Source organism: Pseudochrobactrum lubricantis, from assembly GCF_041929865.1.
In the GTDB taxonomy this organism is placed as follows: domain Bacteria; phylum Pseudomonadota; class Alphaproteobacteria; order Rhizobiales; family Rhizobiaceae; genus Pseudochrobactrum; species Pseudochrobactrum saccharolyticum.
Genome location: NZ_JBHEEE010000004.1, coordinates 115,344 through 230,686 on the forward strand (window position 1 = coordinate 115,344; position 115,343 = coordinate 230,686).

At 51.6% G+C, this 115,343-nt stretch carries 101 protein-coding genes and 1 tRNA gene (2 of these 102 cut by a window edge); 68 read left to right on the forward strand and 34 right to left on the reverse strand.

The features are described from left to right. The 4 genes from JNC80_RS09765 to JNC80_RS09780 form a co-directional block, all read left to right on the forward strand. A protein-coding gene (locus JNC80_RS09765) for a pirin family protein (protein WP_151158290.1) crosses the window boundary here: on the forward strand, positions 1 to 757 show its 3' portion. The gene continues 179 nt to the left of window position 1, outside the view; only the last 757 of its 936 coding nucleotides appear in the window; its start codon lies beyond the left edge, outside the window; it ends in the stop codon at positions 755 to 757. Positions 758 to 855: 98 nt separating this feature from the next. Beyond that, positions 856 to 2,796: a 1-deoxy-D-xylulose-5-phosphate synthase gene (gene dxs, locus JNC80_RS09770; protein WP_376710198.1), complete on the forward strand. Its 1,941-nt coding sequence runs from the start codon at positions 856 to 858 to the stop codon at positions 2,794 to 2,796. Between the two features lie 84 nt (positions 2,797 to 2,880). Then, positions 2,881 to 3,660: a TlyA family RNA methyltransferase gene (locus JNC80_RS09775; RefSeq protein ID WP_376710199.1), complete on the forward strand. Its 780-nt coding sequence runs from the start codon at positions 2,881 to 2,883 to the stop codon at positions 3,658 to 3,660. Further along, the gene (locus JNC80_RS09780; protein ID WP_376710200.1) at positions 3,660 to 4,889 is read left to right on the forward strand and encodes a class I SAM-dependent RNA methyltransferase; all 1,230 of its coding nucleotides are present in this window, start codon (positions 3,660 to 3,662) and stop codon (positions 4,887 to 4,889) included. The genes JNC80_RS09775 and JNC80_RS09780 overlap by 1 nt, the downstream gene beginning before the upstream one ends. 18 nt (positions 4,890 to 4,907) lie before the next feature. Here the strand turns inward: JNC80_RS09780 and JNC80_RS09785 are convergent, their stop codons facing one another. The 3 genes from JNC80_RS09785 to JNC80_RS09795 all read right to left on the reverse strand — a co-directional run bounded on the left by JNC80_RS09785 (position 4,908) and on the right by JNC80_RS09795 (position 7,805). Beyond that, complete coding sequence (locus JNC80_RS09785) at positions 4,908 to 5,657, reverse strand: SDR family oxidoreductase (protein WP_376710201.1); 750 nt, start codon at positions 5,655 to 5,657, stop codon at positions 4,908 to 4,910. A gap of 2 nt (positions 5,658 to 5,659) precedes the next feature. Continuing rightward, a complete protein-coding gene (tldD, locus tag JNC80_RS09790) occupies positions 5,660 to 7,087 on the reverse strand; it encodes a metalloprotease TldD (protein WP_376710202.1) in 1,428 nt (475 codons plus the stop codon). Between the two features lie 157 nt (positions 7,088 to 7,244). Beyond that, on the reverse strand, positions 7,245 to 7,805 hold the full coding sequence (locus tag JNC80_RS09795; RefSeq protein ID WP_022711683.1) for an invasion associated locus B family protein: 561 nt from the start codon (positions 7,803 to 7,805) through the stop codon (positions 7,245 to 7,247). Between the two features lie 883 nt (positions 7,806 to 8,688). Between JNC80_RS09795 and coxB the strand changes: the two genes are divergently transcribed. The 11 genes from coxB to rnhA all read left to right on the forward strand — a co-directional run bounded on the left by coxB (position 8,689) and on the right by rnhA (position 18,798). Then, positions 8,689 to 9,573, forward strand: a complete 885-nt coding sequence (gene coxB, locus JNC80_RS09800) for a cytochrome c oxidase subunit II (protein WP_033316145.1) — start codon at positions 8,689 to 8,691, stop codon at positions 9,571 to 9,573. 184 nt (positions 9,574 to 9,757) lie between these two features. Then, a complete protein-coding gene (ctaD, locus tag JNC80_RS09805; protein ID WP_022711681.1) occupies positions 9,758 to 11,446 on the forward strand; it encodes a cytochrome c oxidase subunit I in 1,689 nt (562 codons plus the stop codon). A 339-nt stretch (positions 11,447 to 11,785) separates the two neighbouring features. Next, positions 11,786 to 12,739 carry a heme o synthase gene (locus JNC80_RS09810; RefSeq protein ID WP_376710203.1) on the forward strand — a complete coding sequence of 318 codons (954 nt, stop codon included), beginning with the start codon at positions 11,786 to 11,788 and terminating at the stop codon, positions 12,737 to 12,739. 2 nt (positions 12,740 to 12,741) lie between these two features. Continuing rightward, positions 12,742 to 12,918: a cytochrome c oxidase system small membrane protein gene (locus tag JNC80_RS09815; RefSeq protein WP_238481772.1), complete on the forward strand. Its 177-nt coding sequence runs from the start codon at positions 12,742 to 12,744 to the stop codon at positions 12,916 to 12,918. A gap of 74 nt (positions 12,919 to 12,992) precedes the next feature. Continuing rightward, positions 12,993 to 13,640, forward strand: a complete 648-nt coding sequence (locus JNC80_RS09820; RefSeq protein ID WP_376710382.1) for a cytochrome c oxidase assembly protein — start codon at positions 12,993 to 12,995, stop codon at positions 13,638 to 13,640. 203 nt (positions 13,641 to 13,843) lie between these two features. After that, entirely contained in the window at positions 13,844 to 14,722 is an 879-nt protein-coding gene (locus JNC80_RS09825; RefSeq protein ID WP_022711677.1) for a cytochrome c oxidase subunit 3, read from the forward strand. A gap of 303 nt (positions 14,723 to 15,025) precedes the next feature. Beyond that, entirely contained in the window at positions 15,026 to 15,418 is a 393-nt protein-coding gene (locus JNC80_RS09830) for a DUF983 domain-containing protein (protein WP_075654484.1), read from the forward strand. Further along, complete coding sequence (locus JNC80_RS09835) at positions 15,415 to 16,167, forward strand: SURF1 family protein (RefSeq protein WP_376710204.1); 753 nt, start codon at positions 15,415 to 15,417, stop codon at positions 16,165 to 16,167. The genes JNC80_RS09830 and JNC80_RS09835 overlap by 4 nt, the downstream gene beginning before the upstream one ends. 111 nt (positions 16,168 to 16,278) lie before the next feature. Further along, entirely contained in the window at positions 16,279 to 17,280 is a 1,002-nt protein-coding gene (gene ispH, locus JNC80_RS09840; protein WP_022711674.1) for a 4-hydroxy-3-methylbut-2-enyl diphosphate reductase, read from the forward strand. 53 nt (positions 17,281 to 17,333) lie between these two features. Then, positions 17,334 to 18,293, forward strand: a complete 960-nt coding sequence (locus JNC80_RS09845; RefSeq protein ID WP_376710205.1) for a homoserine kinase — start codon at positions 17,334 to 17,336, stop codon at positions 18,291 to 18,293. 64 nt (positions 18,294 to 18,357) lie between these two features. Continuing rightward, positions 18,358 to 18,798, forward strand: a complete 441-nt coding sequence (rnhA, locus tag JNC80_RS09850; RefSeq protein ID WP_075654486.1) for a ribonuclease HI — start codon at positions 18,358 to 18,360, stop codon at positions 18,796 to 18,798. 103 nt (positions 18,799 to 18,901) lie between these two features. Here rnhA and JNC80_RS09855 read toward each other — a convergent pair whose 3' ends face one another. After that, the gene (locus tag JNC80_RS09855; RefSeq protein ID WP_075654487.1) at positions 18,902 to 19,387 is read right to left on the reverse strand and encodes a peroxiredoxin; all 486 of its coding nucleotides are present in this window, start codon (positions 19,385 to 19,387) and stop codon (positions 18,902 to 18,904) included. Positions 19,388 to 19,776: 389 nt separating this feature from the next. Here JNC80_RS09855 and JNC80_RS09860 point away from each other — a divergent pair, with 389 nt between their 5' ends. Next, positions 19,777 to 20,358 carry a YqgE/AlgH family protein gene (locus JNC80_RS09860; RefSeq protein ID WP_075654488.1) on the forward strand — a complete coding sequence of 194 codons (582 nt, stop codon included), beginning with the start codon at positions 19,777 to 19,779 and terminating at the stop codon, positions 20,356 to 20,358. Positions 20,359 to 20,430: 72 nt separating this feature from the next. Here the strand turns inward: JNC80_RS09860 and JNC80_RS09865 are convergent, their stop codons facing one another. From JNC80_RS09865 to thrC, 4 genes are all read right to left on the reverse strand, one after another. Continuing rightward, entirely contained in the window at positions 20,431 to 23,295 is a 2,865-nt protein-coding gene (locus JNC80_RS09865) for an EAL domain-containing protein (RefSeq protein ID WP_170265213.1), read from the reverse strand. Between the two features lie 70 nt (positions 23,296 to 23,365). Then, entirely contained in the window at positions 23,366 to 23,977 is a 612-nt protein-coding gene (locus JNC80_RS09870; protein WP_075654489.1) for a GNAT family N-acetyltransferase, read from the reverse strand. Between the two features lie 18 nt (positions 23,978 to 23,995). Continuing rightward, positions 23,996 to 25,294: a M16 family metallopeptidase gene (locus JNC80_RS09875; RefSeq protein ID WP_022711667.1), complete on the reverse strand. Its 1,299-nt coding sequence runs from the start codon at positions 25,292 to 25,294 to the stop codon at positions 23,996 to 23,998. 199 nt (positions 25,295 to 25,493) lie between these two features. Continuing rightward, on the reverse strand, positions 25,494 to 26,891 hold the full coding sequence (gene thrC, locus JNC80_RS09880) for a threonine synthase (RefSeq protein ID WP_376710206.1): 1,398 nt from the start codon (positions 26,889 to 26,891) through the stop codon (positions 25,494 to 25,496). A gap of 399 nt (positions 26,892 to 27,290) precedes the next feature. Here thrC and JNC80_RS09885 point away from each other — a divergent pair, with 399 nt between their 5' ends. Both JNC80_RS09885 and JNC80_RS09890 read left to right on the forward strand, forming a co-directional pair. After that, complete coding sequence (locus JNC80_RS09885) at positions 27,291 to 27,866, forward strand: hypothetical protein (protein WP_376710207.1); 576 nt, start codon at positions 27,291 to 27,293, stop codon at positions 27,864 to 27,866. 599 nt (positions 27,867 to 28,465) lie between these two features. After that, positions 28,466 to 28,648: a hypothetical protein gene (locus tag JNC80_RS09890; protein ID WP_075654492.1), complete on the forward strand. Its 183-nt coding sequence runs from the start codon at positions 28,466 to 28,468 to the stop codon at positions 28,646 to 28,648. A 65-nt stretch (positions 28,649 to 28,713) separates the two neighbouring features. On the opposite strand, the gene JNC80_RS09895 is transcribed toward JNC80_RS09890, so the two are convergent. Next, the gene (locus JNC80_RS09895) at positions 28,714 to 29,403 is read right to left on the reverse strand and encodes an HAD family hydrolase (protein WP_376710208.1); all 690 of its coding nucleotides are present in this window, start codon (positions 29,401 to 29,403) and stop codon (positions 28,714 to 28,716) included. Positions 29,404 to 29,797: 394 nt separating this feature from the next. Here JNC80_RS09895 and JNC80_RS09900 point away from each other — a divergent pair, with 394 nt between their 5' ends. Continuing rightward, positions 29,798 to 30,931, forward strand: a complete 1,134-nt coding sequence (locus JNC80_RS09900; protein ID WP_022711662.1) for a site-specific DNA-methyltransferase — start codon at positions 29,798 to 29,800, stop codon at positions 30,929 to 30,931. A gap of 163 nt (positions 30,932 to 31,094) precedes the next feature. Here the strand turns inward: JNC80_RS09900 and JNC80_RS09905 are convergent, their stop codons facing one another. Next, positions 31,095 to 31,712 carry a class I SAM-dependent DNA methyltransferase gene (locus JNC80_RS09905; protein ID WP_376710209.1) on the reverse strand — a complete coding sequence of 206 codons (618 nt, stop codon included), beginning with the start codon at positions 31,710 to 31,712 and terminating at the stop codon, positions 31,095 to 31,097. A 17-nt stretch (positions 31,713 to 31,729) separates the two neighbouring features. Further along, positions 31,730 to 32,836 carry an A/G-specific adenine glycosylase gene (mutY, locus tag JNC80_RS09910; protein ID WP_376710383.1) on the reverse strand — a complete coding sequence of 369 codons (1,107 nt, stop codon included), beginning with the start codon at positions 32,834 to 32,836 and terminating at the stop codon, positions 31,730 to 31,732. A gap of 221 nt (positions 32,837 to 33,057) precedes the next feature. Here mutY and JNC80_RS09915 point away from each other — a divergent pair, with 221 nt between their 5' ends. From JNC80_RS09915 to JNC80_RS09940, 6 genes are all read left to right on the forward strand, one after another. Further along, positions 33,058 to 33,825, forward strand: a complete 768-nt coding sequence (locus tag JNC80_RS09915) for a glycosyltransferase family 25 protein (RefSeq protein WP_376710210.1) — start codon at positions 33,058 to 33,060, stop codon at positions 33,823 to 33,825. Position 33,826: 1 nt separating this feature from the next. Further along, on the forward strand, positions 33,827 to 35,116 hold the full coding sequence (locus JNC80_RS09920; protein ID WP_376710211.1) for an O-antigen ligase family protein: 1,290 nt from the start codon (positions 33,827 to 33,829) through the stop codon (positions 35,114 to 35,116). 9 nt (positions 35,117 to 35,125) lie between these two features. Next, positions 35,126 to 35,635, forward strand: coding sequence for a DUF721 domain-containing protein (locus JNC80_RS09925; protein WP_376710212.1), 510 nt, complete (start codon positions 35,126 to 35,128; stop codon positions 35,633 to 35,635). 176 nt (positions 35,636 to 35,811) lie between these two features. Next, entirely contained in the window at positions 35,812 to 36,474 is a 663-nt protein-coding gene (locus JNC80_RS09930) for a DsbA family protein (RefSeq protein ID WP_376710213.1), read from the forward strand. Between the two features lie 135 nt (positions 36,475 to 36,609). Then, positions 36,610 to 40,074, forward strand: coding sequence for a chromosome segregation protein SMC (gene smc / locus JNC80_RS09935; RefSeq protein WP_376710214.1), 3,465 nt, complete (start codon positions 36,610 to 36,612; stop codon positions 40,072 to 40,074). 124 nt (positions 40,075 to 40,198) lie between these two features. After that, positions 40,199 to 41,092 carry a cation diffusion facilitator family transporter gene (locus JNC80_RS09940; protein WP_376710384.1) on the forward strand — a complete coding sequence of 298 codons (894 nt, stop codon included), beginning with the start codon at positions 40,199 to 40,201 and terminating at the stop codon, positions 41,090 to 41,092. Between the two features lie 56 nt (positions 41,093 to 41,148). Here JNC80_RS09940 and JNC80_RS09945 read toward each other — a convergent pair whose 3' ends face one another. Beyond that, entirely contained in the window at positions 41,149 to 41,496 is a 348-nt protein-coding gene (locus tag JNC80_RS09945) for a VOC family protein (protein WP_028233815.1), read from the reverse strand. Positions 41,497 to 41,844: 348 nt separating this feature from the next. Between JNC80_RS09945 and ppdK the strand changes: the two genes are divergently transcribed. Together ppdK and JNC80_RS09955 are read left to right on the forward strand one after the other, a co-directional pair. Then, positions 41,845 to 44,511 (forward strand): pyruvate, phosphate dikinase, encoded by a 2,667-nt coding sequence (ppdK, locus tag JNC80_RS09950; RefSeq protein ID WP_376710215.1) that lies wholly within the window; start codon positions 41,845 to 41,847, stop codon positions 44,509 to 44,511. Between the two features lie 98 nt (positions 44,512 to 44,609). Continuing rightward, complete coding sequence (locus JNC80_RS09955; protein ID WP_376710216.1) at positions 44,610 to 45,488, forward strand: polysaccharide deacetylase family protein; 879 nt, start codon at positions 44,610 to 44,612, stop codon at positions 45,486 to 45,488. A gap of 22 nt (positions 45,489 to 45,510) precedes the next feature. On the opposite strand, the gene JNC80_RS09960 is transcribed toward JNC80_RS09955, so the two are convergent. Next, entirely contained in the window at positions 45,511 to 45,891 is a 381-nt protein-coding gene (locus tag JNC80_RS09960; protein ID WP_075654504.1) for a hypothetical protein, read from the reverse strand. A 361-nt stretch (positions 45,892 to 46,252) separates the two neighbouring features. On the opposite strand from JNC80_RS09960, the gene JNC80_RS09965 reads away from it, so the two are divergent. Then, a complete protein-coding gene (locus JNC80_RS09965; RefSeq protein ID WP_376710385.1) occupies positions 46,253 to 47,131 on the forward strand; it encodes a DUF1499 domain-containing protein in 879 nt (292 codons plus the stop codon). 2 nt (positions 47,132 to 47,133) lie between these two features. On the opposite strand, the gene JNC80_RS09970 is transcribed toward JNC80_RS09965, so the two are convergent. After that, positions 47,134 to 48,039 carry an MBL fold metallo-hydrolase gene (locus JNC80_RS09970; RefSeq protein WP_376710217.1) on the reverse strand — a complete coding sequence of 302 codons (906 nt, stop codon included), beginning with the start codon at positions 48,037 to 48,039 and terminating at the stop codon, positions 47,134 to 47,136. Positions 48,040 to 48,225: 186 nt separating this feature from the next. On the opposite strand from JNC80_RS09970, the gene puuE reads away from it, so the two are divergent. From puuE to JNC80_RS10010, 8 genes are all read left to right on the forward strand, one after another. Next, positions 48,226 to 49,143, forward strand: a complete 918-nt coding sequence (puuE, locus tag JNC80_RS09975) for an allantoinase PuuE (RefSeq protein WP_376710218.1) — start codon at positions 48,226 to 48,228, stop codon at positions 49,141 to 49,143. A 1-nt stretch (position 49,144) separates the two neighbouring features. Then, positions 49,145 to 49,651 carry an ureidoglycolate lyase gene (locus JNC80_RS09980; protein ID WP_376710219.1) on the forward strand — a complete coding sequence of 169 codons (507 nt, stop codon included), beginning with the start codon at positions 49,145 to 49,147 and terminating at the stop codon, positions 49,649 to 49,651. Between the two features lie 149 nt (positions 49,652 to 49,800). After that, a complete protein-coding gene (xdhA, locus tag JNC80_RS09985) occupies positions 49,801 to 51,282 on the forward strand; it encodes a xanthine dehydrogenase small subunit (protein WP_376710220.1) in 1,482 nt (493 codons plus the stop codon). Next, positions 51,279 to 53,660, forward strand: coding sequence for a xanthine dehydrogenase molybdopterin binding subunit (gene xdhB / locus JNC80_RS09990; RefSeq protein WP_376710221.1), 2,382 nt, complete (start codon positions 51,279 to 51,281; stop codon positions 53,658 to 53,660). The genes xdhA and xdhB overlap by 4 nt, the downstream gene beginning before the upstream one ends. A gap of 1 nt (position 53,661) precedes the next feature. Next, positions 53,662 to 54,183: a 2-oxo-4-hydroxy-4-carboxy-5-ureidoimidazoline decarboxylase gene (gene uraD / locus JNC80_RS09995; protein WP_376710222.1), complete on the forward strand. Its 522-nt coding sequence runs from the start codon at positions 53,662 to 53,664 to the stop codon at positions 54,181 to 54,183. Between the two features lie 27 nt (positions 54,184 to 54,210). Next, on the forward strand, positions 54,211 to 54,567 hold the full coding sequence (uraH, locus tag JNC80_RS10000) for a hydroxyisourate hydrolase (RefSeq protein ID WP_376710223.1): 357 nt from the start codon (positions 54,211 to 54,213) through the stop codon (positions 54,565 to 54,567). Between the two features lie 81 nt (positions 54,568 to 54,648). Beyond that, positions 54,649 to 55,470, forward strand: coding sequence for a DUF2793 domain-containing protein (locus tag JNC80_RS10005; RefSeq protein WP_376710224.1), 822 nt, complete (start codon positions 54,649 to 54,651; stop codon positions 55,468 to 55,470). Positions 55,471 to 55,885: 415 nt separating this feature from the next. Then, positions 55,886 to 57,751 carry a polysaccharide biosynthesis protein gene (locus JNC80_RS10010; protein ID WP_376710225.1) on the forward strand — a complete coding sequence of 622 codons (1,866 nt, stop codon included), beginning with the start codon at positions 55,886 to 55,888 and terminating at the stop codon, positions 57,749 to 57,751. On the opposite strand, the gene JNC80_RS10015 is transcribed toward JNC80_RS10010, so the two are convergent. Continuing rightward, positions 57,752 to 58,732, reverse strand: coding sequence for an MraY family glycosyltransferase (locus JNC80_RS10015; protein WP_376710386.1), 981 nt, complete (start codon positions 58,730 to 58,732; stop codon positions 57,752 to 57,754). A gap of 345 nt (positions 58,733 to 59,077) precedes the next feature. Here JNC80_RS10015 and JNC80_RS10020 point away from each other — a divergent pair. The 6 genes from JNC80_RS10020 (at position 59,078) to JNC80_RS10045 (ending at position 66,307) form a co-directional block, all read left to right on the forward strand. Further along, positions 59,078 to 59,152, forward strand: a tRNA-Gln gene (locus JNC80_RS10020). Positions 59,153 to 59,549: 397 nt separating this feature from the next. Continuing rightward, positions 59,550 to 60,704, forward strand: coding sequence for a GGDEF domain-containing protein (locus JNC80_RS10025; RefSeq protein WP_376710226.1), 1,155 nt, complete (start codon positions 59,550 to 59,552; stop codon positions 60,702 to 60,704). A gap of 119 nt (positions 60,705 to 60,823) precedes the next feature. Continuing rightward, positions 60,824 to 61,726 (forward strand): DUF2865 domain-containing protein, encoded by a 903-nt coding sequence (locus JNC80_RS10030; protein WP_376710227.1) that lies wholly within the window; start codon positions 60,824 to 60,826, stop codon positions 61,724 to 61,726. A gap of 584 nt (positions 61,727 to 62,310) precedes the next feature. Then, positions 62,311 to 63,318 carry an ABC transporter substrate-binding protein gene (locus JNC80_RS10035; protein ID WP_022710073.1) on the forward strand — a complete coding sequence of 336 codons (1,008 nt, stop codon included), beginning with the start codon at positions 62,311 to 62,313 and terminating at the stop codon, positions 63,316 to 63,318. 227 nt (positions 63,319 to 63,545) lie between these two features. Beyond that, complete coding sequence (locus tag JNC80_RS10040; RefSeq protein ID WP_376710228.1) at positions 63,546 to 64,616, forward strand: ABC transporter ATP-binding protein; 1,071 nt, start codon at positions 63,546 to 63,548, stop codon at positions 64,614 to 64,616. Beyond that, positions 64,613 to 66,307 carry an ABC transporter permease subunit gene (locus JNC80_RS10045; RefSeq protein ID WP_075654517.1) on the forward strand — a complete coding sequence of 565 codons (1,695 nt, stop codon included), beginning with the start codon at positions 64,613 to 64,615 and terminating at the stop codon, positions 66,305 to 66,307. Before JNC80_RS10040 ends, JNC80_RS10045 begins: the two co-directional genes overlap by 4 nt. 67 nt (positions 66,308 to 66,374) lie before the next feature. Here the strand turns inward: JNC80_RS10045 and JNC80_RS10050 are convergent, their stop codons facing one another. After that, on the reverse strand, positions 66,375 to 67,562 hold the full coding sequence (locus tag JNC80_RS10050) for a pyridoxal phosphate-dependent aminotransferase (protein WP_376710229.1): 1,188 nt from the start codon (positions 67,560 to 67,562) through the stop codon (positions 66,375 to 66,377). A gap of 239 nt (positions 67,563 to 67,801) precedes the next feature. On the opposite strand from JNC80_RS10050, the gene JNC80_RS10055 reads away from it, so the two are divergent. The 8 genes from JNC80_RS10055 to ycaC all read left to right on the forward strand — a co-directional run bounded on the left by JNC80_RS10055 (position 67,802) and on the right by ycaC (position 75,146). Continuing rightward, positions 67,802 to 68,044, forward strand: coding sequence for a hypothetical protein (locus JNC80_RS10055; RefSeq protein WP_075654519.1), 243 nt, complete (start codon positions 67,802 to 67,804; stop codon positions 68,042 to 68,044). A 72-nt stretch (positions 68,045 to 68,116) separates the two neighbouring features. Further along, positions 68,117 to 68,704, forward strand: a complete 588-nt coding sequence (locus JNC80_RS10060) for a hypothetical protein (protein ID WP_075654520.1) — start codon at positions 68,117 to 68,119, stop codon at positions 68,702 to 68,704. Between the two features lie 256 nt (positions 68,705 to 68,960). Further along, entirely contained in the window at positions 68,961 to 70,259 is a 1,299-nt protein-coding gene (locus JNC80_RS10065) for an extracellular solute-binding protein (protein WP_376710230.1), read from the forward strand. A gap of 97 nt (positions 70,260 to 70,356) precedes the next feature. Continuing rightward, positions 70,357 to 71,328, forward strand: a complete 972-nt coding sequence (locus JNC80_RS10070) for a carbohydrate ABC transporter permease (protein ID WP_376710231.1) — start codon at positions 70,357 to 70,359, stop codon at positions 71,326 to 71,328. Positions 71,329 to 71,340: 12 nt separating this feature from the next. Beyond that, positions 71,341 to 72,183 carry a sn-glycerol-3-phosphate ABC transporter permease UgpE gene (gene ugpE, locus JNC80_RS10075; protein WP_376710232.1) on the forward strand — a complete coding sequence of 281 codons (843 nt, stop codon included), beginning with the start codon at positions 71,341 to 71,343 and terminating at the stop codon, positions 72,181 to 72,183. A 19-nt stretch (positions 72,184 to 72,202) separates the two neighbouring features. Continuing rightward, positions 72,203 to 73,306 carry a sn-glycerol-3-phosphate import ATP-binding protein UgpC gene (locus JNC80_RS10080; RefSeq protein WP_376710233.1) on the forward strand — a complete coding sequence of 368 codons (1,104 nt, stop codon included), beginning with the start codon at positions 72,203 to 72,205 and terminating at the stop codon, positions 73,304 to 73,306. 26 nt (positions 73,307 to 73,332) lie between these two features. Continuing rightward, a complete protein-coding gene (locus JNC80_RS10085; RefSeq protein ID WP_376710234.1) occupies positions 73,333 to 74,358 on the forward strand; it encodes an endonuclease/exonuclease/phosphatase family protein in 1,026 nt (341 codons plus the stop codon). A 161-nt stretch (positions 74,359 to 74,519) separates the two neighbouring features. Then, complete coding sequence (gene ycaC / locus JNC80_RS10090) at positions 74,520 to 75,146, forward strand: isochorismate family cysteine hydrolase YcaC (protein WP_022710061.1); 627 nt, start codon at positions 74,520 to 74,522, stop codon at positions 75,144 to 75,146. Between the two features lie 37 nt (positions 75,147 to 75,183). Here ycaC and rpoN read toward each other — a convergent pair whose 3' ends face one another. Continuing rightward, positions 75,184 to 76,506 carry an RNA polymerase factor sigma-54 gene (gene rpoN, locus JNC80_RS10095; protein ID WP_376710235.1) on the reverse strand — a complete coding sequence of 441 codons (1,323 nt, stop codon included), beginning with the start codon at positions 76,504 to 76,506 and terminating at the stop codon, positions 75,184 to 75,186. A 93-nt stretch (positions 76,507 to 76,599) separates the two neighbouring features. Here rpoN and JNC80_RS10100 point away from each other — a divergent pair, with 93 nt between their 5' ends. Together JNC80_RS10100 and JNC80_RS10105 are read left to right on the forward strand one after the other, a co-directional pair. Beyond that, positions 76,600 to 78,264, forward strand: coding sequence for an FGGY-family carbohydrate kinase (locus JNC80_RS10100; protein ID WP_376710236.1), 1,665 nt, complete (start codon positions 76,600 to 76,602; stop codon positions 78,262 to 78,264). Positions 78,265 to 78,322: 58 nt separating this feature from the next. Further along, on the forward strand, positions 78,323 to 80,689 hold the full coding sequence (locus JNC80_RS10105; protein ID WP_376710237.1) for a heavy metal translocating P-type ATPase: 2,367 nt from the start codon (positions 78,323 to 78,325) through the stop codon (positions 80,687 to 80,689). Positions 80,690 to 80,739: 50 nt separating this feature from the next. On the opposite strand, the gene betB is transcribed toward JNC80_RS10105, so the two are convergent. The 3 genes from betB to betI all read right to left on the reverse strand — a co-directional run bounded on the left by betB (position 80,740) and on the right by betI (position 84,649). Next, on the reverse strand, positions 80,740 to 82,203 hold the full coding sequence (gene betB / locus JNC80_RS10110) for a betaine-aldehyde dehydrogenase (RefSeq protein WP_376710238.1): 1,464 nt from the start codon (positions 82,201 to 82,203) through the stop codon (positions 80,740 to 80,742). A gap of 177 nt (positions 82,204 to 82,380) precedes the next feature. Then, positions 82,381 to 84,030 carry a choline dehydrogenase gene (gene betA, locus JNC80_RS10115; RefSeq protein ID WP_376710239.1) on the reverse strand — a complete coding sequence of 550 codons (1,650 nt, stop codon included), beginning with the start codon at positions 84,028 to 84,030 and terminating at the stop codon, positions 82,381 to 82,383. 10 nt (positions 84,031 to 84,040) lie between these two features. Continuing rightward, complete coding sequence (gene betI, locus JNC80_RS10120; protein WP_376710240.1) at positions 84,041 to 84,649, reverse strand: transcriptional regulator BetI; 609 nt, start codon at positions 84,647 to 84,649, stop codon at positions 84,041 to 84,043. Positions 84,650 to 84,852: 203 nt separating this feature from the next. Here betI and JNC80_RS10125 point away from each other — a divergent pair, with 203 nt between their 5' ends. Further along, complete coding sequence (locus JNC80_RS10125) at positions 84,853 to 85,881, forward strand: asparaginase (protein ID WP_376710241.1); 1,029 nt, start codon at positions 84,853 to 84,855, stop codon at positions 85,879 to 85,881. Positions 85,882 to 85,997: 116 nt separating this feature from the next. After that, positions 85,998 to 86,468 (forward strand): GreA/GreB family elongation factor, encoded by a 471-nt coding sequence (locus JNC80_RS10130; protein WP_376710242.1) that lies wholly within the window; start codon positions 85,998 to 86,000, stop codon positions 86,466 to 86,468. 18 nt (positions 86,469 to 86,486) lie between these two features. On the opposite strand, the gene corA is transcribed toward JNC80_RS10130, so the two are convergent. Further along, complete coding sequence (gene corA, locus JNC80_RS10135) at positions 86,487 to 87,485, reverse strand: magnesium/cobalt transporter CorA (protein WP_022710051.1); 999 nt, start codon at positions 87,483 to 87,485, stop codon at positions 86,487 to 86,489. 278 nt (positions 87,486 to 87,763) lie between these two features. Here corA and JNC80_RS10140 point away from each other — a divergent pair, with 278 nt between their 5' ends. After that, on the forward strand, positions 87,764 to 89,050 hold the full coding sequence (locus JNC80_RS10140) for a CynX/NimT family MFS transporter (RefSeq protein ID WP_376710243.1): 1,287 nt from the start codon (positions 87,764 to 87,766) through the stop codon (positions 89,048 to 89,050). A gap of 46 nt (positions 89,051 to 89,096) precedes the next feature. Here JNC80_RS10140 and JNC80_RS10145 read toward each other — a convergent pair whose 3' ends face one another. Beyond that, positions 89,097 to 89,459 carry a DUF2267 domain-containing protein gene (locus JNC80_RS10145; protein WP_376710244.1) on the reverse strand — a complete coding sequence of 121 codons (363 nt, stop codon included), beginning with the start codon at positions 89,457 to 89,459 and terminating at the stop codon, positions 89,097 to 89,099. A gap of 224 nt (positions 89,460 to 89,683) precedes the next feature. On the opposite strand from JNC80_RS10145, the gene JNC80_RS10150 reads away from it, so the two are divergent. After that, positions 89,684 to 91,189, forward strand: coding sequence for a helicase HerA-like C-terminal domain-containing protein (locus tag JNC80_RS10150; protein WP_075654534.1), 1,506 nt, complete (start codon positions 89,684 to 89,686; stop codon positions 91,187 to 91,189). A gap of 57 nt (positions 91,190 to 91,246) precedes the next feature. Here JNC80_RS10150 and JNC80_RS10155 read toward each other — a convergent pair whose 3' ends face one another. Then, positions 91,247 to 91,957, reverse strand: coding sequence for a L,D-transpeptidase (locus JNC80_RS10155; RefSeq protein WP_376710245.1), 711 nt, complete (start codon positions 91,955 to 91,957; stop codon positions 91,247 to 91,249). A 626-nt stretch (positions 91,958 to 92,583) separates the two neighbouring features. Here JNC80_RS10155 and JNC80_RS10160 point away from each other — a divergent pair. From JNC80_RS10160 to JNC80_RS10175, 4 genes are all read left to right on the forward strand, one after another. Next, positions 92,584 to 93,180 (forward strand): superoxide dismutase, encoded by a 597-nt coding sequence (locus tag JNC80_RS10160; protein WP_022710046.1) that lies wholly within the window; start codon positions 92,584 to 92,586, stop codon positions 93,178 to 93,180. A 177-nt stretch (positions 93,181 to 93,357) separates the two neighbouring features. Next, positions 93,358 to 93,792: a c-type cytochrome gene (locus JNC80_RS10165; RefSeq protein ID WP_022710045.1), complete on the forward strand. Its 435-nt coding sequence runs from the start codon at positions 93,358 to 93,360 to the stop codon at positions 93,790 to 93,792. Positions 93,793 to 93,939: 147 nt separating this feature from the next. Further along, the gene (locus JNC80_RS10170; protein ID WP_376710246.1) at positions 93,940 to 94,878 is read left to right on the forward strand and encodes a c-type cytochrome; all 939 of its coding nucleotides are present in this window, start codon (positions 93,940 to 93,942) and stop codon (positions 94,876 to 94,878) included. A 173-nt stretch (positions 94,879 to 95,051) separates the two neighbouring features. Next, on the forward strand, positions 95,052 to 96,380 hold the full coding sequence (locus JNC80_RS10175; RefSeq protein WP_376710247.1) for an acetamidase/formamidase family protein: 1,329 nt from the start codon (positions 95,052 to 95,054) through the stop codon (positions 96,378 to 96,380). A 76-nt stretch (positions 96,381 to 96,456) separates the two neighbouring features. Here JNC80_RS10175 and JNC80_RS10180 read toward each other — a convergent pair whose 3' ends face one another. From JNC80_RS10180 to msrB, 4 genes are all read right to left on the reverse strand, one after another. After that, positions 96,457 to 97,371 carry an MBL fold metallo-hydrolase gene (locus JNC80_RS10180; RefSeq protein WP_376710248.1) on the reverse strand — a complete coding sequence of 305 codons (915 nt, stop codon included), beginning with the start codon at positions 97,369 to 97,371 and terminating at the stop codon, positions 96,457 to 96,459. Between the two features lie 195 nt (positions 97,372 to 97,566). Continuing rightward, a complete protein-coding gene (locus JNC80_RS10185) occupies positions 97,567 to 97,920 on the reverse strand; it encodes a metallophosphoesterase (RefSeq protein ID WP_376710249.1) in 354 nt (117 codons plus the stop codon). 79 nt (positions 97,921 to 97,999) lie between these two features. Further along, positions 98,000 to 100,096: a S9 family peptidase gene (locus JNC80_RS10190; protein ID WP_376710250.1), complete on the reverse strand. Its 2,097-nt coding sequence runs from the start codon at positions 100,094 to 100,096 to the stop codon at positions 98,000 to 98,002. Positions 100,097 to 100,143: 47 nt separating this feature from the next. Further along, positions 100,144 to 100,563 carry a peptide-methionine (R)-S-oxide reductase MsrB gene (msrB, locus tag JNC80_RS10195; RefSeq protein ID WP_022710039.1) on the reverse strand — a complete coding sequence of 140 codons (420 nt, stop codon included), beginning with the start codon at positions 100,561 to 100,563 and terminating at the stop codon, positions 100,144 to 100,146. Positions 100,564 to 101,366: 803 nt separating this feature from the next. On the opposite strand from msrB, the gene JNC80_RS10200 reads away from it, so the two are divergent. Next, positions 101,367 to 101,795 carry a Ros/MucR family transcriptional regulator gene (locus tag JNC80_RS10200; RefSeq protein WP_022710037.1) on the forward strand — a complete coding sequence of 143 codons (429 nt, stop codon included), beginning with the start codon at positions 101,367 to 101,369 and terminating at the stop codon, positions 101,793 to 101,795. Between the two features lie 180 nt (positions 101,796 to 101,975). Here JNC80_RS10200 and JNC80_RS10205 read toward each other — a convergent pair whose 3' ends face one another. Continuing rightward, on the reverse strand, positions 101,976 to 102,254 hold the full coding sequence (locus tag JNC80_RS10205; RefSeq protein ID WP_075654541.1) for a cytoplasmic protein: 279 nt from the start codon (positions 102,252 to 102,254) through the stop codon (positions 101,976 to 101,978). 397 nt (positions 102,255 to 102,651) lie between these two features. Between JNC80_RS10205 and JNC80_RS10210 the strand changes: the two genes are divergently transcribed. Together JNC80_RS10210 and JNC80_RS10215 are read left to right on the forward strand one after the other, a co-directional pair. Then, entirely contained in the window at positions 102,652 to 103,083 is a 432-nt protein-coding gene (locus JNC80_RS10210) for a helix-turn-helix domain-containing protein (RefSeq protein WP_028233416.1), read from the forward strand. Then, entirely contained in the window at positions 103,080 to 103,886 is an 807-nt protein-coding gene (locus JNC80_RS10215) for a DUF6456 domain-containing protein (RefSeq protein WP_376710251.1), read from the forward strand. The genes JNC80_RS10210 and JNC80_RS10215 overlap by 4 nt, the downstream gene beginning before the upstream one ends. 81 nt (positions 103,887 to 103,967) lie before the next feature. On the opposite strand, the gene JNC80_RS10220 is transcribed toward JNC80_RS10215, so the two are convergent. Together JNC80_RS10220 and JNC80_RS10225 are read right to left on the reverse strand one after the other, a co-directional pair. Continuing rightward, on the reverse strand, positions 103,968 to 104,399 hold the full coding sequence (locus JNC80_RS10220) for a SufE family protein (protein ID WP_376710252.1): 432 nt from the start codon (positions 104,397 to 104,399) through the stop codon (positions 103,968 to 103,970). 143 nt (positions 104,400 to 104,542) lie between these two features. Further along, positions 104,543 to 104,959 carry a DUF5330 domain-containing protein gene (locus JNC80_RS10225; RefSeq protein ID WP_376710253.1) on the reverse strand — a complete coding sequence of 139 codons (417 nt, stop codon included), beginning with the start codon at positions 104,957 to 104,959 and terminating at the stop codon, positions 104,543 to 104,545. Positions 104,960 to 105,387: 428 nt separating this feature from the next. Between JNC80_RS10225 and JNC80_RS10230 the strand changes: the two genes are divergently transcribed. From JNC80_RS10230 to JNC80_RS10240, 3 genes are read left to right on the forward strand one after another with little or no spacing between them, the layout of a single operon-like run. Beyond that, on the forward strand, positions 105,388 to 107,445 hold the full coding sequence (locus JNC80_RS10230; RefSeq protein WP_376710254.1) for a sensor histidine kinase: 2,058 nt from the start codon (positions 105,388 to 105,390) through the stop codon (positions 107,443 to 107,445). Then, positions 107,420 to 108,454: a peptidoglycan-binding domain-containing protein gene (locus JNC80_RS10235; protein WP_376710255.1), complete on the forward strand. Its 1,035-nt coding sequence runs from the start codon at positions 107,420 to 107,422 to the stop codon at positions 108,452 to 108,454. Before JNC80_RS10230 ends, JNC80_RS10235 begins: the two co-directional genes overlap by 26 nt. 31 nt (positions 108,455 to 108,485) lie before the next feature. Beyond that, the gene (locus JNC80_RS10240; RefSeq protein ID WP_022710029.1) at positions 108,486 to 108,827 is read left to right on the forward strand and encodes a DUF1491 family protein; all 342 of its coding nucleotides are present in this window, start codon (positions 108,486 to 108,488) and stop codon (positions 108,825 to 108,827) included. 10 nt (positions 108,828 to 108,837) lie between these two features. Here the strand turns inward: JNC80_RS10240 and JNC80_RS10245 are convergent, their stop codons facing one another. The 4 genes from JNC80_RS10245 to JNC80_RS10260 all read right to left on the reverse strand — a co-directional run bounded on the left by JNC80_RS10245 (position 108,838) and on the right by JNC80_RS10260 (position 113,433). Then, on the reverse strand, positions 108,838 to 109,911 hold the full coding sequence (locus JNC80_RS10245; protein WP_376710256.1) for a DUF2336 domain-containing protein: 1,074 nt from the start codon (positions 109,909 to 109,911) through the stop codon (positions 108,838 to 108,840). Positions 109,912 to 110,097: 186 nt separating this feature from the next. After that, positions 110,098 to 110,646 carry a DUF1254 domain-containing protein gene (locus JNC80_RS10250; protein ID WP_083646817.1) on the reverse strand — a complete coding sequence of 183 codons (549 nt, stop codon included), beginning with the start codon at positions 110,644 to 110,646 and terminating at the stop codon, positions 110,098 to 110,100. Then, positions 110,643 to 111,227: a DUF1214 domain-containing protein gene (locus tag JNC80_RS10255; protein WP_198013273.1), complete on the reverse strand. Its 585-nt coding sequence runs from the start codon at positions 111,225 to 111,227 to the stop codon at positions 110,643 to 110,645. The genes JNC80_RS10250 and JNC80_RS10255 overlap by 4 nt, the downstream gene beginning before the upstream one ends. A gap of 103 nt (positions 111,228 to 111,330) precedes the next feature. Further along, entirely contained in the window at positions 111,331 to 113,433 is a 2,103-nt protein-coding gene (locus JNC80_RS10260) for a transglycosylase domain-containing protein (RefSeq protein WP_370627123.1), read from the reverse strand. 435 nt (positions 113,434 to 113,868) lie between these two features. Between JNC80_RS10260 and JNC80_RS10265 the strand changes: the two genes are divergently transcribed. Further along, positions 113,869 to 114,333, forward strand: a complete 465-nt coding sequence (locus tag JNC80_RS10265) for a hypothetical protein (RefSeq protein ID WP_376710257.1) — start codon at positions 113,869 to 113,871, stop codon at positions 114,331 to 114,333. After that, positions 114,275 to 115,343 carry the 5' portion of a DNA-packaging protein gene (locus tag JNC80_RS10270; protein WP_445482807.1) on the forward strand. The gene runs 269 nt beyond the window's last position, so 1,069 of the gene's 1,338 nt are visible here — the first part of the coding sequence; the start codon lies at positions 114,275 to 114,277; its stop codon lies off the right edge, out of view. The genes JNC80_RS10265 and JNC80_RS10270 overlap by 59 nt, the downstream gene beginning before the upstream one ends.

The following is a 115,343-nucleotide window of genomic DNA, read 5'->3' on the forward strand; positions in this document are numbered from 1 at the left end:
CTTATTACGGGCCGGGCAGGCGCTGGATGTGGCACCGCATCCGCATATCGGGCTTTCAACGGTTACTTATCTTCTGGATGGTAATATCCGACACCGCGACAGTCTCGGTACCGAGCAGGTGATTAATCCCGGTGAGGTCAATCTGATGACGGCGGGACGCGGCATTGTGCATTCCGAGCGCACACCGGAGGAAATGCGCGGGTCGCCGCTGGCAATCTCCGGCGTGCAGACATGGGTTGCCTTGCCGGAACGCTCTGAAAATATGGCGCCGGAATTCAGCAATCATACGGTGCAGCAATTGCCGTGGCTGGAGGAGAAAGAGTTCCGTATGCGCCTGATGATCGGCGATATGCATGGGCTGAAATCCGATGTGCCGACCTATAGCGAGACACTCTATGCGGATGTGTTTATTGAGGCGGGTGGCAAATTCCATTTGCCTGCGGTGCAGGAAGAGCGGGCGATTTATATCCTGAGCGGTGCAGTGCGCATTGCCGGAGAGGTTTTCACTGATAATCAGCTGCTGGCATTCCGGCAGGGCGATGATATTGTGATTGAAGCCGTGCCACAAAATTTCGCCGGTGAGGGTGCACAGATCATGGTCTTCGGTGGTGAGGCGATGGACAGCCGCCGTTATATCTGGTGGAATTTCGTTTCATCATCAAAAGAACGTATTGAACAGGCAAAGGAAGAGTGGCGCAGCCGCCGCTTTGATATTGTACCGGGCGATGCGGAAGAATTTATCCCGCTGCCTGAATAAATATTTGATATAGCTGATTGCAAAATACAGGCGGATGGGAAACAAAGCCGTTAATCTCCGCCTGTTCTGACTGTCCATAGAATAATAAGGTTTTCCCAATGACCGGTTTTGATAACAAACTGCACACGCCATTGCTGGATCAGGTGCATTTGCCGGAAGATTTGCGAAAACTGGATCCAGCACAATTGCCGCAACTGGCGGATGAATTGCGTGCAGATCTGATCGATGTAGTGTCCCGTACCGGTGGTCATCTCGGCTCAAGCCTTGGTGTGGTAGAACTGACTGTGGCGCTGCATTATCTGTTTGATACGCCGAATGATCGTCTGATCTGGGATGTGGGGCACCAAACCTATCCGCATAAAATTCTGACCGGACGACGCGAGCGTATGCCGACCATTCGTCAGGAGGGTGGCCTGTCCGGTTTTACCAAACGTGCTGAAAGCGAATATGACGATTTCGGCACCGGCCATGCATCCACCTCGATTTCCGCCGGTCTGGGGATGTCTGTGGCAAGTGAGCTCAAGGGTGAGAAGCGCAATGTGATTGCGGTTATCGGTGACGGTTCCATGTCTGCCGGTATGGCCTATGAGGCGATGAATAATGCCGGTGCGCTGGATGCCCGTCTGATCGTTATTCTCAATGATAATGATATGTCGATTGCGCCACCGACCGGTGCGATGAGCGCCTATCTCGCGCGTCTGGTCTCTGGGCCGACTTATCGCAACCTGCGCGAGATGGCGAAGCAGATCAGCAAGAAATTGCCAAAATTCTTTCAGGATAAAGCCCGTAAAACGGAAGAATTTGCCCGTGGTTTCTGGGCTGGCGGCACAATGTTTGAAGAGCTGGGCATGTATTATGTCGGCCCTGTGGATGGTCATAATCTCGATCATCTTCTGCCGGTTCTGACAAATATCCGCGATAATGTTGAGGGGCCTGTGCTGGTGCATGTGGTGACTCAGAAGGGTAAAGGTTATGCCCCTGCGGAAGCCGCTGCTGACAAATATCACGGCGTTAATAAATTCGATGTCATTACCGGCAAGCAGTCAAAACCGCCTGCAAATGCACCAAGCTATACAAAAGTTTTCGCCAATGCGCTGATTGAAGAAGCGCGACACGACGAAAAGGTTGTGGCCGTGACTGCCGCAATGCCGGACGGAACAGGGCTTAATCTTTTCGGACAGGCCTTTCCGAAGCGTACTTTCGATGTCGGTATGGCTGAGCAACATGCAGTGACTTTTGCAGCCGGTCTGGCTGCCGAAGGGCTGAAGCCTTTTGCGGCGATTTATTCCACCTTCCTGCAACGCGCCTATGATCAGGTCGTGCATGATGTGGCAATCCAGCATTTGCCGGTGCGCTTTGCGATTGATCGTGCCGGTGTGGTTGGCGCGGATGGTGCCACCCATGCGGGGAGTTTCGACACTGCTTTCCTGAGCAATCTACCGGGTTTTGTGGTTATGGCTGCATCAGATGAAGCAGAATTGGTGCATATGGTGCGCACGGCTGCGGAATATGAAGAAGGACCGATCTCCTTCCGCTATCCGCGTGGCGATGGTGTTGGTGTTGATCTGCCGGAGCGTGGTACTGTTCTGGAAATCGGTAAAGGCCGTATTGTCCGCGAAGGCAGCAAAATCGCGATTTTGAGCTTTGGTGCGCGGTTGCAGGAATGCTTAGCTGCTGCTGATGAGTTGGATGCAGCGGGGCTTTCGACCACTGTTGCTGATGCGCGTTTTGCCAAGCCGCTGGATCATGATCTGATCCGCCGTCTTGCCAAAGAACATCAGGTGCTGCTCACGATTGAAGAAGGTGCGGCAGGTGGCTTTGGTGCGCATGTGCTGCATTATCTCAGCAATGAAGGTGCGCTGGATCATGGCTTGCGGGTTCGCACATTGACTTTGCCGGACGCATTTATGGATCATGCCAAGCCTGAAGCTATGTATGCCCGTGCAGGTTTGGATAGTGCAGGCATCGTACGAGCGGCCTTTGCAGCGCTCGGTCGTGATGTGCTGACCGGTGAGGCAGGCGGCGGACTGCGGGCATAATCTGCTTGCAGGGTGTGCCATGCTGATAGACATGCGCGGATAAAACATCTTGCGCTAAGCTGCTGTCTCCTTCATTGAGGCAGCATGAGTGAAAATACAGATAAGATACGCCTTGATCAGGCGCTGGTAGAGCGCGGGCTGTTTGCTTCGCGCTCGCGTGCCCGCGATGCGGTGGCACGTGGTACCGTGCGCGTGAATGGTCAGGTGGTCACTAAAGCCGGTCAGAACGTGACGGCTCAGGCCGAACTGGCAGTGGATGATCCGGCGAGCCGTTTTGTCTCCCGTGCGGCGCTGAAACTGACGGCTGCGCTCGATCATTTTGGTTTTGAGGTTGAGGGTAAGACAGCACTGGATATCGGTGCATCCACCGGTGGTTTCACACAAGTGCTGCTGGAGCGCGGTGCAGAACATGTGATCTGCGTCGATGTCGGACACGATCAGTTGCATGAGACTTTGCGTGGCGATAAACGCGTTACCAATCTCGAAGGGCTGAATGCCCGTGTGCTGGATGCGAGCCATTTGCAGGAACGCAAGATTGAGATTGTTGTCTCGGATGTCAGCTTCATCTCGCTGAAACTGGCGCTGCCCAATGCGCTTGATCTTTGCGCGGATGACGGCTGGTGTCTGCTGTTGGTGAAACCGCAATTCGAGGCAGGGCGCGAAGCAATCGGCAAAGGCGGTATTCTGAAAGACCCGTCGCAGGGTGAAAAGATTGCGCTGGATTTGCAGAATTGGCTCAATGCGCAGTCCGGCTGGCAGGCTTTAGGATTTTGTGCCTCACCGATTACCGGTGGTGACGGCAATCAGGAATATATTTTGGCAGGCAGGAAGAACAAAGCTGCCGCCGCGAAGGACGATGTTTGATGAGTTTGCGTGTTACAATTAATGCGATGGGTGCCGGTGGTGATGGTGTTGCCCAGCTGCCGGATGGTCAGGTTTTTGTGCCTTTTACCTTGCCGGGTGAGGTTGCCAATGTTGCGCGGGATAAGAACCGCGCCAGCCTGATGGCGCTACTGGAAACATCTGAACAGCGTGTAGAACCATCCTGCCGCCATTTCGAGGATTGCGGTGGTTGTGTCTTGCAACACTGGGAAATGTCTGCCTATCAGGCATGGAAGCGCTCACTGGTTGCAGCCAGTCTTGATGGTCGCGGGCTGAAATATGAACTGGCGCCATTGGTGCCATGCGCACAGCAGAGCCGCCGCCGTGCGACTTTCGCTATCCGCAAAACCGAAGCCGGTTTGCTGCTTGGTTTTAACCGTCACCAGAGCCATGAGCTGATCAACATCTCTGAATGTGCAGTGACAGTTCCGGCGATTATTTCCCGTCTGGACGATCTGCGCAAAGTCGCTATTCATCTGGCCGATGGTGCAAAGCCGTTTAAACTGACGGTTACTGATACGGAATCCGGCCTTGATCTGGCTGCAAGCGGCTGCCCGACACCGGATGATGCGGCGCGCCGTATTCTTACGCCTTTGATGATGGAGCTGGGTTTTGCCCGTCTCAGTGTTGACGGTGAGATCATTCTGGAGCCAAAGAAGCCGTTGATTACCTTCGGCAAAGTACCGGTGAATATTCCGTCCGGCAGTTTCCTTCAGGCAACAATTGAAGCTGAAGAAGCCATGGTTGCGCTGGTGATCGGCCATTTCAAAAAGGTCAAAAAAGCGGCTGACCTGTTCTGCGGTGTCGGTACTTTTGCTCTGCGTATGGCTGAGACGATGGCGGTTCATGCGGTGGAAAATGATGCACCGGCACTGGCCGCACTGGATCGTGGTATCCGTCATGTGCAGGGACTGAAACCGGTTACCCATGAGCGACGCGATCTGTTCCGCCGTCCGATCCTGCATAAGGATCTCAATGCCTATCAGGGTATTGTTTTCGATCCGCCGCGTGCCGGTGCTGAAGAACAGGCAATGCAGATTGCCAAATCATCCGTGCCAAAAGTCGCGGCTGTTTCCTGTAATCCGGTGACACTGGCACGCGACCTCGCCATTCTGGTCAAGGGCGGTTACAAGATCGACAAGATTATCCCTGTCGATCAGTTCTTGTGGTCATCCCATGTTGAAACCGTGGCGCTGCTCTCGAAAAAATAATCAGGAGAGGGCGGGTGTTCAGCCGAACAACCCGCCTTCATCCGTATCAATTGTGATTGACGACAGAGTGATATGGCGTGGTCGGGTGATCGCAAACATCACTGCTTCACAAACATCGCGATTGGTTGCGCGCTCACCCTTGACGCGCTCCGGAATGGCATCCCATTCCGTATCCGCCGGTGAGATATCATCCAGATAGGGCGGGTGCACACAGAGTGAGCGCACCGGCGTGCCGCGCAGCATTTGTTGCAAGCCTGTTGCTATCGCTGCCTGTGCATGTTTCGCAGCATAAAACGGTACAGCCACACTATGCAGCGGTGCATTTGGCAATGCGCTGATCGAGCCGATGGTCACAATATCTGGTCTGGATGAGTTTTTCAGCAGCGGCAACAGCCCTTGCGTAAACAGAAAACTGCCGGTTACCGCAGCATTGATCGTGCCGAACACTTCTTGTTCGCTATGCGGTTCATCACTGGCTTCCAGCCACATCGCACCATTATTAATCAGCAGATCAATCGTGTTATATTTTTCTGTGATCTGCGCGATGGCACGGCCGATACTGGCATTATCAGCAAGATCAACCACAACCTGATCGGGACGTTGACCTGTACGCTGTTCAATCTGGTCAGCAATCGTCGAAAGTGCAGATTGATTGCGGGCGCAGAGCACAATTTTGCAACCGGCATCCGCCAATATCATCGCCATTGCAGCGCCAAGACCACGGCCGGAGCCGGTGATGACGGCGGTTAAACCATTTAAATTTTTCATGTTTATACAGCCGTTCCGCCGACTGTCATCTGATCCATACGCAGATGCGGCTGACCAACGCCAACCGGCACCCACTGGCCGCCTTTACCGCAATTGCCGGAGCCGTTATCGAGCTTGCTGTCATTGCCGATCATCGATACGCGATGCATGGCATCAGGACCATTGCCGATCAGCATGGCACCTTTGACCGGCGCGCCCACTTTGCCGTCTTCGATCATATAGGCTTCGGTGCAACCAAACACGAATTTACCGGAGGTAATATCCACCTGACCACCGCCGAAAGACACCGCATAGATGCCTTTCTTAACGGAGGCGATAATTTCTTCCGGTGTTTTGTCACCGGAGAGCATCATCGTATTGGTCATGCGTGGCATTGGTGCATGGGCATAGGATTCACGACGGCCATTGCCGGTTGGTTTCATCCCCATCAGGCGGGCATTCTGGCGATCCTGCATGTAATTGACGAGCTTGCCGTCATCGATCAGCACAGTGCTGTTGGTCGGTGTGCCTTCATCATCAATGGTCAGCGAGCCGCGACGGTCAGTAATTGTGCCGTCATCGACTACGGTCACGCCTTTGGCGGCAACCTGTTGTCCCATGAGGCCTGCGAAGGCCGAGAGTTGCTTGCGGTTGAAGTCACCTTCAAGACCATGGCCGACGGCTTCATGCAACATCACGCCCGGCCAACCATTGGACAAGACGATGTCGAAAGTACCGGCAGGCGCAGGGATCGCTTCGAGATTAACCAAAGCCTGACGCAGTGCTTCATCTGCCGCGTGCTGCCATGAGCCTGTAGCGATAAAATCTTCAAACAGGCGACGGCCACCCATGGAATAGGAACCGGATTCCTGACGGTCGCCCTGACCGGCCATAACGGAAATCGACAGGCGTACCATCGGACGGATGTCACGGACGAAATTTCCGTCCGCACGCAAGATTTCTACCTGCTGCCATGAACCGCCGATGCTGACGCTGACCTGACGCACTTTGCTGTCTTTGGCGCGCAAATAGCCGTCAATCTGCTGAAGCAGAACGACTTTTTCATTGAAAGTCGGAGAGCCGAGCGGGTTCACATCCGTATAGAGATGGCGGTTTGTACCAGCCGGAGCTGCACTGTAAGTGCCGGACGATCCGCGGGAAATCGCGGATGCTGCATCGGATGCACGAAGCAGGGCGCTATGGGTCAGTTCGCCGGAATGGGCATAGCCGACCGTCTCACCGGAGACACAACGCAGACCAAAACCCTGTCCCTGATTGAAAGAGCCGTTTTTCAGGCGGCCATCATCAAAAACCAGAGATTCAGATTCCGCATATTCCAGATAAAGTTCACCGTCTTCACTGCCGTGGAGCGATTGCGCAACCAGTTTTTCAACCTTGTCACGGCTGACATCGAATTCATCAATCAGGCTTCGGGACGTGGTGGAACTCATAGATTTACTCCGGAACAGCGGCTGTGTCCTGTATCAGACGGGTGATTGTTCTTTGTATATGGCGAGTTTGCTGCCGTGGGACAAGCCGGACAGCGGGATAAAATAAAAACGCCGCCGTCAAAATATGAGCGGCGGCGTTTTAATCAGATTGAAGAGCTTATGGCAGCTTGTTGAAGCCGTCGCTGAAGCCCTGCAGTTCAACGGGAATACCCACGCCTTCTTCCGGTGTCTGGAACACGATGAAAGTCGCGGCCTTACCCTTGCGCAGCGTGTCGATCAGCGCGTCGTCAAGGATAACTTCCGCATAGCAGCCGTCTTCAAAACAGCGCACGAAATAAGCACGGCCGATATCTTTGCCGTCCACATTGAGGCCGAGGCCGTTTGGCAGCAAAACGCCGAGTGGTGCAAGCACACGCAGGATACGCGCTTTATTGTCAGCGGTTTTCAGGACGACAACCGAAAGGCCGAGCTCAGGACGGTCAGCAGCGATCACATTCTGGATCAGCGCGCATTGTTCAGTCTTGGCACCGGCAGGCTTGTCGCAAAGAATGGACCATGCGCCATGCTGAGAGCGCAAAGTGCCGTTTTTCTGCGATGCACCGGAAGCGGTTGGCTGCGGTGCAGTCTGAGCAAAAGCAGCAGAGGCGGATACAGCCATAAGGCCTGCACCGAGCAGAGCAGCGGCAACTTTACGGCTGACAGAAGAGAAATGGTGCATATTTATGATACCTTTGGCGGCTCGGTAAACATTACATCGGTAAATGCGGCGCGAGCCGTAACTACCCTTTGAAAGCGTATTTAAGAGAGGGCTTTGCGTCATTTCCGGAAACCGGCAAATCAGAAAGCCATGCTTTTTATTCTGTGTACATGGATAATGGCGGAATTTGAACCGGATAAGGTAAAGTTTTAGTATAAATCAGATTGTGAACACCATTCTAAATCCGCATTGCCGAAATTATCGCTATGCCATGCACAGTTTTCAGCATCTTCCCTCCGTTTTAGCACCGTGAATTGCAGGCTGATCTGAAAGAGTGTGCAGCGTTTGAAATCTGCCGTGCTTTTCAGGATATTGCAGCAGCTTTCTACAGGATGCACGGCGCATTGTTTTATCTGTATTTTACTTGATCCAGATCAATGCAAATAAGTCCGGACTATGAATTGATTCTCCGTTCTGAGGCCGGAATAAGGCGTGATCTGCAGATTTGGGCTGTTTTGGCGCGGTTGAGGCAATCAGGAAAACCTTGAGATTTTTCCGGGCAGACAAAATCTGTAAAAGGTCGCGTTGTACCGCTCTCTATTTTCAACCCTTTGATTTTATGTGTTTTTATAGATTGATTTGGAAGGTTTTATATCCGGTAGTTTGCGGGATGAACCGGAAAAGACCCGTGTTTTTGAGTTGTATTACGCGCAAAAATGCCGCACGGGAAAATCTTCGCCTTCCTTGCTTGGTGCTATAATGTGTTGTCAGTACGGTGGGGGAACGGGACATTGGCTGGGGAAGAGCTATGTCCGCGATTAACCGGCAAGGCTATAATCGGGAGAAGATGCTGGTGGATAGGGTTATTGCCACAAATAAAGCCGTTGCAGGTAAGGATTCTGCGATGAAAAAACATATTTTGACCGGCAGCGCGGTTGCATTCGGCGCAGTGTCCGGTCTTTTGGCGTCTGCAGCGGGCGCACTGGCTGACAAGCCGGTTGACTGGCAGCTGAGCTGGCAGGATTCCGCAACAAAAATTGCGGATCAGATACATTGGTTTGAGCGTTATTCGCTGATGTTCATTATTCCGGTAACCGGTCTGGTGATGCTGCTGCTCTTGTGGTGCATCCTGCGCTTCCGTAAAGGCGCAAATCCGGTTGCTTCCAAAACCAGCCATAACACAACGATTGAAGTGATCTGGACACTGGGTCCGGTCATTATTCTGCTGTTTCTGGCCATTCCGTCCTTCCAGCTTCTGACTGCGCAATATTCTCCGGATGAGCCAAAACTGACTGTTAAAGCAACAGGTTATCAGTGGTACTGGGGCTATGAATATCAGACAGAAGAGCCGCTTTCTTTTGATGCGCTTCTGCTGAAAGACGAAGATCGTGCGAGCGCCGGTAAACAGGATCTGGCTGCTTATCCGCGTCTTCTGGCCGTTGATAATGAAGTTGTGGTTCCTGTGGATACGACTGTCCGCTTGCTGGTGACAGCTGCCGATGTGATCCACTCATGGGCAATGCCTGCTTTCGGCGTCAAGATGGATGGTGTTCCGGGACGTAATAACGAAACATGGTTCAAGGCCGCCCGTGAAGGGCTCTATTACGGCCAGTGTTCTGAACTATGCGGTAAAGATCATGCTTATATGCCGATTGCTGTGCGCGTTGTCTCACAGGAGCGTTATGATGCATGGCTTGCTGCTGCCCGCACGGATATTTCCGGTGCGAATAAGACGCTGATGGCCGAAATTGAAAATGACAACAAGACCGTGACTGTTGCCGGAAACTGATTATAAGCCTGACGTGAACGGAGTTTTCGTCAGGCTCTTGGGTTTTTACAGGTCACGAACCGCATGGCTGCTTAAAAATCAAATATGATTTAAGACGGAATTCATGTGGTAGTTCAATATTTTAGAATACCTGTTTTGGTTCCCTAAAGGGCATTTGGTATTCGTTCAGAACGGGAGCAATCTTATGGCTGGTACAACAGCTCACGATACCCGAAAGGGAGCCCCTCACGCAGGGGCGGATGCACACCATGACGACCACAAGCCGCGCGGCTGGGTACGCTGGGTGTATTCGACCAATCACAAGGATATCGGTACACTCTATCTGATCTTTGCGATTATTTCCGGTATCATCGGCGGGGCATTGTCCATCGCTATGCGTGCGGAATTGCAGGAGCCTGGTATCCAGATTTTCCATGGTCTGGCTTCTATGGTCTATGGCGTTGAAGGCGATGCGGCACTGGATGCCGGTAAGCATATGTTCAACGTGTTTACCTCCATGCATGCGCTGATTATGATCTTCTTCATGGTTATGCCTGCGCTGATCGGTGGTTTCGCCAACTGGATGGTTCCGCTGATGATCGGTGCGCCTGATATGGCGTTTCCGCGCATGAACAATATTTCATTCTGGCTGCTGCCTCCGGCATTGCTGTTGCTGCTGATTTCCTTCTTCGTGCCGGGTCCTGCCGGTGGCTGGGGCGCAGGTGGCGGCTGGACGCTGTATCCGCCGCTGTCGACTTCGGGACAGCCGGGACCTGCAGTGGATTTCGCAATTCTGTCGATCCACATTTCCGGTGCGTCGTCCATTCTCGGTGCGATCAACTTCATCACAACCATTCTGAATATGCGTGCGCCGGGCATGACCCTGCATAAAATGCCGCTTTTTGCATGGTCTGTTCTGGTTACAGCCTTCCTGCTTCTGTTGTCGCTGCCGGTTCTGGCCGGTGCGATCACCATGCTGCTGACAGACCGTAACTTTGCGACAGCATTCTTCGCACCTGAAGGCGGCGGTGACCCGATCCTGTATCAGCATCTGTTCTGGTTCTTCGGTCATCCGGAAGTGTATATTCTGATCCTGCCGGGCTTCGGTATTGTCAGTCACGTGATTTCGACCTTCTCGAAGAAGCCGATTTTCGGTTATCTCGGCATGGCCTATGCGATGGTTGCAATCGGTGTTGTCGGCTTTGTGGTCTGGGCGCACCATATGTATACGGTGGGTCTGTCACTTGATACGCAGCGTTATTTTGTGTTCGCGACCATGGTGATTGCGGTGCCGACCGGTATCAAGATCTTCTCGTGGATTGCCACAATGTGGGGCGGTTCGATTGACTTCCGCACACCGATGATCTGGTCAATCGGCTTCATCTTCATGTTCACCGTTGGTGGTATGACCGGTGTACAGCTAGCCAATGCCGGTCTCGACCGTGCGCTGCATGACACATATTATGTTGTCGCGCATTTCCATTACGTATTGTCGCTGGGTGCCGTATTCGCGATTTTTGCGGGCTGGTATTACTGGTTCCCGAAAATGTTCGGCTACATGTACAATGAAACCATCGGCAAAATTCACTTCTGGCTCACATTTATCGGTGTGAATCTGGTGTTCTTCCCCCAGCATTTCCTCGGTCTTGCCGGTATGCCGCGCCGTTATATCGACTATCCTGATGCCTATACAGGCTGGAACATGGTGTCGTCCTACGGCTCGTATATTTCCGGCTTTGCGGTGCTGGTTTTCCTCTATGGTGTATTTGAGGCTTTTGCGAAAAAGCGTGCCACAAGTGCAAATCCATGGGGTGAGGGTGCAACAACACTGGAATGGCAGCTGTCTTCGCCGCCGCCTTATCACCAGTGGGAACAGCTCCCGCATGTGAAGTAATATTGTTCGGGCGGCGTCAGTGATGCCGCCGCCCGATACAAACGAAAATGCCGGATAGCATGATTTATGCAATTCATAGAGCCGTTCACTTTTAGGCTATTTATGAATTTCCTAAATTATGACGGGTGTACCGTGCGGTGTTTGGGTGTATAGAGGCGCTATTAGCGCTTAATGCACCGCAGGTGCTGCAACAGTCGCGCAAGAAAATGCGGCGTTGCGGGAGAAGCAGTCTCCCCGCAAATAGCTGCTCAGAGTGCGACATTCGTTTTAAGAAATTGCCGGATTTGAGATCCGGTATCCGGTTTTGCCGGAATTTTTGAATAAGGACAGATACAGATAATGTCTCTGGTTGAGAAAAATAACATGACAGGTGAAACCGGACAGCCGATGCCGCTGTCGGAAGCGAGCGCGGCTGATTATATCGCGCTGCTGAAACCGCGTGTCATGTCGCTGGTTGTATTTACCGGTTTTGTTGGTCTGATCGTGGCTCCCGGTCATATGAATCCGGTTATGGCTGCGATTGCTATTCTATGTATTGCGATCGGCGGCGGTGCCTCAGGCGCGCTGAATATGTGGTATGATGCGGATATTGACCGCATTATGAAACGCACAAAAAACCGGCCGATCCCTGCCGGTCTGATCCGTGAAGAAACAGTGCTTGCTTATGGTATTACACTGTCTGTCTTTTCCGTGATGACGCTTGGTCTGCTCGTCAACTGGCTTGCTGCAGCTTTGCTGGCCTTTACAATTTTCTTCTACAGCGTCGTTTATACAATGTGGCTGAAACGCTCGACACCGCAGAATATTGTGATTGGCGGTGCCGCCGGTGCATTCCCGCCGATGATCGGCTGGGCTTCGGTAACGGGCACAGTCTCGGTTGAAAGTGTTGTTCTGTTTCTGATTATCTTTTTGTGGACGCCGCCGCATTTCTGGGCACTGTCCCTGTTCACATCCGGTGATTATGAAGCAGCAAAAATTCCGATGATGCCGAATGTGCGGGGTGAAAAATCCACACGTTTGCAGATCGTAATCTATTCGCTGATCGTGGCGCCGGTTGGTGTTCTGCCATGGTTCCTCGGCTTCGGCGGCCATGTCTATGGTGTGCTTTCTGCTTTGCTTGGCGCAATCTTCGTATGGCGCGCAGTGCAGCTCTGGATGGCGCCGGAACATGAAACACAAATGCGCGCTGCCCGTGCGCTGTTTAAATTTTCGCTGGTTTATCTGTCCGCTTTGTTCAGCATCTTGCTTGTTGAAGCACTGGTGGCGAAAATACTGCCGGTAATAGGGGGATAATGATGGCGGATAAAGAAGCAAAAACTGAACTCGAACTGATAACGCAGACAGAGAAACAGAAGAAAGCCCAGCGCAGCCGTTCTGTGGCTCTGGCACTGGCCTTAACGGCTTTTGTTCTGATCGTTTATATCGGCACATGGGTTAAACTCGGACCCGGTGTGCTGGTTCGCCCGATGTAATCGGAACTGTCAGCGTTTTAAGTCGCAGGGAGGCGGCATAGGCAATGATACAGAAACCGGAAAATACAGAAACAATGCAGGCGCCTGCAGCAGAAGACGCTGCTGCACAGGCTGCACGTCATCAGCGTTCCAATCGTATTGTTGCTCTGTCCTGTGCCAGTTTCTTCGTTGCCATGATCGGCATGGCCTATGCGGCTGTCCCGCTTTATCAGATGTTTTGTCAGGTTACCGGCTATGGCGGCACAACGCAGCGCGTTGAACAGATGTCCGATACAATCCTCGATCAGACGGTCAATGTGCGCTTTGATGCCAATGTGTCCGGCGGGCTGCCATGGGAGTTCAAGCCGGTTCAGCGCGAAGTGACTGTGCGTATCGGTGAAACGACTATCGTTAATTACGAAGCGAAGAATATCTCCGATCGTCCGGCTTCGGGACGCGCGACATTCAATGTGTCGCCGGATCTCACAGGTTCTTATTTCAACAAGGTTCAGTGCTTCTGCTTTACAGACACAACCCTTGCCGCCGGTGAAACAATGGAAATGCCGGTCATGTTCTTTGTCGATCCGGATATTGTGAAAGAAAAAGACCTTAAAGGGCTGAAGACGATCACCCTGTCTTATACATTTTTCCCGCTGGACAAGGAGCCGGTGAACTCAGCCGCAGCGCCCGCTATTTTGCAGAAAAATGCTGAAATTAAGCCGGTGGTGAAGCCGCAAGGATAGCTATGCCGCGACATCATGTTGCGGTGCGCAAAAAAGCGAACTGCATCAAGAATATGGTCAAGAGGGGCTATGTTCGGGGCGCAAAAACAGACTGCGCCTGCGACATAAAATAAAGAACAGGGTGCTTGTCGGGGGATATCCGGATGCAGCACCGGAAAGATAAACAGAGGAGCCTTGGGGCATAAACCTTAAGGGGGAATGACATGGCAGACACTCATCAGAAGAACCACGACTATCATATTATAGATCCTAGTCCGTGGCCGTTTCTGAGCTCGGTTGGTGCATTTGTTCTGGCCATTGGCGGTATCGCTTATATGCGCTACCTCAATGCAGGCGAGCTGCATCTGTTTGGTATCAATTTTGTAACGCCATGGCTGTTTTTTATCGGCATCGCCATCATCCTGTACTGCATGTATGGCTGGTGGTCGGATACGATCCGTGAGGGCAAGGAAGGCCACCATACCCGCGTGGTTTCCATCCATCTGCGCTATGGCATGATTATGTTCATTGCCTCTGAAGTTATGTTCTTTGTGGCATGGTTCTGGGCGTTCTTTGATGCCAGCCTGTTCCCGAATGAAGTGCATCAGGTGATGCGTGCAGAATTCACCGGCGGTCAGTGGCCTCCGAAAGGCATGGAAGTTCTCGATCCTCTGCACCTGCCGCTTTATAATACCGTAATTCTGCTGCTCTCCGGCACAACACTGACATGGGCGCATCATGCGCTGCTGCATAATGACCGTAAAGGCCTTGTCTGGGGGCTGGCGCTGACTGTTGTTCTCGGTGTGCTGTTCTCTTTCGTGCAGGCTTATGAATATATTCATGCGCCATTTGCCTTCAAAGATTCCGTTTATGGTGCAACATTCTTCATGGCGACCGGTTTCCATGGTTTCCACGTTATTGTTGGTACGATCTTTCTGGCCGTTTGTCTGATCCGCTCTATTCGCGGTGATTTTACGCCGAAGAACCATTTCGGTCTGGAAGCCGCTGCATGGTACTGGCATTTCGTGGACGTGGTCTGGCTGTTCCTGTTCTTCAGCATTTATGTCTGGGGTTCATGGGGCGCACCGATTGCCGTGCATTAACCGGCATCAGGAATAACGGCATTTTGCCGGAGTTCTGAGCCTGATGGGATAAGGAAAGCGTCGCGGTTTTTGAGGGCTGCGGCGCTTTTTGTTTCTTAGAGCGGCCTGTGCCGGACCCGGCACATAAAGATGGCTCTAACATTTTAAAATTTTGTTCTGGTTTTAACGGCGCAACTAGAGCATTTCACAGTCAAGTTGGATCAACTTGACGGCAGTGATAATGCGACAAAATAAAGAATCTGGAGCGAGCGCTATGATCCAATCTGGACGTAAACCGCTCTAGACCGCAGCGGAGGTGGAATAATGCATAATGAAGATAGTCTTTATCCGCCGGTAGAGCCAATCAAAGCCGGTATCAAAGGATGTTGCCCGCGCTGCGGACAGGGCGCTTTGTTTAATGGTTATCTGAAACTGGCAAAGCGCTGCGAGGTCTGCGAACTGGATTATGGTTTTGCAGATTCCGGTGACGGGCCTGTTGTTTTCGTGCTTCTGCTTGACGGTTTTCTTGTTACGGCTTTGGCGCTCTGGGCTGAGGTGTCTTATCAGCTGCCGCTCTGGCTGCATTTTATCATCTGGATACCGCTGGCAATTCTCATCGGGCTGGTGCTGACGCGCTGGATGAAAGGTATTCTCATTACACTGCAATATAAGCATAAAGCGGCATCGGGGCAGCTCGACAGGCGGGGGCGCGAATGACTGCCACCGGTAAGACACAGAAGTCCTTTCCATGGATTTTACTGCTCTGCAGCAGCATTGCTTTTGCCATTCTGCTGGGGCTTGGTATCTGGCAGACACAGCGTTTGTTCTGGAAAGAACAGCTGATTGCACAGATTGAAGAAAGGGTGCATTCCGCACCTAAGCCGCTGAGCGACATTGAGGCTGAATTTGCCAAAACCGGTGTTGTTGATTACATGCCGGTGACTTTGCGCGGCACATTTCAGCATGAGCGCGAACAGTATTTTTTCACCACGTTTAAAGGTGCATCCGGTTATGCGGTTTATACGCCGCTGATCCTGAATGACGGGCGGGCTGTTCTGGTTAATCGTGGTTTTGTGCCTTATGAAAAGCAAAATCCGGCGACACGTCCGCAAGGACAGATCGCGGGTGAAGTGACTGTTACGGGGCTTGCCCGTGATCCGCTGATTGCCAAGCCGTCTTCCTATCTGCCGGACAATGAACCGGCCAAAAAACTTTATTACTGGAAAGACTGGGGCGCGATGATGGAAAATAGCGGCCTTGCTCAGGATCATGATTTTGTCGGGTTCTTTGTGGATGCGGATGCCACAGCCAATGCCGGTGGTCTGCCGCTGGGCGGGATAACCATTCTCGAGCAACCGAATAATCATCTGCAATATGCGGGTACATGGTTCGGGCTGGCTGCCGTTTTGCTGGTTGTGACCTTTATCTATATTTTCCGTCAGCGCCGTAGTCCGGATGCGCAATAGCTGTTGACATTGCGTGATACGAAGCCCAATTGCTAAAGCTGGATATGTTTTACAGCGCATTGATGATCTATGGTCGCAATGTTGCTTTGAAGACAGGATAATCAGAGTTCAATGACCGATAAGCCTAAGCTGACCATCCGCCTGTGCGGTCCACGTGGATTTTGCGCCGGTGTTGATCGCGCTATTCAGATCGTTGTGCTGGCGCTGAAGAAATACGGCGCTCCGGTCTATGTGCGTCATGAGATTGTTCACAACCGTTATGTGGTTGAAGGCCTGCAGGCGCGTGGTGCGATCTTCGTGGAAGAGCTTGATGAAATTCCGATGGAACACCGCGATCAGCCGGTGGTATTTTCCGCTCACGGTGTGCCAAAATCAGTGCCGGAAGATGCGGATGCGAAAAACCTGTTCTATCTGGATGCAACCTGTCCGCTGGTTTCCAAAGTTCATAAACAGGCGATGCGCCATCAGCGTCTTGGCCGTCATGTTATTCTGATCGGCCATTCCGGCCATCCGGAAGTGATCGGCACAATGGGGCAACTGCCGGAAGGTACGGTTTCTTTGATCGAAACTGTAGCGGATGCCGAGGCCTACCAGCCGGAAGATCCTGAAAACCTCGGCTTTGTAACGCAAACCACACTGTCGGTAGACGATACTGCGGGTATTATCGCCAAGCTTCAGGAGCGGTTTCCGCAGCTGACAGCGCCTGCCGCTGAATCCATCTGTTATGCCACAACCAATCGTCAGGAAGCAGTGAAAGAAGCGGCTCCCGGCTGTGATCTGTTTCTGATTGTCGGCGCGCCGAACTCTTCAAACTCCAAACGTCTGGTGGAAGTGGCCGAGCGTTCCGGTGCCCGTCATTCTCTGCTTGTGCAGCGTGCGGAAGAGATCGACTGGGATAATCTGGGCGAGCTTTCTGTGCTGGGGATTTCGGCAGGGGCATCCGCACCGGAAATTATCGTTGATGAGATCATTGATGCGTTTTCGCAGCGTTTTGATGTCACAATTGATCTGGCAATCACCACCGTTGAAACCGAGAACTTCCTCGTCAACCGTCAGATCCGCGATGTGGAACTGACGGCTCAGGACATGGCGTTTGTGAACGGCAATCACTGAAATAAAGAATAATCTGCCGCGATTTTCGCAGGTGACGGCAGGGGGAGACCAGAATGGCTGTCTATACGGATATTAATGAAATTGAACTGGCAGCCTATCTGGAAAATTACAACATAGGTACTTTGCTGTCTTTCAAAGGCATTGCTGAAGGTGTTGAGAACTCCAATTTCCTGCTGCGCACGACTGAAGGCACATTCATTCTGACCCTTTATGAGAAGCGCGTGGATCGTGATGATCTGCCGTTCTTCATTAAGCTGATGCAGCATCTGGCGGTCAACGGGATTGAGTGCCCGCAGCCGGTGGTGCAAAAAAACGGTGAGGCGATTGGTGAATTGGCTGGCCGTCCGTCGGCAATTGTCACCTTTCTCGAAGGCATGTGGTTGCGTAAACCTGCAGCGGAACATTGCTATGCTCTGGGTGTAGCAATGGCACAGATGCATCTTGCCGGTCAGAGTTTTGCGATGGAACGCGAGAACAGCCTGACATTGAAAGACTGGCGCCCGCTCTGGGAAAAATGCATGGCAGATGCTGATGCCGTTGAAGCCGGTTTGCGTGCCCAGACAGAAGCAGATCTGGCCTATCTGGAGCAGAACTGGCCGTCGGATCTGCCGCGCGGTGTGATCCATGCCGATCTGTTTCCGGATAATGTGTTTTTCATTGGTCCGAACCTGTCAGGCATTATCGACTTTTATTTTGCCTGCACGGATATGCTGGCCTATGATCTGGCAATCTGCCTCAATGCATGGTGTTTTGAGCGTGATTTTTCCTATAATCTGACTAAAGGCACAGCTTTGCTGCGCGGTTATAATTCTGTGCGCCCTCTGAACTCCGCAGAGCGTGAGGCTTTGCCGGCGCTGTGCCGCGGCGCTGCCTTGCGTTTTATGCTGACGCGGCTTTATGACTGGATCAATGTGCCTGCGGACAGTTTTGTGACGAAAAAAGACCCGATGGAATATTTGCGTCGTATGCGTTTTCATCGCGAAGTGCGCTCAGCCAGCGAATATGGCCAGTAAGCAAAAGTAAATTACGGTGCTGAATAGCCGTGAACTGCCTTATATATAAATGTGAGAAAACCGCTTGAAGACGATTACAGCCTATACGGATGGTGCCTGTTCAGGAAATCCGGGTCCCGGGGGATGGGGGGCTATACTGGAATATAACGGACACCGCAGAGAGCTGAATGGTGGTGAGCCGGATACGACCAATAACCGGATGGAGCTGATGGCTGCAATTTCCGCATTGCAGGCGCTGAAAGAGCCGTGTCAGGTCGATCTCTATACGGACTCGGTTTATGTGCGCGATGGCATTTCCAAATGGATTGAGGGTTGGAAGCGCAATGGCTGGAAAACAGCGGCCAAGGCTCCGGTTAAAAATGCCGAGCTTTGGCAGGAGCTGGATGCTGCGCGCAAAAATCATAAGGTGACATGGCACTGGGTTAAGGGCCATGCGGGGCATCCTGAGAATGAGCGTGCGGATGAACTCGCCCGTGAAGGTATGGCACCATATAAAAAGCGCTGATATTTTTATGCTTTATAATTTGTGTGCAGAGGTGCTGATCTGTAGCGCAACCATAAAAAAAGCCCGCTTCAAAGCGGGCTTTTTCTTGTTCAGTCTAAAGAAATCAGAGCTTTTCGAGCATCGCTTCTGCGGAAGAAACTGTGGCAACGCCCGGATTTTCTTCAATGTCGAGGCTCTTTACAACGCCATCTTCGATCAGCGCTGAATAGCGCTTGGAGCGCACGCCAAGACCGCCACCGGACAGGTCGATATCAAGACCGGCAGCTTTGGTGAATGCGCCGATACCGTCGGAAAGATAGACGATCTTGCCTTCGCCTTCAGTGGCCTTTGCCCATGCGCCCATGACATGCACGTCATTGACGGAAACAACGGCAACAGTGTCCACGCCTTTAGCGATCAGCGCGTCGTAATTCGCCAGATAGCCCGGCAGATGGTTCAGTGTGCAGGTCGGGGTGAAAGCGCCCGGTACTGCAAAGAGAACGACTTTCTTACCCTGAAAAACGTCATCTGTGGTAACGTCTTTAACGCCGTCAGCAGTTTTGGTTTTAAAGCTTGCTGCTGGCAGTTTATCGCCGATCTGAATGGCCATTGTCTGTTCTCCTTCATACAGATTATGAGTAACGGATATTGGCATTATACATAGCCTCTGACCGGATTTTACGGAAGCGCTATTTCTTGAAAATTCTGACAGGCAGGCATGTAATTTTTCTCATTCAGGCAGAATATTTCGCTTTTAATATGAATTTTCTAAAATACTGATTTTAAGTAATGCGCTGAAATGGCTGAAAAAATACAAGCCGGATTTTTGCACTTCAAAAAACTTCGATAAATGTGACTTGGCTCATGTAAGCGTTGTGTTATGCTGATTATTCACTATGCCGTGAATGAATAAAACAGACGCATAATCATCCCCAGCGAACGGCAAAAATTACACATTTATCTTCATCAATCCAGTTGCATTGAAATTGAAAGAGGCGTGTGGTGAACAACGGTTTTCTCAACGGACAATTTCTGCTTGCAATGCCCGGTATGACGGATGAGCGTTTTGCCCGTTCGGTCATTTATATTTGTGCGCATTCAGAGCAGGGGACGATGGGTTTCATCATTAACCAGCTCCAGCCGCTTGAGTTTCCCGACCTTTTGATCCGCCTTGGTATTATTACGCAGGCGCAGAGCATTTTGCTGCCTGAAAAAGCCCGCTCGCTCATGGTGCGCCGTGGCGGCCCTGTTGAAACCGGACGGGGCTTTGTATTGCATAGCGATGATTTCATGGTCGGTACCAGCATTCCCGTCACCGATGATATCTGTATGACCGCGACCATGGATATTCTCCATGCCATATCGGATGGTATCGGGCCGGATAAAACACTGATGGCGCTTGGCTATGCCGGCTGGGATGCAGGGCAGATTGAACGTGAAATTGCGAGTAATGACTGGCTGATCTGCCCGCCGACCACAGATTTGCTGTTTGATACGGATATTCTCGGCAAATATGATCGCGTCATGGCGCAGATGGGCGTCGATCCTGCACGCCTCGTTGTGCAGGCCGGACATGCTTGAAGCAAAGTCTGATACATAAAAAACACCGCCTCGGCAGGAGAGGCGGTGTTTTTTATTTTTGACGAATTATGCTTATTCTACTGTCTGACCATTGAGCAGGCGGGCTGCATTTTCAGCAGTCATCGGTTGGCCGAACAGGAAGCTCTGGACATATTCACAGCCCATTTCACGCAATTGCATTGCGTCTTGTTCGCTTTCAACACCTTCAGCGACAACCTTGAGTTCCAGATCCTGCGCCATGCGAATGATGGAGCGCAGCAGCGTCGCTTTCTGCGGCTTATCACCTTTGACGAAGGAGCGGTCGATCTTAATCATGTCGATCGGGAAGCGTGTCAGATAGGCAAGCGATGAATAGCCGGTGCCGAAATCATCCAGTGACAGGCCGACACCCATGGATTTCAGCTCGTTCAGCATATGTGCTGATTGTTCCGGATTTTCCATCAGCACAGATTCTGTCAGTTCCAGTTTGAGCGTGCCTTTGGTCACATGCGTACGGGACAGGATCGCACGGACATCGCTGAGCAAATCCTGACGGATCAGCTGGGTGCTGGACAGATTGACGGAGACAAACAGGTTCGGACGTGACAGGTTTTCCTGCCAGTTGAACAGGTCATTGGCTGATTGCTGCATGGCGAACAGACCAAGCGGCACGATGAGGCCTGAATTCTCGGCAATCGGAATAAATTCAGACGGCGAGATCGGACCACGGCGCGGATGTTCCCAGCGCATCAGTGCTTCAAAACCGGCAATAGTGCCGTCCTGCAAATTCACAATCGGCTGATAGGCAATTGTGATTTCCTTGCGCTCAATAGCGCGGCGCAGATCGGATTCCAGCTGCAGCTTGTCGCTGCCAATTGCGCGGAAGGATGGGCGGAACGGCTCAATACGGTCGCCGCCAAAACGCTTGGCCTGATACATGGCCAGTTCCGCATCTTTGATCATATCTTCCGCATTGGCGGCATTGGCCGTCCATGTCAGAAGACCAACGGAAGCGGTCAGTACGATCTCGCGCTTGGCATAAGAGATCGGCGCACGGATGGCCTGACGCAGCGCTTCCGCAAAGGCTGCAACCTTTGCCGGATCAGATTCAGACGCGAGGATCAGGCCGAACTGGTCGGATGACAGTCTTGAAAGCGTATCCTGCGGCTTCATCAGCCGGAACAGGCGGCGCGAGATCGTCAGCAGGATTGTATCACCGGCAGACATGCCGAGGCTGTCATTGACCTGTTTGAACCGGTCGATATCAATGACGAAAACAGTCGGTTTGAGCCTGCTCTCATTATAGGACATGCTCATGACATTGGCGAGGCGGTCGAGGAACAGCTCGCGGTTCGGCAGGCCGGTAAGATTGTCATGCACGGCATCATGCAGCAGGCGTTCTTCTGCCTTTTTCTGCTCGGTCACATTATGCAGCGTGCCGACGCAGCGCACAATTTCACCATCCGAACCGATAACCGGACGGGCACGCAGATGATACCAGTGATAGTGACCGTCATTGGCACGCAGGCGGAAAGTCTGATGAATACGACCGCGACGATTTTCCAGAATTGCATCCAGCGTGGTGCGGAAGCGGTCACGGTCATCACCATGCATCACCGGCAGCCAGTTGCGCACTGGGCCGAGAAGGCTGGCCGCAGCCGTGCCGAGATAGGTGGAAATATCAGGCGTTGTCACCACGCGGTCGCGCGGCACATCCCAGTCCCAGACAATATCGCCGGAACCGATAACTGCCAGCGCCTGCCGTTCCATATCGGAGAACAGGCCGACACGCAGCACGCCGCCCGCAAAAGCATGTTGCATCACGGTGAAACCGATCAGCAATACGATCAGCACAAGACCACCGCCAAGCGCAGGCTGCACGATATCATTGTCCAGACGGCCGGAAACGGCCAGCCATGCACCGGTCATCCATATGGCAATCAGCAACCATGTGGGGATCAGCATAATCGCGCGGTCATAGCTGCGCAAAGCCAGAATGCCGATAATGACGATGCCGCAGATAACAGTCAGCGCAAAAGAGATACGGGCAATACCGGCAGCAATCGGCGGATCAAAAATCGCCACGCCGCTCAGCATCATCAGGCCGAGAACCCATGCCACAGCGCCATAGGAAAAATGGTCGTGCCAGCGGTTGAGATTGAGATAGGTGAACAGGAAAATCAGGAAACTGGCAGCCAGTGCCACTTCCGTGCCCGCCCGCCACATCTGCTCATTGCCGGGAGTAATGGCGATCAGCTTGTTCCAGAAGCCGAAATCCACGCAGATATAGGCCAGAACCGCCCATGCCAGTGCCGCAGCAGCAGGAAACAGTGATGTTCCGCGCACGACGAAAAGAATGGTCAGAAACAGCGCCAGCAGGCCGGAAATGCCGAGCAGAATGCCGCGATAGAGCGTGTAGGAGTTGATTGTATCTTTATAGGCATCCGGCTCCCACAGATAAAGCTGCGGCAGGTTAGGGGAGGCCATTTCCGCAACCAGTGTAATCACCGAGCCCGGATTGATGGTAATCAGAAACACATCCGCATCAGGACTGACCTGACGGTCAAGCGCAAAGCCCTCACTCGGCGTGATCGAGGATATGCGCTGCGAACCCAGATCCGGCCAGACAAAGCCCGATTTCACAAGACGGTAATGCGGGGCAACAATCAGACGGTCAATCTGCTCATCGGTCGGATTGGCAATAGCAAAAGCTGCCCAGTTACCGCTGGAGCGTTTGTCCTTGTCGGCCTGCACTTCAATGCGTCGCACAATGCCGTCGGCACCGGGAGCAGTGGAAACCTGCACAGTATCGCCCTGATTATGCATGATCTGCACAGCGCGGGTGAGGTCGAGAGCCGTGTCTTCTTTGGAAATTTTGATCGGCTCAACTGCGGATGCAGGAACCGTGATCTGCAATAATGCTGCGATAAAGGCAAACACACAGAAAAACGTTTTCAATCGGTTCTGAAAGTTTTCTGTCACTATCTTTACCTTTTTGTCTTGGTATCAGGTGCTTTGCGCTTAACGGTCAGACGGCTGTTGTTTTAACAGAAAGACCTCTGCGCTGCTCTTCTCCCTCAATCAGGCTATAGAGGAGATGATCCTGCCACAGGCCGTTAATCTTGAGATAGGAGCGCAATGTGCCTTCCAGTAAAAATCCGGCTTTTTCAAGAAGCCTGACCGAACGCAGATTAGACGGAATACAGGCAGCTTCAAGTCTGTGCAACCGCAGTTCACTGAATGCGAAGGGGATAACCAGTTTCAAAGCGTCGAACATATAGCCTTGGCCTGCATGAGGTGCGCCGCACCAGTATCCGATCTGTCCGGATTGGGCGACACCGCGCCGGATATTACCGAGGGTGATTCCCCCCAGCAAAACATTGTCGGACCTGCGGAATAAAAACAGCGACCATGCATTTCCGCTGCGTGCCTCTTCGCTATAATGGCGCAGCCGCAGCCGGAAACTCGATTTTTCCAGCTCATCATCCCGCCATACCGGCTCCCATGGGGTCAGAAAAGCACGGCTTTTTTCGCGCAGATTTGCCCATTGGCGGTAATCAGACCATTGCGGCTCACGCAAAAACAGACGCTCCCCCTTCAGATACACAGATGGTGTTTTGCTGAAGGGAAAGCTGATCATGATACCCAGCCTGTTAAGTTAAACTGCCAGTGCCGGACGCTTATTCGCGGCGAAGCCGCGCAACGTGCCGTGAATATCGTCATAACCCATCATCTGGCTGACAGGGCCGACGGCGGCAATGGTCGGTTTGCTGTCGAGGAACATGCGACCGGAAAGATCTGTCAGACGTTCCGGCGTAATCAGGCTCAGACGTTCCAGCAGTTCTTCATTCGGTACCGGACGACCATAGAGCAGCATCTGGCGGGCAATCTGACCTGCTCGGCTTGCTGCACTTTCCTGCGACATCAGCAGACCGGCGCGATATTGCGCACGGGCGCGGTCAACTTCCTGAATATTGATATTACTCGATGCTTCATAAAGCTCGTTGAGAACAACCGGCACCAGTTCCTCAAGGTTTTCACGTCCGGTTGCCGCATGTATGCCGAACAGACCGGTATCGGAAAAGCCCCAATGGAAGGCATAGACAGAATAGCACAGACCACGCTTTTCACGCACCTGCTGGAACAGGCGGGAGGACATGCCGCCGCCAAGAACCGTTGCCAGAAGCTGTGAGGCATAGAAATCGCGCACATGGTAAGCGCGGCCTTCAAAGCCGATCAGCACCTGCGCATCCATCAGGTCACGTTCTTCGCGGTAATCACCGCCGACATAGGACGCTTTCACCGGCGCTGCAGCCTGTGTCGTTGCGCGGAAACCGCCGAGACGGCTTTCCACTTCGCGTACAAACGAAGCGTGGTCAACGGCACCGGCAGCGACAACAACCATACGGTCGGCGCTATATTGTTCATTGATATAATTACGCAGATCACCCGGAGTGAAGGACTGCACCGTTTCCGGTGTGCCGAGAATGGAGCGTCCGATCTGCTGGTTCAGATAGGATGTTTCAGAAAAACGATCGAAAACAATGTCATCGGGCGTATCATAGGCCGCGCCGATTTCCTGCATGATGACGTTTTTCTCGCGTTCCAGCTCATCTTCATCGAATTTTGAGCTGGTGAGAATGTCGGCCAGAATATCAATCGCCAGGGGCAAATCGTTGCGCAGAACGCGGGCATAATAAGAGGTGGTTTCAACGCTGGTTGCGGCATTGATCTCACCGCCGACATTTTCAATATCGGCTGCAATCTGCCATGCACTGCGGTTTTCTGTGCCTTTGAAAGCCATATGCTCGAGAAAATGCGCAATGCCGTGGCGGTTATGCGCTTCATTGCGGGAGCCTGCCTTGACCCAGATACCTAATGCCACGCTTTCAATCAGCGGCATGGTTTCGGTGGCAATTGTCAGTCCGTTGGACAGAACGCTAACTTCTACACCCATTCTAGGCATACTCCCCTGAGTATTTTAACCGTCAGCTTCTTTGAGTCTGACGGGCATGGCAATGCGACAAAGAAAGAACGTGACCGTTCCGGAAGAGCTCGTCTGCCCCTGTTGTTTTATCAGGTGACATATAGGGGCAGAGCGAAATCTATGCAAATTTGCTGCCATAATACAACATATGGCTGCAGCAGAACCTTGATTATTTTGCTGCTCGCGAGTGGCTGCGGATATGATCTTCCACCACTTTCAGGTCATTTTGAAGACGCGTGAAATGTTCTTTACGCTCCATCAGATCACTGAGCCATACAGGCAGAGCCGGAGAAACACCGCAGGCATCTTTCACCGCATCCGGGAATTTGGCCGGATGGGCGGTTGCCAGCACCACCATCGGTGAGGCTGTATCTGCGTGTTCGCGCGCAACTTTAACGCCGATAGCCGAATGCGGGTCAAGCAGATAGCCGTCCTGTTTCAGCACTGAGTCAATGGTTGCAGCGGTTTCCGCAACGGTTGAACGACCGGCAGCAAACTGATTGCGGATGGTTTTGAGCGGTGCATCGGCAATAGTGAATTCACCGGACTGGCCAAGGCTGCGCATCAACCCGCGAATAGCTGCTGCATCACGATCATAGGATTCAAACAGCAGACGCTCGAAATTCGAGGAAATCTGGATATCCATGGACGGAGAAGAGGTCTGCTCCACACCGCGCATTGCATAGGAGCCGGTGGCAACAGTGCGTGACAGGATATCATTGTCATTGGTGGCAATGATCAGACGGTCAATCGGCAGTCCCATTTTTTTGGCGACAAAGCCCGCAAAAATATCGCCGAAATTACCGGTCGGCACAGTGAAGGACACTTTGCGATCCGGTGCGCCGAGGCTGATTGCTGATGTGAAATAATAAACGATCTGCGGCATGATACGTGCCCAGTTGATCGAATTCACACCGGAGAGAGAAAGCGTGTCACGGAAGTTCAGATCATTGAACATGCCTTTGACGAGGTTCTGACAATCGTCAAAATTACCGTCGATCGACAGAGCATGAACATTGCTGGCTGCAGATGAGGTCATCTGGCGCTGCTGCACAGGTGACACACGGCCATGCGGGAACAGGATGAAAATATCGGTATTGTCGCGACCGGCAAAAGCTTCAATCGCCGCGCCGCCGGTATCGCCGGAAGTTGCGCCGACAATGGTTGCGCGCTGTCCGCGCTGTGCCAGCGTATAATCCATCATGCGTGACAACAGCTGCATTGCCACATCTTTAAAGGCGAGAGTCGGGCCGTGGAAAAGCTCCAGCACAAATTCATTCGCACCGGTTTGCACCAGCGGGCAGACGGCATCATGGCGGAATGAGCCATAAGATTCGCGCACCATTTTTTCAAATTCGGCGTCCGGAATCTCACCATTCACAAAAGGAGTGAGGACTGCGAGGGCGATTTCCACATAGGATTTACCGCGTAGCTTGCGGATGTCATCTGAGGAAAATTGCGGATAGGTTTCCGGCAGATAGAGACCGCCGTCCCGCGCCAAACCCGCCAAAAGTGCATCAGAAAAGCCCAAAACCGGCGCTTCGCCACGGGTGCTGATATATTTCATAAGATTTCAGGCCTCATTCAGTCAATGCAATTCTGTGCCGGTTTTGAGCCGGTTTCGGTCAAGTTTGCGGTGTTTTCCTGTCATATCTCTTGTGGCTGACGCAAGCATCGGTGGATAGAGCTTGCCCTGTTCACAAAAAACGTGAAAATATTATCTCATAATGCATGTTAAGCGCCTTGCGTCCATATGGATATGTCAAAGACGCAGCAGGATTTGGGTATAAAGCGCATTCCAAAAAGTGTGAAACGGTTTTTGGATAAAATGCGCGATGGTGAAGAATTTACGCATCAGACAAAGAGTGTAACTCTTCGGGAGATGCGGGAAACAAGACAACAGAACGGTTACGGCGCGTTGCCGGAGCGGTTCGCAAACAGGTTCAATATTCAGGAAGACCGGTTTATGCAGAAATCTACCTTCGGACGTTTAAATCCTCTTTCATTGCGGTTTACCCGTTTGGGTGGAGCTGCATTGCTTGGTTTGTTGGTTGCCGGTTGCTCAACCAGCGGCAATCAGCAGGGCACTGTTTCCACATCCGGTGAGCAGCGTGTGACACAGGCGGATTTGCAGGCCTATTGCCCGCGCATCAGCCTGCGTGAGGGAACGTCATTCTTCAGCACTTATGAAAAGGGCGGAAACGGTGACAGCAGCCGCGTGGTTTATCAGGCTTCGATCAGCGATGTGACCCGCGATTGCCGTCGGGATAATGGTACGCTGACAATTACTGTTGCAGCCGCAGGCCGCGTTGTGCCGGGGCCGAAATTCCGCAACGGCACAATCAATATGCCGATCCGCGTTGTGGTGATGGAAGGCGATAAAGTGATCTCCACAAAACTGCATAAACAGGCGGTTGCGATGAATAATTCCCAGTCGGCAACACAGTTCCTGTTTGCGGGAACGCCGGTGAGCGTGCCTGAAGCATCGTCACGTCAGGTGCAGATCTTTATTGGTTTTGATGAAGGCCCGAACAAGGGTTAATCTGAAGTCACGACAGTTAAAATGCCGTATTCCCGATAAGGAATGCGGCATTTTTTTATGCGCCGAAGCACAATGCTGTCCGGTGATACTGTTAAAAGCAGCTAGAGCATGTCGCAGCGAAATGGACACATTGAGCGTTCGCGAACATGCGACCAGAAAAATCTAGAGCGAGTGCCATGAATACACTTGGCGGGATATGCTCTAACTCTTTGTGTTAACGCGTATCTTATCCGATCGAAGCGGGATAAGAAAACAGTCCGGTGGACTGTTTTCCCCGCGAAGGCGCTTCGCACTTTTCGGGATACGCTCTGGCAGATGCTGTATTCTGTCTGGTATTTGCCAAGTGTCTAAAATTAGTGCATAAATTATTTACTATAGGTTCATATTGCCGTGGGTTTTGCAGGTCGGAAAATCTGAAAGCTTCTTACGGTAAATAAAACTTTTATCTGAAAAATATTATTTAATATCAATTATTTGCGAATTTTTTGTCAGTGATTTGTCCGGTTTTCGGATGTGCTTACGGGAAAATACCGCCTGTTCATCGTTAAAGCGATGAAAGAATGAAACTATTTGTAATCTCTAACGTTTAGACTGCTGGCATGATGACAGTATATGAACTCATTCAGGAACCAACCGATACCTGGGCCATTTTTGAAATGGATTCCGGTGAACCGGTTATGATTGAAGGCCGTCCGATGATTGGTCTCAGCGAGACAGAAGCACAGCAGATTTATGCTGCACTGACTGCTCCCGTGAAAGACGCGAAGAAATCAGCGGCCTGATCATCACGATATAAAAAAGGGCGTGCTTGCGGCACGCCCTTTTTATTACATTTCTCAGAAGGTTATCAGAAGCCTTCATCCCATTCTGCCATGGCCTCAATCACGGCAGGCAGATCGCGGTGACGGTTGATAACTGTTTCCGCACCGGCTTCAGTCAGCTTGTCTGCATGACCCGGATAGGTGTGAGCACCGCCGGTAAAGCCGATGACCCGCATGCCCGCAGCGCGTGCCGCATGGATGCCATGGCTTGAATCTTCAATCACAAAACACTGTTTCGGATCAGCATTAAATTGCTGAGCCGCGTAGGTATAAACATTCGGCGCAGGCTTCGGCTCTTTATTGCCAACCTCACGCGACGCATAAATATGCGGGGCAAATGCATCATACAGCGTTGAACGCTTAAGCATCAGTTCCAGAGAGTCCGAATTGGAGTTGGAGCAGATAGCTTTCGGATATTGAAGCTGGCTGACCACATCCTCAATACCGTCTACAGTGAGCAGTTCTTTGCTAATCCGCTCTTTCATGATTTTGCGAGATTTTTCAATCAGCGAGGCGGAGATCGGAATGGAAGATTCCCGTTCAATTTCCATCAGAATGCTTGGCCATGTCAGACCGGCAAAACGCTCGGCAATTTCTTCCGGTGAAATCGGATAGCCGGCATCGGTGAGAAGCTCGGATTCGACCTGTGCGGCAATATACTCGGAATCGACCAGAACACCGTCACAGTCGAAGAGGATCAGCTGGGGTTTTGACATGAAAAATCCGTAAATGTTCATCAGCCACAAAAGCCGGACTGAGGCTCGGGGCATGGGGGAAGGAGGACGGGCACTGTTTACACTTAAAACGATTGAGGGTCAAAATGATAAAAGAAATTGCCGGCTCTTCTGTGTTTTATCGGCAAGGCAAATCAGCGGGCAAAATCGGGTGATTTGCGGTGTCTGATTTTAAGCTTTGGAACCGCAATTTCGCCAAATGTTAAAAATTATTAAGCATTTACAGTGGTTTGTGAGCGCTATTTTGTGTTGATTTTAAAGAAATTTGACGATTTTCGCACCTGATAACGCTTTTTAATAATTCGATTAACCCCATGTTTACCCTGTTCGGTAACCATAAGGACAGTAAAGCGTTCCTATGTTTAGCGAGTATCACATGTCCGTTGTTCGTCTTGTGAAAGATCTGCCAGAAGCTGCACCGCGCTCGGTCTGGCTCGATACAATTCTTAAGGGTGACTGCGTAGCTGCGCTCGATCGTTTGCCGGATCATTCGGTGGATGTGATCTTTGCTGATCCCCCTTACAATCTTCAGCTTGAAGGTGCTCTGCACCGTCCGGATCAGACCAAGGTCAATGCAGTTGATGACCATTGGGATCAGTTCGACAGTTTTCAGGCTTATGATGCCTTTACCCGTGCATGGCTGCTGGCCTGCCGCCGTGTGCTGAAGCCAAACGGCACCATCTGGGTTATCGGCTCATACCACAATATTTTCCGCGTCGGCGCATCGCTGCAGGATCTGGGCTTCTGGATGCTCAACGATATTATCTGGCGTAAAACCAATCCGATGCCGAATTTCCGCGGCCGTCGTTTCCAGAATGCACATGAAACGCTGATCTGGGCATCCCGTGATCAGAAGAGCAAAGGCTATACGTTTAACTACGAAGCCATGAAAGCCGCCAATGATGATGTGCAGATGCGCTCTGACTGGCTGTTTCCGATTTGCACCGGCGGCGAGCGTCTGAAAGACGATAATGGCGATAAGGTTCATCCGACCCAGAAGCCGGAAGCATTGCTTGCCCGTATTCTGATGTCTTCATCGAAGCCTGGTGATGTGATCCTCGATCCGTTCTTTGGTTCCGGCACCACCGGTGCAGTTGCCAAGCGTCTCGGCCGTCATTTTGTCGGTATTGAGCGTGAACAGTCTTACATTGATGCGGCAACCAAGCGTATCGAAGCTGTTGAGCCTTTGGGCAAAACCGAGCTGAAAGTTATGACCGGCAAGCGTGCCGAACCGCGTGTAGCCTTTGTCAGCGTGATTGAAGCCGGTCTGCTGCGTCCGGGGACAGTTCTGTGTGATGCCAAACGTCGTCATGCAGCGATTGTTCGTGCAGACGGTACTCTGTCTGCCAATGGCGATGCCGGTTCTATTCACCGTATGGGTGCCAAGGTACAGGGCTTTGATGCCTGCAATGGCTGGACTTTCTGGCATTATGAAGAAAATGGCGTGTTGAAGCCGATTGATGCGCTGCGCGCTGAAATCCGTGTGAATATGGCTCAAGCCGGTTCATAAAATGAACGGCAGAATACCGGCACTTGATACTGGTATTTTCTCCAGCATTTTGCGCTGGTTCGATGTGTTAAGCACAGGCCACGCATAATTATCGGACTGACCTCCAGAGATGTCTGAGCCTTAAAGCGCCGGTGTTGAGCCGGCGCTTTTTTTATGGACTGCTTCAGAAGGTTTTACGGCAGAGCCAGACTGTGAGATGACCGCAATGCGGGTCATTTTCCACATATTGCAGAACATCAAAACCGCTCTCGGATAAAAGACTGCGGTATTCTTCCGGTGCGAGGCTGGAGTGATAAAGCGGTTGCCCTTCAAAAGTGCCGATTGCTTCGCCATTTGCAGTGCCGCTGGTAAACATCAGAACTGCATTCTCTGTAGCGAGTGTTGCAAAGCGGGGAAACATCCGGCGCTGATCATCACGCTGCAGGTGAAAGAAACTGTTCCACGCGAGTATGCCGTCAAATTTCTGCGGGAGAGATAGCTCACGCATATCTGCGACCAGCCATTGCTGCTGAGGGAAACGGGTGCGGCAGATGTCTATCAGGCTGGCAGAACTGTCGATGCCGGTTAGCTGAAAGCCTGAGCGGATCAGGTGACCGGCCATAGGCTCGCCCGCTCCGCAACCAATATCCAGAACAGAGCCTTGATGAGGTAACAGACCGGTAAAACGTACCAGCCATTCCGCTTCCATCAGACCTTTGGCAGCATTGCCACGCCGGATATCATCCCATTTCTGCGCATGCGTTTCATATAGCGGAATAATGTTTTCTGCGTCTTTGGACATAGCATTTTTCAGTTTGTTTATTTGAAAGTGTCAGGCAGGGCGGCGCTGATGGCTTTCTTCATCACTGTCGGCAGCGCTTCTTTTTCGAGATTGTTCTGGGCAACCCACCAGCCATTATTGCTTGGCGGCATGGTTGAAACATCTGTTTTATAAACGCTGAGGCGTAATTCAAAATGCGTAAAAATATGAGTGATGGTGCCGCTTGGCTGCCAGTTTGCAGCAATTGGTGCCGGATCAGTATTGGTCAATCGTGCAATATGCTCAGGAGAGGTCGCTTCATCTGCCGCGATCCATTCGCTGTTCGGTACTTCGCTCATGCCGGCAAGCAGGCCTTTGTCAGGGCGTTTTCGCAAGTAAACATCGCCTTGCGGTGAGAGAATGATAAAAGCCGCACCATAGCGGACAGGACGTGCCTTTTTCGGTGCTTTAACAGGGTAAAGCTCCGGCTCACCTTCCAATAAGGCTGCACAATTATCATTGAGCGGGCAGAGAATGCAGGCCGGATTCTTAGGCGTGCAGATTGTAGCACCGAGATCCATCATCGCCTGCGCAAAATCACCGGGGCGGGTTTGCGGAGTGAGTTGCTCTGTAAATTTGCGAATTTCAGTCTTGGCCTGAGGCATCATGGTTTTGATCGCAAACAGGCGGCTCACTACGCGCTCGACATTACCATCGACAACCGCAGCCGGAATATCGAAGGCAATGGCAGCAATGGCGGCCGATGTGTAGTCGCCGATACCCGGCAATTGTTTGAGACCTTCAACACTCGCCGGAAACTGCCCTTTATGCTGAGAGGCTAGCATATCCGCGCATTTCTTCAGGTTGCGGGCTCGGGAATAATAACCAAGTCCCGCCCAGCCACGCAGCACATCATCTTCGGTGGCATCGGCAAGTGCCTGCACATTCGGCCACAAACTGGTAAATTTGAGGAAATAAGCTTTAACCGCTTCAACCGTCGTTTGTTGCAGCATGACTTCCGACAACCAGATGCGGTAAGGATCAGGACGCACACCTTGTTCGTGCTCAACGGGCGTTACGCGCCATGGCAAAATACGGTGATGACGATCATACCATGCCAGCAGCTTTTGCGCAGGAGCATCATCTCCCGACACGGCAGGAAACATCGTCGGACAGTTGTTGGGGGAGGCTTGGAGGCGCTTTTTCGTCATATTTTGTCAATAAATGATCTGCTTTCGGAATGCACCGGAAATTATTTTTAGCTTGTGCTTACAATGTGAAATCGTTTTCATTATGCAGCGGATAGTTTGACAGTCGTCATATTGCTGAGTACCACAATTTTATAAACCTTATTTTGTTGATGGAATAATATCCGAAAGGCTTGATATTGCAGAACAAACAAAGCTTTCCGGTCTATGTTCTCAATCTTGACCGTTCAAAAGACCGTTGGGATTCGCTGCTTGCACATGCGCAGGAAAGCGGCATTGCGCTTCAGCGCGTGCCGGCAATTGACGGTAAATTGCTCACAGAAACGGATAAACGCCATTTTGATGATGCGGCTTTCCGACGCGATCACGGGAAGATCGCCTCCTCGGCGGAAATCGGCTGCTATTTCAGTCACATGAAGGCTCTGGAAATGATCGCGGCAGGCGATGCGCCAGCCGGTGTGATTATTGAAGATGATATCCGGTTTTCTGAAGAATTTGTTCCGGTTGTTGAAGCTGCAGCAGATTTGCAGGGCTGGGATGTCATCAAGCTGATCCATAACCGTCTTGTAGGGTTTCGTGCGGTTGAAAATCTCACAAATGATGTGGCGATCGGGCGTGTTACCCACGGGCCGCTTGGTAATGCCGGAGCCTATATTGTTTCAAAAGAGGGGGCGGCGAAAGTGCTCAAAGCACTGCAAGTGATGCATCTTCCTTATGATGTGGCACTGGAGCGCGGCTGGGCGGGTTCATATAATTTCTTCACTGCCAGCAGGGCTGTGGTGAGCAATGCCAATGAAAGCGCTTCAACAATATCCGAGGATATCAAAACCTATTCGCGGGCAAAATTACCGGCCCATAAACGGATCGGTACATTATTCTTTCGTATGAAAGACTATTTGCAAAGACTGTTTTACAGTTTCCAAAAAACAAATATCCGGCAACGGTGATATGCGAATTCTGCAAAAAAACTTTCTGATACGTCGTCGTATTGATCTCTGGCTTTTATGTCTGGCGGCAATCGCAATGCCGGTCCGCTATGCGCTCGGCCCGATTATCCTGTTCGTGTATAGTTGTATCGGTTTTTATCTGGCGCTGTACAAACACCGCTGGCACCGGATGTATGGTGCGCATTTTTATGTCTTGATATCTGCCTATATGATCTGGAGCCTCAGCCTGATGGTATGGCGCGGTGAGCTCAGCTTTGCTAACCGTCAGGTGGGGTATGTGCTGCTGTTATGGCTCTATTCTTTTGCCGGATTGGGGATGGTTCTCATCCGTGACCCGCTGAGAATCCTCGCATTCGGCTCCCGTACCGGCATCATTCTGTGTGCAATAATGGTTGCAGGAGAGGCGCTGTTTTGGGGCGGCCGTATCGGTATCGGCGGTAATCCTGCAGTATTTGCCTATGCGGCAGCAATTGCAGCAGTTGCAGCAACATTGCCGATTAAAAACGCTCCGCGTATTTTACCGAACGGACCGTGGTATCTGGTCATTGGTACGGGGATCGTATTTGCCTCCGAAACCCGTGCGGTTATGATTACGCTGGCTCTGCTGGCAATATTTGAAATCATTGTGCTGATCGGCCGTATTGCCAGCCATAAGGTGAAAATCGGCAGTTCACTCATTCTGGCTGCCTGTCTGACTGCTGTCTTTACTGTTGGCCCTGTTGCCGGAGTTCTGTCGCAGCGCTTCGCCGGTATGGTGCATTACTATGAAACCGGCGACAGCAGCCAGTGGGCGGATAAATCCTCCGCAGATACACGTGAGCAGATGTGGCGCGGTGCGGTGAAAGTGGTTGCGGAACATCCTTTAATTGGTGTCGGCTCGGAACAAAAAATGACTGCAGTGCGGGAGGCTCTGGGCGATCAGGCAACTTTGCTCGACGGTTATATCCATGTTCATAATTCAGTGTTTGATGAACTGCTGGTCAATGGTGCAATCGGTTTCCTGTTGCTGCTGGCAGCGGCTGTATGCGGCTTCATTTTCTTCTGGCGCAATAATTCAGACTGTACGGTCCGGCGGGTGCTGATCTATTTTACGATCAGCTGGGGCAGCTATGCTATGCTGCATAACCCGCTGCTGCATGAAACCAGTATTGCTGTGACAATGTTCTTTTTCAGTGTGGTTTATGCGGGAACAAGCCGTAATATTTTGCGGCGTAACAGTGATGCCCGTAATGCTCTGGCATTTTATAACAGAGAAAAACCGTCGCCCGTCGCGGCAATAAAACCGGCATAAAGGACAGAGATGAGCAGAGAGGAAAAATCGGGTTTTAAACCGCTGGCAGATACGGCCGGTAGTGTGCTCGATCCTGTCTTACGCAAACGCGCCGGTATTAATTTGTCGCTGATACAGGCATGGGAAGATGTGGTCGGGCCACAGATTGGTGCGCAGTCGCGCCCGTTGCGTATTCTCTGGCCGCGACGCGCCCATGAGGATGATCCGTTTCAGCCGGCAACACTGATCATCGGCTGCGAAGGCATGGCAGCAATGCGCATCCAGCATTCCACCGGCGAGATCATTAATCGCGTGAATTCCTTTTTAGGTTTCGCTGCCATTGCCCGTATTCGCATTGAACAAAAATCTGTTGCGCCTGTTGCGCAACGTAAAATCAAACCGCTGATGCCGGTTGGCGCACCTGCCGAGAAAAAACTGGCGCAGGCAACAGTTGGTATTGAGGATGAGGCTTTACGTGCCTCACTGATGCAGCTTGGCCGTAATATTCTGGCGGAAAAAGCCAATAAAAAGCCACGCTGATCTTAATTTCAAAGGGCAGATTACAGAGAATAAACAATGCGAAAACGGCTGAAAATTGCCCGTTAAGTCTCTGGAGACACACTGTTTATTAAAAACTCTTAAGCTGCCTGACAAAATTCCGGCAATTTGCTCTAATATCCGGAAACTATAGCAACGTGAATGAACGGGTGATTCGTATGATGTCTCAACTGAACCGCAGACAGCTTCTTGGAACTGCAGCTCTTGCAACTGCGGCATTGTCCGTATCTGCTGCCAGCAGTGCTCTGGCACAGACAGATGTTCCGAAGTCTGACGGCTCTGTCGATATGAAAAAACTGCTCGAAAAAGGCGCACTTGAAGATAAAGTGCTGGGGCAGGCTGATGCACCGGTAACAATCGTTGAATATGCTTCAATGACCTGCTCGCATTGTGCGACTTTTGCTGTGAATACACTTCCGGCAATTGAAGAAAAATACATCAAGACCGGCAAAGCCCGTCTGATCTTCCGCGAATTCCCGTTTGATCCGCGCGCAACTGCCGCCTTCATGCTGGCACGCTGTGCACCGGATGACCGTTATTTCCCGATGGTGGATGTGTTGTTCAAGCAGCAGATGCAGTGGGCTGCGGCCGATGATGCACAGGCTGCATTGCTGCAAATCTCCAAACTGGCCGGTTTTACACAGGAGACATTCAATGCCTGCTTGACGAACCAGCAGCTTCTCGATGATGTGAATGCTGTTCGTGAACGTGGCGCTGAGTTCGGTGTGAATGCAACGCCTACATTCTTTATCAATGGTCAGAAATATTCCGGAGCTCTTTCGGTTGAACAGATGTCGGCAGTTATCGACTCTATGCTCTGAACCTGATGCATATTCATGCAGCGGGGGCTTTTTTGCGCCCGCTGCATTTTCATATTTAAAAAAAATAGTGTCTGATTTTATTCCGCTCTTCATTGATTTGTTTTTGCCGCGCCCGGTTGCACGGAGCACTGGCTGATGCGTTTTACCAAACTGCGCCTTCTCGGATTTAAATCTTTCGTCGAGCCGATGGAATTCGTTATTGAAGGCGGATTGACCGGTGTCGTCGGGCCGAATGGCTGCGGCAAGTCCAATCTCGTCGAAGCGCTGCGCTGGGTTATGGGGGAAAACTCCTATAAGAATATGCGCGCTTCCGGCATGGATGATGTTATTTTCTCCGGTTCAGGCACACGTCCTGCACGCAACAGTGCGGAAGTAACCCTGTTTCTCGACAATAGCGACCGCTCTGCACCGCCTTCCTATAATGACGTGGATGAGTTGCAGGTCTCACGCCGTATTGAGCGTGAATCCGGTTCTGTCTATCGCATCAATGGCAAGGAAGTCCGTGCCAAAGATGTACAGCTGTTGTTTGCTGATCAGTCTACCGGCGCGCGTTCACCGTCTATGGTCGGTCAGGGGCGTATCGGTGAGCTTATTCAGGCCAAACCGCAAGCACGCCGTGCATTGCTGGAAGAGGCTGCCGGTATTTCCGGTCTGCATTCCCGCCGCCATGAAGCTGAATTGCGTTTGCGTGCGGCTGAAACCAATCTTGAACGTCTTGAAGATGTGGTCGGTGAGCTTGGCACCCAGATTGAAAGCCTGAAACGTCAATCCCGTCAGGCTAATCGTTTCCGCGCATTGTCTGCAGATATCCGTGCGGCGGAAGCGATCCTGTTGCATTTGCGCTGGTCGCAGGCCAAGCAACAGGAAGGCGAGGCGCAGAGTGCTTTGGCAACCGCTACATCGCAAGTTGGTGCCATGGCACAGGCGCAGATGATTGCGGCCAAAGAGCAGGCTATTGCAGCACAGCATCTTCCGGAACTGCGTAATCAGCAGGCATCCGCATCTGCGGCCTTACAGCGTCTGACGATTGCGGTTTCGCAACTGGATGAAGAAGCGACGCGCCTGATACAGCGCCGGTCTGAGCTGTTAAAACGTCTTGAGCAACTGAGTTCTGACATCGCCCGCGAAGAGCAGATGTTGCAGGAACATGCGGCTGTGCTTGAGCGTCTGGACGATGAAGAGCAGGATTTGCGTGAGCAAAATGAAGTTTCCGGCGATCGTGCGATTGAAGCGGAAGAACTGCTGGCCACTGCACAGGAACAATTACAGGCTCATGAGTCTGAACTGGCGCAGATCACTTCTGCAAGAGCAGAGGCTGCAGCAGAGCGCACGCAAAGCGAACGTTTGGTACGTGATATTGCCGAGCGCAGTGAGAAACTCTCAGTGCAGTTGCGAACGGTAGAGCAGGACATTGCCGCGCTGGAAAACCAGCTGAAATTACTGGCCGGTACAGAAGAAAAAGCCGCCAGGGTAGCGCTGGCCGAAGAGGCGGTTCAGGCTGCGGAAGAGCAGGCTCTGGCTTGTGAAGAAATGGTAGAGCAGGCGCGGGAAGCCGAAACCGGCCGCCGCCAGCCACTGGCGCATGCACGCGAAGAGCTGAACCGGATTGAAACCGAAGCACGCACCTTAGCCAGTATTCTCAATAGCGGCCAGTCCTCCACCTATATCGCTGTTGTTGAGCAGATGCAGGTGAAAAAGGGCTATGAGACCGCACTTGGTGCAGCTTTGGGCGACGATCTCGAAGCGCCGGTTAATCCGCAGGCGCCGGTTTTCTGGACTGATATTGATAGCCAGAAGGCACGTGATTTCGGCTCCCTGCCGCAGGGGGCAGTGCCGCTGAGCACGGTCGTTGATGCCCCTGCGGCATTGCAGGCACGTCTCTCCCAGATCGGTCTGGTGGATGACAGTGAAGGTGCAAGCCTGCAAGCACAGCTGCAGAGCGGTCAGCGGCTGGTGAGTCGTGAGGGCAGTCTCTGGCGCTGGGATGGTTTTACAGCACGTTCCGATGCACCGACTGCCGCCGCACAACGGCTGGCACAGAAGAACCGTTTGGCAGAACTGGAGGCTTCGGCTGTCACCGCTCATAATCGTGTGATGCAGGCGGAAACGGCCTTGCGTCAGGCCGAAACGACTTTGCGCGAGGCAGTGGAACGTGAACGCAGTCTGCGGGATCATTGGCGCGCCGCGCAGCGTGAACTGGCGCAGGCGCGTGATGCATTGGCAGAAGCCGAGCGTGTTGCGGGACAATTATCCAGCAAACGTGCAGCGCTGGATGAGGCGAAAACACGTCTCAGTGACAGTCTTGAAGAAAACACCATTCAGCTTGAGGAAGCACAGATCAGGCTTGATGATTTGCCGGATCTGGCTGCATTGAACCTGCAACTGACCTCGCTGACTACGCAGGTTATGGCTGATCGTGCCGCTATGACAGAAGCCCGCGCCGCGCATGACAATCTGCGCCGTGATGCGGAAAACCGTCTGCGCCGTCTGGAAATGATCGGCCATGAGCGCAAAAGCTGGCAGTCGCGGGCAGAAAATGCCCGCCGGCAAATTACTGCGCTGACAGAACGCAGGGCTGAAACCAGTGATGAAGCGGAAGATTTGGCGGAAGCACCGGCGGATATTGAAGAGCGCCGCCGTGAGCTGCAAAGCGCTGTGGCGGATGCCGATGCGCAACGCAAAGAAACCTCTGACCGCCTGAGCATTGCCGAAACCGAGCAGGCCAAACTGGATAAGCGGGCAACGCTGGCTATTCAGGAACTGGCTTCCTCGCGGGAAGTGCGTGCCCGTGCCGAAGAGCGTTTGGCAGCAGCGGAAGATCGCCGTAAAGATACAGAAGCGCGTATCGCTGAGGTGCTGAATTGTGCGCCGCATGAAGCATTCCGCCATACGGGACTGAACGCCGGTGATCCGCTGCCGGATATGGATCACACAGATCGTCAGCTGGACCGTTTGAAGATTGAGCGCGAACGTCTCGGTGCAGTGAATTTGCGTGCCGAAGAAGAACAGCGCGAATTGTCCGAACGGCAGGACGCGATCATTAATGAGCGCGAAGACGTTATTGAGGCGATCAAGAAACTGCGTCAGGCCATTCAAAGCCTGAACAAAGAAGGCCGAGAACGTCTTCTGGCGGCATTTGATGTGGTCAATGAGCAGTTCCAGCGTTTGTTTACGCATCTGTTTGGCGGCGGTACGGCGGAGCTGCAACTGATTGAATCGGAAGACCCGCTGGATGCCGGTCTGGAAATTCTCGCCCGTCCTCCGGGTAAGAAGCCGCAGACCATGACCCTGCTTTCCGGCGGTGAGCAGGCTCTGACAGCAATGGCGCTGATCTTTGCAGTGTTCCTCACCAATCCGGCACCAATCTGCGTGCTGGACGAGGTGGATGCACCGCTCGACGACCACAATGTGGAACGCTATTGCAATTTGATGGATGAGATGGCTGCTTCTACAAAGACGCGTTTTGTCATCATTACCCATAATCCGATTACCATGGCACGCATGGATCGTCTGTTTGGCGTGACCATGGCCGAGCAGGGTGTGAGCCAGCTGGTTTCCGTTGATCTGCAAACCGCTGCTGCCATGCGTGAAGCAGTATAAAATTATAGTCTTGCTGAACCTGTTAAATCATTCCGTTTTCTTTTGTCCGATGCAAAATTAAGAATGATTTTCAGGCGTGTTTTATCTGAGTTGCAGACTGGCATGCAAAGCTGAAAGGCAGATGATGAGCGGCGATCATAATCATGCGGATGTAAGCACAACACCGGTTTCGAGGCTTTGGCTGGCTTTAGGCCTGACAGGGAGTTTCATGATTGCCGAAATCATCGGCAGTTATGTGACCGGCAGTCTGGCGCTGCTGTCTGATGCCATGCATATGGCGACGGATACTTTCGCGCTGGCACTTGCTCTGATTGCCATTTATCTGGGGCGCCGTGCAGCGGATATTTTCCGCACCTATGGTTATTCCCGCTTTGAAATTCTGGCGGCAGCAATCAATGCCGTTCTGTTGCTGCTCGTCGCATTCTATATTCTCTATGAAGCCTATGAACGTCTGTTCCAGCCTGCAGAAGTGCAGTCTGTCGGCATGATGATTGTCGCCGTTCTAGGTCTGATCGTGAACTTCATTTCCATGCAGCTTTTAAGCGGCAAAAAAGATGAAAGCCTGAATGTTAAAGGCGCTTATCTTGAAGTCTGGGCGGATATGCTTGGCTCCGTCGGCGTCATTGTCGGCGCGGTGATTATCTATCTGACAGGCTGGCAGTGGGTGGACTCGCTTATTGCCGTGGGTATCGGCTTTATGGTTTTTCCGCGCACATGGGTGCTGCTCAAGGAATGTATCAATATTCTGCTGGAAGGCGTGCCGGTCGGGCTGGATTTGCGCAAACTGGAACAGTCGGTGCTGGATGTGTCCGGCGTTGCCGAAATCCATGATCTTCATGTCTGGTCGCTGACCAAAAGCCAGCATTCCCTGACTGCGCATATTGTGCTGCAATCTGAGGCAAATGGTGAAGCCGTGCGCCGTGCAATCGAACAGGTGTTGCAGCAGCAATATGATCTGCATCATACGACATTACAGATGGAGGCCGAAAATTGCGCCCGTGAGGAAGACATTCACTAATCATCTACGGCACTCATTTAAGCGCCGCAGCTGTTATTATATCTGTGAGTGCCGGTTTAATTCTCGCTCCACACGGCCAGTTCATTACCGGACGGATCGGTGAAGTGGAACCGGCGACCACCGGGAAAGCTGAAAACCGGTTTGACGATTTTGCCACCTGCTTTTTCAACATCAATCAGTGTCTGTTCCAGATCCTCAGAATAGAGCACCGGCAGCGGCTTGGCATTTTTCGCTTCATCGCCCTGATAAAAGCCGCCGTCCAGTCCTTCAGAATGGGCGGCATAATCGGGGCCGTAATCGGTGAAGCTCCAGCCGAAGGCATCGGCGTAAAAGGCTTTGACGTCTTTCAGGCCGCTCTGGCCTGCAGGCATTTCGATATAGTCGAGTTTTCCGGTTTTACGCATGATGATCCCCGAAACAAGGTTGAGAATGACGTTTGCTAATAGCAGATTCCGCGTCGTTTTCATGTGCCGGAATCAAACTCTCAGCTGATTCCGTTAAGTTGCGGAAATGCAGATGAAAACACTTTTCGTGCTGCCGCAAATTATTCATCTGTTCAGACAATAAACCGGAAACGAATTCCGCAAAATCGATTTAAACAAATATACAGGCGCTGCGTTGCGCTTTGTTACCGTTTTTCTGTATTTTTCAGTAGCCCGCAGCAGTGCTATCGCTTAAGCAGGAAGCGTGTATCCGGTATCGGTTATCATGACTTACATTCAGCCTGAGCCGGACATAACAGGAGGACGGGAATGGTTAAGTGGGTATATCACTTCGGTGACGGCAAAGCTGATGGCGCTGCAAGTGATCGTAATCTTCTGGGCGGTAAAGGTGCAAACCTTGCTGAAATGAGCAGCCTCGGACTGCCGGTGCCTCCGGGCTTTACCATTACCACCGATGTCTGCACCTATTATTACGACCATGACCGGACTTATCCTGAAATCCTGAAAGATCAGGTCAAAGCTGCGCTGGAACATATCACTGCGCTGACCGGTCGCCGTTTGGGTGATGCGACCCGCCCGCTGCTGGTTTCCGTACGTTCCGGTTCCCGTGCATCCATGCCGGGCATGATGGATACGGTGCTTAATCTTGGCCTCAATGATGATACGGTTGCGGCAATCGCAGCCGAGGCCAATGATGAGCGTTTTGCCTATGACAGCTACCGCCGCTTCATCCAGATGTATTCGGATGTGGTGCTTGGCGTTGACCATTCTTTCTTTGAAGAAATTCTCGATGATGCCAAAGCCAGTCTTGATCTGGATGTTGATACCGATCTGACTGCTGATGACTGGCGCGGTGTGATCGATCAGTACAAGGCCAAGGTTGAAGAAGAGCTGGGCGAGCCGTTCCCGCAGGATCCGGAAGCGCAGCTTTGGGGCGCGATTTCCGCAGTGTTCTCCTCATGGATGAATGCCCGCGCGATCACCTATCGCCGCCTGCATAATATTCCGGAAAACTGGGGTACTGCCGTGAATGTGCAGGCCATGGTGTTCGGCAATATGGGCGATACATCAGCAACCGGCGTGGCCTTTACCCGTAACCCATCCACCGGCGAGCGCAAGCTTTACGGTGAGTTCCTCGTCAATGCGCAGGGTGAAGATGTGGTGGCCGGTATCCGCACCCCGCAGAATATCACCGAAGAAGCCCGTATCGAGGCTGGTTCCGAGCGTCCGTCGCTTGAGAAAATCATGCCGGATGCTTTTGCTGAATTCCTGAAAATTGCTGATCGTCTGGAACAGCATTACCGCGATATGCAGGATCTGGAATTCACCATTGAACGCGGCAAACTCTGGATGCTGCAGACCCGTTCCGGCAAGCGCACAGCTAAAGCCGCGCTGAAAATGGCTGTGGAAATGGTTGAAGAAGGGCTGATCGGCAAAGAAGAAGCCGTCAACCGTATTGATCCAGCATCGCTGGATCAGTTGCTGCATCCGACCATTGATCCGAGAGCCGAACGCCATGTGATCGGTATCGGCCTGCCTGCCTCTCCGGGCGCAGCAACCGGTGAGATCGTGTTCTCTTCGGAAGATGCGGAACAGCTGAAAGCGGAAGGCCGTAAAGCCATTCTCGTGCGTATTGAAACCAGCCCTGAAGATATTCACGGCATGCATGCAGCGGAAGGTATTCTGACATCGCGCGGCGGCATGACCAGCCATGCGGCTGTGGTCGCCCGTGGTATGGGCAAGCCTTGCGTTTCCGGTGCCGGTACGCTGCGCATTGATTACCGCAACGGCACAATGCTGACAGCCGGTGGCACCTTCAAAAAAGGTGATATCATCACCATTGACGGCGGCAGCGGACAGGTGCTGAAAGGCACTGTGGCAATGCAACAGCCGGAACTCTCCGGCGATTTCGGCAAGCTGATGCAATGGGCAGATGAAGCCCGCCGCATGAAAGTGCGCACCAATGCGGAAACACCGGCGGATGCCCGTGCAGCGCGATCCTTCGGTGCGGAAGGGATCGGCCTGTGTCGTACCGAGCATATGTTCTTCGAGGGGCCGCGTATTCTCGCTATGCGTGAGATGATTTTGGCATCGGACGAAAAAGGCCGCCGTGTTGCGCTGGATAAACTCCTGCCGATGCAGCGCGACGATTTCACCGAGCTGTTTGAAATCATGCAGGGGCTGCCGGTCACCATTCGTCTGCTCGATCCGCCATTGCATGAATTCCTGCCTAAGACGGCGGAAGAAATCGCCGAAGTCGCCAATGTCATGGGCGTGGATGTCGACAAGCTGACCGAGCGTGCGGAAAGCCTGCATGAGTTTAACCCGATGCTTGGCCATCGTGGTTGCCGCCTTGCGATCTCCTATCCGGAAATCGCGGAAATGCAGACCCGTGCGATTATTGAAGCGGCGATTGCCGCTGCCAAAGATACCGGTGAAGCGGTTATACCGGAGATTATGGTGCCGCTGGTTGGTATTAAAGCCGAGCTGGATTTTGTGAAAGCGCGCATTGATAAAGTCGCTGCGCAGATCATTGCCGAGAGCGGCGTGCAGGTTGATTATATGGTCGGCACCATGATCGAATTGCCGCGTGCTGCCTTGCGGGCAGGGGAGCTGGCTGAGACAGCTGAATTCTTCTCCTTCGGTACCAATGATCTGACACAGACGACATTCGGCGTATCGCGTGATGATGCTTCATCCTTCCTCACGCAATATCAGGCGCTGGGCATTATCGAACAGGATCCGTTTGTAACGGTGGATTTCGATGGTGTCGGCGAACTGGTGCAGATTGCATCGGAACGTGGCCGTAAACAGCGCAGCAATATCAAGCTTGGCGTTTGCGGTGAGCATGGCGGAGATCCGGCCTCGATCGGTTTTTATGAAAAGACCGGTCTGGATTATGTCTCCTGTTCGCCGTTCCGTGTGCCGATTGCCCGTCTGGCAGCGGCACAAGCGGCAATTGCTGCAGCGAAGTAACGTTGTAAATAATCAAGACGATGCGCCGGATGCTTCATCCGGCGCATTTGTAGTTTATGGTGCTATAAGTTCATTATTGAAACATGAGCCGGTGCGAGATGTCTGTCATTAAATCCTTATTGCTGAGCTTGAGCCTGAGCATAGGTGCAACTGCTGCGTTTGCTGCAGATGAAGCCTTGCTCTCGCCCAAAATTTCGCAGCGCCATCTGATTATTGAGCCGCAGCTAAATCTTGCCGGTAAATCAAATCCGATACAGGTCGCACTCACGCTGGATGCCTGCTCAGGTGACATCGATCATCGTATTCTCGACGTTCTGGTGCGGGAGAAAATTCCGGCGACCTTGTTTGTGACTGCGCGCTGGCTGCGCCGTAATCAGGCGGCAATTGAAGTTCTGAAAGCGCATCCGGATTTGTTCGCGATTGAAAATCACGGGGCAGAGCATGTGCCTGCAATCACCGTGCTGAAAACCATGTATGGAATTCCGACAGCCGGTACACCTGCTGCTATCGAAGCAGAGGTCAAAGGCGGTGCGGATAAGATTACGGAAATCTTCGGCAAACAGCCGCAATGGTACCGTGATGCGACAGCACGCTATTCAACGGATGCCGTGCGCCAGATCGAAGGCATGGGCTATAAGGTTGCCGGTTACTCGCTCAATGGTGATCGCGGTGCTTCTCTGCCTGCGGCAACGGTTGCCAAACGGATATCCTATGCCAAAGACGGTGATGTGATTATCTCACATATCAATCAGCCGAAGCGTGTCTCCGGTGCCGGTGTGGCCGAGGGTATTCTGGCGCTGAAGAAGAAAGGCGTGCAGTTCAGACTGCTGAGGGATATGCCTGCACGCGCAGCACCGAATGTGGTGAGTGAAACTGCGCCGCCGAATGAATCTGTTTCGCAGAAAGAGAATAAAACCCATTCTAAAATAAAGACAAAACCGGCATCCGCAGAGCCTGTTCCGGTCTCTGCGGAATGACATATCAGGTGTTTGAATGATTTCAGAGGCCGTTCTTTAGCTTGCCCATAACGGCAGCATAATTGCGGCCGAGGCTTTCAAACAGAACATTATTGCCCGAGAGCGGAGCGTGGGACAGCGTAATCCCGTCATTCAGCAAAGTGACGAAAACCACCTGATCCTGCACGGCAGACGGCACAAGAATGGCACCGATACGCTGCGCATTGGTGGTGTCCAGCGCAGGCATATTAAACAGGACTTCACCGCCGACAATTTCAGCGGCTTTGGCCAAGGACAGATCAAAGCCGTCGGTCAGAACATCCTGAGCACCGAGGGCAAATTCAACTTCAACTGCTTCTAAAGACGCGTTCTCCTCAGACGCGGCTATCAGGTTTTCGTTGGTGGAGGAGGGCGTTTGCCTCATAGGGGGAGCGTCTCCGGCTGTATAATTCTTCTTATCCGCAAACTGATTGTGGCAGTTTGTGAATTTGATGCAATCTCATTTTAGTGATTTGTTATAATATCATGATAAATAAAAATATTTCTCTTTTATCTATCGTTAATCACAGATCTTTACCTCTTTTGCTACCTGACGAAATGAACAGTTCTTGCAGGCAGCGATGCGGATCGCGTATTGTTTATGCTCGGCAGACCCTGAATATTGTGCGAAGCGCCTTCGCGGGACTGATTTCTTTACCCGCCTCGATGCGTAAAACAAAGAGACAGAGCGGTTTTACAATTCCGTGTTTACCGGAACCGCTCTCTAACCGGCAGTGCGGCAAGTGATGCTTGAAAATTATTACATCCGGCGCAAGGTAAGACGTCGTTCCTCGCGATCGGCGGAATATGCACCGGCTTGTGCTTTAGCCGGTTTAGGATTGCTCATTGCTGCGGTTACAGCACATCGTTTCGGTTTGATACAGCAGCCGGATCTGGTGTTTATTGTGGCACTTGCCGTGTTTTTCGCTCTGCTGGCTTTGCTGCTTTCTGCTAAATCTTTTTATAATTTATGGCGCAGCGGCGATGCGGGAGGGCGGCGTGCCATGCGTGCCTGCTTTATCGCTCTGGTCACATTGATCCCGCCTGCACTTGTGCTGGGGCAGATCAGCGGCACACCGCGTATTCATGATGTTTCCACCGATCTCGAAAACTCCGTGCAGTTCAATACTGTGATGAGCAATGAGCAGGATTTATTGCAGGATCATAAGCCGGATTTCCGCGTGCAACTGCTTCAAAAACTGGGGCTGGGTGATCTGACTGTGCAGAACAGTCTGGGTACTGATGCGGTGCCGGATATGTTGCAGCAAATCTCTGCCTATCCGGAAGTGAGTGGCAGGCAATATGACAGTGCACAGGATCACGTCTTAAAAGCTGTGCTTAAGGTGCTGAAAGAGCAGGGCTTTGCTGTAACTGCTACGTCCGGTACTGCCGGTGAAGACATGGATGTGAGTGTCGAGGCAACTACCAAAACCTTCATTCTGGGTTTGCACAGCGATGTGGTCGTGCGGCTCAGGGACGAGGCCGAGCAAACCACGGTCGATATGCGCTCCGTCTCACGTTACGGGCGCTATGATATGGGGTTCAATGCCGGTCTGATCGGTACGTTTTTTAATGCGCTTGATCTGGAAATGCGCAATGCCGTACCGGATGCGCCGGAAGAGTAAACTCAGGCAGGCCGGTAGAGACTGTCGGGCATCGGGTCGCCGTCCGTTTTGACTAATCCGCGTGAGACCAGATCTTCCAGATGGGCGAAAACCGAAAGCCCTGCAGCGCCATGCAGACGCGGATCAGTATCACGATAAATCGCGGCGACCATCTGCGCGATTGTTTCATCGCCCTGCATCACCCGCTCAAACACGGCCCGCTCGCGCATTTTCCGGTGAGCACGAAGTCCGCGTAAAAAGCGATGCGGTTTGGCAATCGGTGCGCCATGCCCCGGCAGATAGAGGCTGTCTTTGCGTTTGAGCAGTTTTTCCAGAGATTGCATATAGGCGCGCATGGAACCGTCTGGCGGCGCGACAATGGTGGTCGCCCATGCCATGACATGATCGGCGGAAAATAAGATGCCGCGATCATTGAGTGCGAAACAGGCATGGTTGGCCATATGGCCGGGGGTATGGATCACCTCTAATGCCCAGTCAGGATTGGTGAAAATCTCTCCGTCTTTGGCGCAAATATCCGGCGCAAAATCTGTGTCTACACTGGCATCCAGTGCATTGCTCTCGCCGTCAAATAACGGGCGGGCTGACTGATGCGGGCCCTGTGCAACAATGGTCGCGCCTGTCTCGCGCTTCAGCCTTGAGCTAAGTGGTGAATGATCGCGATGGGTGTGGCTGACAAAAATATGGCTGACCGGCCTGTCTGCTATAATACGCATCAGCGTTGCAAAATGCGCCTCATCTTCCGGCCCCGGATCGATAATACCGAGCTGGGCTTTGCCGATAATATAGCTGTTGGTGCCGTAACCGGTAAAAGCACTGGCATTATTGACGGTTACGCGCAGAATATCCGGCGCAACCTGTACCGCTTCACCATAGGCCGGATCAAATTGCGTATCAAATTTCAGAGACATCAAAGAGACTTTCCGGCAGGCATCACAATAATAACAGGGTGTCTATAAAGGCTTTTTAGTGACTTGTCCCGTTTATCCACTCCATATATTATAATCGACAATTATTGTTAAAATTGTCGACAATTTGACATTGACAAAGTGCCCGATGTTTTATCATTTTGAGCGGACAGAATTGGGGAACAGAACATGCAAAAATGTGGTGAACGTGAATTTATCGGATATGGCCGTCATACGCCGGATCCGCGCTGGCCGAACGGCGCGCAGATCGCCGTGCAATTCGTGGTCAATTATGAAGAGGGCGGTGAAAGCTGCATTCTCGATGGTGATACCGGTTCTGAATGCCTGCTGTCCGAGATTGTCGGCGCGCAAAGCTGGCCGAAGCAGCGTAACCAGAATATGGAATCGATCTACGAATATGGCGCGCGCGCCGGTTTCTGGCGGTTGTGGCGCATGTTCACCAAACGCAATATGGATGTGACTGTCTATGGTGTGACCAAAGCCATGGAACGTAATCCGGAAGCCGTTGCGGCGATGAAAGAAGCAGGATGGGAAATCGCCAGTCATGGCTTGCGCTGGCTGGAATATAAAGACTTCACAGAAGAAGAAGAACGCCGTCATATTCAAGAAGCCGTGCGTCTGCACACAGAACTGACCGGCGAACGCCCTTACGGGATTTATCAGGGTAAGCCTTCAGACAATACATTGCGGCTGGTGATGGAAGAGGGTGGTTTTGTCTATTCCGCCGATTCCTATGCCGATGAACTGCCTTACTGGATTGAAGGGCCAAAAGGGCCGCATCTGATCGTACCTTATACACTCGATACCAATGATATGCGCTTTGCCACGCCGCAAGGCTTTAATGCCGGTGATCAGTTTTTCAATTATCTGAAAGACACTTTTGATGTGCTCTATCGCGAAGGCGGGGAAGGCGCGCCGAAGATGATGTCTGTCGGTCTGCATTGCCGCCTTGTCGGCCGTCCGGGGCGTGCGGCGGCGCTGGAGCGTTTTCTGGATTATGTGCAGTCGCATGACAAAGTCTGGGTCGCCAAGCGTATTGATATTGCCCGTCATTGGCATGAAAACCACAAACCGGCAGGGAAATAGAATGGAGCTGATTAATTTACCGGTACGGGCTTTGACGCCGGAGAATTTCGCACCTTTCGGGGATATTATCGAAACCGGCTTGAGTGAAGTTAAGCTCATCAACTGGGATATTACTGAACGCCACCACGCGTTGGCGAAAGCCGATGTTATCGGTGAGGAAGCTCATGTTTTGATGAACATTTTCCGCAGCAAGCCTTGGCAGCTGCCGCTGACCATTAAGATGGTTGAACGCCATCCGCTGGGTTCGCAAGCCTTTATGCCGCTGAACGGACGCGACTATCTGGTGGTGGTTGCAGAAGATAATAATGGTGTCCCGCATCAGCCTGTGGCTTTTCTGGCGCGGGGCAATCAGGGTGTGAATTATCATCGCAATGTCTGGCATCATCCGCTGCTGGCACTGGATGAGACTTCGGATTTTCTGGTGGTTGATCGTGGCGGTGCAGGCAATAATCTGGAGGAATATTACTTCTCGCAGCAAAATTTCACGATTTCTGGCAGGAGTATTTGACCATCCGGTCAGATGCTTCGAATCCACATAGTTTAAAAGCGGCATGAAACAGATCAGAAATGTCGCTTTAAAACGCAACTCAAAGCTAATTTGCCGCATTTGTCACGCCACATCTTGACGAGTATTCAGAGGCGTAACAATCTGGTCTTATGACACAGATGATCCGTTTCTTTCTGAATGGTCACCGGCAGGATGTTCAGATCCGGCCAGATACAACGGTTCTGGAATGGCTGCGCGGGGAGGCGCGGCTCAAGGGAACGAAGGAGGGCTGTGCTGAGGGGGATTGCGGGGCGTGCTCCGTTTTAATCGGCACAGATAAAGACGCAATTGCGCAGGCTGACACTGCGGCGGGTGAACCACAATCGAACAATACCGACGGAGCATTTCGCTACCGCGCTGTTAACAGCTGTATCCTGACAATGGGACAGCTGGACGGTCAGGCATTGGTCACGGTTGAGGGGTTGAAAACTTCACAACTCCATCCTGTGCAGGCGGCGATGGCCGAAAACGGCTCATCGCAATGCGGTTTTTGTACACCCGGTATTGTGATGTCGCTCAGCGGACTGGCTGCGGATTGCGCAAGTACCGGTGCCAAAGCCGACGATCAGCTGATCCATGACACGCTGGCAGGCAATCTCTGCCGCTGCACCGGCTATCGCCCGATTGTTGAAGCTGCTCGCAAGGTGATTGCAGAAGGTGGCGCACCGGTAGCACAGCCGTTTTCCGGTTCCTTGCAGGATATCCGTCCGCAAACAGGTTTCAGCCATGGCGGCTCAACCTATCATCAGCCGCAGACACTGAAAGAACTGTTGGAATTACGCACGCAATATCCACAGAGCCTGCTGCTGGCGGGTGGCACTGATCTCGGTGTGGCGCTGGCCGATTATCACAGCGACTGGAATGAGGTGATCTCGACAGCGCATGTGCGTGAATTGCGGGAGATCCGTGAAGATCAGAGTTCTTTCCGGTTTGGCGCTGCGGTGACATGGGCAGAGGTGCTGAAAACTATCGGCAATCATTATCCGTCACTCACTATTTTGCTGCGCCGTTTCGGTTCTGTACAAATCCGTAATCAGGGCACGATTGGCGGCAATATCGGCACGGCCAGTCCGATCGGGGACGGGCCACCAGCGCTGATCGGTCTTGGTGCGCTGATTGAACTGGCTGGTGCTCATGGTAGGCGCACATTGCCGCTGGAAGATTTCTTCCTCGATTACCGCAAGACGGAACTGCGCGGTGATGAGGTGATTGCCTCGGTGACAATCCCTAAACTGACTGCGGGGCAGGATTATCGCGTTTATAAAATCTCCAAACGTTACGATCAGGATATTTCCACCGTTTGCGGTGCATTCCGCGTAACGCAGAAGAACGGCATTATAACAGATGCCCGTATCGCCTTTGGCGGTATGGCAGCGATCCCGAAACGGGTGAAAAGTGCGGAACAGGCGCTGATCGGTAAGACGTTAGATGAGGCCGCAGTCGCAGCCTGTATGCAGGCTATTGCCACAGAGCTTGCGCCTTTAAGTGATTGGCGCGGCAGTGCCGAATATCGTCTGATGGTGGCGCAAAATCTGGTGGAGCGTCTGCGCCATGATCTGGCCGGTGAAGTGGTGGAGGTAATGGCACTATGATCGCACTTAATCAGCCTTTTCCAACGCCGGAAGGTGCTAACAAAGTCGAGCGCAGTATTGTCGGACATGGTGTTGTGCATGATTCCGCCAGCCGTCATGTGGCGGGTGCCGCGACTTATATTGATGACATGCCGGAATTACCGGATACGCTTCATGCGGCTTTTATATTATCGCCGGTTGCCCATGGCCGGTTGAAAAGCATGGATGCCAGTGAAGCTCTGGCGCAGGCCGGTGTGGTCGGTATCTGGGATGTGCATGATATTCCGGGCATCAATGATGTTTCACCTGGTCTCCCCGGTGAACCGCTCTTTGCTGAGGAGCTGCTTGATCATCAGGGGCGGGCAATTGCGGTGATTGCCGCGACCAGTTTTGAAGCCGCCTATAAGGCCGCTAAGCTGGTGAAGCTGGATATTGAAGAACTGCCACCGGTGCTGGATGTGGAAGAAGCTCACCGGCAAAAGAGCTATGTGATCCCGCAACAGGTGGTGCAACAGGGCGATGCCAAAACCGCCGTTGCCAATGCGGAACATCAGTTTTCCGGCCGTCTTTCCATGGGCGGGCAGGATCATTTCTACCTCGAAACTCATATTGCCTACGCTATTCCCGGTGAAAACTGGCCGCATGAGAACGGCGATATGCTGGTGCATTCATCAACGCAGCATCCGAGCGAAGTGCAGCACCATGTGGCTCATGTGCTGGGTCTTCATGCCCATGCGGTGGAATGTCAGGTGCGGCGTATGGGCGGCGGCTTTGGTGGCAAGGAAAGTCAGGCAACGATTATTGCCTGTGCCGCCGCGCTGGTTGCAGCTAAAACCGGACGCCCGTGCAAAATGCGCCTCAAGCGCCGCGATGATATGATTGCGACCGGCAAGCGTCATGATTTTGTAGTGCATTGGCAGGCGGGTACAGACAGCCGTGGGCGTATCAAAGGGCTGGATATCGAGTTTCTTGCCCGCGCCGGAAACCTGCCCGATCTCACAGGGCCGGTAATTGCCCGTGCGCTGACCCATGCCGATAATTCCTATTTTATCGAAAATGCGCATTTCATTGGTCATGCCTGCAAAACCAATACTGTGTCTAATACGGCATTTCGCGGCTTTGGCGGGCCGCAGGGGATTATCGCGATTGAAACAATCGTCGATACGATTGCCCGTGAGCTGAAACTTGATCCCAATCAACTGCGTGCCATCAATTATTACGGCGATGAAACAGGGGATGAAACGCCTTATGGCCAGAAGGTTGAAGATAACCGGCTGGTACAGGTGACAGAAACGCTGCTGAACAGCAGTGAATGGCAAAAACGGCGTGCGGAAATTGATGCCTATAATGCGGGTAATCCGCTGATCCGTCGCGGATTGGCGATGATGCCGGTGAAGTTTGGTATCTCGTTCAATCTCACAGCGCTCAATCAGGCTGGTGCTCTGGTGCATGTCTATCAGGATGGTTCGGTGTTTCTGAACCATGGTGGCACGGAAATGGGGCAGGGACTGTTTGTCAAAGTTGCGCAGGTTGTAGCTGAAGTGTTCCAGATTGATCTGGACATGGTGCGTATCTCGGCGACAGCGACCGGCAAAGTGCCGAATACCTCTGCAACGGCTGCTTCGACCGGTTCTGATCTCAATGGTATGGCAGCCTTTAAAGCGGCAACGGCAATCAAAAGCCGCATGACTAAGGTCGCTGCAGAACATTACGGCGCAGAAGAGAGCGAGATTATTTTCCGTGGTAGCCGTGTTTATGCGGGCAATGAATCCATGTCCTTTGGCGAACTTGCCAAGCTGACATGGTCAAAACGCGTGCAGCTTTCGGAAGCTGCCCATTATGCGACACCGAAAATCCATTGGGACGGTAAGACAATGCGCGGCCGCCCGTTCTTCTATTTCACCTATGGTGCGGCTGTTGCCGAAGTGGCAGTGGATACGCTGACCGGTGAAACGCGCTGCTTGCGGGCAGATATTTTGCAGGATGTCGGCTTTCCGCTTAATCCGGCGATTGATCTCGGCCAGATTGAAGGCGCTTTTGTGCAAGGGATGGGCTGGGTCACTTGCGAGGAATTATGGTGGGACAAGGCTGGACGGTTACGCACCGCTGGCCCTTCAACCTATAAAATTCCGGGCTCGCGCGATGTACCGGAAATCTTCAATGTACGGATTTTGGAAAACGCACCGAACCGTGAGGAAACGGTATTTCGTTCCAAAGCTATTGGCGAGCCGCCGCTAATGCTGGGGATCTCCGTCTGGCTGGCAATCCGCGATGCCATTGCTTCGATTGCGGACCATCAGTTCTCGCCGGAACTGGATGCACCGGCTACTCCGGAAACTGTGCTGAAATCGATCATCAAATTGCGTCAGCGCCAGAGTGGAAATAACAAGCAGGGTTGAGATGAATTTGCAGACCTTAAATTCGCTGTCTGAAGCGGAGTTTGTCTCTGTTCTGGGCGGTATTTTCGAGCATTCTCCTTGGGTGGCAGAAGCCGTGGCCGGAGACCGGCCGTTCGCTTCAGTTTCTGCTCTGCATCAGGCGATGGTGCAGGCAGTTGAAAACGCAGGTGTGACCAAACAACTGGCGCTGATCCGTGCGCATCCTGATCTGGCAGGCAAAGCTGCGCGTGCAGGTCATCTCACCGATGCTTCTACAAGTGAGCAGAAGGGAGCGGGACTCGACCGGCTTGATGATGCGGAGTATGAGCGCTTTCATAGCTTAAATGATGCCTATAAGCAGCGTTTTGACTTTCCCTTCATTCTCGCAGTACGCGGTTTTGACGGCAAAGGACATGACAAACATTCCATCCTCGCCAGTTTTGAAACGCGTTTGAAAAACACACCCGAGCAGGAAATTTCTGAGGCACTGCGGCAGATTGCGCGTATCGCAGAACTGCGGCTGGGGGATATGCTCACATCATAGATTACATGCAGCAGAAAAGGTATGGTTATGGCAAAACTCTCAACCCATGTTCTCGATACTGCTCATGGCAAACCGGCTGCCGCAATGCGTCTTGAGCTTTATCGGGTGAAGGGCAGTGGTGAGCTGGAGCTGATTAAGCGGACTGCAACCAATCTTGATGGGCGTACTGATGAATTGCTGCTCAGTGAAGCGGAAATGCGTATCGGCACTTATGAACTACAGTTTCATGTCGCCGAGTATTTTGAATCGCAAGGCGCGGATCAGGCGAAGCCGCCATTTCTGGATCTGATTCCGATCCGGTTTTCTATTGCCGATGAGAGCGCCAATTATCATGTGCCGCTGCTGGTCAGCCCGTGGGCTTATTCCACTTATCGTGGCAGCTAAAGGCACGACGGGCAAATCTATCCCCGCTCTTTATTCTTTCCGTAGACTTTTCCCGTTCATGAACAACGGGAAAAGCAAGATATGGAAACGACGCCTAATCTGAAAATGCCTTATATTCTGCCCAGTCAGGCGCAGAAACATGTCACACATAATGAAGCGCTGCGTTATCTCGATGCGCTTTTGCATCTGTCCGTTTTAAGCCGGCAATATTCTTCAGCGCCTGTCACTGCGCAGGAAGGTGATCGTTATCTGATACCTGCGGGAGCCGCGGATTTATGGAGCGGGCAGGATGGCAATCTTGCAGCCTTTATGGATGGTGAATGGTTCTTCTTCGTGCCTTTGCGCGGCTGGATCATGCATATTGCTGATGAAAATGCGCTGTTCATATTTAACGGCAGTCAATGGCAGGCACTGCTGAACCCGCAGCCGATGATTGGGGGGAATACGGAGGCTGATACCTATAACCGCTTGGCTGTAGCCTCTGATGCTGTTCTGCTGACCCATAGCGGGGCAGGGCATCAGCTGAAAATCAATAAAAACCTGAGTGAGAATACTGCATCCCTGTTATTTCAGAGTAGCTGGACCGGCTATGCTGAAATGGGAATCGCCGGTGAAAATAACTTCAGCATTAAAGTTGCTGATGATAGCGGGCAGTGGCGACAGGCACTGCGGATTGATCGTGCTAGCGGTAATATAGCTATCGGCTCGGTCTGGCCAACAGCACCGTTGCATGTTGAGGGGCCAATTCGCACCGGAAATTATGAGAGTGGTGCTTTGCCGGATGCTGCGCAAAGCGGTGCGGGAGCGGTTATTTTTATCAGGACAGGTCAGAGCGGGAAGCTTGCTTTCAGTGATGGCCAGCAGTGGCTTTGGGTAGACGGCAATCAGCCTGTTGCTCCATGATGTTGTTAAGTTTGTAATAGTTTGTTGCACGGCCTTTCAAAACAATCGGGGGATTTAGATTGATATGTCGTGCAACAGCAGCGAATCTGATGAACTATAAGAGCCGGATAAATTTCTTTTACGGAATCTGGGAAAGCTTGATTGGTAAGGCAGTGGTCTATGGTTCACGTTGAGAAAAAATTATGAAAAGCAGTATTTTTTAGTGTCCTTATCACTTCGGGGCTTCTATTTACAATTTCTGTGAATAGAGGGAGATCTGCTGGTTTTGATATAAGTATTTTGTTAGTCAGTATGAGTGCGATATTTTATTTACGTTTAATACTTGAACAAATTTGTCAAGTTATTCTTTTGCCTGATTATGATTGTGGAAGTAGGATGCAAATTTTGCTGAAGAATAAGGTGAGAGATTAACCGCATGAAAACGGCAAATGTTTCAAGGCGGATTGCGGGACTCCCGCGATCTATAAAGCAACTTATCACGCTTTGCGTGGATATTACCTTGCTGTTGCTTGGCGTCTATGTTGCCTATGTTCTGCGTTATGGCTTCCTGTTCGTGCCAAATACCAAGCAAATATTGCTTATGCTGGCGGCGCCGCTGGTCGCTGTGCCGGTTTTTATCCGCTATGGTCTTTATCGTTCTGTTATTCGCTATCTGCCGGAAAAGGCAATCTGGTCTATCTTTCAGGCAACCGCCGTTGCGGCTTTGCTATGGGTTGCCATCGCATTTTTGACTGAAATGACCGGCGGAACCGGCGTTCCGCGTTCTGTTCCGCTGATCTACTGGCTGGTGATTACTATTCTGGTTTCCATTTCCCGTTTCGGCGCTAAATGGATTTTGCGGGATAGTACCGGCCCTGTATCACGGGAAGTGGCATTGATTATCGGTACCGGTGAGGCTGCACAGCAACTGGCAGCGGCATTGCGTGTACATCGTGATACTTATGTGGCCGGTTTTATTGATCGTGATCCGTCATTGCTTGGTATGGATATTGCCGGAACCCGTGTTTATGCACCGGCATCTATCGATGATCTGGTTAAGAATTACGGTGTTTGTCAGGTCGTAATCTCTGATCCGTCGATGGGGGAGACAGAGCGGAAAGCCTATGCCAGTATTTTAGGGCGCCTGAAAATCCGTACCAGTATTCTGCCGCCGATTGCAGATCTGTCGCGGGGAAAATATCTGGTTGGTGCGCTGCGTAATATTGAAATTGATGACCTGCTGGGGCGTTCGCCGGTGCCGCCGGATGAGGCGATGCTGCAGTCGATGATTGAGGGACATTCAATCATGGTAACAGGTGCCGGTGGTTCTATCGGCAGCGAATTGTGCCGTACGATCGTCAACTGGAAACCGCGCAAATTGGTTTTGTTCGAAGTCGGGGAGTTCGCGCTCTATCAGCTGGAGCGCAAACTGAAATCTGTCACGAATTGTGAAATCGTTCCGGTCTTGGGGTCAGTAACCCAGCAGGAACTGGTGGAGAATGTTATTCACTCTCACGGCGTTGATACGATTTATCATTGTGCTGCCTATAAGCATGTGCCTTTGGTTGAGGTGAACCCGCTTGAAGGCATCCGTAATAATGTTATGGGCACAAAGGCTGTTGCCGATGCTGCGCTGAAGACCGGCGTAGAGCGTTTTATTTTGATTTCATCCGATAAAGCCGTGCGTCCGACTAATGTTATGGGGGCAACCAAAAGATGGGCAGAATTTGTTATCCGCCATTATGGAGATCTTGCGCAGCAGAAAGGTTCGGCACAGTCATTTTCGAGCGTTCGGTTCGGTAATGTTCTGGGGTCTAACGGGTCGGTTGTACCGCTGTTTCGTGAGCAGATTGCTGCAGGAGGCCCTGTAACGCTGACTGATGAAAATATGACCCGTTATTTCATGTCGATCCGCGAGGCTGCAGAACTGATTATCCAGTCCGGTGCGGTTATTAAAAGTGGTGAGACGGCTTTGCTGGAAATGGGAAGTCCGGTGAAAATACGGGATCTGGCTGAAAATATGATCCTGATGGCCGGATTGTCTGTGCGTGACATGAAAAATCCTGACGGGGATATTACAATTCGGGTAACCGGTATTCGCGAGGGCGAGAAGCTTTACGAAGAACTGTTTTATGATCCGGATAAGGCATTGCGTACCCGTCACCCTAAAATTTTATGCGCGGAAAAACGCGGTACAAAGGCCGACGAAATACCGCAGCGCCTGCCGCAAATGCAGCAATTCCTTGATGATAACGATGCGGAAGGCGCTAAAGCGCTGTTGTTCGATTATATCCGCCAGTAATTAAATCCTTTTGCGGAAATAAAGGATCAGCAGCGCTGTCAGCGCCAGGGCGATTATCAGGCCGGATAATTGCCCGATAAATGTACCTGACCACAGCGTGGCTGCAGTAATAGCGCCCAATATAAGATTGAGCAGTGCAAGGCTGCCGGTAACAAAATAAACGGATTTTCCCGAGCGTTTGGCGATCTGATAGGCATGGGAAGAATGCGCCTGTAATATATTCTCACCTTTGCTAAGACGCAGGATAATCGTGCTGCCAGCGTCGAGAATATAATAAAGCGGCAGGATGAGAGCGGCAATAATACCTGCTTGTCCGGCAAAGAGCAGAAATACTGCACCGGTAATCAGGCCAAGCGGCAGACTACCGGAATCGCCGAGAAAGATTGAGGCAGGCGGGCGGTTGAAAACTGCAAATCCTGCGAGAGCACCACTTATCGCCAGACTAATCGCCGGAATTGCCGGCTCCTGAAGAAATATGGCTGAAAGAATTCCCAGCAGGAATAAGGGAATTCCAATTCCGGTGACAGTCAGCCAATCCAGGCCGTCCATAAAATTGGCGACATTAATACTTCCAAGGATAGCGATGCTTAAAAGCAGCATCTCAAGCCAATAGGGGAGGAGGTCGGGCAAGAGTCTGAAATCAGCACCTAAACTGTAAACAGCGAGAATTGCGGCCAGAAGTTGCAAAGGAAGTCTTGCACGTACAGACAGTTCTTTTCGGTCATCCAGATAGCCGGTAACCCAGACTAACGAAGCAGCAATGACAAGGCTGATACTCATCCGTGCCGGTATCATTTCCCATAGGCCAAAAATAATTAGTGCACATATGAAAACCGGAATGCAGGCCAGTCCGCCGATTTGTCTGGCAGGGGCAGAATGGTTGGAGCGCGGATTAAAGCCGGCAGCAAGAAAATTCGCAGGAAGTCTGTCTTTTAAAATCAGGAGCAGGAGCGTGGAGAAAATAAAGCAGAGAGGAAAAATCCACCAATAAACTGACAAGCTGCTGTCTCCTGAAGCGTAAGGTAATCCGGAAAGCGGTTGAAATGATATAATTTAATCTGAAACAGATTGTCTGAACTCTTTAAACTGTATCGGAGCGCAGTCAAACTTACTCAACTACTGTTGTCTTTACGCGTTTATGAGCTGCTTTTCCAGCATGTTGGAGAGTGGAGAACTTGCGAAGCTGAAAACGTAAAACGCTTTTTTGAAGTTGGACGGGTTTGCTTTGTTTTAAAATGTAAAAATCTGATTTCAATGCATTGCACAATGGATTTCTTGCGGCTATAAGCCGGATCAACCGCCACGGAATCTCTCCGTGATTTGTATTGGGGCGTAGCCAAGCGGTAAGGCAGCGGTTTTTGGTACCGCCATCCCCTGGTTCGAATCCAGGCGCCCCAGCCAATTCCTCACATTATATTCTGCTTGTTTAATTTGTTTGCCGATGATTTTTGATCTCGCTATGTGTAGTAAACAGGCGGAGTAAATTTAAATTGTTCTCACATTATATTTAGCTCAGCTTGTTTGTTTTGTTTGAATTTAAGAATATTAAGCAGCACTGAAACAATCTTATTCTTTTATCTTTCATTCAAAATGTCGCTTTTTGCATAAAAAAGTGATAGCGGGATCTTTTTACATAATGCTATGGAATATGTGATGCCTGCTAAAACGGCTGCACACTTTATGAATATGTTCGGTTTACCGAACCGCATACTGACTTCGTCTCCTTAACGGGCAGAAGTCAGAGATACAGTGCATTCCGGGAGTGTTTTGTTTATCGACGTGAGGGATTTGATTGTCGATGCTCATTCAATACATGGCAGATATTGAGCCAAATTCACTATTTACAGTAAACGCTATTTCTCTGGCAGCGTTTGCGATTGCATTTTTTTGTATTTGGCTGAAGCAGCGCGACAGAACCTATTGGCTCTATTGGGTTGCTGCAAATGCGGTTTTATCCGTCGGCTTCATTATCTTTGTTGTGATTGATCGCTCGCAGATGCTGCAGTTGATTCTCGTCAACGTGGTATTAGCGACGGGGATAGCGCTGCGCTGGCAGGCTATACGCAGCTTTTTCTATCGCAAAAACTATATTGAGATTAATTTCTTAATCATACTGATTGTGCTGCTTCCATATCTGTTCTCTTCCTATCTGACGAACGGGTTTATTTTTGGCTTTGTTAATCTCATATTTTTGGTTGAAATTATCTTGGTTCTCCGCGAATTGGTGCGCCCAAATGGTGAGACTCTGCCGTCCCGTTGGGGGCTGGCTATTGCCTATAGTCTTGTTGCTGCGGCATTTGTTGCCCGCGTGATACAGGGTTGGGTGACAAGTCCCGCAAATATGAAATTACTGCCGAATGACGGGCTTCTGGCAGTCATTTTGCTCGTCATGTCCATCCATATCGTTGCAAGCGGTGCTTTCGCTATATCAATGGCCTATGAACGGGGGATTTCCGAGTTAAAACAAATGGCTCTGCTTGATCCGCTGACGGGCCTGTATAATCGCAGAGCCTTTGAGCTGACTTTAGCAGAGCGTGATCCTGCGGATGGTTCTCTCGCTTTGATTTTGCTGGATATTGATCATTTCAAGCGCATTAACGATCAGTTCGGTCATGCCGCCGGTGATATTGCCTTGCAGCGTTTTGCCAATATCCTGATGACGATTTTCCGGAAGAAGGACTTTATCGCTCGTATAGGCGGGGAGGAATTTGCTGTTCTTCTCCCAGATACGACGATGAATGAAGCCTATGAGTTTGCCGAGCGTGTTCGCAAGACTGCTGAAAATGATGCATTCGAGCATAGTGACGGCATTGTGCGCCTGACAATCAGCGCGGGGGTCTGTCAGGCAGCAACAGACGTAACCTCTTTTTCCGATATGACCCAAAAAGCAGATATCAGCCTGTATATAGCTAAAAATAATGGTCGTAACCGGGTTGAAATATTTGCTACATGATTCATCGGTAATGCTTTGTAATTCTTTGCTCAATTCGGCCGTTACATAAACACGCGGAGGGGACTGTGGTTAAGTGGAGGGTGTCAAAGAGGTTGGGTTTTCCGGTGATGCCTGCGCTTATGACGCGTTGTGTTACGCTTCGCCAGACATTGCTCCTCTTGGTTGTCCTGCTTGTAACGGGTACAATCTCTCCTGCTCTTGCTGCGACATGTTCTGATAATTCCCTGATCGCTGCCGATATTATTTTAAAGCGTCAGCTGACTGCCTTGAAAAATATGGAGCGCGGCCGGAAATGTACGGCAGAAAATGCTCAGGGCGGTTTTTTTAACGCCTGCCGTGATTTGGCTCAGCGACGTGGTGACATACAAAAACAGTTGCAGAAAAGTGCCGCAGCTTTGGCAAAATGCAGCGGAACATCTCTCACTGCCACATCATCAAAGCCAAGCGGGCTGAGCAACAAAAACCAGCTTGCCAAAAATACCAATTTGTTTGGCGGCCAGTATTCGGGAACACCTCTACTGTTTTGTGTGCGCCTGTCTGACGGATATTATTTTCCGGCACCGCATTCGCAATATGCCCGAAGCGACAAGATAAAAGAGACATTGGCGCAGTGTCGTTTCATCTGCGAGACCCCCGACGTCAATCTGTACATTTTGAGTGATCCTGCTGCCGAGACTGCGGATATGGTGTCTGTTGATAAACGCGAATCCTACGTCAATCTGGGTTCTGCCTATGCCTATCAGGCATCAGAGAATTTTCAGAAATGTAACTGGGCAAAGTATTTTTCCTATATTGAGCAGGTGCGGGCAGGTTCCGCAAAACCGAAGAAAAAAAACATTGCGCCTGTTAAGCCGGTGATGGCGCCGGTTTCTGTTCCGGTCGTTGAAAAAGATATGTCTGACCGTGCTGTACGGATTGTCGGACCTGCCTTCTTGCAGGACGGTAATGATATGCTGGTCAATCTGGGGAGCCGTCGCGAGCGGCCGGAAGCAGGCATAGAAGTTTTACACAGTACAGAGTGATCTGATCGCATGGCGAAACTAGCCGAATGCGATATTTTTTACCGTGAAAGCGACAACAAATATCGCAGTTTTATTGCCTGTTTGCGGAAATGTTTATTATGACAAAATGCGCTGTTTTTTGCCGCTTACGGACATGCGCATGAGCCAAAGCACAGGCACAGTTTTGAGGTTATCCTGATGGGGGCGGCTTTTGATCCGTCACTCACCCCTGATTTTTATGCAAGATCGTGAATGCAATGCGGGTGTGGAAAACACACCTGCAGTCACAGACTTCAGAGTACCCGTCGTTAAATGGTCTCATTCAACGACCGCGATAATATGACCAATCGAGAATTCGGAAGCTGACCTGACAGATGTGCCTTTCTGTGAGGTTGTGCGGAGCATTGTCTGAAGAATGGTCTCATTCTGAGATCATGTTTATGCGACCAATGAGGCCACGGGAATGACTGCAGCGGGAGGGGGCAAGCGCAGCGTGTTCCAGTGTGTTTTCAAAGTTTCGCATTGATATCTGTGGCTATTTCATCATTATGTGCGGGAACTTTTTATAAAAACTCAAACAAAATCCATGGGATGGGGGCTTTGATATGCGCAAGACTTACCTGAAAACTCTGGGGGCGCTGGCTGCGACTCTGATGGCCGGTTCTGCACTGGCAGAGACGCTGACGGTTTATACTGTTTATGAAGAAGATGAGGCCGCAGCTTTCCTCGCCGAGGCGAAAAAAGCTTTACCTGATCTGGATATTAATATGCTGCGCCTGTCCAATGGCGATCTTGTTGCCCGTATCATTGCCGAACAGGCAAATCCGCAACATGACGTGCTGTGGGGCGTTGCAGTTACCTCGCTGTTCAATCCTGAAATTATTAAAACGCTGGAGCCTTATAAGCCTGCGAATATCGACACTGTGCCTGCGCAGTTCCGTGATAAGGAAGACCGCTGGTTTGCGGTTACCGGTTATATGGCCGCTTTTTGCGTAAACAATGAGCGCCTGAAATCCAAAGGCCTGACAATGCCGAAGTCATGGGCCGATCTGACCGACCCTGCCTTTAAAGGTGAAGTGGTGATGCCGAACCCTGCATCATCCGGCACCGGCTATATCCAGATTGACTCGCTGATCCAGCAGATGGGCGAAGAAAAGGGCTGGGCTTTCCTCGACAGTCTCGACAAGAACGTAGCGCAATATATCAAATCCGGTTCCAAGCCGTGTAACGTCGCTTCAATGGGCGAATATACTGTTGGTGCCTCTTTTGAACTGCGCGCCATCAAGAATATTGCCGAAGGCTATCCGATCACCATGGTGATCCCGTCAGAAGGCGCGGGTAATGAACTGGAAGCCAATGCGCTGGTTTCAACATCCAAGAACAAAGACGCAGCCAAGCGTTTTCTCGACTGGACTGTGAGCAAGCAGGCTGCCGACGAATATTACAAGTGGAAAGCCATTGTAACGATTCCGGGCGGCGCAATGCCGGACAAGTTCAAAGAAGCCGGTCTTCCTGAAGACGTGTCCAAGGTTATGTATGCGGTTGATTTCAAAGCCGCAGCCGATGATCGCACAAAGATCATTGAAACATGGCAGAAGAAATACGAGCGCTAATTGTTAAACAGACCGGACAGCCTTGCAGCTGTCCGGTCTTGCTCTTTCGGTTTTCAAAGCGTTGAGCAAGCTGTTTTCTGCGCTGTAAAAAACATACGAAAAACAGAGATTTAAAGCTGCAGCTTGAATCAGTCTGATAAGCATTTGCATGAAATTTCATGCAACGGGGAATACGCAGGGATTTTCATCTGCGTCCATAAAAACAAAATACCAAAGGAAATATACCAATGGATTTGAACATTCAGAATGTCATTAAAAGCTATGGCGCAGTGAAAGCCCTTGATAATGTTTCTCTGAATATTCCGCATGGTTCTCTGGTATGTTTTCTCGGGCCCTCCGGTTGCGGCAAGACAACCTTGCTGCGTGCCGTTGCGGGGCTGGAAGATATTGATTCCGGCAGGATTATGCTGGGCGATAATGACCTGTCGCATACGCCAGCGCGGTCACGTAATTTCGGCGTTGTGTTTCAGTCTTATTCGCTATTTCCGCATATGACGGCGGCGCGCAATATTGCCTATGGGCTGGAATGCCGGAGCTGGACAAAAGCACAGATTGCAGCGCGGGTACGTGAAATGCTGGATCTGGTGCATCTGGCTAATCAGGCCGAGAAATTACCGGCGCAAATGTCCGGCGGTCAGCAGCAGCGTATTGCTATTGCCCGTGCATTGGCGCCCAATCCGTCACTCTTGCTGCTTGATGAGCCGCTTTCCGCGCTGGATGCAAAGGTGCGCGAGGAATTGCGCAATGAAATCCGCGCACTGCAAAAACGCGTCGGCATTACCACCATTATGGTCACACATGATCAGGAAGAAGCTTTGGCGATGGCCGATGTGATTGTGGTGATGAAAGACGGACATATTGAACAAACCGGCACGCCGCAGACGCTTTATCAGCAGCCTTTAACCAGCTTTGTTGCGGATTTTATCGGCCGCATGAATATTCTGCCGCTGGATAAGACTACCGGAAATAGTCTGCATTTTGCCGATAAAGTGCTGAAACTGGATGCCACAGAGGTTTCCGGTTCCGCACCGGTCAGTAAAGTCGGTATCCGGCCTGAGGCTGTCAGCCTGCTGCCTGCAACGCAAACCATGCCGGATGATAATCACTTTCCGGCAACCATCCGCAGCCAGATCTATCTGGGGCATATATCGCGGTTGGAAGTGGTGCCGGATAAACGGCCGGACGTTAAAATCAGTGTGGAAATGCACGGCACCGCCAACAGAACAGGGTACTTGCCGCAAACAGGTGATGCAGTAACGCTGCATCTGCCGGCAGACGCTTTACGGGTGCTGTCATGAGCAGCGCGGAGGCTTCTGTAACCACGACGACCGGTGCCGGTTTAAAGCGCGGTCTGTTTAGCGACAATTTCATTTCCTGGGCGATGACGATCGGGATTACAGCCCTGATCCTGATTTTCCTTGTCATGCCGCTTTGGGCCATTCTGGTGCTGGGTTTCAGCACGCCTGAAGGTTTTGGCCTCGGCAATTTTACCCGCACTTTTACCACTGCGCGTTTCTGGACGCTGGTGCTGAACAGTCTTGGTATGGCGCTGACCTGTACCATTATTGTGACCGGCATGGCCTATGCCTATGCCTATACGCTGCAACGTGCCCATGTGCCGTTTAAATCCCTGTTGCGGATGGCGGCGCTTATTCCGCTCTTTGCTCCGTCACTGGTGCAGGCGCAGGGGCTGGTGCTGCTGCTCGGTCGTAACGGTATTCTCAATCGCTGGATGGGTATGGATATTGATATCTATGGTTTCTGGGGTGTGGTGATTGCCAATGCGCTTTATGCTTTTCCCTATGCTTTCCTGATCCTCTCGGCAGCGCTGGCTGTCAGTGATGCACGGCTGCATGAAAGTGCGGAAGTGCTGGGGGCAGGGCCATGGCGTATCTTCCGCACCCAAACTTTGCCTGCCACCCGCTATGGTCTGGCGGCAGCCTGTTTCGTTGTGTTCAATCTGGTGATGACTGACTTTGGTAATCCGATGGTGATCGGCGGCGATTTCAACGTGCTGGCCACAGAAGTCTATAATCAGGTGATCGGGCAGGCGCAGTTTGGTCTGGGTGCGGTGATCGGTATTGTGCTGCTGATGCCTGCCATTGCCGCCAAGATTGTTGAAAAACGCCTGACTAAACAGCAACAGGCGCTGCTCACCTCACAGGCGCGGCCAATGGTTGTGCGCCCGTCAGGTAAACGTGATCTGCTGCTCGGGCTTTATGCCTATTTCACAATGGCGCTGATCCTGAGTGTCATTCTGATTGTGGTACTGGCAAGCTTCGTCAAGCTCTGGCCATATAATATGAGCTTTACGCTTCAGCATTATCAGTTTGATGTGCAGAACGGCACAGCGCCTTTGTGGAACAGTGTGAAGATCAGTCTGGCGACGGCTGTGCTGGGTGTGGCGATTGCCGGTATGACAGCAATTGCGGTGCAGAAGTTCAAAAATCCGCTCACCGGCCCGCTGGCATTTCTGGCCATCTTGCCGTCAGCTGTTCCGGGTATGGTGCTGGGTCTTGGTTATGTATTGGCCTTTAACAATCCGTCCAACCCGTTGCACTTCCTCTATGGCAGTTTTGCGCTGATTATCATTCTTAGCGTCTATTATAACCATGCCCACGCATTCCTGATCTCCTCAACCAGTCTGAAACAGATCAGCGGTTCGTTTGATGAAGCATCAACCATGCTTGGCGGCAGTGTGCTGACAACTTTGCGTAAAGTGACATTGCCGCTGTTGTGGCCGACATTGCTGGGCGTGGGGGTTCTGTTCTTCATGCGCACTATGGTATCGCTGTCTGCGGTGATCTTTCTCACCACACCGGCAACGCAGGTTGCCTCGATCTCTGTGCTGCAATTGTCTGATCGCGGGGCGGTCAATCAGGCGGCGGCTTTCTCGGTCTGTATCATGCTGATTGTGATTGCAGCTTTGCTGATCGTGCGCGGTATTCTTTGGGCATTCGGTGCCAAGCATGTGACACTGATCCGCTAAAACCGATATGAAAAACAAAAAGCCCGCCTCATCACTGAGGCGGGCTTTGTATTGGAAGGAGGTGAAATCAGGCTGCTTTTTCCAGTGTGATACGTTGTGCAAGCCGCACCATACCGGCACAGGCTGCATCAATCTGGTCATCCGCCACACTGAGGCTCAGACGCAAAAAGCCGACCAGATTGCTGCCGAAGGAATCGCCGGGCATAGTCGCAATCTTTTCTTCTTCCAGCAGGCGCATCGCAAATTCCGCACCGGTCATGCCGGTGGCGCGGATATCTGCCAGAATGAACATGCCTGCCTGCGGGATCTTGCAGGAAATTCCGGCATGACCATCGAGGCGCTCGGAAATCATTTGCGCACGGCGGTAGAAGTTTTCAAGCATTTGCTGCGCTGCGGTTGCCGGACGGTTCAGCGCATAGGCAGTCATATCCGCGATGAAAGGCTGTACGCCGAACAGCAGATACTCAGACAAAGGCAGCAGGCGATCTGTAAATTCTTCCGGTCCGATGCACCAGCCGCTGCGGAAACCCGGTGCGGAATGGGATTTGGAAATCGAGGCAACCACAACGGTGCGCTCGGCCAGTTCTGGCAGATCAAGCGGAGAGGCAAATTCACCGTCAAAGACCAGCAATTCATAAACCTCATCGGAGATGATCCAGAGATTATGTTTGCGGCAGACTTCGCCAATGGCTGCGATTTCCTCACGGCTCAGCATGGCACCGGTCGGATTGTGCGGTGAGTTGAGCAGCAGCACGCGTGAGCGTGGTGTAATGGCTTTTTCCAGATCGGCCGCCTGCAAGCGGAAACCGTTGGTTTCACTGACCGGCACATAGACCGGTGTGGCACCGGTTGCTTTAATCACGCCCTCATAAGTCGCATAGCACGGATTGGTGGTGATGACTTCATCACCTTCTTCGGCCAGACCAAGCATGGCAATTGCCAGTGCGCTTTGTGTGCCCGGAAAGCAGAGAATTTGCTGCTGGCTGATCTTGCGGCCGGTACGCTTCGAATATTTGTCAGACAGAGCTGCAAGAATCGACGGCTCGCCGCGGCCGCTGGTATAGCGGGTGCGGCCTGCGCGCATGGAGCGGGCAGCCTCATCAATCATATCGGCAGGTGTTGGAATATCCGGTTCGCCGATGGTCAGCTCGATAATATCTTCGCCTGCGGCTTTCATCTCGCGGGCGCGCATATGGACAGCCCATTTGTGTGAGCCTTTGCTGCTCAAACGCTCGGTAATACGCGCATAATGCATCTTGAGCGCTCCTCCGTATTTTTATTCATGCTTGCTGCATCTTTTAATAATTCATGCGTTGTATCGCATGAACCGAAGTTAAGACCAGTGTTGTTTCTGCATGACATCAGAAAAGCGCATAAATTATGATGGGAATTATTGCTCAACATTATGATCTATTGAAATCTTCAGGCTTGTCATGAGCAGGCAGAGTTTATAACCATCACGGGTAATTTTGTAATCTGTCCGGTGAAGCTTCTATGACCAATACCAATTTAACGCTTTTTATCTGTGATCTGCTGAGTGCTGCGGGTTCATTCACACTGCTGATCGGTTTGCTGATCGTATTGTTCTCCACATCCCTGCATGGTGATGCGGGACAAAGCGATGACAAAGGCTTGGTTGTTAAAGCATCCAAACATTTCAGAACCGGCTTGATTCTGGCAATTCTGGGTGCTCTGCTTCTGACTATGTCGGCATCATTTGAGCTGATAATTTACTAATAAATAAAATGACAGCCGGAGGGGATGTGATCCGGCAGTTTATAATGCGCTTATCCGGAGGGGAGCTTGCCAATGGCAGCGGATATTCTTGTCAGTCAGGCTGATGTTTTTTCGCATATGCGCATTATCAATGGCATGGGCATAAGCCTGTGCCTGTCGCGCTTGCTGGTCTTCGCGTCCAAATTTATTCAGCACCCTTCGAAGAACAAAATATCCTATATCCATATCGGCTGGATACTGGTTGTATTTTTATGGATTATTCAGTTCTGGTGGGATTATCTCATCGAGAGCAACAGCAAAACCTATGATATTGTTACTTATATCTTAGAGCTGTTTTATGTCTTTGGTCTGTTTTTCATCTGCGTTACCCTGACGCCGGATGACATTAAAGAATACGGGGATTACGAGACCTATTTCTTTTCGAGAAAGAAATGGCTTTTTGCCCTCTTTATTTTCATCAACAGCATGCAGTCTTTTGAACAGATCAGAACATCCTTCATTAAAAACGACACCGATAATATGGTCGTTCTGCCGGTTGTCATGGTGCTGGAAACCATCGTTATTCTGATTGCGATGAATATTAAGCGCAGGCGATTTCAATATGTGATGATTGGCCTGTTATTTTCCACGATCATTCTGGATTTCATTTTCCTGTCGTGAGGTCGGCCTGTTTAGGTTAGAGCGCATCCCGAAAAGTGTGAAACGGTTTTCGGATAAAATACGCGTAAAAACAAAAAGATAGAGCATTTCCAATGATTCAGCCTAAACTGGAAATGCTCTGATACAGGGCAGGCAGTGGCAGATTTATGCAACTTGCCGGTTTCGGTGTGTTTCATAAATCTGATTCATTCCTGTTAATTCGGTGTCATATCCACCCTCTATTGCGGAACCAGTTTTTCAACAAACGGGATCTGCAATGTTCAGAAAACTTTCTATCGCCGCTTTGACACTCACCGTCTCTGCAACATCGTCAATGGCTGCAACCAATATCAGCTGGTGGCACGGCATGGGCGGCGCGAATGCTGACGTGATCAATGAGATCTCCAAGCGCTTCAATGAATCCCAGCAGTCCTGCGCGCTGACACCGGTATCCAAAGGCTCTTATGAAGAAGCGCTGGCCTCCGGTATTGCTGCATTCCGCTCTGGCGAACAGCCGAATATTCTTCAGGTTTTTGATGCCGGTGCAGCCACCATCATCAATGCAAAAGGCGCAACAGTGCCTGCTGAAGACCTGATCAACAATGCCGGTTACAAATTCGACCGTGAAGCCTTTATCGAAGGCGTGCGTTATTTCTATGCGGCACCGGATGGCAAATTTGTTGGCATGCCTTTCAACTCTTCCGCACCGATCATGTATATCAATACCGAAGCGCTGAAAAAGGCTGGTGTTGAAGCCCCGAAGACCTGGGAAGAATTTGAAGCTGTTGCACCAAAGCTCAAAGAAGCCGGTTATATTCCGCTTACCGCTTCGCAGCTGACATGGCAGTTCACCGAGAACTTCTTCTCCCGTCAGAACATCCAGTTCGCCACCAATAATAACGGTTATGACAGCGTTCAGGACACCAAGCTGAATGTGACTGATCCGAACCTCATCATGATGTTCGAAAAGCTGAAAGATTGGGCTGATAAAGGCTATTTCGGCTTCTACGGTGCAGGCTGGGCAGATAATCAGAAGCCTTTTGATGAAGGTAAAGTTGCTTTCTGGATCGGTTCTTCCGGTTCTTTCGGTGGCCTGCAGAAAACTGCAAAAATGGAATTCTCCGCTGACTTCCTGCCTTATTGGAAAGCCGTTGACGGTGCAGGCACCAACAGCTTTATCGGTGGTGCGGCTCTGTTCGCCATGGCCGGTAAGCCGGATGCAGAAAACAAATGCGTGGCTGACTTCTTCCAGTTCCTGACTTCGCCGGAAGTGCAGAAATATTACCATCAGGCAACCGGCTATGTGGCGATCACCAAAGCCGCTTATGAACTGGCAAAATCTGAAGGCTATTACGAAAAGACACCGGTTGCCGAAGTCGGCATCAAGCAGCTGATGCTGCAGTCCGGTGACTGGTCGAAAGGCTACCGCCTCGGTTTCTACCCGCAGATCCGTACCATCATGGAACGCGAATATAACCGTATTTTCGCTGGCGAAACCACTGTTAAACAAGCTTTCGAAACTATTGAAAAAGAAGGCAATGACCTGCTGACCCGTTTCGCAAAGACCGCGAACTAACAACTGAGATTTTCTCAATGTGATGAACGGGGTCGGAGCAAATCATGCCTGACCCCGTTTTTAATAGATGCTTCTCAAAAAGACGGGGATTTGCCGCGTGGCATATATCCAGACTTCTCAACCTTCAAAGCTCGCTGCGTTCTTCTCGCGTTTGCCGCTGATTGGTAATGCAAAACAGACAGAAGCAGCCAAGCGCGTGCAGTTTAATTCACGCCTGCTGCCTTATCTGCTGCTGGCGCCGCAGCTGGCTGTTGTTTTGATTTTCTTCTACTGGCCGTCTGTTCAGGCCATTCAGTCATCCTTCTATATTGAAGACCCGTTCGGTTTCGGTGCGACCTTTGTCGGACTGGAAAACTATACGGATGTGCTGGTCAGCCCTGAATATCGTGGCATTGCCGGTTTTACAGCGATCTTTACGATTATCGTGACTGCACTGTCGCTGGGCATTGGCATGTTGCTGGCGGTAAAAGCCGATGCGGTGATCCGTGGTAATGCTGCCTATAAAACGGTGCTGATCTCGGTCTATGCCATCGCGCCGCCGGTTGCCGGTCTCATCGGGATGATGATCTTCGACCAGCATATCGGCCCCTTTGTGAAAATGGCCGCATGGTTTGGCTGGGATATGAAAGTCGGGCTGAACTATTTCGACACTGCTTTTGCGATGATCGTTGTCTCGGTCTGGAAGCAGATCCCTTATAATTTCATTTTCATCTTGTCCGGCTTGCAGGCGGTTCCCGCCTCAGTGCGTGAAGCTGCGGTGATGGATTGCCGTTCCGGCGCCCGTCGTTTCCGCACGGTTATTCTGCCTTTATTGGCGCCGACCGTGTTCTTCCTGCTGATTATCAATATCACCTATTCGCTGTTCGATACTTTCGGCGTGATCGACGTGATGGTGAAGGACAAGGCCGCCAATAATCCGATTACGCTGGTCTATAAAGTGTTCATGGATGGCTTCCGCGGTAATGACATTGGCAGTTCTTCCGCACAATCCGTCATTCTGATGGTGGTGGTATTCACGCTGACCATCGTGCAGTTCCGCTTCGTTGAGCGGCGCATTCATTACAATTAAGCGGGTGACGAGATGCATAAAGTTAAGATTACCGATCATCTGATCCTGCTTGTCGGAGCACTGTTTCTGATCTTGCCGGTGGTGGTGGCTTTCACCACCTCCAGCCATACGGCAGCGGATATTCACTCCAACGGTCTGTCTCTGAGCTGGGGTGATAATTTCACGGAAACCTATAGCAATGTGCTGACCCGTGAGGGCGGTTTCACCGGACAGATCACCGGCTCGCGGATGCTGCTGAATTCGCTGATCCTCGGCCTCGGTTTTGCAATCGGCAAGATTGTGCTGTCGATGCTGGCGGCCTATGCGATTGTCTATTTCCGCTTTCGCTTTGCCACGCTGGCATTCTGGCTGATTTTCACCACGCTGCTGCTGCCGCTGGAGGTGCGTATTGTACCGTCCTATCAGGTGGTGTCGTCCTTCGGTATGCTCAACAGTTATTCAGGACTGATTGTGCCGCTGCTGGCTTCGGCCACGGGGACTTTCTATTTCCGGCAGTTCTTCAAATCGGTGCCGGATGAATTGCTGGAAGCTTCCCGCATTGACGGAGCAGGGCCGGTGAAATTCTTCATCGATATACTGCTGCCGCTGTCACGCACCATGATCGCCGCAATGTTTATCATCATGTTTGTCTATGGCTGGAACCAATATCTCTGGCCGATGCTGGTGACGACCGATGAGAGCTTCTTCACGCTGATGCGCGGTATCAAGCAGATTTTGCAGGTGTGGGTCGGGGCGCAAATTCCGGATTATAACGAGGCTTTTGCTCTTGCCGTGCTGGCTATGGTGCCGCCGGTGCTGGTGGTTGTGGTGTTCCAGCGCTGGTTCATCAAAGGCCTGACCGAGAGCGACAAGTAAGAGATTTTAGGAGCCTTCAATGGCACAGGTTAAAATTGAAAATGTATCGAAAATCTATGCAGGCGGCACTAAAGCTGTCAGTGCGGTGAATATCGATATTAAAGACGGTGAATTTATTGTTCTGGTCGGCCCTTCCGGCTGCGGAAAATCCACGCTGCTGCGTATGGTGGCAGGACTGGAAACCATCTCGGAAGGTGAAGTGGCAATCGGCAACCGTACCGTGAATGAGGTGGAACCGGCAGATCGTGACATTGCCATGGTGTTCCAGAATTATGCGCTTTATCCGCATATGACGGTCTATGATAATATGGCTTATGGTTTGCGGAACCGCAAAACGCCAAAAGCCGAGATCGAGGCACGAGTAGCAGAAGCTGCGCGGATGCTGGAGCTGGAACCTTATCTGCAACGCAAGCCGCGTGCGCTTTCCGGTGGTCAGCGCCAGCGTGTAGCGATGGGGCGTGCGATTGTGCGTAAGCCTGCGGTGTTTCTGTTCGACGAGCCTTTGTCCAACCTCGATGCCAAATTGCGCGTTTCCATGCGCGGAGAAATCCGTCAGTTGCAGCGCCGTCTTGGCACAACCTCGATCTATGTGACCCATGATCAGCTGGAAGCGATGACACTGGCGGATCGTCTGGTGGTGCTGAATGGTGGCGAGATTGAGCAGATCGGCGCACCACTGGAGATTTATCACAAGCCTGCATCGACCTTTGTCGCCAGCTTTATCGGTTCACCGGCAATGAATCTTGCTGACGGCACTGTGCATCAGGCGCAGCTGATGCTGGGCGAAGATATTCTGAAACTCGGCACAGAGCCATCTGTGCAGGGCGAGGTGACAGTCGGTATCCGTGCGGAAGATTTGCATATCGCTGAAGCGCATGAGCAGGGCTTGCAGTTCCGCACCGATTATGTGGAAGAGCTGGGCGCACAACGCATTGTGCATGGTTATGCGGGCAATCAGAAACTGGTCGCCGCACTGCCCCCAAAAGCTGAAATCCGCGATCAGATGCGTCTGGCTGTGACGCCTGAAAAACTGCACTTCTTCGATAAACAGAGCGGCAAGCGCATTGAATTATCGCAAACAGCCGCAACTGTTGTAAAAGCAGCCCAAGCTGTTTCTGCCTGAAATATTGCACAAGACTGAGAAATGACATGACTGAAGTAATGACTGTTGAAACCATGATCCGCACACAAGTTGCCGTTCTGGATGTGCCATCCCATGAGGAGCGCCAGAGCATCACACAGCTGGATAAAACCATGACTGCCCATGATGCCAAGCTGGTTTCCATGGAGTGTATGACCCGTGTGGAAACCGGTGGTCAGGCTGCTTCAACCGCACCGCTGGCATTTCCGTTCAATGTCACTGCATGGAATCTGGAGCGCTGTCTTTTTCCTGAGGAAAGCGCTGCGAAAATGCTGGCAGAAAAACCGGCCGTGGCACTGCTGACCGAGATGGACAATGGCATGGCGCGCACCGCGCAGAAGAACATGACAGCGGAAGTCGCTCGCCATATGGCTATGGAATATGCCTATGGCGTGGAGTTTATCGAGCTTGGCCTTGGCTCGGAGATTGAGCATTCCTTCTGCCAGGATGATTTCAACGGAAAAGGTTTCCACGGCAATGCGCTGATGTCTTCCGTGCCGATGCAGCGTATCTTTGTGCAGCGTCTGGCCGGTGAGCGCCTGTGGTTTTTCAATGGCGGCGATCAGCCACGTTTGGGGGAGCGCAATGCGATCGGTGCGGTGATTGAAACCGTTGACGGGCCGTTTCTGGCGGTATCTGTGCATCTGGAAAGCGCATCTCCGGCAGCCTACCGTGAAAAACAGGTGGCACAGCTGATTAATGCGCTGGAAGAAGAGTTTGGCACTATGCCGATGCTGATTGGCGGCGATCTCAATACAGGCAATCATGCGGAAGGTGACTTCGAGGCAGAAGGTCTGTTCCGTGTCGCTGCCGAGCGCGGCTTTACCCGTCACAGCGGTGCGCTGGATCAGATGACAACCCGCCCGAGCCTGATTACCCGCTGGCCTGACCGTGCCATGAAACTGGACTGGTTCCTTAGTCGTGGTCTGAATATTACCGAGAGCCGCATCATCTCATCACTGGATGATAATCAGCGTCCGCTTTCCGATCATGATCTGATTGTTTGTCGCGTCGATGGTTTTAGCGCTGCATAAATCGTGTCGATATGCCGGAGGGAGGCCTGTCTTCCTTCCGGTTTTGTAAAGAGCTTGATTGTCTCTTTTATGGGACGTTGTGGTTCCAAATAACTATCTTTTGGAGTTTTCGTCTTACGGGTAGGTTCATTTCATCAACTTGAAACCATGGAGTTTTGAAAATGTCTAAGCCTTATAACCGCCTCGATAAAGACAATGCAGCCGTTCTTCTCGTAGATCATCAGACAGGTTTGCTGTCTCTGGTTCGTGACATTGATCCTGATAAATTCAAAAACAATGTGCTGGCACTTGCCGATCTGGCAAAATATTTCAACCTGCCAACCATTCTCACCACATCTTTCGAAGATGGCCCGAACGGCCCGCTGGTGCCTGAGCTGAAAGAGCTTTTCCCGAATGCGCCTTATATTGCCCGTCCTGGTCAGATCAACGCGTGGGATAACGAAGATTTCGTGAAAGCAGTTAAAGCAACCGGCAAGAAACAGCTGATTATTGCTGGTGTTGTGACCGAAGTTTGTGTGGCTTTCCCTGCGCTGTCGGCTCTGGCTGAAGATTTCGAAGTCTTCGTGGTGACCGATGCGTCCGGCACATTCAACGAAATCACCCGTCATTCCGCATGGGATCGTATGAGTGCTAACGGCGCACAGCTGATGACATGGTTCGGTCTTGCCTGTGAGTTGCACCGCGACTGGCGTAACGATGTGGAAGGTCTGGGTACTTTGTTCGCAAACCACATTCCGGATTACCGCAACCTGATTAACAGCTACAACACTGTTAAAGCATCAAAATAATCTTCTGAGCCTATAGCTTAAGGATAAGGCCGCGTAATCAATTACGCGGCCTTATTTTTGGGGCGTGTAGTTTCATTTCCCGCCGTCGTTTTGCGGAGGAAGGAATGCCGAGTTCCTCTCGATATTTGGCGACTGTCCGGCGGGCGATAACAATGCCATCCGCATCAAGTTTCTGAACTATGGCTTCATCAGACAAAACGCTGTCGATGGTTTCCTGTGTAATCAGCGTGCGGATTTTGCTGCGCACGGCCTCAGAGGCAATATCATCGCCGGTTTTACCCCTGATCGCTGAATTGAAAAAATAGCGATATTCAAACAGACCTTGCGGGGTCAGCATATATTTCTGATTGGCAACGCGGCTGATGGTGCTCTCATGCATCTCAATCGCATCGGCCACCATTTGCATTGTCAATGGTTTGAGCGCAACCGCACCGCTTTCCAGAAAACCTTGCTGATGAGTGATGATCTGCTCACCGACATTGAGGACAGTTTGCGCACGCTGATCGAGAATACGGGTCAGCCAGCTGGCTTTTTGTTTGCAGGCTCGCAGAAACTGTTTTTCCTCTTTGGAAAGACTATTGTCATTGAGTTTACGGCTATAATCCTCATTCATCAGCACACGGGGCAGAGCCTGCGGATTGAGCGTGATGCTCCATTCGCCATTCGGTGTTTTGGCAACCAGTAAATCAGGAATGATGGTTAGCGCAGGTGTGCTGTCGAAGATCAGACCGGGTTTGGGGTTCAAACCACGGAGTTCGCCCAGTAGTTCTGCCAGTTCTTCATCATCCGTATCGCAGAGCTTTTTAAGCGCACTGAAATCACGCTTCGCTACCAGATCAAGATGCTTAAGCAGAATGGCCATTTCCGCAGTCAGGCGATCATCGGCAATGAGCTGCAGACGCAGACACTCCGCCAGATTACGGGCGAAAAGCCCAGCCGGTTCAAAAGCCTGACATTGATGCAGAACACGCATAACCTGTTCCGGTGTCACATTCAGGCGCTTGGCGATCTGCGCCAAATCCGCATGAAGATAACCGGATTCGTCCAAAGTCTCGGTAAGCAGCTCGGCAATATGCCGTTCGGTTTTATCTCTGATACTCAGATTGATCTGCTCGGCCACATGATCTTGCAGTGAATGTTGCACGGTGCCGAAATCTTCAACAGAATAATCCGAAGTGCTGGAAGAGGGCAGCGCACCGCTTGGCGCTCTTTGCAAAAGCGGATTGGCTTCTATTTCACTTTGTACAAAGTCTTCCAGCTCAGCACGGCTCATTTGCAGCACTTTGAGCGATTGCTGCATTTGCGGTGTCATGGTCAGTGATTGGGTCTGCCGCAAAACGGGCTTGGAAGAGAGAGCCATTGATCTGTTTATAGCACCACTTTCAGTGCTATTGATACGTCATGAAATTGTTGTAAGCACGGAATCAAAGTTTTCTTCTGTGCATGAGGATTGATGATGCGCCACTATATTGGAATTGATGTCGGAACCGGCAGCGCCAGAGCAGGGATTTTTGACAGCAAAGGCCGGTTACTGGGCACTGCAGCCTGTGCCATTGAAACCTTTCGCCCGCAGGCGGATTTTGCACAGCAAAGCTCGGCGCATATCTGGGCATCGATCTGCACTGCTGTGAAAAATGCAATGGCTGAAGCCGCAATCGCAGCAGACAGCGTTGCCGGTATCGGCTTTGATGCTACTTGTTCGCTGGTTGTTGCTGATGCGGAAGGCAAGCCGGTCACTGTCAGCCCGAAGGGTGAGCCGGATCAGGATGTGATCCTATGGATGGATCACCGTGCGATCAATGATGCCGAAGAGATCACCGAAATTGGCGGCAAGGTGCTGAACCATGTCGGCGGTCGTATGTCGCCGGAAATGGAGCTGCCGAAAATCCGTTGGTTCAAGCGTGAACTGCCGCAAAGCTGGACGCAGACCGCTGCTTTCTGGGATTTGCCGGATTGGCTGGTGCATCGCGCTACCGGCACCGATATGCGCTCGCTTTGCTCGCCGGTTTGTAAATGGACTTATCTCGGCGATCGGGGCAAAGCCGGAGAAGGCTGGGACAGCGCGTTCCTTGAGAATATCGGCCTTGAAGAACTGGGCGATGATAATTTTGCAGCCATCGGCAATCGTTTTGGTGCTGCCGGTGAGTTGGCCGGACAATTATCGGAACAGGCCGCAACGGAACTTGGTCTTAAAACTGGTGTCGCCGTTTCTACCGGTCTGATTGATGCTTATTCCGGTGCGCTTGGCACGCTGGCTGTTGAGGACAGTGCCGGTGTGAGTGCAACGGAGCAACGTCTGGCTCTGATCGCTGGCACCTCAACCTGCCATATCGCGCTGAGCACAGAGCCGGTATTTGTCTCCGGTGTTTGGGGGCCTTATTATTCTGCGCTGCTGCCTGATCTTTGGGCGAATGAAGGCGGACAGTCGGCAGCAGGTGCTTTGATCGATGCTGTGATTGCACGTCATGCGGTGTCGGTTAAACTGGCAGCAGAAAATCCGGGCAAGCGCATTGCCGATCTGCTGGATGCGCATCTGGCCAAAATGGCTGAAGAAACCGCAACCCTGACCCGTCATCGTCATGTGCAGCCGGATTTCCACGGCAATCGCTCCCCGCTGGCGGAAAGCTGGCGCAAAGGTGCAATTGTCGGTCTGACACTGGATCACGAGCTTGATGATCTGGCACTGGATTATCTCGCCACCATTCAGGCTTTGGCCTATGGCACAAGGCATATTCTTGAAGAAATGCGCCATGAGGGCATGGAGATTGATACGCTGGTGGTCTCCGGCGGTCTGGCGCGTAATCAGCTTTATTTGCGCGAACATGCGGATGCCACCGGTTGCCGCGTGCTGGTGCCGGAACAGGCCGAACCGGTGCTGCTGGGTTCTGCCATGCTTGGTGCTGTTGCCAGCAGTGACTTTGCGGACCTACCGCAGGCAATGGCGGCAATGAGCGGCAAGGGTGAAGTGCTGGAGCCACGCACCGGTGCAATCGCTGGCTATCATGATGCGAAATATCTGGTTTATCGCCGTATGCAGATGGATTATGCCGATTACGCAGAACTGATGGATGAAAATCCGGTTGCTGACGATGAGGAAGAAGCTGAATCTATAGCTTGACCTTGCTATAGTGGGAACCTTTATCCTGCCTGTTAATTGACAGGCAGGAGAGATTCTTATGAAGCATACTGCATCGCATACGACCCATGCCGGTGATGCGCATCACGGGCATCATCACGGCGACCATGATCATGGTAATAAAGTGAAAGATCCCGTCTGCGGGATGATGGTCGATCCTGCCGCCGGAAAACCGCACATGACCTATAAGGGGCATGAATATCATTTCTGCTCAGATAGTTGCCACGGCAAATTCAAAGCTGATCCCGAGAAATATCTTACCGCGCAATCTGCCGCTGCGCCTGCAATCAAAGGGGCGCAATATACTTGTCCGATGCATCCGGAGATTATCCGCGATGAACCGGGTTCATGCCCGATTTGCGGCATGGCGCTCGAGCCGGTCATGCCGTCGCTTGATGACGGACCTAACCCTGAATTAGTGGATTTTACACGCCGCTTCTGGGTAAGCGCGATCTGTTCTGTCCCTTTGCTGATAGTCACAATGGGACCAATGCTTGGTCTGCCTGTTCGTGAATGGATAGGGGAGCAAAGAACGGTCTGGCTGGAGTTTATACTGGCGACACCGGTGGTGCTCTGGGCGGCGCTGCCGTTTTTCAAGCGCGGGCTCGACTCGTTTAAAAACCGCAGCCCGAATATGTGGACGCTGATTATGATCGGTGTCGGTGCCGCCTATCTTTACAGCGTGGTTGCAATCCTGTTTCCGGATATGTTTCCGCATTCCTTCCGTGGTCATGGCGGTTCGGTTCCTGTTTATTTCGAGGCCGCAGCCGTTATTGTCACGCTGGTCTTTCTTGGTCAGGTGTTGGAGCTGCGTGCCCGTGAGCGTACCGGCTCGGCGATCCGCGCTTTGCTTGATCTGGCGCCGAAAACTGCACGTCGTATTGCGGCTGATGGCAGCGAAGCTGATGTGCCGCTGGATGAAGTGCAGGCAGGCGATAAACTTCATATCCGTCCCGGTGACAGTGTGCCGGTAGATGGTATCGTGGTGGAAGGCCGCTCCTCTGTTGATGAGGCCATGATTACCGGTGAACCGGTGCCGGTTGAAAAGACCGAAGGCGATAAAGTGATCGGTGGTACCGTGAATAAAAACGGTTCTCTGGTCATGCAGGCGGAGAAAATCGGCGCAGAAACCATGCTGTCGCAGATTGTGGACATGGTGGCCAAAGCCCAGCGTTCCCGTGCGCCCATTCAGGGGCTGGCTGACCGGATTTCATTCTATTTTGTGCCGATGGTTATTGTCATTGCGATCCTTTCCTTTATCGGCTGGGCGCTGTGGGGGCCGGAGCCGAGCATGATCTATGCCATTGTTGCGGCGGTTTCGGTGCTGATTATCGCTTGTCCCTGTGCGCTGGGGCTGGCAACGCCAATGTCAATTATGACCGCAACAGGGCGCGGTGCGCAGGCTGGTGTGCTGATTAAGGATGCTGAGGCGCTGGAGCGTATGGCGAAAGTGGATACGCTGATCGTTGATAAAACAGGCACACTCACAGAAGGCCGACCGAAACTGACGGATGTGGTGGCAGTTTCCGGTATCGACGACAACACCCTGTTGCAACTGGCCGCGAGCCTTGAGAAAGGCTCGGAGCACCCACTGGCGGAAGCCATTGTTGCCGGTGCTGAAGCTAAAGGGCTGAAGACCGATAATGTGGACGAATTTGAAGCGATTACCGGCAAAGGTGTTGCCGGCACGGTAAAAGGGCGGGCAGTCGCGCTCGGCAATCCTGCGATGATGCAGGATATGGGGCTGGATATTGCCACCATTCAGCCGCAGGCCGATACATTGCGGGCAGAAGGTAAGACCGCGATGTTTGTCGCCGTTGATAACAAGCTGGCAGGTCTGGTTGCTGTGGCCGATCCGATTAAGGAAACAGCGGCAGAGGCTATCCGCACACTCCATGCGCGTGGCTTGAAGATCATTATGGCTACCGGTGATAATGAACGTACAGCGCGTGCTGTGGCGGCTAAACTTGGTCTTGATGATGTGCGTGCCGATGTGCTGCCGGAAGATAAAAAAGCGCTGGTTGATGAGTTGCACAAACAGGGCAAGAAAGTCGCTATGGCGGGGGATGGTGTGAATGATGCACCGGCACTGGCCGCTGCTGATGTGGGTATTGCTATGGGCACGGGTGCTGATGTGGCCGTGGAAAGTGCGGGGATTACGCTGCTCAAAGGTGATCTCACCGGCATAGCCCGTGCGCATCATCTGGCAGAGGCGACAATCCGTAATATTAAGGAAAACCTGTTCTTTGCCTTTGTCTATAATGCACTGGGCATTCCTGTGGCGGCGGGGCTGCTCTATCCGTTTACCGGTACTTTATTGTCGCCGATGATTGCAGCGGCGGCGATGAGCTTGTCCTCGGTCTCAGTGATTGCCAACTCGTTGCGGTTGCGAGCATTGAAGCTCTAAATAAAAAGAAAGCGGGCAAAATGCCCGCTTTTTATTTACCTGAAAGACACTCAGTAAGGGCTGTCGACCTTACCGGTTTCCACATAGACCGTTTTAATCTGGCTGTAATGGGAGAGAGCGGCGAGGCCATTCTCACGGCCGATACCGGAGTTTTTATAACCACCGAAAGGTACTTCCACAGGGGTGAGATTATAGGCATTGATCCAGCATGTGCCGGCCTTGAGTGCTGCAATCACACGATGACCGCGGGCGCTGTCTGCGGTGAATACACCGGCAGCAAGGCCGAATTCTGTATCATTGGCACGGGCAATGACTTCATCTTCATCGCTGAAGGTCAGAATGCTCATGACAGGGCCGAAGATTTCTTCCCGTGCAATACTCATCTCATCGCTGACATTAGTGAAAATTGTCGGTTCGATATAGAAGCCGTTTTCCAGTCCCTGCAAGGCAGGCACGCCACCGCCGCAAACCAGATTTGCGCCTTCAGCTTTGCCCTTCTCAATATAGGACAAAACCTTGTCGCGCTGGGCAAGGCTCACCATTGGCCCCATCTGGGTGCTTGGATCAAGCGGATCGCCGATCTGAATAGCGCGGGTGCGCTCAACCAGACGGCTCACAAAACTTGTCGCAACAGCCTCATGCACGAAAACGCGGGTGCCGTTGGAGCAGACCTGACCGGTGGAATAGAAATTGCCGAGCATCGCGCCGCCAATGGCATTTTCCAGATCTGCATCATCGAACACGATCAACGGGGATTTGCCGCCGAGTTCCATGGTGACCTGTTTCATCTCGCTACCAGCCTGCGCCATAATCTTTTTGCCTGTCGGCACGGAGCCGGTGAGTGAGACCTTAGCAACTTTAGGATGGCTGATCAGTGCAGCTCCGGCATCGCCAAAGCCCTGAACCACGTTGAAAAGCCCGTCCGGCAGACCGGCATCTTTGTAAAGCTGTGCCAGTGCCAGAGCTGATAGCGGTGTATTTTCCGATGGCTTGAACACCACCGCATTACCCATTGCCAGAGCAGGGGCTGATTTCCACGAGGCGATCTGGATCGGGTAATTCCATGCGCCGATACCAACGCAAACGCCCAGTGCTTCGCGGCGGGTATAGGCAAAAGGCCCACCAAGTTCGACAAACTCGCCATTGAAGCCGGAGATCACACTGCCGAAATATTCCATCGCATCGGCACCGGAAGCCGCATCGGCTACCAGAGTTTCCTGAATGGCCTTACCGGTGTCCAGTGTTTCCAGTTCCGACAATTCCTGATTGCGCTCGCGCATCAGGTCTGCGGCACGGCGCAGGATGCGGCCACGTTCAACAGGCTTGAGTTTCGCCCATTCAACCTGCGCTTTGGCAGCGGCTTCAACAGCCTGATCGACAATGGCTTGTGTCGCGCCGTGCAGGCGGGCAATGACTTCGCCGGTGGCAGGATAGATCACATCAAAAGCACGTCCTGTCGTGTCTTCAACAAACTGACCATTGATAAAATGTGAGGCTTGCGGCTGTGCACGCATGGGAAATTCCTTTAAATTCTTAGAACTTTATGAATTAGAGCATAGCTCAAAAATTGTCAGGCCGTGGCGAAAAGGGTGTTTTCGAGAACCGGAACGCAATGTACCTGTCGTGTACATGAGTACCGGAAGCGCAGAAAATGCCATTTGCAGACCGGCATGGCGGTTTTTAGCATGCTCTTAGCGATCGGAGACTTGCCAGCGCGGACTAATCCACGGTTCTTGGTTTGAGCGCGGCAGCGGTGTTTTGCCAAGAATATGATCTGAAGCTTTCTCACCGGTCATGATCGACGGGCCGTTGAGATTACCGTAAGGCACGCGCGGGAAAATTGAACTGTCAGCCACGCGCAGACCTTCAACACCAATCACACGGCATTCCGGATCAACCACAGCCATCGGGTCGTTGACTGAACCCATTTTACAGGTGCCACATGGATGGAACGCGCTTTCTGCATGGTCGCGAATGAAATTATCCAGCTGCTCGTCTGTGACCTGATCATCACCCGGTTGAATTTCCCGTCCGCGATAGGCATCAAAAGCCTGCTGGCCGAAGATCTCGCGGGTGAGGCGGATGCAATGGCGGAAGTCGCGCCAATCATCAGGATGCGACATATAATTGAACAGGATTTTCGGCTTCTCTTTCGGATCATTGGAGCGCAGTGTAACCGAGCCGCGCGACTTGGAGCGCATCGGCCCTACATGCGCCTGAAAACCGTGACCGCCTGCTGCCGCTTTTCCGTCATAGCGGATCGCAACCGGCAGGAAGTGAAACTGAATATCCGGATATTCCACACCGGCAGCCGAGCGCACAAAAGCCGCGCCCTCAAAATGGTTGGTCGCGCCAAGACCGGATTTAAAGAACAGCCACTCCGCACCGATACGGGCTTTGGAAAACAGGTTGAGACTGGAATAGAGTGTAATCGGCTGCAAGCATTCCTGCTGCACATAGACTTCCATATGATCCTGCAAATTGGCGCCGACACCGGCACGGTCTGCCACGACTTCAATGCCGTGTTCGCGCAGATGCTCCGCAGGACCAATGCCGGAAAGCATCAGCAGTTTTGGTGAATTGATGCTGGAAGCAGCGATAATCACTTCACGCTTGGCGTTGATAATGCTGACCGTGCCGGATTTTTCAATTTCGACGCCGGTCGCGCGGCCATTTTCGATCACAACTTTGCGGGCGAAAGCATTGACCAGTGTCACATTGCGGCGTTTGAGGGCAGGGCGCAGATAGGCATTGGCCGTTGACCAGCGACGACCATGATGGATGGTCTGTTCCATCGGGCCGAAACCTTCCTGTTTCGAGCCGTTATAGTCATCTGTGGTTTCAAAACCGGCTTGTTTTCCGGCGTCGTTGAAAGCTTTGAACAGCGGGTTGCTTCGCTTGCCGCGCTGCACATGCATCGGGCCATTGGTGCCGCGCCAGCCTTCTTCACCGCCATGGGAGTGCTCCATGCGCTTGAAGTAAGGCAGTACATCCGCATAAGACCAGCCACTGGCGCCGCTCTCAGCCCAATGATCAAAATCCTTGGCATGACCGCGCACATAGACCATGCCATTGACCGAAGACGAACCGCCGATAACCTTGCCGCGCGGGGTAACCAGACGGCGGCCGTTCAGATGCGGTTCCGGCTCGGTATTAAAACCCCAGTCATAGGTGGACATATTCATCGGGAAAGACAGAGCGGCAGGCATCTGGATCAGCGGCCCCATATCGGTGCCGCCATATTCGATGACGATTACAGAATGTTTGCCGTCTTCAGACAGGCGGTAGGCCATGGCAGAACCGGCAGAACCGGAGCCGATAATAACGAAATCTGCTTCCATAGTGGTTTCCTTAATGCCGGTTGCGAGATGGGGTGGATGGCGCGCGCGCCAGTTGGACGGTGATGTAATCCTCAACCAGTGCAATGGCTTTTGGCGCTTCCGGCGCATCGGCTCCCAACGCGTGGCGGATATAAAGGCCGTCGATCAGAGCGCCGGTGCCTTCAGCAATATGTTGTGCGGTCTGTTTGTCTGTGAGCTGCCCCAGAGCAAAACACAGATTGGAATGCAGGCGACGGGCATAGACCCGCAGCAGACGGCGCATCTCTAATGATTGCTGGGCATGGGCATAGAAGGTGAGCCATGCGGCAATCGTTTCATGGGCAAACTGTGAGGCGGAGAAGTTGACGCTGATAATTGCAGAAAGCCTTGTACGCGGGCTGTCTGCTGCCTGTAAGGCAAGGCGCAAATCAGTGCCGAGTTCGCTCAGCAAGTGACGCATAGTGGCTAGTAGTAACTGGTCTTTACCGCCGAAATAGTGATGCGCGAGCGCTGCAGACACGCCAGCTTTGCGGGCGATCTGCGCAACAGTCACGTCAAGTGAACCGCGCTCGCCGATTGTCTGAATGGCCGCCGAGATCAGGTCTTTCCGGCGCAGCTCCTCCATTCCTATCTTAGGCATGTTTGTCTCACAAAATTGTTTGGATTGAGCTGATTATCGTTTTTATTGATTGATCAGTCAATCAAGAGTTTATTATCGTTTTATTTCAATAATATGACGTGATTTTAAAGTGATAAAATCCGTTGCTTTGTGAAACAGGTGCGTTTTGACGGCATAAGACTATTTTGCTAGAGCATCGGCAGTGAATGATGCGGAGTTTTAAAATGGCAAATCCGGTTTTGGTTGAGGTTGTGCGTGGGTGCGTGGTGGAAAGCCGCCATAGCGGTGCATTGGCGCTATTCGATGGTGACGGTAAGACCGTTCTGAACATCGGCGATGTAACACGCCCGACCTATCCGCGTTCGGCAATCAAGGCGATTCAGGCACTGCCATTTGTGGAAAGCGGTGCGGCTGATGCCTATGGTTTTGGCAATGAAGAGCTGGCAATGGCCTGTGCCTCTCATTCCGGTGAGCCGGAACATGTGGCGCGTGCAGCTTCGATGCTGGCAAAGGCCGGTTTGTCCTGTGATGATCTGGAATGTGGTGCCCATTGGCCGTCTGACCAGAAAGTGCTGATCGAAGTTGCCCGCAGTGGCAAGGAGCCGACTGCGCTCAATAATAACTGTTCCGGTAAACATGCCGGTTTTCTCTGCACCTGCGCCCATATGGGTTTGAAGACCAAAGGCTATGTGCAGGCGAGTTCACAAATTCAGACCATTGTACGTGAAACCATGCAGGAAGTGACCGGCGCGGTGCATAATGCTGATGAATATGGCACGGATGGTTGTTCCATCCCGACCTATGCCATTGGTCTTGATGCTATGGCACGTGGCTTTGCCCGTATGGCAACCGGTACAGGTCTGGCACCTGTTCGTGCGCAAGCCGCCAAGCGCTTGTTAGATGCCTGCATGGCTGCGCCATTTTACGTGGCCGGTAGCCGTCGTGCCTGCACAGAGCTGATGGAACTCGCACCGGGTCGTATTTTCGTGAAAACCGGTGCGGAAGGTGTGTTCTGCGGTGCCGTGCCTGAACTGGGTGTAGGCTTTGCCATGAAATGCGATGACGGTGCCACCCGTGCGGCAGAAGTTATGGTGACACGTTTGCTGGCGCAGCTTTTTGCCAAAGATGCAGAGCTGTCAGGCAAGCTGGAAGCTCGTGCAACGCGCCGTATGAGTAACTGGAACGGCATTGATTTCGGTTATATTGCACCATCTTCCGTTCTGGTTGATGGACTGAAAGCTGTTTCTTTCTGAGTATAAAAAAATACTATAAGTATTTGATAATTAAGCCGCGTATCATAAAGATGTGCGGCTTAATTGTTTTTTCCGCGCAGCTTGCTTTTGTTGTGGTTACTTCCTACCTTTAAATTATGAGCAGAGCTTTTACAAAAGAACAGGACGATGTTCCTTCCGGTTTGGTGGAACGTCCGGTCAGTCACCACCGCAATCTGGTTACTCAAAACGGCCTCAAGCTGATTGAGGCTGAATTGTCACGCCTGCAAACCGAACTGGGGCAGGCGACAGCCAACGGGGACAAGGCCGCAATTGCTCATGTCTCCCGCGATTTGCGCTATTGGAAAGCGCGGCGGGAGAATGCAGAACTGACACTGGCCGATAAAGACGGTGAAGTGATCCGCTTTGGTATGCAGGTCACTGTTGAGAATGAAGACGGCCGTCAACAGAGCTGGATGATTGTCGGCGAGGATGAGGCTGACCCGTCTAAGGGCACGATTTCTCACATCTCACCGCTTGCTGTAGCATTGTTTGGCAAGGGTAAGGGTGATCTGGTGACTGTGAATGGCCGCGAGCTGGAGATTATCAGCTTTAAAGCCATCAAATAGATAAGTTGCCGGCTCTGTTCAGAGCCAGCCTTTTCTGCGGAAGAAGTAAAGCGGGATCAGCGCAGAGATAACCATCAGCCCGAGTGCTGCGGGATAGCCCCATTTTTCTGAGAGCTCCGGCATGAAGCTGAAATTCATGCCATAGATCGAAGCGATCAGTGTCGGCGGCATGAAGCCTACGGCTGCCACTGAGAAGATTTTGATAATCGCGTTTTGTTCAACCGAGATCAGCCCGACAATTGTATCGAGCAGGAAGTTGATTTTATTGTTGAGAAAATCAACGTAATTCTCAAGCGACTGCGTATCCCGCTCCAGTGTTTTCAGCCATGCACGGGTATCTTTGGCCTGTGTCTTGGGAGAACTGTTGGCTGTAATATAGACCAGCAACCGGCGAATGCCGGACAGGCTTTCACGCATCCTTGAGAGAAACGTACCATGGGCACCGATTTCATTGAGGATTTCGCGGAAATTCTGGGTCGACATCGGGCGTTTGTTATCAGGGCGACGGTAAATGCGGTGTGACGCATTGTCGATTTTTTCGCTCACCCCTTCAATGAAATCCGCCAGCCGGTTGGTATTGGTCTCGATAATGCCAAGCAAAACGCAAAGGCTGTTGGTGCGGCTGTTAATCAGGCCGTTGCCGCTTTTAGCTGTGCGCGCGACATAGAGCACAAAGGATTTAGGCTGCGCATAGCGCACGCTGATGAGCAGTTTATCCGTCAGAATGAAAGTGACAGGGCTGACAATCCGGTGGTCATCTTCTGCAAGATGCAGGAATGGCGCTGTCAGATATTGCGCGCCGTTTTCACTGTAAAACCGGCTGGATTCTTCAATCTCTCCCATATCTTCCCGCGTCGGGATGGGGATATTAGCCCATTTTTCAACCTGACTTTCCTCTTCGGCAGTCGGATTGACCAGATCGATCCAGAGTGATTTTTGCAGAAGATCGTCTGTAATCTGCGTTGCAGGTTCAACCGGAATGAGAAGGTCGCCGTTGCGATAATATACAGTCAGCATCTTTGCTCAAAAATCCCTGTCAATAAAATGAAACAGCACTATAGCCGTATATATGTAAATAAGGCATGTCGATGCCGGTGACATATATCCGCCTGCTGTGGACACATCCCACGGTTAAAGATATATCAATCAGAGTTCAAATAACGGCCTATAGCACCGGCGCATAAACCGGAACCGGTTTTCGCAAGGCGCGGTGCATAGTTTCAATAATTCAGAGTGTCCTTTCTGTGTCCGAACGGGTGCATGATGCTCTGAAGAAAAACAGGAATAGTAATTTCATGTCTGTCACGGGCGAGCCGCTGCTGGCTGAAGGTAATCTGCACACGATAACTGAAACAGCAGTTTCACAACCCGTTCAGTCTAAACCGGCATCATCTGCGCATCACGGCATGACACCGGTCTATCGTCTGCTTGCAGGCCTGTGTCTGGTACTGATTGCCCTGAACCTGCGTCCGTTATTCTCCAGTTTTTCAGCACTCCTGCCTGAAATTATTGCCTCTACTGGTATCAGCTCTTTAACTGCAGGGCTGCTGACGACTTTACCGGTTTTTTGTCTGGGCTTTTTCGCGCCTCTGGCTCCTAAATTTGGTGAGCGTATCGGCATGGAGCGTACATTGTTGCTGGCGGTATTGCTGCTGGCCTTTGGTACATTTCTGCGTGGCACCGGACCGGTTACGCTGATGTTTACCGGTACTGTGCTGGCAGGTGCCTGTATTGCGACCTGCAATGTGTTGCTTCCCGGTATTGTGAAACGTGACTTTCCGGACAAAGCAGCTTTGCTGACCGGTTTTTATACTATGGCACTGAGCGGCGGCGCGGCAATTGCCGCTGCAGTGACTTTGCCGGTTTACAGGGCGCTTGATAATTCATGGCAGCAGGCGCTGAGCCTGTGGGCGGTTCCGGCACTGATCGTCGGTATACTCTGGGGTGTGCTGACATGGCGTGTGAAACATCAGCGGGCGGCCAATAAAAGCAAAGTCACCGGATTGTGGCGTGATAAAATCGCGTGGCAGCTGACCTTCTTCATGGGCTTGCAGTCATCGCTGGCTTTCACTGTGTTTGGCTGGTTGTCGCCGATCCTGCGTGAGCGCGGACTGGACGGCATTACGGCTGGTGCTGTGGTTTCCGTCTCCATTGGTATGCAGCTGATTGCCTGTCTGGTTGTGCCGACAATTGCGGTGCGTTCACGCAATCAGAGTCTTTTGAATGTGATACTGATCGCTTTTGCGACCATCGCCATGCTGGCGATGCTGTTTATGCCGCTCTGGTCGGTCTGGTATTGGGCGGTTCTGCAAGGCATCGGTCTTGGCGGATTGATTGCTGCGGCTATGACCGAAATCGTGCTGCGGTCACCAAATCCGCGTGTGGCTTCGCATCTGTCCGGCATGGTGCAATTTGTCGGTTATATGATTGCATCGGTTGTGCCGCTGCTGATCGGCATTATCCATGATCTGACAGGAACTTACACGGCCAGTGCCATGCTGTTTGTGGCGATCGGGCTTGTGGCGGCATGGAATGGCTGGGGAGCAGGGCGGGCACTGCATGTGCAGGCCGACAGTGAGTAAATAAAAAAGCCCCTCGCGAGAGGGGCTTTTTGCTGAGGTGCTGACCTCAGATAAACTGGCCGAGACCCGGTATAGAATTCACAACATCATCAACGGTCTGCGCACCGGCTTTTTCTTTTGCGAAAGCAATGGTTTCTTTCGCCACGCCGGTGATTTCACCCATGCCGAGGCCTGCGCCCATCAGCTTGGAGCCAAGACCCATAACGCCGCCCATCATATTGGAGAGGAAACCGCCTTTATCTGCCGAGGCAATCAGTTCCTGTGCGCCCGGAATACCGGCGATCAGCGCGCCGACTTTACCCTGCGGGCCTTCTTTTTCGAGAAAGGCAAGGATCAGGCCGACAGCTTTTTCTGCTGTGGCGCTATCAACACCAACATTATTGGTAATACGTGAAATCAGCTCTTCCATGATAGTCTCCCAAAAATTGACGTTTACGTAATAAGCACTCTGCCGTGATGAAATCAAGCCTGCTCTGATGCCGGTGTATCATAAAATGCAATGAACAGGCGGAAATAACCGGTGAACAGGTCGTAGAATATTGTTCTGATGTTACAGGACGATTATAGATTATAATGATTTGTGCCGTGGCTCAGATTATTCGGCGTGAGAATGAACGGATGAGGAGTATGTCTATGCCTGCTGAAGGAAGCATTTTTCTGGGTGCCAGCCGTAAACCGGATAATAGTTACCAGCAACCGGAAGAACTGGCGCTGAAATATGCCAACCGGCACGGGCTTGTGACCGGCGCTACCGGTACGGGTAAAACTGTGAGTCTTCAGGTTATGGCTGAGGCTTTCTCCGCAGCCGGTGTGCCGGTTTTCTGCGCGGATATTAAAGGTGATTTGTCCGGTATTGCTGCTATCGGCGAGAAGAATGATTTCTCGGTAAAACGTGCCGAGGAGATTCACCTTGATCCTTATGACATGCATGCGACACCGGTTATCTTCTGGGACATTTTCGGCGAGCAGGGGCATCCGATCCGCGCTACCATTTCCGAAATGGGGCCATTGCTGCTGGCACGCCTGATGAATTTGACGGACGCGCAGGAAGGTGTGCTGAATATTGCTTTCCGTGTGGCGGATGAAGAGGGGCTTCTGCTCCTTGATATGAAGGATTTACAGTCGCTGCTGACCCATGTGGCCGAGCGCGCGCCTGAACTTTCCATCCAATATGGCAATATCAACAAGGCATCTGTCGGTGCAATTCAGCGCTCGCTGCTGGTGCTGGAGCAACAGGGCGGCACGTTCTTTTTCGGTGAACCTGCGCTGAGTATTTCTGATCTGATGCGTACAACCACCGACGGGCGCGGCCTTGTCAGTGTGTTGGCTGCTGACAAGCTGATGATGAATCCGCGGCTGTACTCCACATTTTTGCTCTGGCTGATGTCGGAGCTGTTTGAACAATTGCCGGAGGTCGGTGATCCGGAAAAACCGCGTCTGGTGTTCTTCTTTGATGAAGCGCATTTGCTGTTTGATGAGGCGCCAAAGGCTCTGCTGGATCGTATTCAGCAGGTTGTGCGCCTGATCCGCTCCAAGGGCGTGGGTGTTTATTTCGTGACGCAGAATCCGCTGGATGTGCCGGAAGTGGTGCTGGCGCAGCTCGGTAATCGTGTGCAACATGCGCTGCGTGCCTATACGCCGCGCGAGACAGCGGCGGTTAAAACGGCTGCGGATACATTCCGTCCTAATCCGGATTTCGATACATTCAAAGCGATTACATTACTGTCTACGGGGGAGACGCTGGTCTCAACCTTGCAGGCAAAAGGCATCCCTTCGATGGTTCAGCGCACTTTGATGCGTCCGCCTGCATCGCGGATCGGGCCTTTGACAGCGGATGAGCGGGCGAAGCTGATCGCAACCAGTCCGGTATCCGGTCAGTATGATCGTGCAATTGACCGTGAATCTGCCTTTGAAATTCTGCAGAAACGCGCGCAGGAAAAAGTCGCTACAGTCGAGCAGCAACAGGCGGAGCAGGATAGCGGTAGCTGGACAGATTATCTGTCATCCACCCTTGGTGGCGGCAAACGCGGCAGCCGTCAGACTGTTGCGGAAACCGCAGTGAAAAGCGTGGTGCGAACTGTGAGTAATTCGCTCGGCCGTGCCATTGTGCGCGGCATTCTGGGCGGTTTCAAGCGCTGATTGAACTATAAGAAAAAGGCGGGCTGCTGTGCAACCCGCCTTTTTAATTGATATCAATTACATAACCAGAATTGGTGTTTTATTCGGTACGCGGTCATAGAGGTCGATCACGTCCTGATTGACCATGCGGACACAGCCGGACGAAACGGCTTTACCGATCGACCACCATTCCGGATTGCCGTGGATACGATAAAGCGTATCAACACCATCCTTAAAGATATACAGAGCGCGTGCGCCAAGCGGATTGGTCAGTCCCGGTGCCATACCGCCATTACGGGCGCTGTATTTTTCCAGTTCCGGCTGACGGCCGATCATATCATCCGGCGGTGTCCAGCGCGGCCATTTGCGCTTCCACTGAATAAGAGCGCGGCCTGACCATGAAAAGCCTGCACGGCCGATACCCACGCCGTAGCGCAGTGCCTGACCATCCTGCATCACCAGATAGAGAAAGCGGTTCGCGGTATCTACAACCACGGTACCCGGCATTTCACCGGTCGGGTCCTGAACGAGCTGGCGGTAATATTTCGGATCAATTTTCTGAAATGGTACAGCAGGAATTGAATAGCCTTCATCTTCAACCGCCGCATACATGCTGGCATAAGGGCCGGTTGCGCCGCCATTATTGATCGGTGGGGCGACCGGAGCCGGACCGCCGGTCATGTCGATCACTGGAATATTACGGCTGATCTGCGTACAGCCTGCCAGTCCGGCAGCGGCTGTGACCGACAGCGCCGACACGAAAGAGCGGCGGGAGAAAGAGTTTTCCATATTTAAACCAGTCTTTTCAGAACGTTTTTAAATTATGAGTGTGTGTCTGATACATGCAGCGCATAAGATTGCGTAAACAACATATTCAGACACGACCCGACAGAGCCGTTCAATCAGCACCGCAAGGGCGAGGGACGGAACGGTATAATGGCCTGACGGCCGGAAAGATGGATCTGCCGAGAATTACGCTGATGAAAATATGATTAGGATTCCGGCAGAACATCCCTGCATAAAGCTGGTCAAAAATTGCCACAATATGGCTAAGAACTTATGAATTTTTAAGATTACACGGATGCTTATATATCTGTTGCTGTCTTGCAACAGGAAGTGTTATGTTATTACTGCGCGGTTTAGGGTTTATACAATGCGCTGACATTCACTGATGGTCGCTTAAGCCGCTGTCGCTCTTATGAAAACCGGTTGTGATGTAATTGTTTGGTTTTATTGCAGCTTTGACAGGGCGCTTACCCACAGTCTGATGTGATAATAATTTAAAATTTCCGTGATTTTTCGCAGAACTGTCGTTCTCTGCATTGCCCGCGTGCCTGTGTCGGCCTATGTAATACAGGCATGAAGAATTTGGGTGGCGGAAACTTGAAGCCGCCCACACCAAGAGGAGAAACACCATGGCTTTTGAATTGCCTGCTCTGCCTTATGACTATGATGCGCTTACCCCTTATATGTCCCGTGAAACCCTTGAGTTCCACCATGACAAGCATCATCAGGCCTATGTAACCAACGGCAACAAGCTGCTTGAAGGTTCGGGTCTGGAAGGCAAGAGCCTTGAAGACGTAGTTAAAGAAAGCTACGGCAAAAATCAGGCACTCTTCAACAATGCCGGCCAGCATTACAACCATATCCACTTCTGGAAATGGATGAAGAAAAACGGCGGCGGCAACAAGCTGCCTGCTAAGCTGGAAGCTGCAATCAAATCCGATCTCGGCGGCTATGATAAGTTCCGTGAAGATTTCATCGCGGCTGGCGCCGGTCAGTTCGGTTCGGGCTGGGCATGGCTGTCGGTTAAAGACGGCAAGCTGGAAATTTCCAAAACACCAAACGGCGAAAACCCGCTGGTACACGGCGCGACACCAATTCTCGGCGTCGACGTATGGGAACATTCCTACTATATCGACTACCGCAATGCGCGTCCGAAATATCTGGAAGCTTTCGTCGACAGCATGATCAACTGGGATTATGTGCTTGAGCTTTACGAAAAAGCTTAATAATTCGGCCTGATGAAAAGCCTCCTTCGGGAGGCTTTTTTATTGTTACAAAAAATTAATCTGATGAACTGACGTTTTTATAGATATTCTAAATCGCATTACTATAATCATTCTAAATTGAGTATTGTGCTTGCAATATTCAAAGAAACTCATATTCGCGATTAAAGGACGCTGTTCATGCAAAAATCTTTGGCAATCTTCTCTGCTTTATTCATGCTGACAAGTGCGGCTTCAGCGTCACCGGTGACTGACCGTCAGGCGCTGATGAAAGATGTCGGCCGCTCAATGGGCGTGCTGGGACCAATTATGAAAGGCGAAAAGCCGTTTGAAGCAGAAGCCGTTCAGGCTGCGCTTGAGCAGTTGAAAGCAGATGCCATCAAGATGGATGCAGAAAAGCTGTTCCCTAAGGGTTCAGAAAGCGGTGATACTGCTGCTGCGCCTAAAATCTGGGAAGATGAAGCCGGTTTTAAAGTTGAAATTGAAAAATTCCGTACAGCGACTGCAGCCGCTGCGGATGCCAAACCGCAGGATGTTGATGCACTGCGTGTGAGCATGAAAGATGTTGGCGCAAGCTGCGGCACATGCCATCAGGCTTACCGCATCAAGAAATAACAGGCTTAGCCTGAAGCACATCCCGAAAATTGTTTCGGGATGTGCGTTGATTTAAAGCGATCAATATTTTCAGTCTGAAATCATATTGGAAATGTTACAGGCGCTGCGCAGATTATTCCTTGCGCTTTAACAGGGTAAGAATTTGATATGAAACGTAAATTGATATCCGTAGCTTTGCTTTGTGCTGTAACAGGTGCCGGTGTTTTCTGGTTTCTGACACAGCCTGTGCATGTTGACCGCGCTGCGCTGGACAAGCTGGCGGCAGGGGATATCAAAAACGGCGAACAGATTTTCTATGCAGGCGGTTGTGCCTCATGCCATGCGGCTCCGGGAGCAACAGGCGATGCCAAGCTGGTTTTATCCGGCGGGCATGAGCTGAAAACCGATTTCGGGACCTTCATTGCACCGAATATTTCGCCGTCTGCCGCCGGTATCAAAGACTGGACATTGGCCGAATTTGCCGATGCCATGCTGGAAGGTACTGGGCGCAACGGAGAACACCTTTATCCGTCTTTTCCTTATACATCCTATACTCGCATGAAATTGCAGGATATGGCGGATCTTTATGCCTTCATGAAAACCCTGCCGGCTTCTGATGAAGCATCAAAACCGCATGAGCTTGGCTTTCCGTTCAATGTGCGCCGCGGGCTTGGCCTCTGGAAAATGCTTTATCTGAATGATGCGCCTGCCGTTCAGCTGAATAATCCGGATGCGCAGCTGCAACGTGGGCAATATCTTGTAGAAGCCATGGGACATTGCGGCGAATGCCATACGCCGCGTAATGCATTTGGCGGTTCTGATACAGCGCAATGGTTGGCCGGTGCGGTTTCGGCAGAAACGGACAGTCAGGGAAAGCGCGGCATCGTGCCGAATATCACAGGCGGTGAGGGCGGTATTTCCGGCTGGAGTGCTGGTGACATTGCCTATGGTCTGGAAAGCGGATTTACACCGGATTTTGACTCGATGGGCGGGTCAATGACCGATGTTATTGCCAATACTTCAAAACTTCAGGCTTCTGACCGCGAGGCAATTGCCGCTTATCTCAAAGCCATTCCTGCCCATAAAGATGGCTATGTTTCTCAATAGGTTAACCGTGTTTCTGCCTCACGGCTTTGTCATTATTTAAACTGGTTATTGTCCATTAGCATGATCGTGCCGGTCGGCATATTTCTGTCGGACAGAATGGAATTGCCGCATCCGGAAGAGTGTGAAGCCTGTCTGTTCGCCTGAACAGCGCATCGTTTCTGGAGGATGCAGGAATGCAAAATGATAAAAGCCGGCAGAAAAGCACTGCCTGTCGCACAGTCTATGTAACCGAACTCACCGATGGTATTCTTGACCCTGAGCGCGCTATGCTCGGGCCTGTGGCTGATGGCGGTACGATTATCGCCAATACCGCGCCCGGTTGCTGGGGGCCGATGATTACCCCCGCCATTCGCGGCGGCCATGAGGTCACGCGGCCGGTCGCTGTTGAAGGTGCTGAAATCGGTGATGCGATTGCCATTCGCATCCGCTCCATTGTTGTAACATCTGCTGCCACGGCTTCCGGTTCGGACAGTGTGGTGACAGGCCGTAATAATGGTGATCCGTTCTGTGCTGCTGTCTGCGCGGAATGCGGTACGGAATGGCCTGCCACCCATATTGAAGGTATCGGCCAGAGCGCTATCCGTTGTGACAAATGCGGTGCCGACGCCACGCCGTTTAAGATTGAAAACGGCTATACAATTGTCTTTGATGATGAGCGCAGCATTGGTGTAACTGTCGGAAAAGCCAGAGCCGAAGCCATGGCACCGGATGCCGCAAAGATTATGGCGCTGCCGGATACATCCATTCAAAATCCGGTTATGACTTTTGCTCCCGCTGATCTGGTCGGAGTTGCTACACGTCTGCGGCCTTTCCTCGGGCAGTTGGGAACAACACCTTCAAAGGCGATGCCGGATTCCCATAATGCCGGTGATTTCGGCTCGTTTTTGCTCAATGCGCCGCATAAATACGCACTGACACCGGATGAATTGGCGCGCAACAAAACCGACGGCCATCTTGATGTAAATTCTGTTCGGCAGGGCGCGATACTGATTTGTCCGGTGAAAGTGCCGGGCGGCGGTGTCTATCTGGGCGATATGCACGCATTGCAGGGTGACGGTGAAATTGCCGGTCATACCTGCGACGTTGCAGGCGTGGTTACGCTCGAAGTGCATGTTATCAAAGGGTTGGCGATTGACGGGCCGCTGCTGTTTCCTGTGGCTGAAGATGTGCCTTATCTGGCGCGTCCTTTAAATGCCATTGAGCGCCAGCGTGCTGAGACACTTGGCAAGGCCAATGGTGTGACAGCAATTGAACGCGATGCACCGGTTACCGTAATCGGCAGCGGGGCTACGCTGAATGAAGCGACTGAGAACGGCCTGAAACGTGCGGCTGATCTTTTTGATGTTACTGTTCCTGAAATTATGAACCGTGCAACAATGCTTGGTGCGATCGAAATCGGCCGTCATCCGGGGATCGTCCGCGTCACCTTCCGTATGTCGCTGAAAAAGCTGGAAGAGAAGGGGCTGGCCGGTTTTGCCCGCTCACTCTATGATCTTGACTGATCTGCTTTTGCAGAATGGGTTAAAAAGAAAAGCACCGGAATTTCCGGTGCTTTTTTATTTCAGAGGCGGGAGACGGTTATTCCCACTCCATTTCGCCTTTAATGACCTTGGCGCCAAGCTCAAGGCTGGATACACCGCCCAGATCAGGATAGCGCTTTTTCATAGCGGCAATCAGTTCTTCACTGTTTTTGGCTTTGGCCTGCTCTTCTTCAAAGGCCACAAGATAGTCTTTGGTGAAAGTAACCGCAGAAATATCGGTTTTTGAACCGGCGCTCATATGGGCAGGTACGACAATTTCAGGATTGCGTGCCGCAATGGCATCAAGGGTTTTGATCCATGCCTGACGCTGCTCTGCTTTTGGTGTGTCGGCAAGCCATACATGTTCACCGGCAGTGACCAGAACACCGCCGAAAACAGCCTTCAGAGACGGTACCCAGAGGTAACGGCGGTTCGGCATATTCTCTGCATCAATGATCTCGATTTTCTTGCCTTCCAGATCCAGCTCTTTGATATCTGAAGCCTCAGGCATCACCACATCAGCCAGCGTCTGCGGGCCGTTTTCTTTCAGCTGCGGACCCCAGACTTTCAGCTTGCCTTCTACATTGCCTTTAATGGCTTCTACCGTCGCCGGTGCGGCAATCACTTTCGCATCAGGAAACGCGGCTTTGACTGGGCCGAGGCTGAAATAATAATCAGGGTCGCTCTGGCTGACATAGATTGTTGTCAGTGTTTTGCCGCTTTCCTTGATTTTTTCTGCGAGGGCTTTGCCGTCTGAAAGTGTGAAACCACCATCCAGCAGAATCGCTTCTTTTTCGCCGGTCAGCAGAACGGGGGTGCGGAGAAAGCCGTTTTCATCTGCCTGAAAGAATTGCCAGTTCAGTGCTTTATTTTCCTGCGCATGGGCAGAGGATACGGAGAGGGCGGAGGTTGCAAGTGTCGCGGCAACAGCCGCTGAGGTCAGAAACTGTGTTGCTGTTTTAAAGAATGTCATGGTCTTTTCCTTCATCGGAGGGATGATATCGGTGTTACGGAAATTAAGGAGCAAAGCGCCGCTGACAAGAAGGCATGTAAAAATCCGCAGGTTACAGCAAAGTAACCGGCTGCGGGCAAAAAGCGGAATTTCAAGGGTTTTCAGGTAATTCCGCTTTGTTTCATCACAGTGAACACAGTGTATATAGTGCTGCTTTTAGCGTTTCAGGCATTTGGCTGCGCGGGGCAGTCCTGCGCTATAGAGGCTTTGCATCGTGTAAAGCCAGCCTTTGCATTCTTCCAGCGAGGGGAAACAGCGATAGCGGCTGATCACCTCCGGATAGTCACTGCTGACAAAGGCGCTTTCGCCAAGCCCCTGAAAAATGCCGACAATAACACCGCTGCCACGCGGAGGCGGATTGCAGCGCTGCCCTGCATATTCACTGACATTTTTACGAGCCGCGGCTTCCGCCTGCGGTGTTGAGATGGTGGTCAGAGCCAGAATGCTTAAAGCGGACACGCAAAGCCGTAGCCCGCTTTTGCTGAGGAAATTCAGAGACATGAATGGCATGGCTTAATCCTTTCCTGTTTTCGGAAGGCACGGCAGAGCAGAATTTTCTGCTCTGCCGGTTCATATCTTTATGCGCCTGTTACAGTCTGTCTGCAACCTTAAGCGCGAAAGCATAATTATAGGCGACTTCTTCCAGCTGCGAGAAACGCCCTGAAACACCGCCATGGCCTGCTTCCATATTGATTTTGAAAAGCACAGGATTGCCGCTGGTGGACTGATCGCGCAGTTTAGCAACCCATTTTGCTGCTTCCCAATAGGTAACACGCGGGTCGGTCAGGCCTGCTGTTGCCAGTATCGGGGGATAATTTTGTGCCGATACATTGTCATAAGGGGAGTAGGACGCAATGGTACGGTAGTCCGTTTCCGATGCAATCGGATTGCCCCATTCCGGCCATTCCGGCGGGGTCAGCGGCAGACTGTCGTCCAGCATGGTATTCAGCACATCCACAAACGGCACATCGGCAATTATCCCGCCAAATGCTTCCGGTGCCATATTGGTGATAGCGCCCATCAGCATGCCGCCTGCCGAACCGCCATGGGCGATAATCCGGTCATGACGGGTGAAATTCTCTGCCACAAGATGTTTTGCTGCAGCAATGAAGTCAGTGAATGTATTGACCTTATGTTCCCGTTTGCCGTTTTCATACCAGGCAAAGCCTTTGTCTTTGCCACCGCGAATATGGGCAATGGCATAGATAAAACCACGGTCAACCAGAGAGAGGCGTGTGGTCGAGAAACTTGCCGGAATGGAGCTGCCATAAGCGCCATAGCCATAGAGCAGACATGGAGCCGAGCCGTCCAGCGGTGTGTCTTTATGGGCGAGAATGGAAACCGGCACCAGTTCACCATCTGCCGCCGGTGCAAGGAGCCTGCGGGTGACATAATTTTCAATCACATGGCCACTTGGTACTTCCTGCGTTTTCAGCAGCACACGTTCGCGTGTGACCATATTATAATCAAAGAGTTGGCTCGGCGTGGTCATGGATGAATAGGAAAAACGGATCACATCCGTGTCATATTCAGCGCTGCCATGCAGGCCAAGCGAATAGGCTTCTTCATCAAAAGCAATGGCATGTTCTGCTCCGCTGATCCGTTCACGGATAACAATGCGCGGCAGGCCATTATTACGCTCAAGCCAGACCAGATGATTTTTATACGCTCCAACATCCAGAATAATCGTGCCGGACTTTTCGGCAACGACTTCCGTCCAGTTTTGTTTTTGCGGGGCGCTGACCGGTGCGGACATAATCTTGAAGTCCTTCGCACCGTCAATATTGGTGAGAATATAGAAAACGTCTCCGCCTTCTGTGAGGCTGTATTCAATGCCGGTTTCGCGCGCTGCCACGAGCTGTGGCTTTGCCTGCGGATTATTGGCCGGTATCAGCCAGACTTCAGAAGTTTCATGATCCTGAATATTGATGAAAACAAAGTCATTCAGTGAACTGCCGGAAACATTCATGAAGAAACCGGCGTCTTTTTCTTCATAGATCAGCGCATCCTGATCCTGCTTTGTGCCGGTACGGTGATAGAATAATTTGGCAGGGCGATGATTATCATCCATCTGCACATAGAAAACACCCTGACTTGCTGCATCCCATACAGTTCCGCCTGCGGTGGATGTCAGCAAATCCGCACTGTCTTCCAGTGTGGAGAGATCGCGGATCTTGATATCATAAAATTCGGAGCCTTTAGTGTCCGCTGACCATGCCAGTGCTTTATGGTCAGGCGAATAGTCCAGTCCGCCAAGGCTGAAATAGGCAAGGGATGCTGCTTCCTTGTCGCCGTCGATCAGAATGGTTTTATCGCCGCCATCCCGCGGTGTTCTGAAATATTGCGGATGCTGTCCGCCGGTGACATAGGAAATGCCATAGGCATAGGCACCGTCTTTGACCGGCACACTGGAGTCATCTTCCTTGATGCGGCCTTTCATTTCCGAAAACAGTTGTTTTTGCAGCTCTTGTGTATCTGCCATCAAGGCTGACTGATAGGCGTTTTCAGCTTCAAGATGCGAACGGATTTGTGCATCCAGCAGGGAGGGATCGCGCAGAACATCCTGCCAGTTGGCAGCACGCAACCAGTGATATTCATCATGGCGGACAATACCGTGGCGCGTGTCGCTGAACGCCTTCTTCTCAGTTGCTGGGGCGTTGTGCTTAGGGAATGAATGCTGGTTCATACTGTTTCCGGTATTGTTGCCAAGATGAGATGTAAAATTTGAGGCTGTCAGGCTTCAGTAAAATATAATGCTGTGCCGTTCATGCAGAAACGCAATCCGGTTGGTGCAGGGCCGTCAGGAAATACATGGCCGAGATGCGCATCACAATCGGCGCAGCGTATTTCTGTACGGTTCATACCATAGGAATGATCCTCAAAAGCGCTGACAGCTTCCGGTTCAGCCGGACGGGTGAAACTCGGCCAGCCTGTTCCGGAATTGAATTTATCTTCGGAATTGTAGAGCAGACGGTCACAGCAGATACAGTGATATGTGCCGTGGAGTTTGAGATCAAAATCTGGGCTGGAAAATGCGCGCTCTGTACCATGCTGGCGCGTGATCTTATATTGCTCCGGTGTGAGCTGTTCACGCCATTCGGCATCGGTTTTCTGAACTTTTAGCGGGCGTTGGGGCATGTTTTTCTCGGACATGATGGTTCTCCGGCGGTTCAGCATACATTCGGAAAGTATAAGGCGTTTTCAAGCCGAATGTGCGTTATTCATAAAGGCAGGTCAAAAAGAGCAGGACTGATCTGGTTTAGTCAGGCCTGCCTGTGTTCAGAATAGTCATTTTTCCAATATATGGGGATATTAACCGCTTTTTAAAAGGTGAATATACAACCGTGTATTTTCAAAGGCATAATATGAACATACGCAGGCGTTTGATCTGCCCGTGTGGCGGATAATCTTATGAAAGCAGGTTTTTTTGCAAAAATCCTTGTATAAAATATCCGGGGCCATGAATTGCCAGAAAAATGACTTAATATAGAAATACAGGATTTTTTGATAGAATAGCAAATATCCGCAAAATTGCTTCATATCGCAGTGTTTGCTGAGTTTTACTGTAGTTTGTTTCAAGAGGCGAAATTTCACGTTTTTGGTGAATTTGTTTGCTGAAGATAGTTTCAGAAGCATGTTTTTACATTGTACTATGTGTATAACAGGCTCCGATTGATAATCTTCAGATGAGAAGAGAAATAGTTTTCTGTTTTCGGCAGGTTCGCAGATATTAATTCTCGTGATCTTGAGTGTTGAAATTTAATTGTTTAGTCAAAAATTACAGCATCACTTAACAAAATCGTGAAATAAATTGACATTTTACAAATTTTACAGATATGAGAAGATGATTGCGGGTGGCAAGCTAAGGTTAAACTGGTTGATTGGTGAATGGATAGACTTCTCATGTATTTTCAGAGGGTTTCCAGTCAGCAATATTTATAGGTAAAGGAAGTATAATGGAACATCCAGAGACTGTGGTTTCTGCTGACGAACTGCTGCTCAGTCTTACAGCTGATGTTGTTGCCGCTTATGTCAGCAATAACTCAATACGTGCCGGTGAAGTGCCTGCATTGATCGCTGATGTTCATGCAGCATTTGCCCGTTCAGGTGTTCGTGAAGAAGTGGTTGCTGTGGTTGAAAAGCCTAAACCGGCAATCAGCCCGAAAAAATCAGTTCACGACGATTATATTATCTGCCTGGAAGACGGTAAGAAATTTAAATCGCTGAAGCGCCACCTGATGACCCATTATAATCTGACGCCGGAACAGTATCGTGAGAAGTGGGATCTGGATCCTAACTATCCGATGGTTGCTCCGAACTATGCTGCAGCCCGCTCGCAGCTTGCTAAGAAAATGGGTCTTGGTCGTAAGCGTAAAGCTGCTTGATCCGGCTACAGCATGTCTCCCAAAAGTGGGCACCGGTTTTGGGGTGAAGACATGCGTAAAAACAAACTGTTAGAGCGAGCGCAATGGCTATGATTAAACGCGACACGCTCTAGTATCTCTTCAACGAGATATCAAGAGATAAACAACGGCGCGAAAGTGCCGTTGTTTTTTTATGTATTATCAAAGCAGTTGCAGCAGACGGGTCTGGGCTTGTTTCAGCGCAATGTGTCGGTTGATATCGTAACTCCAGTGTTTATTCAGACCTTTCAGACGTTCTCTTTTGATAAGCCGCGTTAGTTTCGCTGCAATACTTGCTCTCTTTTCGGCCGGCGCATTTAAGGCCTGTTGCAAGTCGATGCCGCAGCTAAGCTGTAAGGCGACGGATTGCGCTGCCTGAAGTGCATCTTCTTTACGGTTTTCCAGAAATAGCTGTTTTTCCTGTTGCAGAGTGGCTGACATTGTTAATCCCCTTCATCATGCAGGGGATTATGATGTTTTGCTGCTGGCGGGGGATAAGCAGATATTCTTAATTTTAAATGTAGTATTGGTTGTTTGAGTATTTTTATTATGATTAAATTTGATTGTTTGATAAAATGTTTTTATTGAATGACTTGTCTCTATGTATAGATTCTTTTTTAATGTTTGTTATTTGAATTTAATTGTATATTTACATCTAGAAACTCAAGTTTATCCCCGTATAAGATTTTTATATTAAGGATATGTCGTCTGCGGAGGGCATATGTTGAACAATTTTCCAGATTTTTTATCCGGTCGCACGGATTCACTTGTTGTCTTGCATAATTTGCCGGAGTCATCACGCCTGCATTGTTTATCCGGCGGGCAGGATATGCATTCCATGCAGAATGATGTCGGTAACAAACGCATGACAGAGAATGCGCTGTATCTGGCTGATCTGATGCAAAGAAACAGCAGTGTAAAGAGCCAGCTGACAAGCAGGGAGCGGCAATTGCGTGCCTGGAAACTGTGCGGGGCTTTAATGGCGCTGTTGTCTGTTTTCTTTCAGGTATCGTTACATGATTTGCGCAGTCCCCAACGTGGCAATTGCCATATCGCCAGAATCCGGCAATTCGGCATGTATATCGCTCATACCATGTTCGGCCTGTCGATGTCTGAAGTGGCCTATGCATTTTGCCGTGAAAGAACCACGGTTAAACATGCCTGTCATTTGATTGAGGACATGCGGGAGAATGAAAAATTTGACCGCAGTGTCAGCTCGTTTGAATATCTCATTCGGGCGCTTTATCCGTGCGGGAGTGCAGGGGAATGAGCAAAACCGTCACTGCATTTTCCCCGAAAGATCAGCAACCAGCTTTGCGGGTGCTCAGATTTCTGCTGCGGTCACCGGCAAGGTTCGAAGGTGAAGAAGGGCGTTGGTTCTTGACCAGTGATGAGGGCGGCACGATTGCCTGTGACGAGCCGGTATTGCAGCATTTGCTGGTGGCCGGATTGGTGAAAGCTGAGCAGGACAAAATCACCTTGGAACTTGCAGGACGCGATCTGCTGAAGACGTTAAAGAAGCCTGCTGAGACGGAACAGCCACAGGAACCTGCTGTACAGGCAGCGGGTGAAAGCACCCGGAACCGTGCTGTCAATAATGCTGAATCCCCGCTGGCTTTGCTCTACCGGAAAAACAAGCAGACGGGGCGGCGTTTTCTGAGTGATGACGAGTTTCATGCCGGAGAGCGGTTGAGGGCTGATTTCACACGCGGGAACATGATGCCACGGATTTCGGCCAATTGGGATGCCAGTGTTGCCGGACGTGTCAGAGGGGAGCGGGGCGGTGCGGCCGAGTTGAGTGATTATGCATTGGATTGCCGGGATCGGGTGAATAGAGCGCTCATCGCTGTGGGGCCGGAATTATCCGGTATATTACTGGATATATGCTGTTTTCTCAAAGGTTTGGAATTGGTGGAGCGTGAGCGGTCATGGCCTGCACGTTCGGCAAAGATGATGCTGAAAACAGCGCTCAGTATTTTGCACCGCCATTATAATGCAGGGCGGATGCCGGAAGGGATTACGTCACCGGCTGCCTATCACTGGGGAACACCGGATTACCGGCCTTCACTGTGATGCCGCGTCACAAGCTGAAAACAAAACATGCGCATTGATGAGATCAGTGCGCATGTTTTGATATGTTATAGATGAGAGATATCAGGCAGCGTTTTGCAGGGCGCTTTGTGCGTCATTGCGCACACGCTGCACCATGGAGCGCAAGCCGTTGGAACGCTGTGGTGTCAGATGCTCATCGAGGCCAAGGCTTTTCAGAACGCTTTCTGCATCAATCTTCAGAATGGAAGATGCGGTTTCGCCGGAATAAAGGGCAAGCAGGATCGCAACCAGACCGCGGACAATATGCGCATCGGAATCGCCCAGAAATTCCATAACCGGATCGGCACCCTGACCTTTTTTGGTCAGCAGCCAAACCTGACTGACACAGCCCGGAACCTTATGATCCGCATCGCGGGCTTCTTCCGGATAGGGTTGCAAGTCACGCGCCAGTTCGATCACATAGCGATAGCGGTCTTCCCAGTCGTCAAGAAACTCAAAGTCCGACGCAATCGTGCTGATCTTTGAATTTGTCATAGGTCTCTCCGCATGAACTGAAGCATGCCGCGCAAGAACGAAAATTCGCTCCGCTTAAGGCATGCTGATAAATATACATATGGCGCGGCTTATAGACCATTTTTATAGCAATTGGAAAGTTCCGGTTCTGATGATTACAGTAACTATCCGGGACGCTGCGCAGGAACAGGAATTTTGAACGCAGGTGCCCGCTCTATTGCAGGTGGGGCGGATGGCTCTTTGTTTTGTGGCGCGCTACCGGATAGAACCTCTTTCGCACGGATCAAAGCCTGTTCACCACTTTGCTGAATCGCTGCCTTTCCGGCAATACAGAGAGCGGGATTGCGCTCACAAAATGTGCTGATTTCCTGCAGGGTTTTACCGGCTTGCAACCATTGCTCAACCAGATCGGGACTGGCAGTGGACGGAGCCTGTTGCTGTTTTTCTGAAGACAGATGATTTTGCTGTGTTTGTGCCTGTGGCGCTCGTGGTGGCTGTGTGTCTGTAGACTTGCCGGTCAGTCCGGGCATCAGCAGAAAAACCCCTCCCAGCCAGAAAATGCATTTAAGCAGAAATCTCATGATCTTTATTCCTGCCTGTTTGCACGGTCCTGTCGGGTTGCTGAGCGTGATAAATATATAAGTTTAAATTATTCATATAGTTATCAGTTGTTTCACCGGTTTCTTCTTAAGGCTTTCCGGTTGTTGAGACGCAATGGTTAAAGAATGAGACATATTTCTGAAGATTCTGATAAAATGTTTTTAAGATTGTCTTGCCATGGGGCGGAGCCGGAAATATTCCGTTTACCATAGAGCCAAAAGCTACCCCTTTTTCGCGGAAAAAAGACTTTCACGGGCATCATAGATCGCGGTTTTATCTATTCCTTAAAGTCTGGGCGTCCATTCTGTCATTGTTCGGTGACTGTCTTTTCACTCCGGTGAAATAAGACAGTTGAAGTGAGATTGTGTCAGAGTGAGTATGCTGCGTGTACGGCATTTATGCGAAAACAATGAAAATGATTAAAGGCGGTATGCATAATACCGTTGCGGATCATCACCTGTTGGCGCAGGAAAATGCAGAATTCCATGTTTCTGTTACCGCTGCTCAATCCCGTAAGTCCGACCATTTTTCAGCGTTTGATTTGCGCTGCGCATTGCTGCTGTTTCCGCTGTTTCTGGCAATGGCTTTTTACAGTATTTTCCCGACCGCTTCGGTCAATGCATTGCTGTTTACCGGCCTGTCCTTTACCGGCATATCCGTTCTTTTGCTGGCAGCGCAGGCATTTGGCATCCGCAACAGTCTGACGGGTCTTGTTGCTTTGTCATTCTATAGCGCGGTACTGGCTTTTACAGCCCTGTTTGCAGGTGCGGAAAATGGTCTGGTCTGGGCGATGGTTCTGGCATTGCCGCTTGAGATCTGGCTGGTAACCCGCCATCGTGCGGCGGCTGTTGCCGGTGGTCTGATCACTGTAGCCCTGATGGCAACATCGCTGACCAAAGGTATCAACACACAGTTGATGCTTCCGGCCGGTGTTTCAACAACTTTCCTGTTTATCTATGTCGGCGCCATTTTGCTGCGGGTAATGCGTTTGGCACTGCCAGTTGCAACAGTCCTGCAGAATACAACATCTGCTCATACTGCCGACAGCGATCTGGAAACAGCGCTGGATGCTCTGGTTATCCGTCTTGATCAGGATGGTCATATCCGTACTTTGTCTGATCGTTGTATTGAACAATTTGGTGTTGATCGTGCAGTCCTGACCGGCACATTGCTTCTTGACCGTGTGCATGTGGCTGACCGCGTTCAATATCTCGCATTTCTGAATGGCCTGAAGCACGGCAATTCACCAATGAAACTCGGTGGCAAAACAGAGATTCGTCTGCGTTGCGTGGAAGCTGCTCAGGGCAATAAAAATGAACAGCCGAAAATCTATTTCAATATATTTGAAATGGAAGGGCAGGCAAAAGGCACGGCTCAGAATGAGCAGGAAGCCGGTTTCCTGATTGTTGCGCGCAATCTTGCACAGATGCAGGATACGCAGCAGCATATCGTTCAGCAGAATACGACGATTGAGAATCTGGAAACCTCGCGCGGACGTTTGCTCGGTGCCGTCAGCCATGAGTTGCGCACGCCGCTGAATTCAATCATCGGTTTCTCTGATCTGCTGTTGCATGATGTGGCAGGGCCTTTGCAGAGCGACAAGCAGCGCGAATATATTGATCTGATCCGCAAGTCCGGCAATCATCTGCTGGAGGTTGTCAACGGTATTCTGGAAACCTCACGCCTTGAGGCCGGTCAGTATCCGGTTCAGCATGAACGCTTTTCCGTGCAGGACAGCGTTACAATGTGCAGTTCCATGCTTATGCCGATGGCCGAGAAAAAGGGCGTTATTCTCTGTGACCGCATTCATCCGGATGTGACGGATATGATTGCTGATCGCCGTGCAATCCGTCAGATTCTGATTAATCTGGTGTCAAACGCTATTAAATTCACGGATCGCGGCGGTTGCGTAACCATTGATGTGATGCCTGATGAAACAAAGCGCGGTTATGCAGGTGCAGAGCGCAGTCTGGTCATCTCCGTGTCTGATACGGGTGTTGGACTGGAAGCACATGAAATTGAACGTCTGTGCCAGCCATTTACCCAGATCAATAATGCACAGACCCGTATGCAGGAAGGTTCAGGTCTCGGGCTTTATCTGGTTAAAGGTCTAGTCAGTCTTCATCAGGGTGAGATGAATATTCACAGCCGCAAGGGCCATGGCACGACTGTTTCAATCAGGCTGCCGCAAACAGCACAGCAGGTTGTGGATAAGACCGGATTGGTTGCAGGTGCGGCCGCAAATCAGGCATTATCGCAGCCTATGCAGCAGGCTGACCGGATGCAGACAAATACAGTTTCAACCGATATTCGCAGCGCTCTTGAGCAGGTGAAAACAGCAATTATTAATCTTCAGGCCGAACAGACTGAATATAGTCAGGCAGAAAGTAGTTATGACGGAAAGACAGAGCCGCAGCGGTACGAAACGCAAGGGGACTTCCATGCGCAAAAACGCAAAACGGCGTAGTTTTGGCAGACGTTTTTTTGATGCATGCCTGACCGGCGTGTCACGCATGGCATTGGCTGCCGGTGATATAGTCGCGCGCAATCCTGTGGTGGCCGGTGGTGCAACCGCATTTCTGGTGACGCTTGGTTTTGTCGCCAGCAATGCGATCTGGTATCAGCCGCAGGCGCATGACGGTGTTTTCTTTAAAACACGGCCGGAGCAGGTTTTCCGTGCTGTGGCAAAAGACAATAGCGAAGCAGCACGTAAGCTGACAGGCAATGTGGCTGCGCAGGAACCCGTGCGCCAGATTGCCGGTCATGAGGCTGCGCCGGTAGCTGAGAAACCGCAAGCCGTTGCGACTTTGCCCGAGACAACTGTTGATGGCGGTGATCTGCCGGCTCTGGCGCCGAATGGCGACAAGCAGGTGGCGATCATGCAATATAATCTGAAACAGCTTGGCTTCTATAGTGGTAATGTGGATGGTCTGACAGGGCCGCAAACCCGTACTGCTCTCGAACAATGGCAGAATGTGCAGGCCAAGCTGGCACCGGATCAGAATAATGCGGCTAAACCCGCAGAGAAACAGCTGAGCATTGAGGAAGCCATTGCAGTGGCTGTGCCTGCTGCCAGACCTGAGACCCGACCTGACACTCAGCCTGAAAACAGTGCGCGTGCAGTGCCGGTTGCGGAAAGACGGCCTGCGCCGATTGCTGTCAGGGCAGAAGAAAAAACACCGGTACAGGCTGTGCGGAGCAACTCTGCATCGCAGAATGCAACGGAAACAACGGCTTCTGTTCAACCGGTATCCGCACGAGCACCATCCGGTCAGGCAGTCAGTGCCGAGGAACTGGTGCGTATTCAGGCGGGGCTCAAAGCATTCGGCAATGATATGGTTGTCGTGGACGGTGTTCCGGGCAAAACCACAGAAGATGCCATCCGCGAGTTTCAGAAACTGTTCCGTCTCAATGTCAGCGGCAAGCCTGATTCTGAGCTGATCGGGAAAATGCGTGAAATCGGCCTGATCAGCTGATTTGATATGCAATGAGCAGGTATTTCAGCCTATGCGTCTGACAAGTGAATTCTGGGTTTCCGCATTCATGCGCCGTGTGCGCATGGCTGATGGTTTCGCCTATCTGGTCAGGCGCGGTGCGGCCGAGGCCGGTGCAATCTTTATCAAGATCCGCAATCGTGACGGTAATTTTGATTTATATATGCCTGCGCCGCAAAGCGAATATGATCCGCAGCGGGCGGATGAACGTCGTTTTGTTTTATATCAGCAGAGCGAAGACGAGCAGCTGATTAATACGCAACTTGAAAAAGAGCTGCGCTTTGATCCTGATCTCTGGCTTGTCGAGGTTGAAGATTGTGCTCAGGCTGCGGAGCTGCTGACCGCAGGCATGTAACTTATCCGGGTTATTGTGCTTTTCTATGCGGGATCGTGCCGTCATTATTTGCGGCACTGGTAAAGTTTTCCGATGCATTGTCCGCCAGATCGCGCAACTGGTTGCGCAGACGCTCATTCATATCATCCGCTTTCCAGCGTCTGACAGCTGCTGCGGCCTGTTCAGGGCTGATAGAGCGGTAAATATGGACAAATTCCCGTAATTGTTCACGTTCGCCATGAATTGTACCGAGAACAGCAGTCAGGATCAGATAGGTATCCTGTGCGGTAAGCCCTATGGCTTTCAGCGCCAGCGGCAGCTGGGAATTCGGCCATGAGCCGATAATTGTTTCAGCACGCGCATAGCTGACATCCAGCGCATCGGCCAGTGCGGTGCGGAACATATTGCCGTCAATCAATAGTGCCATATCAATGAGATATTCGGCACGTGCCGGTTGCAAACAGGATGACAGTGACAGTGCACTGAGATTATGCGCAGGCAATGATTGCGTTGCAGCAGGGGCTGTGCGGATTGGTGCAGCCGGTTTGCTCTCAACGCGTTTGTTTACAGGGGCTGCTGAAACATAATGCGCTTCCTGCACCTCCGCTATGCTGTTCTCTACAGCGGCAGGTGCAGTGCTGATAACCGGCTCAGCAGTCAGTGTCTGGCTGATGAGCGGATCATCAAAGCCCTCAAGGATTGGCAATAGCAGCGGATCAACCGGCTGACGGCGCGCAATGATACGGGCATGGGACAGGCCGTGCTGGCCGGTAATGTCAATGAGATCGGCAGTTGTCAGGACAGGGGAGCGCAGCAATAGCGGTGCAGCGACTTCAATACTGTCATTGGCAAGGGCCAGAACCAGCTTGCGCGGGGCAACATCATGCTGGGCAAGAATAGCTGAGACCTGACGGCGGGCACGCGGCGTGGCTGTTTCCAGCAACGGCAAAGCCAGATCTTCAAATTGCTGGCTTTCATAGCGTCCGGGACGGGTGAGGGACGTAAAACCTGCCACGGCAGCAGCCAGCAGATCATCGGTCTTGTGGTGTGCGGAATGACCACTTCCGGATAATATTTCCAAAGCGCGGAATTGATCGGTGGTCACGCGTATTTACCCCTTACGCCTACACAACACAGACAAAAATACACCTCTCCTCGCTGAAAACATAAGGAGAGCTTTCTGCACTTTAAGGGAGAACACTTAGCAATGAATTAACCATCGGCGCGTTGATGGTAATTTACTGACCTGTAAATCAAATATTTTTCGGAAGATGGTGCATCGCAGGAGATTTTAATTCTCTATTGAAACGCTCATACATTCTGCAGATTTAAGAAATTCACCGACCTCATCCCGCCATGTCGCATCGGGCTCGAAGACCCGCAAAACCGCAATCGCTTCATTAACAGACTGGGTGATAAGCACTGATTGTTCCAGTTGCTGCGGAATGCTTTGTTCGAGCAGGATTTTCTGCAAAGGCGAGACAAGCAGCAGATCGGTTGTTGGTGACACCTGATCATTAAGGCTGAAAGTGATATCGCCTGTATGATTGTAAATCGCCAGCGACCAGAACGGCACTTTACCGACAGCGCTGATATGGACCGGTCCGTTGGTCAGATCAAAGCGGCATGCAGCACTGCGCATCAGCGGATCACGGCGCTTTGCCCAGTTCGCGCCTTCCAGCCTGTGAAAACTTTCTGCGGGGCCGAGTGCTTCCACGCGTTTCCACAGGGTTTCCGAAGCATCATCAGGCACAAGCAGTATAATCGCAATATGAACGATGGCTGCGCCAATGAGACCGAGAGTAATGGCATAGAGAAACTGCAACAGCGAATGTCTCATCGTCCGGCTCCTTTGCAGCTGCCTTCTGCCAAAGTGAGTGCCGGCATTTGCGGATTTTCAAAGCCGATAGATGTGCCCAGATCGGTATCATACAGGGTCATCACCAGTTGATAGGGGCGCGATGCATTGATCGCCAGCCAGTTTCCCGATTGTGCCGAGGGAGAAACGGCGATGAGAAAACTTGAATCATGCTGATACCAGATCATCTGGCTATGCAGTTCCTGCGGAAGCCCTTGCTTTTGCGCGAGCGGCAGATCGTGCAAATCGCTGGCATAAAGCGTCCAGAAACGGGAGGCGGGGGCTTTGCCCTGTAAATGATAGGTGCAACGCGGATCAAGTTTTGCGCCGTTCACATCATGCCTCAGAACAAAGCGTTGGCCTTCGGCAGCACCCAGCGGCAGCAATGCGGCGCGGCTGCGTTGCGCACGCGCATAGGGGTCAGCATCCGCACTGCCATAGAGCGGCGAGGCATGCCATTGTCCGATTGTGAGCTGATTGAAACCTTCAAAATTATTGAGAGCATAAAGCGCACTGGCTGCGCCGCCCGCCAGAGCAATCAGGCAGGTTAATACTGTCAGCAATATGGTTCTTAAATTGCTCATGGAGAATCTATAAAACACGTCCGGTTAAAATTGCCTGTCATTATCAGGGGACCGGATCAAATGGCCGGTTCATTTCAATGAATCAGAGTGACGATAAAGTCGTGCGAATCCGCTGCGGTGTTTCATAGGTGCGGAATTTCTCGTTCAGACTGCGCATAAAGCGCGTCGTTTCCGAGGACAGAACACGCGGATAATCCGGAACTGTGTTTGGCAGTTTTTCACCGGTGCCGCTGCTCTGTGCTACCAGTTTCGGATCAGCTGGCTGTGCCGGTTTTGGGAACGGATTGCTGATGCCCGGAATTGGTTTCAGGTCAATATTCTGATGCGCCTGCATCATCATCATCTGCCATGTCATAGCAGGGATAATACCGCCGGTCAGATTATTCATCGGTGCATAACTGTCATTGCCGAACCAGACCGCCGCCGTGTAATTGCCGGTATAACCGACAAACCATGCATCACGATAGCTCTGAGTGGTGCCGGTTTTTCCCGCGACGCGGGTCATAGGCAAAGCCGCACGCCGCGCTGTACCACGTTCAGGCACCTGCACCAGCATGGAGTTCATTTCTGAGGCGGCCTTTTCAGACAATACGCGCTTAGGTTCCGGTGTATCGCGTTTAAAGTCCCAGAGAATTTTACCAGCCGGATCGGAAATCTGCACAATACCATGGCGCATGCCTGCAAAGCCGCCATTGGCAAAAACGCTGAAGCCGGTGGCCTGATCCATCACTGTCATGCCGGAGGTGCCAAGCACCATGGTTTTATGGTCGGAAATTTCCGATTCAATGCCCATGGCTTTGGTGAGGGCTACAATCGGCTTTGTTGTCAGATAGTCTTTGGCAAGGCGCACCGGCACCGTGTTGTAAGACTTGACCAGAGCGGTTGCGAGATCGACACGGCCTGCAAAAGAGCGGCCGTAATTGCGCGGCATCCAGTTACCCCATGCAATCGGCGCATCGGAGACAATCGTATTCGGTGTCAGACCCTTTTCCATAGCAACGGCATAGACATAGGGTTTGAATGATGAACCGGCCTGACGGAGCGCTTTGGTTGCACGGTTGAACTGGCTTTCACCATAATCGCGCCCGCCGACAATTGCCCGCACCGAGCCGTCATCGGCAATCACCACGGTGGCTGCTTCTGTCACTTTATATTCAGCACCATATTGGCGCAGGTGAAATTCAATCGCATCTTCCGCAGCTTTCTGGATATTCCGGTCAAGCGTGGTACGCACTACCAGATTATGCTGCGGGATGGTGCGGGTGATTTTCTTCACCTCGTCAAAAGCCCAGTCCAGAAAATAATCGGGGTTTTCACCCTTCGCGCGGTCAACAACACTCGCAGGATTGCGTCGTGCATAAGCCAGTTGGCCTTCGCTCATAAAGCCCGCATCGGCGAGATTGGACAGCACGACATTCGCGCGTGCACGGGCAGCGGGCAGATTGACATGCGGTGCATATTTCGCCGGTGCTTTGAACAGGCCGGCCAGCATTGCCGCTTCTGCCAGAGAAACATCTTTGACGTTTTTGCCAAAGTAGAATTCAGAGGCTGCTGCAATACCAAAGGTTCCGCCGCCCATATAAGCGCGGTCGAGATAGAGCTGCAGAATTTCCGTTTTGCTTAAGTTAGCTTCCAGCCAGAGCGCGAGAAAGGCCTCATTGATTTTGCGTTTCAGCGTTCTTTCATTGGAGAGAAACAGGTTTTTCGCCAGCTGCTGAGACAGGGTGGAGCCGCCCTGAACCACGCCATTGGCACGCATATTCTGAGTAAGCGCGCGGCTTAAGCCCCAGAAATCAATGCCGATATGCTCATAAAAACGGCGGTCTTCCGTTGCCAGAACTGCTTTAATGACATGATCCGGCAATTCAGCAATCGGCACTGCGTCGCGATGCATGATGCCGCGCTGGCCGATTTCATTGCCATAGCGGTCAAGGAAAGTGACAGCATAATCATCCTGCGCACGCCAGTCTTTCTTGGTTTCCTCGAATGCAGGCATAGCCAGAGCAAGCAGAACAACACTGCCGAGAACGCCAAGCGTGAAACCCTCATCGGCGATTTCTACAAACAGACGTTTCCAGCCGCGCACGCGGAATTTGCGGGAAAAAATAGTGGCGCTTTCCCAGAAAGCGGAAAAATGTGAGCGTAATTTATACAGGCTGCTGTCCAGCCAGGCATCAATAGCCATCAGAAACGGGCTGCGGGTCAGGCGGCGCGTTTTTCTGGTCTGGTCATTTTTGTCAGCCTGTTTGCTCATAACCGAAAAATAACCCGTTTTACTCGCTGAAAGAGGGGCGATAATGTCCCATTCTAGCACATCCTTATGAATGGCCAATAAAGCAGAAGTGCCAATGAAGGGTTTAAAATTATGCTTAACGAATAAACCTATTATCTCAATGCGATAAATATTTCGGTAAAATTGAATGTGAAGCAATCAGCTTCAAAAGCAGAAAAATAGGAATTTTATCCTTGACGGCGTGACGGTGTTGAAGTAGGTTTTATATACAGTCAGAGAAGTGTGGCTGACAAAGATGACAAGGCGTGGCATGTGGTGCTGCGCTTTTTTTATTTGTGCCATTTGTAACCGGTTATGCGTTTCACAGAGAACGGAGCCGGTCAAACCATGCCGGAAAACTCGGAAGAAATACAAGCGCTGCCAAATGCTTCGCTGGAGCGTTTGCAGGCGGTGTATCGTTTGCAGCGGCGTTATCAGATAACTGTGCCGGACATGGCTTTTCTCTTGAGTGTGAAGCCGGAGATTTATAGCAGGCGTTTGAAACGGGCAGGGTTGGATTGCTCTGCTGTCAGTTTGCCGGTGCTGGATATTGAAGATCTGCTGATTAAAATTAATGCGGAATTGCAGAATTTCTCCAAAGCGGAGGGGTTGCCGGAAAAGAGTGCTGTAGAGGCGCTGGCAGCATTGGCAAAAGCCGTGAAAAGCATCAGCGAGCTTTCCAAAGAAACGCGTGTTGAACCGCTGAGTGATAAGCATGACAACGGAAATGATGATCGCGGTGTGACGCCGGAGGATGTGCGTGAAGCTCTCAGCATCATCAGCGCCAGAATTACCGAACTCAGAGCTGTTTAAATTTCTGTCTGACGCGGGTGTCGATGAACAGGCCATTGTTGCGGTGAGCAAAGAATGGCTGTTTCAGGGGCGGCTGGCGCAATTGCCTGTGTTTCAGAGACAGGATTGGCGCAGTTGGGTGATTATGGGCGGGCGCGGTTCGGGCAAAACCCGTGCCGGTGCCGAGTGGATCAGCGGCATGGCGCGGGGGCTGGCGCCTTTCTGTGACAGAGCTTGCGGTAATATTGCTTTGGTGGGGGAAACACTGGCCGATGTGCGCGAGGTGATGGTTGAAGGGCCTTCCGGTATTCTCTCCGTATCACGTTTGCAGCGGCCACGGCTGGAAAGTACCCGTCGCAGACTGGTTTGGGAAAGCGGGGCGGTGGCTTCGTTCTATTCGTCAGAAGATCCGGACAGTTTGCGCGGGCCGCAATTTTCTGCGGCATGGTGTGATGAGCTGGCGAAATGGAAAAATCCGCAACAGACATGGGATATGCTGCAATTCGGTCTGCGGCTGGGAGACAACCCGCGTCAGGTGGTGACAACCACACCGAAAATGCAGGCGCTGTTGCGTGATCTTTTGAGCGATCCGGCAACGATCATGACCCATATGCGCACGGATGAGAATGCTGCGCATCTGGCACCGGCTTTTCTGTTAGCCATGCAGCAGCGTTATGCGGGCACGGCCTTGGGGCGGCAGGAATTGGAAGGTGTTCTGATTGCTGATCGTGAGGATGCGCTGTGGTCGCGGGAGCAATTGGAGGCGTTACATGATCCGCAAGCTCCGGAATTACAGCGCATTGTTATTGCGGTTGACCCGCCTGCGACTTCAACCAAAAATTCCGATGCCTGCGGGATTATTGTCGCCGGACTGGATGCCGATGGTTTGGCTTGGGTGCTGGATGATGCCACTGTGCAAGGCGTGAAGCCCCATCAGTGGGCTGCGCAGATTGTGCAGTTCTATCATCGCTATCAGGCCGATCTGGTGGTGGCGGAGGTCAATCAGGGCGGCGACATGGTGATGGCGGTGA

Excerpts from the sequence above, each read along its gene's own strand:
- JNC80_RS09815 (WP_238481772.1), top strand. The coding sequence starts at position 12,742 with ATGGCGGATAAAGAAGCAAAAACTGAACTCGAACTGATAACGCAGACA.
- JNC80_RS10185 (WP_376710249.1), bottom strand. The coding sequence starts at position 97,920 with ATGCCATTCATGTCTCTGAATTTCCTCAGCAAAAGCGGGCTACGGCTT.
- JNC80_RS09945 (WP_028233815.1), bottom strand. The coding sequence starts at position 41,496 with ATGCGTAAAACCGGAAAACTCGACTATATCGAAATGCCTGCAGGCCAG.
- uraD (WP_376710222.1), top strand. The coding sequence starts at position 53,662 with ATGAATTTGCAGACCTTAAATTCGCTGTCTGAAGCGGAGTTTGTCTCT.
- JNC80_RS10085 (WP_376710234.1), top strand. The coding sequence starts at position 73,333 with ATGACTGAAGTAATGACTGTTGAAACCATGATCCGCACACAAGTTGCC.
- JNC80_RS09890 (WP_075654492.1), top strand. The coding sequence starts at position 28,466 with ATGATGACAGTATATGAACTCATTCAGGAACCAACCGATACCTGGGCC.
- JNC80_RS10030 (WP_376710227.1), top strand. The coding sequence starts at position 60,824 with ATGACGCGTTGTGTTACGCTTCGCCAGACATTGCTCCTCTTGGTTGTC.
- JNC80_RS10055 (WP_075654519.1), top strand. The coding sequence starts at position 67,802 with ATGACCAATACCAATTTAACGCTTTTTATCTGTGATCTGCTGAGTGCT.
- JNC80_RS09900 (WP_022711662.1), top strand. The coding sequence starts at position 29,798 with ATGTCCGTTGTTCGTCTTGTGAAAGATCTGCCAGAAGCTGCACCGCGC.
- JNC80_RS10045 (WP_075654517.1), top strand. The coding sequence starts at position 64,613 with ATGAGCAGCGCGGAGGCTTCTGTAACCACGACGACCGGTGCCGGTTTA.
- JNC80_RS09875 (WP_022711667.1), bottom strand. The coding sequence starts at position 25,294 with ATGGGTGTAGAAGTTAGCGTTCTGTCCAACGGACTGACAATTGCCACC.
- JNC80_RS09820 (WP_376710382.1), top strand. The coding sequence starts at position 12,993 with ATGCAGGCGCCTGCAGCAGAAGACGCTGCTGCACAGGCTGCACGTCAT.
- JNC80_RS09810 (WP_376710203.1), top strand. The coding sequence starts at position 11,786 with ATGTCTCTGGTTGAGAAAAATAACATGACAGGTGAAACCGGACAGCCG.
- rpoN (WP_376710235.1), bottom strand. The coding sequence starts at position 76,506 with ATGGCTCTCTCTTCCAAGCCCGTTTTGCGGCAGACCCAATCACTGACC.
- JNC80_RS10205 (WP_075654541.1), bottom strand. The coding sequence starts at position 102,254 with ATGTCAGCCACTCTGCAACAGGAAAAACAGCTATTTCTGGAAAACCGT.
- corA (WP_022710051.1), bottom strand. The coding sequence starts at position 87,485 with ATGCTGACTGTATATTATCGCAACGGCGACCTTCTCATTCCGGTTGAA.
- JNC80_RS10060 (WP_075654520.1), top strand. The coding sequence starts at position 68,117 with ATGGCAGCGGATATTCTTGTCAGTCAGGCTGATGTTTTTTCGCATATG.
- ppdK (WP_376710215.1), top strand. The coding sequence starts at position 41,845 with ATGGTTAAGTGGGTATATCACTTCGGTGACGGCAAAGCTGATGGCGCT.
- ugpE (WP_376710232.1), top strand. The coding sequence starts at position 71,341 with ATGCATAAAGTTAAGATTACCGATCATCTGATCCTGCTTGTCGGAGCA.
- smc (WP_376710214.1), top strand. The coding sequence starts at position 36,610 with ATGCGTTTTACCAAACTGCGCCTTCTCGGATTTAAATCTTTCGTCGAG.
- JNC80_RS10100 (WP_376710236.1), top strand. The coding sequence starts at position 76,600 with ATGATGCGCCACTATATTGGAATTGATGTCGGAACCGGCAGCGCCAGA.
- JNC80_RS10230 (WP_376710254.1), top strand. The coding sequence starts at position 105,388 with ATGAAAATGATTAAAGGCGGTATGCATAATACCGTTGCGGATCATCAC.
- coxB (WP_033316145.1), top strand. The coding sequence starts at position 8,689 with ATGAAAAAACATATTTTGACCGGCAGCGCGGTTGCATTCGGCGCAGTG.
- JNC80_RS10035 (WP_022710073.1), top strand. The coding sequence starts at position 62,311 with ATGCGCAAGACTTACCTGAAAACTCTGGGGGCGCTGGCTGCGACTCTG.
- JNC80_RS10105 (WP_376710237.1), top strand. The coding sequence starts at position 78,323 with ATGAAGCATACTGCATCGCATACGACCCATGCCGGTGATGCGCATCAC.
- betI (WP_376710240.1), bottom strand. The coding sequence starts at position 84,649 with ATGCCTAAGATAGGAATGGAGGAGCTGCGCCGGAAAGACCTGATCTCG.
- JNC80_RS10010 (WP_376710225.1), top strand. The coding sequence starts at position 55,886 with ATGAAAACGGCAAATGTTTCAAGGCGGATTGCGGGACTCCCGCGATCT.
- JNC80_RS10040 (WP_376710228.1), top strand. The coding sequence starts at position 63,546 with ATGGATTTGAACATTCAGAATGTCATTAAAAGCTATGGCGCAGTGAAA.
- uraH (WP_376710223.1), top strand. The coding sequence starts at position 54,211 with ATGGCAAAACTCTCAACCCATGTTCTCGATACTGCTCATGGCAAACCG.
- JNC80_RS09775 (WP_376710199.1), top strand. The coding sequence starts at position 2,881 with ATGAGTGAAAATACAGATAAGATACGCCTTGATCAGGCGCTGGTAGAG.
- JNC80_RS10250 (WP_083646817.1), bottom strand. The coding sequence starts at position 110,646 with ATGAGACATTCGCTGTTGCAGTTTCTCTATGCCATTACTCTCGGTCTC.
- JNC80_RS10140 (WP_376710243.1), top strand. The coding sequence starts at position 87,764 with ATGTCTGTCACGGGCGAGCCGCTGCTGGCTGAAGGTAATCTGCACACG.
- JNC80_RS09925 (WP_376710212.1), top strand. The coding sequence starts at position 35,126 with ATGAGCAGAGAGGAAAAATCGGGTTTTAAACCGCTGGCAGATACGGCC.
- ctaD (WP_022711681.1), top strand. The coding sequence starts at position 9,758 with ATGGCTGGTACAACAGCTCACGATACCCGAAAGGGAGCCCCTCACGCA.
- msrB (WP_022710039.1), bottom strand. The coding sequence starts at position 100,563 with ATGTCCGAGAAAAACATGCCCCAACGCCCGCTAAAAGTTCAGAAAACC.
- betA (WP_376710239.1), bottom strand. The coding sequence starts at position 84,030 with ATGGAAGCAGATTTCGTTATTATCGGCTCCGGTTCTGCCGGTTCTGCC.
- JNC80_RS10175 (WP_376710247.1), top strand. The coding sequence starts at position 95,052 with ATGCAAAATGATAAAAGCCGGCAGAAAAGCACTGCCTGTCGCACAGTC.
- JNC80_RS10210 (WP_028233416.1), top strand. The coding sequence starts at position 102,652 with ATGCAGAATGATGTCGGTAACAAACGCATGACAGAGAATGCGCTGTAT.
- JNC80_RS09960 (WP_075654504.1), bottom strand. The coding sequence starts at position 45,891 with ATGAGGCAAACGCCCTCCTCCACCAACGAAAACCTGATAGCCGCGTCT.
- ispH (WP_022711674.1), top strand. The coding sequence starts at position 16,279 with ATGACCGATAAGCCTAAGCTGACCATCCGCCTGTGCGGTCCACGTGGA.
- JNC80_RS09905 (WP_376710209.1), bottom strand. The coding sequence starts at position 31,712 with ATGTCCAAAGACGCAGAAAACATTATTCCGCTATATGAAACGCATGCG.
- JNC80_RS10125 (WP_376710241.1), top strand. The coding sequence starts at position 84,853 with ATGGCAAATCCGGTTTTGGTTGAGGTTGTGCGTGGGTGCGTGGTGGAA.
- thrC (WP_376710206.1), bottom strand. The coding sequence starts at position 26,891 with ATGAAATATATCAGCACCCGTGGCGAAGCGCCGGTTTTGGGCTTTTCT.
- JNC80_RS09830 (WP_075654484.1), top strand. The coding sequence starts at position 15,026 with ATGCATAATGAAGATAGTCTTTATCCGCCGGTAGAGCCAATCAAAGCC.
- betB (WP_376710238.1), bottom strand. The coding sequence starts at position 82,203 with ATGCGTGCACAGCCGCAAGCCTCACATTTTATCAATGGTCAGTTTGTT.
- JNC80_RS10080 (WP_376710233.1), top strand. The coding sequence starts at position 72,203 with ATGGCACAGGTTAAAATTGAAAATGTATCGAAAATCTATGCAGGCGGC.
- tldD (WP_376710202.1), bottom strand. The coding sequence starts at position 7,087 with ATGAGTTCCACCACGTCCCGAAGCCTGATTGATGAATTCGATGTCAGC.
- JNC80_RS10170 (WP_376710246.1), top strand. The coding sequence starts at position 93,940 with ATGAAACGTAAATTGATATCCGTAGCTTTGCTTTGTGCTGTAACAGGT.
- JNC80_RS09895 (WP_376710208.1), bottom strand. The coding sequence starts at position 29,403 with ATGTCAAAACCCCAGCTGATCCTCTTCGACTGTGACGGTGTTCTGGTC.
- JNC80_RS09845 (WP_376710205.1), top strand. The coding sequence starts at position 17,334 with ATGGCTGTCTATACGGATATTAATGAAATTGAACTGGCAGCCTATCTG.
- JNC80_RS10200 (WP_022710037.1), top strand. The coding sequence starts at position 101,367 with ATGGAACATCCAGAGACTGTGGTTTCTGCTGACGAACTGCTGCTCAGT.
- JNC80_RS09920 (WP_376710211.1), top strand. The coding sequence starts at position 33,827 with ATGCGAATTCTGCAAAAAAACTTTCTGATACGTCGTCGTATTGATCTC.
- JNC80_RS09955 (WP_376710216.1), top strand. The coding sequence starts at position 44,610 with ATGTCTGTCATTAAATCCTTATTGCTGAGCTTGAGCCTGAGCATAGGT.
- JNC80_RS09930 (WP_376710213.1), top strand. The coding sequence starts at position 35,812 with ATGATGTCTCAACTGAACCGCAGACAGCTTCTTGGAACTGCAGCTCTT.
- ycaC (WP_022710061.1), top strand. The coding sequence starts at position 74,520 with ATGTCTAAGCCTTATAACCGCCTCGATAAAGACAATGCAGCCGTTCTT.
- JNC80_RS09795 (WP_022711683.1), bottom strand. The coding sequence starts at position 7,805 with ATGCACCATTTCTCTTCTGTCAGCCGTAAAGTTGCCGCTGCTCTGCTC.
- JNC80_RS10130 (WP_376710242.1), top strand. The coding sequence starts at position 85,998 with ATGAGCAGAGCTTTTACAAAAGAACAGGACGATGTTCCTTCCGGTTTG.
- JNC80_RS09970 (WP_376710217.1), bottom strand. The coding sequence starts at position 48,039 with ATGTCTCTGAAATTTGATACGCAATTTGATCCGGCCTATGGTGAAGCG.
- JNC80_RS09825 (WP_022711677.1), top strand. The coding sequence starts at position 13,844 with ATGGCAGACACTCATCAGAAGAACCACGACTATCATATTATAGATCCT.
- JNC80_RS09980 (WP_376710219.1), top strand. The coding sequence starts at position 49,145 with ATGGAGCTGATTAATTTACCGGTACGGGCTTTGACGCCGGAGAATTTC.
- puuE (WP_376710218.1), top strand. The coding sequence starts at position 48,226 with ATGCAAAAATGTGGTGAACGTGAATTTATCGGATATGGCCGTCATACG.
- JNC80_RS10065 (WP_376710230.1), top strand. The coding sequence starts at position 68,961 with ATGTTCAGAAAACTTTCTATCGCCGCTTTGACACTCACCGTCTCTGCA.
- dxs (WP_376710198.1), top strand. The coding sequence starts at position 856 with ATGACCGGTTTTGATAACAAACTGCACACGCCATTGCTGGATCAGGTG.
- JNC80_RS10265 (WP_376710257.1), top strand. The coding sequence starts at position 113,869 with ATGCCGGAAAACTCGGAAGAAATACAAGCGCTGCCAAATGCTTCGCTG.
- JNC80_RS10240 (WP_022710029.1), top strand. The coding sequence starts at position 108,486 with ATGCGTCTGACAAGTGAATTCTGGGTTTCCGCATTCATGCGCCGTGTG.
- JNC80_RS09965 (WP_376710385.1), top strand. The coding sequence starts at position 46,253 with ATGCTTGAAAATTATTACATCCGGCGCAAGGTAAGACGTCGTTCCTCG.
- JNC80_RS09870 (WP_075654489.1), bottom strand. The coding sequence starts at position 23,977 with ATGATCAGCTTTCCCTTCAGCAAAACACCATCTGTGTATCTGAAGGGG.
- xdhB (WP_376710221.1), top strand. The coding sequence starts at position 51,279 with ATGATCGCACTTAATCAGCCTTTTCCAACGCCGGAAGGTGCTAACAAA.
- JNC80_RS10145 (WP_376710244.1), bottom strand. The coding sequence starts at position 89,459 with ATGGAAGAGCTGATTTCACGTATTACCAATAATGTTGGTGTTGATAGC.
- JNC80_RS09780 (WP_376710200.1), top strand. The coding sequence starts at position 3,660 with ATGAGTTTGCGTGTTACAATTAATGCGATGGGTGCCGGTGGTGATGGT.
- JNC80_RS10165 (WP_022710045.1), top strand. The coding sequence starts at position 93,358 with ATGCAAAAATCTTTGGCAATCTTCTCTGCTTTATTCATGCTGACAAGT.
- JNC80_RS10180 (WP_376710248.1), bottom strand. The coding sequence starts at position 97,371 with ATGACATTCTTTAAAACAGCAACACAGTTTCTGACCTCAGCGGCTGTT.
- JNC80_RS10005 (WP_376710224.1), top strand. The coding sequence starts at position 54,649 with ATGGAAACGACGCCTAATCTGAAAATGCCTTATATTCTGCCCAGTCAG.
- JNC80_RS10190 (WP_376710250.1), bottom strand. The coding sequence starts at position 100,096 with ATGAACCAGCATTCATTCCCTAAGCACAACGCCCCAGCAACTGAGAAG.
- JNC80_RS09885 (WP_376710207.1), top strand. The coding sequence starts at position 27,291 with ATGCAGAAATCTACCTTCGGACGTTTAAATCCTCTTTCATTGCGGTTT.
- JNC80_RS10220 (WP_376710252.1), bottom strand. The coding sequence starts at position 104,399 with ATGACAAATTCAAAGATCAGCACGATTGCGTCGGACTTTGAGTTTCTT.
- JNC80_RS10235 (WP_376710255.1), top strand. The coding sequence starts at position 107,420 with ATGCGCAAAAACGCAAAACGGCGTAGTTTTGGCAGACGTTTTTTTGAT.
- JNC80_RS10215 (WP_376710251.1), top strand. The coding sequence starts at position 103,080 with ATGAGCAAAACCGTCACTGCATTTTCCCCGAAAGATCAGCAACCAGCT.
- JNC80_RS10150 (WP_075654534.1), top strand. The coding sequence starts at position 89,684 with ATGCCTGCTGAAGGAAGCATTTTTCTGGGTGCCAGCCGTAAACCGGAT.
- JNC80_RS09940 (WP_376710384.1), top strand. The coding sequence starts at position 40,199 with ATGAGCGGCGATCATAATCATGCGGATGTAAGCACAACACCGGTTTCG.
- JNC80_RS10050 (WP_376710229.1), bottom strand. The coding sequence starts at position 67,562 with ATGCATTATGCGCGTATTACCGAGCGTTTGAGCAGCAAAGGCTCACAC.
- JNC80_RS10260 (WP_370627123.1), bottom strand. The coding sequence starts at position 113,433 with ATGGCTATTGATGCCTGGCTGGACAGCAGCCTGTATAAATTACGCTCA.
- mutY (WP_376710383.1), bottom strand. The coding sequence starts at position 32,836 with ATGTTTCCTGCCGTGTCGGGAGATGATGCTCCTGCGCAAAAGCTGCTG.
- JNC80_RS10025 (WP_376710226.1), top strand. The coding sequence starts at position 59,550 with ATGCTCATTCAATACATGGCAGATATTGAGCCAAATTCACTATTTACA.
- JNC80_RS09855 (WP_075654487.1), bottom strand. The coding sequence starts at position 19,387 with ATGGCCATTCAGATCGGCGATAAACTGCCAGCAGCAAGCTTTAAAACC.
- xdhA (WP_376710220.1), top strand. The coding sequence starts at position 49,801 with ATGACACAGATGATCCGTTTCTTTCTGAATGGTCACCGGCAGGATGTT.
- JNC80_RS10155 (WP_376710245.1), bottom strand. The coding sequence starts at position 91,957 with ATGGAAAACTCTTTCTCCCGCCGCTCTTTCGTGTCGGCGCTGTCGGTC.
- JNC80_RS10225 (WP_376710253.1), bottom strand. The coding sequence starts at position 104,959 with ATGAGATTTCTGCTTAAATGCATTTTCTGGCTGGGAGGGGTTTTTCTG.
- JNC80_RS09785 (WP_376710201.1), bottom strand. The coding sequence starts at position 5,657 with ATGAAAAATTTAAATGGTTTAACCGCCGTCATCACCGGCTCCGGCCGT.
- JNC80_RS10160 (WP_022710046.1), top strand. The coding sequence starts at position 92,584 with ATGGCTTTTGAATTGCCTGCTCTGCCTTATGACTATGATGCGCTTACC.
- JNC80_RS09835 (WP_376710204.1), top strand. The coding sequence starts at position 15,415 with ATGACTGCCACCGGTAAGACACAGAAGTCCTTTCCATGGATTTTACTG.